96 protein-coding genes and 4 pseudogenes (2 of these 100 only partly in view) are annotated in these 111,692 nt (G+C 74.3%); 56 read left to right on the top strand and 44 right to left on the bottom strand.

The window, feature by feature from the left end; genetic code table 11:
- From ACZ4UX_RS06565 to ACZ4UX_RS06550, 4 genes are all read left to right on the top strand, one after another.
- Window positions 1–816: the 3' portion of a GNAT family N-acetyltransferase gene (locus ACZ4UX_RS06565; protein ID WP_465705976.1), read on the top strand. Its footprint begins 33 nt before the window's first position; the window shows 816 of its 849 coding nt (coding positions 34–849); the start codon falls outside the window, past its left edge; it ends in the stop codon at window positions 814–816.
- Window positions 813–1,637 carry a lysophospholipid acyltransferase family protein gene (locus ACZ4UX_RS06560; RefSeq protein ID WP_465705832.1) on the top strand — a complete coding sequence of 275 codons (825 nt, stop codon included), beginning with the start codon at window positions 813–815 and terminating at the stop codon, window positions 1,635–1,637. The genes ACZ4UX_RS06565 and ACZ4UX_RS06560 overlap by 4 nt, the downstream gene beginning before the upstream one ends.
- Before the next feature lie 315 nt (window positions 1,638–1,952).
- Window positions 1,953–2,921: a prolyl aminopeptidase gene (pip, locus tag ACZ4UX_RS06555; protein WP_465705831.1), complete on the top strand. Its 969-nt coding sequence runs from the start codon at window positions 1,953–1,955 to the stop codon at window positions 2,919–2,921.
- 206 nt (window positions 2,922–3,127) lie between these two features.
- On the top strand, window positions 3,128–4,129 hold the full coding sequence (locus ACZ4UX_RS06550) for a YdcF family protein (protein ID WP_352292041.1): 1,002 nt from the start codon (window positions 3,128–3,130) through the stop codon (window positions 4,127–4,129).
- A gap of 70 nt (window positions 4,130–4,199) precedes the next feature.
- On the opposite strand, the gene ACZ4UX_RS06545 is transcribed toward ACZ4UX_RS06550, so the two are convergent.
- The gene (locus ACZ4UX_RS06545) at window positions 4,200–4,742 is read right to left on the bottom strand and encodes a PaaI family thioesterase (protein ID WP_465705830.1); all 543 of its coding nucleotides are present in this window, start codon (window positions 4,740–4,742) and stop codon (window positions 4,200–4,202) included.
- 599 nt (window positions 4,743–5,341) lie between these two features.
- Between ACZ4UX_RS06545 and ACZ4UX_RS06540 the strand changes: the two genes are divergently transcribed.
- Window positions 5,342–6,634 (top strand): extracellular catalytic domain type 1 short-chain-length polyhydroxyalkanoate depolymerase, encoded by a 1,293-nt coding sequence (locus ACZ4UX_RS06540; RefSeq protein WP_465705975.1) that lies wholly within the window; start codon window positions 5,342–5,344, stop codon window positions 6,632–6,634.
- A 137-nt stretch (window positions 6,635–6,771) separates the two neighbouring features.
- Here the strand turns inward: ACZ4UX_RS06540 and mca are convergent, their stop codons facing one another.
- The gene (gene mca, locus ACZ4UX_RS06535) at window positions 6,772–7,653 is read right to left on the bottom strand and encodes a mycothiol conjugate amidase Mca (RefSeq protein ID WP_465705829.1); all 882 of its coding nucleotides are present in this window, start codon (window positions 7,651–7,653) and stop codon (window positions 6,772–6,774) included.
- A gap of 135 nt (window positions 7,654–7,788) precedes the next feature.
- Between mca and ACZ4UX_RS06530 the strand changes: the two genes are divergently transcribed.
- The 3 genes from ACZ4UX_RS06530 (at window position 7,789) to murQ (ending at window position 10,452) form a co-directional block, all read left to right on the top strand.
- Complete coding sequence (locus ACZ4UX_RS06530; RefSeq protein WP_465705828.1) at window positions 7,789–8,433, top strand: TetR/AcrR family transcriptional regulator; 645 nt, start codon at window positions 7,789–7,791, stop codon at window positions 8,431–8,433.
- Window positions 8,434–8,604: 171 nt separating this feature from the next.
- Window positions 8,605–9,285, top strand: coding sequence for a DUF6445 family protein (locus tag ACZ4UX_RS06525; RefSeq protein WP_465705827.1), 681 nt, complete (start codon window positions 8,605–8,607; stop codon window positions 9,283–9,285).
- A gap of 117 nt (window positions 9,286–9,402) precedes the next feature.
- Window positions 9,403–10,452 carry an N-acetylmuramic acid 6-phosphate etherase gene (gene murQ / locus ACZ4UX_RS06520; protein WP_465705826.1) on the top strand — a complete coding sequence of 350 codons (1,050 nt, stop codon included), beginning with the start codon at window positions 9,403–9,405 and terminating at the stop codon, window positions 10,450–10,452.
- 136 nt (window positions 10,453–10,588) lie between these two features.
- Here the strand turns inward: murQ and ACZ4UX_RS06515 are convergent.
- The 3 genes and pseudogenes from ACZ4UX_RS06515 to ACZ4UX_RS06505 all read right to left on the bottom strand — a co-directional run.
- Window positions 10,589–10,884: pseudogene (locus ACZ4UX_RS06515) on the bottom strand (helix-turn-helix domain-containing protein); the annotation flags it as partial.
- Window positions 10,885–10,938: 54 nt separating this feature from the next.
- On the bottom strand, window positions 10,939–11,355 hold the full coding sequence (locus ACZ4UX_RS06510; RefSeq protein WP_465705825.1) for a GNAT family N-acetyltransferase: 417 nt from the start codon (window positions 11,353–11,355) through the stop codon (window positions 10,939–10,941).
- Between the two features lie 1,014 nt (window positions 11,356–12,369).
- Window positions 12,370–13,323 (bottom strand): SDR family NAD(P)-dependent oxidoreductase, encoded by a 954-nt coding sequence (locus tag ACZ4UX_RS06505; protein ID WP_465705824.1) that lies wholly within the window; start codon window positions 13,321–13,323, stop codon window positions 12,370–12,372.
- Between the two features lie 52 nt (window positions 13,324–13,375).
- Between ACZ4UX_RS06505 and ACZ4UX_RS06500 the strand changes: the two genes are divergently transcribed.
- A complete protein-coding gene (locus ACZ4UX_RS06500; protein ID WP_465705823.1) occupies window positions 13,376–13,795 on the top strand; it encodes a MerR family transcriptional regulator in 420 nt (139 codons plus the stop codon).
- Between the two features lie 537 nt (window positions 13,796–14,332).
- A pseudogene (locus ACZ4UX_RS06495) lies at window positions 14,333–14,662 on the top strand (transposase family protein); the annotation flags it as partial.
- 70 nt (window positions 14,663–14,732) lie between these two features.
- On the opposite strand, the gene ACZ4UX_RS06490 reads toward ACZ4UX_RS06495, so the two are convergent.
- A complete protein-coding gene (locus ACZ4UX_RS06490) occupies window positions 14,733–15,164 on the bottom strand; it encodes a VOC family protein (protein ID WP_329485931.1) in 432 nt (143 codons plus the stop codon).
- A gap of 267 nt (window positions 15,165–15,431) precedes the next feature.
- Here ACZ4UX_RS06490 and ACZ4UX_RS06485 point away from each other — a divergent pair.
- Window positions 15,432–15,545: pseudogene (locus ACZ4UX_RS06485) on the top strand (SAM-dependent methyltransferase); the annotation flags it as partial.
- Between the two features lie 639 nt (window positions 15,546–16,184).
- Here the strand turns inward: ACZ4UX_RS06485 and ACZ4UX_RS06480 are convergent.
- Window positions 16,185–16,697 carry an isochorismatase family protein gene (locus ACZ4UX_RS06480; RefSeq protein ID WP_465705822.1) on the bottom strand — a complete coding sequence of 171 codons (513 nt, stop codon included), beginning with the start codon at window positions 16,695–16,697 and terminating at the stop codon, window positions 16,185–16,187.
- A 6-nt stretch (window positions 16,698–16,703) separates the two neighbouring features.
- Window positions 16,704–16,865, bottom strand: coding sequence for a hypothetical protein (locus ACZ4UX_RS06475; RefSeq protein ID WP_465705821.1), 162 nt, complete (start codon window positions 16,863–16,865; stop codon window positions 16,704–16,706).
- Window positions 16,866–17,368: 503 nt separating this feature from the next.
- Between ACZ4UX_RS06475 and ACZ4UX_RS06470 the strand changes: the two genes are divergently transcribed.
- Complete coding sequence (locus tag ACZ4UX_RS06470; RefSeq protein WP_465705820.1) at window positions 17,369–19,216, top strand: cellulase family glycosylhydrolase; 1,848 nt, start codon at window positions 17,369–17,371, stop codon at window positions 19,214–19,216.
- Between the two features lie 417 nt (window positions 19,217–19,633).
- Window positions 19,634–21,661 (top strand): glycoside hydrolase family 6 protein, encoded by a 2,028-nt coding sequence (locus tag ACZ4UX_RS06465; RefSeq protein ID WP_465705819.1) that lies wholly within the window; start codon window positions 19,634–19,636, stop codon window positions 21,659–21,661.
- Window positions 21,662–21,825: 164 nt separating this feature from the next.
- Here ACZ4UX_RS06465 and ACZ4UX_RS06460 read toward each other — a convergent pair whose 3' ends face one another.
- Entirely contained in the window at window positions 21,826–22,887 is a 1,062-nt protein-coding gene (locus ACZ4UX_RS06460) for a LacI family DNA-binding transcriptional regulator (protein ID WP_359804485.1), read from the bottom strand.
- A 586-nt stretch (window positions 22,888–23,473) separates the two neighbouring features.
- On the opposite strand from ACZ4UX_RS06460, the gene ACZ4UX_RS06455 reads away from it, so the two are divergent.
- The 4 genes from ACZ4UX_RS06455 (at window position 23,474) to ACZ4UX_RS06440 (ending at window position 28,425) form a co-directional block, all read left to right on the top strand.
- Window positions 23,474–24,802, top strand: a complete 1,329-nt coding sequence (locus tag ACZ4UX_RS06455; protein ID WP_465705818.1) for an ABC transporter substrate-binding protein — start codon at window positions 23,474–23,476, stop codon at window positions 24,800–24,802.
- A gap of 83 nt (window positions 24,803–24,885) precedes the next feature.
- A complete protein-coding gene (locus ACZ4UX_RS06450) occupies window positions 24,886–25,890 on the top strand; it encodes a carbohydrate ABC transporter permease (protein WP_465705817.1) in 1,005 nt (334 codons plus the stop codon).
- Window position 25,891: 1 nt separating this feature from the next.
- The gene (locus ACZ4UX_RS06445) at window positions 25,892–26,833 is read left to right on the top strand and encodes a carbohydrate ABC transporter permease (RefSeq protein WP_359835155.1); all 942 of its coding nucleotides are present in this window, start codon (window positions 25,892–25,894) and stop codon (window positions 26,831–26,833) included.
- An 86-nt stretch (window positions 26,834–26,919) separates the two neighbouring features.
- Entirely contained in the window at window positions 26,920–28,425 is a 1,506-nt protein-coding gene (locus ACZ4UX_RS06440) for a GH1 family beta-glucosidase (protein ID WP_465705816.1), read from the top strand.
- A 24-nt stretch (window positions 28,426–28,449) separates the two neighbouring features.
- Here ACZ4UX_RS06440 and ACZ4UX_RS06435 read toward each other — a convergent pair whose 3' ends face one another.
- The 6 genes from ACZ4UX_RS06435 to ACZ4UX_RS06410 all read right to left on the bottom strand — a co-directional run bounded on the left by ACZ4UX_RS06435 (window position 28,450) and on the right by ACZ4UX_RS06410 (window position 34,705).
- Window positions 28,450–29,847, bottom strand: coding sequence for a pyridoxal-phosphate dependent enzyme (locus ACZ4UX_RS06435; RefSeq protein WP_465705815.1), 1,398 nt, complete (start codon window positions 29,845–29,847; stop codon window positions 28,450–28,452).
- A 183-nt stretch (window positions 29,848–30,030) separates the two neighbouring features.
- Entirely contained in the window at window positions 30,031–30,267 is a 237-nt protein-coding gene (locus ACZ4UX_RS06430; RefSeq protein WP_465705814.1) for a hypothetical protein, read from the bottom strand.
- A 199-nt stretch (window positions 30,268–30,466) separates the two neighbouring features.
- Window positions 30,467–31,729 carry a sugar ABC transporter permease gene (locus tag ACZ4UX_RS06425; RefSeq protein WP_465705813.1) on the bottom strand — a complete coding sequence of 421 codons (1,263 nt, stop codon included), beginning with the start codon at window positions 31,727–31,729 and terminating at the stop codon, window positions 30,467–30,469.
- Window positions 31,726–32,514, bottom strand: coding sequence for an ATP-binding cassette domain-containing protein (locus ACZ4UX_RS06420; RefSeq protein WP_329485943.1), 789 nt, complete (start codon window positions 32,512–32,514; stop codon window positions 31,726–31,728). Before ACZ4UX_RS06420 ends, ACZ4UX_RS06425 begins: the two co-directional genes overlap by 4 nt.
- Before the next feature lie 107 nt (window positions 32,515–32,621).
- Complete coding sequence (locus ACZ4UX_RS06415; protein ID WP_352292000.1) at window positions 32,622–33,716, bottom strand: sugar ABC transporter substrate-binding protein; 1,095 nt, start codon at window positions 33,714–33,716, stop codon at window positions 32,622–32,624.
- 581 nt (window positions 33,717–34,297) lie between these two features.
- Window positions 34,298–34,705 (bottom strand): hypothetical protein, encoded by a 408-nt coding sequence (locus tag ACZ4UX_RS06410; RefSeq protein ID WP_465705812.1) that lies wholly within the window; start codon window positions 34,703–34,705, stop codon window positions 34,298–34,300.
- A gap of 375 nt (window positions 34,706–35,080) precedes the next feature.
- Between ACZ4UX_RS06410 and qcrB the strand changes: the two genes are divergently transcribed.
- Window positions 35,081–36,733: a cytochrome bc1 complex cytochrome b subunit gene (qcrB, locus tag ACZ4UX_RS06405; RefSeq protein WP_465705811.1), complete on the top strand. Its 1,653-nt coding sequence runs from the start codon at window positions 35,081–35,083 to the stop codon at window positions 36,731–36,733.
- A gap of 103 nt (window positions 36,734–36,836) precedes the next feature.
- Here the strand turns inward: qcrB and ACZ4UX_RS06400 are convergent, their stop codons facing one another.
- Entirely contained in the window at window positions 36,837–37,241 is a 405-nt protein-coding gene (locus ACZ4UX_RS06400) for a cytochrome C oxidase subunit I (protein WP_329485947.1), read from the bottom strand.
- Window positions 37,242–37,664: 423 nt separating this feature from the next.
- Here ACZ4UX_RS06400 and ACZ4UX_RS06395 point away from each other — a divergent pair, with 423 nt between their 5' ends.
- From ACZ4UX_RS06395 to ACZ4UX_RS06355, 9 genes are all read left to right on the top strand, one after another.
- The gene (locus ACZ4UX_RS06395) at window positions 37,665–38,084 is read left to right on the top strand and encodes a hypothetical protein (RefSeq protein WP_380383756.1); all 420 of its coding nucleotides are present in this window, start codon (window positions 37,665–37,667) and stop codon (window positions 38,082–38,084) included.
- On the top strand, window positions 38,081–39,166 hold the full coding sequence (locus tag ACZ4UX_RS06390; RefSeq protein ID WP_465705810.1) for a polyprenyl synthetase family protein: 1,086 nt from the start codon (window positions 38,081–38,083) through the stop codon (window positions 39,164–39,166). The genes ACZ4UX_RS06395 and ACZ4UX_RS06390 overlap by 4 nt, the downstream gene beginning before the upstream one ends.
- 180 nt (window positions 39,167–39,346) lie before the next feature.
- Window positions 39,347–40,015, top strand: a complete 669-nt coding sequence (locus ACZ4UX_RS06385) for a cupin domain-containing protein (RefSeq protein WP_465705809.1) — start codon at window positions 39,347–39,349, stop codon at window positions 40,013–40,015.
- Complete coding sequence (locus tag ACZ4UX_RS06380) at window positions 40,012–41,127, top strand: hypothetical protein (protein WP_465705808.1); 1,116 nt, start codon at window positions 40,012–40,014, stop codon at window positions 41,125–41,127. The genes ACZ4UX_RS06385 and ACZ4UX_RS06380 overlap by 4 nt, the downstream gene beginning before the upstream one ends.
- Complete coding sequence (locus tag ACZ4UX_RS06375) at window positions 41,124–42,017, top strand: hypothetical protein (RefSeq protein ID WP_465705807.1); 894 nt, start codon at window positions 41,124–41,126, stop codon at window positions 42,015–42,017. Before ACZ4UX_RS06380 ends, ACZ4UX_RS06375 begins: the two co-directional genes overlap by 4 nt.
- Before the next feature lie 54 nt (window positions 42,018–42,071).
- Complete coding sequence (locus tag ACZ4UX_RS06370; protein WP_465705806.1) at window positions 42,072–42,656, top strand: hypothetical protein; 585 nt, start codon at window positions 42,072–42,074, stop codon at window positions 42,654–42,656.
- A 95-nt stretch (window positions 42,657–42,751) separates the two neighbouring features.
- On the top strand, window positions 42,752–44,512 hold the full coding sequence (locus ACZ4UX_RS06365; RefSeq protein ID WP_465705805.1) for an asparagine synthetase B family protein: 1,761 nt from the start codon (window positions 42,752–42,754) through the stop codon (window positions 44,510–44,512).
- A 25-nt stretch (window positions 44,513–44,537) separates the two neighbouring features.
- Window positions 44,538–45,857, top strand: a complete 1,320-nt coding sequence (locus ACZ4UX_RS06360) for an aldehyde dehydrogenase family protein (protein WP_465705804.1) — start codon at window positions 44,538–44,540, stop codon at window positions 45,855–45,857.
- 129 nt (window positions 45,858–45,986) lie between these two features.
- Window positions 45,987–46,319: a hypothetical protein gene (locus ACZ4UX_RS06355; protein WP_465705803.1), complete on the top strand. Its 333-nt coding sequence runs from the start codon at window positions 45,987–45,989 to the stop codon at window positions 46,317–46,319.
- Window positions 46,320–46,322: 3 nt separating this feature from the next.
- Here the strand turns inward: ACZ4UX_RS06355 and ACZ4UX_RS06350 are convergent, their stop codons facing one another.
- Window positions 46,323–47,915 carry an outer membrane protein assembly factor BamB family protein gene (locus ACZ4UX_RS06350; protein ID WP_465705802.1) on the bottom strand — a complete coding sequence of 531 codons (1,593 nt, stop codon included), beginning with the start codon at window positions 47,913–47,915 and terminating at the stop codon, window positions 46,323–46,325.
- A gap of 175 nt (window positions 47,916–48,090) precedes the next feature.
- Between ACZ4UX_RS06350 and ACZ4UX_RS06345 the strand changes: the two genes are divergently transcribed.
- Window positions 48,091–48,747 (top strand): NADPH-dependent F420 reductase, encoded by a 657-nt coding sequence (locus tag ACZ4UX_RS06345; protein WP_359804473.1) that lies wholly within the window; start codon window positions 48,091–48,093, stop codon window positions 48,745–48,747.
- 55 nt (window positions 48,748–48,802) lie between these two features.
- Here the strand turns inward: ACZ4UX_RS06345 and ACZ4UX_RS06340 are convergent, their stop codons facing one another.
- Together ACZ4UX_RS06340 and ACZ4UX_RS06335 are read right to left on the bottom strand one after the other, a co-directional pair.
- On the bottom strand, window positions 48,803–54,373 hold the full coding sequence (locus tag ACZ4UX_RS06340) for a non-ribosomal peptide synthetase/MFS transporter (RefSeq protein WP_465705801.1): 5,571 nt from the start codon (window positions 54,371–54,373) through the stop codon (window positions 48,803–48,805).
- Window positions 54,370–59,319 carry an amino acid adenylation domain-containing protein gene (locus ACZ4UX_RS06335; protein WP_465705800.1) on the bottom strand — a complete coding sequence of 1,650 codons (4,950 nt, stop codon included), beginning with the start codon at window positions 59,317–59,319 and terminating at the stop codon, window positions 54,370–54,372. The genes ACZ4UX_RS06340 and ACZ4UX_RS06335 overlap by 4 nt, the downstream gene beginning before the upstream one ends.
- A 596-nt stretch (window positions 59,320–59,915) precedes the next feature.
- Here ACZ4UX_RS06335 and ACZ4UX_RS06330 point away from each other — a divergent pair.
- Window positions 59,916–60,353 carry a YchJ family protein gene (locus ACZ4UX_RS06330; RefSeq protein WP_359835142.1) on the top strand — a complete coding sequence of 146 codons (438 nt, stop codon included), beginning with the start codon at window positions 59,916–59,918 and terminating at the stop codon, window positions 60,351–60,353.
- A gap of 57 nt (window positions 60,354–60,410) precedes the next feature.
- On the opposite strand, the gene ACZ4UX_RS06325 is transcribed toward ACZ4UX_RS06330, so the two are convergent.
- Window positions 60,411–61,388 carry a polysaccharide deacetylase family protein gene (locus ACZ4UX_RS06325; RefSeq protein WP_465705799.1) on the bottom strand — a complete coding sequence of 326 codons (978 nt, stop codon included), beginning with the start codon at window positions 61,386–61,388 and terminating at the stop codon, window positions 60,411–60,413.
- A gap of 177 nt (window positions 61,389–61,565) precedes the next feature.
- Between ACZ4UX_RS06325 and ACZ4UX_RS06320 the strand changes: the two genes are divergently transcribed.
- The 4 genes from ACZ4UX_RS06320 to ACZ4UX_RS06305 all read left to right on the top strand — a co-directional run bounded on the left by ACZ4UX_RS06320 (window position 61,566) and on the right by ACZ4UX_RS06305 (window position 66,027).
- A complete protein-coding gene (locus ACZ4UX_RS06320; protein ID WP_465705798.1) occupies window positions 61,566–62,090 on the top strand; it encodes a GNAT family N-acetyltransferase in 525 nt (174 codons plus the stop codon).
- A gap of 492 nt (window positions 62,091–62,582) precedes the next feature.
- The gene (locus ACZ4UX_RS06315) at window positions 62,583–64,103 is read left to right on the top strand and encodes a M1 family metallopeptidase (protein WP_465705974.1); all 1,521 of its coding nucleotides are present in this window, start codon (window positions 62,583–62,585) and stop codon (window positions 64,101–64,103) included.
- A gap of 465 nt (window positions 64,104–64,568) precedes the next feature.
- On the top strand, window positions 64,569–65,090 hold the full coding sequence (locus tag ACZ4UX_RS06310; protein WP_329485957.1) for a SigE family RNA polymerase sigma factor: 522 nt from the start codon (window positions 64,569–64,571) through the stop codon (window positions 65,088–65,090).
- A complete protein-coding gene (locus tag ACZ4UX_RS06305; protein ID WP_465705797.1) occupies window positions 65,077–66,027 on the top strand; it encodes a hypothetical protein in 951 nt (316 codons plus the stop codon). The genes ACZ4UX_RS06310 and ACZ4UX_RS06305 overlap by 14 nt, the downstream gene beginning before the upstream one ends.
- 481 nt (window positions 66,028–66,508) lie before the next feature.
- Here the strand turns inward: ACZ4UX_RS06305 and ACZ4UX_RS06300 are convergent, their stop codons facing one another.
- Window positions 66,509–67,609, bottom strand: coding sequence for a baeRF3 domain-containing protein (locus ACZ4UX_RS06300; RefSeq protein ID WP_465705796.1), 1,101 nt, complete (start codon window positions 67,607–67,609; stop codon window positions 66,509–66,511).
- A gap of 254 nt (window positions 67,610–67,863) precedes the next feature.
- On the opposite strand from ACZ4UX_RS06300, the gene ACZ4UX_RS06295 reads away from it, so the two are divergent.
- Together ACZ4UX_RS06295 and ACZ4UX_RS06290 are read left to right on the top strand one after the other, a co-directional pair.
- A complete protein-coding gene (locus ACZ4UX_RS06295) occupies window positions 67,864–68,229 on the top strand; it encodes a tetratricopeptide repeat protein (RefSeq protein ID WP_465705795.1) in 366 nt (121 codons plus the stop codon).
- Window positions 68,230–68,279: 50 nt separating this feature from the next.
- Window positions 68,280–68,531: a hypothetical protein gene (locus tag ACZ4UX_RS06290; protein WP_352291970.1), complete on the top strand. Its 252-nt coding sequence runs from the start codon at window positions 68,280–68,282 to the stop codon at window positions 68,529–68,531.
- A 49-nt stretch (window positions 68,532–68,580) separates the two neighbouring features.
- On the opposite strand, the gene ACZ4UX_RS06285 is transcribed toward ACZ4UX_RS06290, so the two are convergent.
- The 3 genes from ACZ4UX_RS06285 to ACZ4UX_RS06275 form a co-directional block, all read right to left on the bottom strand.
- Window positions 68,581–70,182 (bottom strand): sigma-70 family RNA polymerase sigma factor, encoded by a 1,602-nt coding sequence (locus tag ACZ4UX_RS06285; protein WP_465705794.1) that lies wholly within the window; start codon window positions 70,180–70,182, stop codon window positions 68,581–68,583.
- A gap of 123 nt (window positions 70,183–70,305) precedes the next feature.
- Window positions 70,306–71,298 carry a CAP domain-containing protein gene (locus ACZ4UX_RS06280; RefSeq protein WP_465606480.1) on the bottom strand — a complete coding sequence of 331 codons (993 nt, stop codon included), beginning with the start codon at window positions 71,296–71,298 and terminating at the stop codon, window positions 70,306–70,308.
- Window positions 71,299–71,448: 150 nt separating this feature from the next.
- Complete coding sequence (locus ACZ4UX_RS06275) at window positions 71,449–71,670, bottom strand: hypothetical protein (RefSeq protein ID WP_465705793.1); 222 nt, start codon at window positions 71,668–71,670, stop codon at window positions 71,449–71,451.
- A 271-nt stretch (window positions 71,671–71,941) separates the two neighbouring features.
- Between ACZ4UX_RS06275 and ACZ4UX_RS06270 the strand changes: the two genes are divergently transcribed.
- The 5 genes from ACZ4UX_RS06270 to ACZ4UX_RS06250 all read left to right on the top strand — a co-directional run bounded on the left by ACZ4UX_RS06270 (window position 71,942) and on the right by ACZ4UX_RS06250 (window position 76,345).
- Window positions 71,942–73,510 (top strand): ATP-dependent DNA ligase, encoded by a 1,569-nt coding sequence (locus ACZ4UX_RS06270; RefSeq protein WP_465705792.1) that lies wholly within the window; start codon window positions 71,942–71,944, stop codon window positions 73,508–73,510.
- Between the two features lie 181 nt (window positions 73,511–73,691).
- Entirely contained in the window at window positions 73,692–73,931 is a 240-nt protein-coding gene (locus ACZ4UX_RS06265; RefSeq protein ID WP_352291960.1) for a ferredoxin, read from the top strand.
- 282 nt (window positions 73,932–74,213) lie between these two features.
- A complete protein-coding gene (locus tag ACZ4UX_RS06260) occupies window positions 74,214–75,434 on the top strand; it encodes a cytochrome P450 (RefSeq protein ID WP_396486363.1) in 1,221 nt (406 codons plus the stop codon).
- Between the two features lie 284 nt (window positions 75,435–75,718).
- Window positions 75,719–75,880 (top strand): hypothetical protein, encoded by a 162-nt coding sequence (locus tag ACZ4UX_RS06255; protein WP_352291956.1) that lies wholly within the window; start codon window positions 75,719–75,721, stop codon window positions 75,878–75,880.
- 108 nt (window positions 75,881–75,988) lie between these two features.
- Window positions 75,989–76,345 (top strand): hypothetical protein, encoded by a 357-nt coding sequence (locus tag ACZ4UX_RS06250; protein ID WP_352291954.1) that lies wholly within the window; start codon window positions 75,989–75,991, stop codon window positions 76,343–76,345.
- Window positions 76,346–76,424: 79 nt separating this feature from the next.
- Here ACZ4UX_RS06250 and ACZ4UX_RS06245 read toward each other — a convergent pair whose 3' ends face one another.
- The 4 genes from ACZ4UX_RS06245 to ACZ4UX_RS06230 form a co-directional block, all read right to left on the bottom strand.
- Window positions 76,425–77,318: a hypothetical protein gene (locus ACZ4UX_RS06245; protein ID WP_465705791.1), complete on the bottom strand. Its 894-nt coding sequence runs from the start codon at window positions 77,316–77,318 to the stop codon at window positions 76,425–76,427.
- Window positions 77,319–77,354: 36 nt separating this feature from the next.
- Entirely contained in the window at window positions 77,355–77,639 is a 285-nt protein-coding gene (locus ACZ4UX_RS06240) for a DUF427 domain-containing protein (RefSeq protein WP_465705790.1), read from the bottom strand.
- 103 nt (window positions 77,640–77,742) lie between these two features.
- Window positions 77,743–77,979 (bottom strand): DUF6296 family protein, encoded by a 237-nt coding sequence (locus tag ACZ4UX_RS06235; protein ID WP_329485972.1) that lies wholly within the window; start codon window positions 77,977–77,979, stop codon window positions 77,743–77,745.
- Window positions 77,980–78,077: 98 nt separating this feature from the next.
- Window positions 78,078–78,314 (bottom strand): DUF2277 domain-containing protein, encoded by a 237-nt coding sequence (locus ACZ4UX_RS06230; RefSeq protein ID WP_329485973.1) that lies wholly within the window; start codon window positions 78,312–78,314, stop codon window positions 78,078–78,080.
- Window positions 78,315–78,569: 255 nt separating this feature from the next.
- On the opposite strand from ACZ4UX_RS06230, the gene ACZ4UX_RS06225 reads away from it, so the two are divergent.
- Window positions 78,570–79,790 carry an MFS transporter gene (locus ACZ4UX_RS06225; RefSeq protein ID WP_465705789.1) on the top strand — a complete coding sequence of 407 codons (1,221 nt, stop codon included), beginning with the start codon at window positions 78,570–78,572 and terminating at the stop codon, window positions 79,788–79,790.
- A 50-nt stretch (window positions 79,791–79,840) separates the two neighbouring features.
- On the opposite strand, the gene ACZ4UX_RS06220 is transcribed toward ACZ4UX_RS06225, so the two are convergent.
- From ACZ4UX_RS06220 to ACZ4UX_RS06210, 3 genes are all read right to left on the bottom strand, one after another.
- Window positions 79,841–80,383, bottom strand: coding sequence for a gamma carbonic anhydrase family protein (locus ACZ4UX_RS06220; protein ID WP_465705788.1), 543 nt, complete (start codon window positions 80,381–80,383; stop codon window positions 79,841–79,843).
- Between the two features lie 98 nt (window positions 80,384–80,481).
- The gene (locus tag ACZ4UX_RS06215; protein WP_465705787.1) at window positions 80,482–81,714 is read right to left on the bottom strand and encodes a serine hydrolase domain-containing protein; all 1,233 of its coding nucleotides are present in this window, start codon (window positions 81,712–81,714) and stop codon (window positions 80,482–80,484) included.
- A gap of 340 nt (window positions 81,715–82,054) precedes the next feature.
- Window positions 82,055–82,621: a DJ-1/PfpI family protein gene (locus tag ACZ4UX_RS06210; RefSeq protein WP_465705786.1), complete on the bottom strand. Its 567-nt coding sequence runs from the start codon at window positions 82,619–82,621 to the stop codon at window positions 82,055–82,057.
- A 257-nt stretch (window positions 82,622–82,878) separates the two neighbouring features.
- Here ACZ4UX_RS06210 and ACZ4UX_RS06205 point away from each other — a divergent pair, with 257 nt between their 5' ends.
- The 3 genes from ACZ4UX_RS06205 to ACZ4UX_RS06195 all read left to right on the top strand — a co-directional run bounded on the left by ACZ4UX_RS06205 (window position 82,879) and on the right by ACZ4UX_RS06195 (window position 85,287).
- Window positions 82,879–83,427, top strand: coding sequence for an RBBP9/YdeN family alpha/beta hydrolase (locus ACZ4UX_RS06205; protein ID WP_465705785.1), 549 nt, complete (start codon window positions 82,879–82,881; stop codon window positions 83,425–83,427).
- A gap of 126 nt (window positions 83,428–83,553) precedes the next feature.
- Complete coding sequence (locus ACZ4UX_RS06200; protein ID WP_465705784.1) at window positions 83,554–83,829, top strand: hypothetical protein; 276 nt, start codon at window positions 83,554–83,556, stop codon at window positions 83,827–83,829.
- A 186-nt stretch (window positions 83,830–84,015) separates the two neighbouring features.
- Window positions 84,016–85,287 (top strand): glycerophosphodiester phosphodiesterase, encoded by a 1,272-nt coding sequence (locus ACZ4UX_RS06195; RefSeq protein ID WP_465705783.1) that lies wholly within the window; start codon window positions 84,016–84,018, stop codon window positions 85,285–85,287.
- 72 nt (window positions 85,288–85,359) lie between these two features.
- Here the strand turns inward: ACZ4UX_RS06195 and ACZ4UX_RS06190 are convergent, their stop codons facing one another.
- Complete coding sequence (locus tag ACZ4UX_RS06190) at window positions 85,360–87,615, bottom strand: transglycosylase domain-containing protein (RefSeq protein WP_465705973.1); 2,256 nt, start codon at window positions 87,613–87,615, stop codon at window positions 85,360–85,362.
- Window positions 87,616–87,917: 302 nt separating this feature from the next.
- Window positions 87,918–89,015, bottom strand: a complete 1,098-nt coding sequence (locus ACZ4UX_RS06185) for a hypothetical protein (protein WP_465705972.1) — start codon at window positions 89,013–89,015, stop codon at window positions 87,918–87,920.
- Window positions 89,016–89,133: 118 nt separating this feature from the next.
- Here ACZ4UX_RS06185 and ACZ4UX_RS06180 point away from each other — a divergent pair, with 118 nt between their 5' ends.
- Together ACZ4UX_RS06180 and ACZ4UX_RS06175 are read left to right on the top strand one after the other, a co-directional pair.
- Window positions 89,134–90,141 (top strand): SPFH domain-containing protein, encoded by a 1,008-nt coding sequence (locus ACZ4UX_RS06180; protein ID WP_329485983.1) that lies wholly within the window; start codon window positions 89,134–89,136, stop codon window positions 90,139–90,141.
- A complete protein-coding gene (locus tag ACZ4UX_RS06175; protein WP_465705782.1) occupies window positions 90,138–91,112 on the top strand; it encodes an NAD(+)/NADH kinase in 975 nt (324 codons plus the stop codon). The genes ACZ4UX_RS06180 and ACZ4UX_RS06175 overlap by 4 nt, the downstream gene beginning before the upstream one ends.
- Window positions 91,113–91,144: 32 nt before the next feature.
- Here the strand turns inward: ACZ4UX_RS06175 and map are convergent, their stop codons facing one another.
- Window positions 91,145–91,912, bottom strand: coding sequence for a type I methionyl aminopeptidase (map, locus tag ACZ4UX_RS06170; protein WP_465606691.1), 768 nt, complete (start codon window positions 91,910–91,912; stop codon window positions 91,145–91,147).
- 78 nt (window positions 91,913–91,990) lie between these two features.
- On the opposite strand from map, the gene ACZ4UX_RS06165 reads away from it, so the two are divergent.
- Complete coding sequence (locus ACZ4UX_RS06165) at window positions 91,991–92,260, top strand: helix-turn-helix domain-containing protein (protein ID WP_352295350.1); 270 nt, start codon at window positions 91,991–91,993, stop codon at window positions 92,258–92,260.
- A gap of 92 nt (window positions 92,261–92,352) precedes the next feature.
- On the opposite strand, the gene ACZ4UX_RS06160 is transcribed toward ACZ4UX_RS06165, so the two are convergent.
- Window positions 92,353–93,114 (bottom strand): SDR family NAD(P)-dependent oxidoreductase, encoded by a 762-nt coding sequence (locus tag ACZ4UX_RS06160; protein WP_352295348.1) that lies wholly within the window; start codon window positions 93,112–93,114, stop codon window positions 92,353–92,355.
- Window positions 93,111–94,415: an MFS transporter gene (locus tag ACZ4UX_RS06155; RefSeq protein WP_465705781.1), complete on the bottom strand. Its 1,305-nt coding sequence runs from the start codon at window positions 94,413–94,415 to the stop codon at window positions 93,111–93,113. Before ACZ4UX_RS06155 ends, ACZ4UX_RS06160 begins: the two co-directional genes overlap by 4 nt.
- On the opposite strand from ACZ4UX_RS06155, the gene ACZ4UX_RS06150 reads away from it, so the two are divergent.
- Window positions 94,414–94,605: a hypothetical protein gene (locus ACZ4UX_RS06150; protein WP_465705780.1), complete on the top strand. Its 192-nt coding sequence runs from the start codon at window positions 94,414–94,416 to the stop codon at window positions 94,603–94,605. The genes ACZ4UX_RS06155 and ACZ4UX_RS06150 overlap by 2 nt on opposite strands.
- Before the next feature lie 104 nt (window positions 94,606–94,709).
- Here ACZ4UX_RS06150 and ACZ4UX_RS06145 read toward each other — a convergent pair whose 3' ends face one another.
- Entirely contained in the window at window positions 94,710–95,300 is a 591-nt protein-coding gene (locus ACZ4UX_RS06145) for a TetR/AcrR family transcriptional regulator (RefSeq protein ID WP_352295342.1), read from the bottom strand.
- Between the two features lie 242 nt (window positions 95,301–95,542).
- Here ACZ4UX_RS06145 and ACZ4UX_RS06140 point away from each other — a divergent pair, with 242 nt between their 5' ends.
- The gene (locus ACZ4UX_RS06140; RefSeq protein WP_465705779.1) at window positions 95,543–96,019 is read left to right on the top strand and encodes a DoxX family protein; all 477 of its coding nucleotides are present in this window, start codon (window positions 95,543–95,545) and stop codon (window positions 96,017–96,019) included.
- 66 nt (window positions 96,020–96,085) lie between these two features.
- Here the strand turns inward: ACZ4UX_RS06140 and ACZ4UX_RS06135 are convergent, their stop codons facing one another.
- Window positions 96,086–96,403, bottom strand: coding sequence for an MTH1187 family thiamine-binding protein (locus ACZ4UX_RS06135; protein ID WP_465705778.1), 318 nt, complete (start codon window positions 96,401–96,403; stop codon window positions 96,086–96,088).
- Between the two features lie 184 nt (window positions 96,404–96,587).
- Window positions 96,588–98,210, bottom strand: coding sequence for a SulP family inorganic anion transporter (locus ACZ4UX_RS06130; RefSeq protein ID WP_465705777.1), 1,623 nt, complete (start codon window positions 98,208–98,210; stop codon window positions 96,588–96,590).
- 1,053 nt (window positions 98,211–99,263) lie between these two features.
- Between ACZ4UX_RS06130 and gcl the strand changes: the two genes are divergently transcribed.
- The 3 genes from gcl (at window position 99,264) to ACZ4UX_RS06115 (ending at window position 102,390) form a co-directional block, all read left to right on the top strand.
- On the top strand, window positions 99,264–101,042 hold the full coding sequence (gene gcl, locus ACZ4UX_RS06125; protein ID WP_329492016.1) for a glyoxylate carboligase: 1,779 nt from the start codon (window positions 99,264–99,266) through the stop codon (window positions 101,040–101,042).
- 235 nt (window positions 101,043–101,277) lie between these two features.
- Entirely contained in the window at window positions 101,278–101,832 is a 555-nt protein-coding gene (locus ACZ4UX_RS06120; protein WP_465705971.1) for a pyridoxamine 5'-phosphate oxidase family protein, read from the top strand.
- Between the two features lie 69 nt (window positions 101,833–101,901).
- A complete protein-coding gene (locus tag ACZ4UX_RS06115) occupies window positions 101,902–102,390 on the top strand; it encodes a glutathione peroxidase (RefSeq protein ID WP_329485994.1) in 489 nt (162 codons plus the stop codon).
- Between the two features lie 66 nt (window positions 102,391–102,456).
- On the opposite strand, the gene sigJ is transcribed toward ACZ4UX_RS06115, so the two are convergent.
- Window positions 102,457–103,395, bottom strand: coding sequence for an RNA polymerase sigma factor SigJ (gene sigJ / locus ACZ4UX_RS06110; protein ID WP_465705776.1), 939 nt, complete (start codon window positions 103,393–103,395; stop codon window positions 102,457–102,459).
- Window positions 103,396–103,588: 193 nt separating this feature from the next.
- Between sigJ and ACZ4UX_RS06105 the strand changes: the two are divergent.
- Window positions 103,589–103,957 (top strand): annotated as a pseudogene (locus ACZ4UX_RS06105) (hypothetical protein); the annotation flags it as partial.
- Here the strand turns inward: ACZ4UX_RS06105 and ACZ4UX_RS06100 are convergent.
- Window positions 103,945–104,718, bottom strand: coding sequence for a DUF4386 domain-containing protein (locus tag ACZ4UX_RS06100; protein WP_465705775.1), 774 nt, complete (start codon window positions 104,716–104,718; stop codon window positions 103,945–103,947). The pseudogene ACZ4UX_RS06105 and the gene ACZ4UX_RS06100 overlap by 13 nt on opposite strands.
- A gap of 81 nt (window positions 104,719–104,799) precedes the next feature.
- Between ACZ4UX_RS06100 and ACZ4UX_RS06095 the strand changes: the two genes are divergently transcribed.
- Entirely contained in the window at window positions 104,800–105,477 is a 678-nt protein-coding gene (locus ACZ4UX_RS06095; protein ID WP_465705774.1) for a TetR/AcrR family transcriptional regulator C-terminal domain-containing protein, read from the top strand.
- A gap of 21 nt (window positions 105,478–105,498) precedes the next feature.
- On the opposite strand, the gene ACZ4UX_RS06090 is transcribed toward ACZ4UX_RS06095, so the two are convergent.
- The 3 genes from ACZ4UX_RS06090 to ACZ4UX_RS06080 form a co-directional block, all read right to left on the bottom strand.
- A complete protein-coding gene (locus tag ACZ4UX_RS06090) occupies window positions 105,499–106,515 on the bottom strand; it encodes a hypothetical protein (protein ID WP_465705773.1) in 1,017 nt (338 codons plus the stop codon).
- Between the two features lie 95 nt (window positions 106,516–106,610).
- Complete coding sequence (locus ACZ4UX_RS06085) at window positions 106,611–108,413, bottom strand: serine/threonine-protein kinase (RefSeq protein WP_465705772.1); 1,803 nt, start codon at window positions 108,411–108,413, stop codon at window positions 106,611–106,613.
- Window positions 108,414–108,743: 330 nt separating this feature from the next.
- A complete protein-coding gene (locus tag ACZ4UX_RS06080) occupies window positions 108,744–109,676 on the bottom strand; it encodes a LysR family transcriptional regulator (RefSeq protein WP_352295322.1) in 933 nt (310 codons plus the stop codon).
- Between the two features lie 107 nt (window positions 109,677–109,783).
- Here ACZ4UX_RS06080 and ACZ4UX_RS06075 point away from each other — a divergent pair, with 107 nt between their 5' ends.
- Together ACZ4UX_RS06075 and ACZ4UX_RS06070 are read left to right on the top strand one after the other, a co-directional pair.
- Window positions 109,784–110,488, top strand: a complete 705-nt coding sequence (locus tag ACZ4UX_RS06075) for a succinate dehydrogenase cytochrome b subunit (protein WP_359839208.1) — start codon at window positions 109,784–109,786, stop codon at window positions 110,486–110,488.
- A protein-coding gene (locus tag ACZ4UX_RS06070) for a fumarate reductase/succinate dehydrogenase flavoprotein subunit (RefSeq protein WP_465705970.1) crosses the window boundary here: on the top strand, window positions 110,488–111,692 show its 5' portion. It continues 739 nt past the right edge of the window; 1,205 of the gene's 1,944 nt are visible here — the first part of the coding sequence; the start codon lies at window positions 110,488–110,490; its stop codon lies off the right edge, out of view. Before ACZ4UX_RS06075 ends, ACZ4UX_RS06070 begins: the two co-directional genes overlap by 1 nt.

The raw sequence follows: 111,692 nt of genomic DNA, 5'->3' as shown, positions 1-111,692 counted from the left end.
CCGGCGCTCCTCGGCAAGGTGCCGGCGCCCGCCTACACCGTCGCGCTCGCCCGTGACGAGGCCGACGTGCGCGCCGCCCAGCTGTTGCGCCACCAGGTCTTCGCCGCCGAACTCGGTGCCCGGCTGCACAGCCCGGTGGCGGGGCTGGACGTCGACCCGTTCGACGCGTTCTGCGACCACCTGCTGGTGCGCGAGGGCGAGGACGGCCCCGTGGTGGGGACCTACCGGCTGCTGCGCCCGGCGGCCGCCCGACGGGCCGGACGGCTCTACTCCGACGGCGAGTTCGACCTGCGCAGCCTGTCCCCGCTCCGCGACGGCCTGGTGGAGCTGGGCCGCTCCTGCATCCACCCGGACCACCGGGGCAACGGCGCGGTCATCAACCTGATGTGGGGCGGCATCGCCCGCTACCTCGCCGACACCGGCAACACCTGGGTCGGCGGCTGCTGCTCGATCCCGCTGGACGACGGCGGCGCGACGGCGGCGCGGGTCTGGGACACCGTCAGCGCCAAGTACCTCGCCCCCGAGGAGTACCGGGTCACCCCGCACCGGCCGTGGGACCCCACCGGCCTGCCCCGCGCCGAGCGGGCCGCGCTGCCGGCGCTGCTCCGCGGGTACCTGCGGCTGGGCGCCTGGGTCTGCGGCGCGCCCGCCCACGACCCGGACTTCGCCACCGCCGACCTCTACGTGCTGCTGTCCCTGGAGCGCACCGATCCGCGCTACCTGCGGCACTTCCTCTCCGGGCTCGCTCCGGCGGCCCCGGCCACCGGACCGGCCGCGCCCGGCGGTACGGAACCCTCGCCCGGGCCGCTCTCGTGAGCGTCTGGCTGCCGACCGCCCCCTGCACGCCGGAGACCTGTCTGACCGAGGCCGCCCCCGTGGTGGCGCTCCCCCGGCGGATCCTGCGCCTCGCCGCGTTCCTGGTCGTGCTGGTGGCGGGCCTCGCGCTCACCCCGTCGGTCCGGGCCCTGCCCGGGGGCCCGCGCGACGCGCTGGTCCGGTTCTGGGCACGCACCCTGCTCGGCGCGCTCGGGGTCACCGTCCGGATCGCGCCGCCCCCGGCCCGCGGCGGCGGGGTGCTGGTGGTGGCCAACCACGTCTCGTGGCTGGACATCCCGCTGATCGCCGCCGGCCGGCCCGGCCGCTCGCTGGCCAAGACCGAAGTCCGGCACTGGCCGGTGCTCGGCCCGCTGGTGGCCTGGGGCGGCACCGTCTTCCTCGACCGCGACCGGCTGCGCACCCTCCCCGGCACGGTCGCCGCGGTCACCGAACTGCTGCGCGCGGGACGGCCCGTGGTCGTCTTCCCCGAGGGGTCGACCTGGTGCGGGCGGGAGAGCGGCCGGTTCCGCCCGGCGCTCTTCGAGGCCGCTGTCCAGGCCGGTGCTCCCGTGCAGCCGGTGACGGTCCGCTACCGGCTCGCGGACGGGCGGGCGACCAGCGCGCCGGCCTTCGTCGGCGAGGACGGCCTGCTCGCCTCGATCGCCCGGGTGGTGTCGGTCCGTGGGCTGGTGGCCGAGGTGACCTTCCTGCCCGCGATCCCGGCACCCGCGGTCCGGACCGGTCAGCCGGCGGACCGGTGGCAGCCGCGCCGGGAGCTGGCCCGTGCCGCCCAGGCGGCCGTGGAGGCGACCGGCCGGTGAGTGCCCGGTGGTGACTGCCCGTTGTGAGCACCCGCAGTGAGTGCCCGCTGTGAGTGCCCGCTGGTGAGTCAGACCGGTGGGGTCGGTGCGGCCCGGTGCCCGCGGCGGATGCCCATCGTGCCCGGCGCCGCCCGGTGATCGACGGGCGGTGGGCCGGGCGGGTAGCCTCACGGCATCCGCCCGTCCACCACGGCTCGCCGCCGTCGACCGCCGTGCCTCACCGTCCGACTCCCCTGCGACCGGCAGCCGTTCCACGGGACCGGCCCCCGCCCGCCGCCGAGGTCGGCCGCCGCCACGCCCAGGAGGACTCCCGCCGTGCCCGAGCTGTACCCGATCGGCAAGCCCTACGCGCAAGGTCTCCTGGAGGTCGGCGACGGCCAGCGAATCTACTGGGAGGCCTCGGGCAACCCCGCCGGCAAGCCGGCCGTCGTGGTGCACGGCGGGCCGGGCTCCGGCCACAGCCCGAAGAACCGGCGCTCCTTCGACCCCGAGCGCTACCACCTGGTGCTGTTCGACCAGCGCGGGTGCGGACGGAGCCTGCCGCACGCCGCCGACCCGACGACCGGCCTGGAACACAACACCACCGCCCATCTGATCGCCGACATGGAACGGCTTCGCGAACACCTGGGCATCGAGAAGTGGCTGCTGTACGGCGGCTCCTGGGGCTCGACCCTGATCCTCGCCTACGCGCAGACCCACCCCGAGCGGGTCTCGGAGATCGTGATCTGCGGGGTCACCATGACCCGCCCCGAGGAGACCGACTGGCTGTACCGCGGCGTGGGCCGGCTGCTGCCGGGCCCCTGGGAGGCGTTCCGCGACGGGCTGCCGCCCGCCGAACGGGACGGCGACCTGGTGGCCGCGTACAGCCGGCTGCTGAACAGCCCCGACGAGGCCGTCCGCCGCAAGGCCGCACGGGACTGGGCGACCTGGGAGGACGCGGTGATCGCGCACGAGTCGCTGGGAAAACCGAACGCCTACTCCGACCGCCCGGACGACGCCCTGATGGCGTTCACCCGGATCACCGCGCACTACTTCGCGCACGACGCCTTCCTGGAGGACGGCCGACTCCTGCGCGACGCCGGACGGCTGGCGGGGATCCCGGGCGTCCTGATCCACGGCCGGCTGGACCTCGGATCGCCGCTGAAGACCGCCTGGGAGCTGGCGAAGGCCTGGCCGGACGCCGAGTTGACGGTCATCCAGGACTCCGGCCACACCGGGAGCCCCGCCATGGGCGAGGCGGTGTTCGCGGCCATCGAACGGTTCGCCGGACCCGCCCGGAACTGACCACGACGGCTCGCTCCGGCCGTCTCGTGCCGGCGGCGAGACGGTCCGCCAGCCCCGCCGGGAGTCGGGCCTGCGGCGGGACCGAGACGGCCGGGAGTTGCCCGGCCGTTGCCCGGCCGGGGGCCGCCCGGGGGCCGCCCGGGCCCGGTCGGCCGTCTGCCCAAGGGCCGCTCCCGGCCGCCCGATCGGGCCCCTACGATACGAGCATGATCGCCTATGCCCCCGCGGCCCTGTTCTTCGTCCTGTGCGGGATCGGGGTGCTCCGTGACCGACGCCGATTCAGCAACGCCGTCCTGCTCGGCATAGCCGTCTCCTTTCTCGCCCTGGCGCTGCTCGCCGAGTTGCGCAAGGCCCCGACACTGGTCGCCGAGGTGGCAGCCGTCGCCATCATCCTGCTGCCGGCGGTCGGAACGCTGGCGCTGGTCGGCTTCCTGATCGCCAACGGCCTGACCATGGTCCGCAAGGAGGGCAGACGGCCGGCCAATCTGCTGTCCCTGCTCGCGGGCCTCGGCATCCTCTCCGTGATCAGCCTGCTCGTCGCCGCCGTGGTGACCCGCTCGTACCGGCTAGGGGTCCTCGCCGGCACGGCCGTGCTGGTGGTCGGTTACATCTCCTTCCTGTTCGTCTGCTTCGTGGGCTACGCCTTCCTGTACGGCCGCCACCGCCCCCGCCGGGACGTCGACTTCGTCGTGGTGCTCGGCTCGGGCCTGATCGGCGGCGACCGGGTGCCGCCGCTGCTGGCGAGCCGGCTGAACCGGGGCCGCGAGGTGTACGAGAAGCAGGCCGCTCGCGGCAACCCACCGGTGCTGATCACCTCGGGCGGCCAGGGACCGGACGAGAAGCTGCCCGAGTCCCACGCGATGGCCGACTACCTCGTGCAGCGCGGCTTCCCCGAGGCACACCTCGTGCGTGAGGAGCGCTCGCGCACGACGGAGGAGAACCTGCTCTTCTCCAGGGCGATCATGGAGCAGGCCAAGCCCGGGTACCGCTGCGTGATCGTCACCAACAACTTCCACGCGTTCCGTGCCGCGCTGACGGCCCGTAAGGCAGGTGTGACCGGGCAGGTCTTCGGCTCCCCCACCGCGGCGTACTACTGGCCGAGCGCGACGATCCGGGAGTTCGCCGCCGTCTTCCTCTCCCACAAGCTGATCAACTTCGGCATCTGCGGCTTCCTCGCGCTGTGCGGAGTGCTCGCCGCCGCGCTCTGACGCACCGGACACCCCGTCCTTCCGGGCCCTGGCCGCCAGAACCCGGCGAAACGGCCCGGGGCCCGCCGTGTCATGCCGCCGGACGCGGCGCCAGGACCGCGCAGGTGGTCGTCCCGTGCGCGTACAGCTTGCCGTCCTCCACGCCGACCACCCGCGCCTCCGCCGTCGCGAGGGTACGGCCGACGTGCAGCGCCACGGCCTCGCACCGCAGCTTCCCCGAGTCGGCGAACACCGGGCGCACCATGTGCACGTTCAACTGGGTCGTGGTGTAGGCCGTGCCGGCGGGCAGTCGGCTCATCACGGCGCAGCCGAGCGCCGAGTCGAGCAGGGTGGCGAGGTAGCCGCCGTGAACGGTGTTCATCGGGTTGAAGAGATGCTCGCCGACCTCGCCCTCGAAGACCGCCGTGCCCGGCCCGGCCTCGACCAGTCCGAAACCCAGGGTGCTGGCGATCGGCGGAGCCTGGATCCGTCCCGCGATCATCTCCTGCAGGATCTCCTCCCCGGTGAGGTGCGGGAACGCGGAGACCGGCGGTCCGGCCTGCCAGTGGTGGGTACGGCTGTGCGACGCCTCGTCCGGCACGGTCTGCTCTCCCTGGAATCCATACGTGGTCATGGGACCAACCTGCCCGCTCCGCCCGTCCGGCTCAACTGCGATTCGCACTACGGAGCGGGCTCCGCCCATGGCGGCACCGGCCATGACGGGCGCGCCGACAACGGGTGACCGTCACATGTCACCCGACGGCCGGACGCGCCACGCTGCACGGCAGTCCACCAAACTCCGCCCCCACCCAGGAGTCCTCCATGGTTCTGCTGCCCGTGCGCGTGTCGACCGCTCCCGCCGTGACCGCCCCGTCCACCGCGCTCGTCCCACCGACCGGATCCGACGTGCCCGGATCCGACGTGCCCGGATCCAGCGCACCCGGATCCAGCGCACCCGGTACCACTGAGACCGGGACCGCCCGCGCCGTACCCGTCGCCGGACCGGCCCACCCGGGCCGGCGGCTCGCGCGCCGCGCCGCGGCTGCGCTGCTCGCGGCGCTGGCACTCGCCTCCACGGCACCGGCCTCCGCCGTCGCGGCCGCCACCCCGGGCCCCGGCCGTACCGCGGCCTCCGCGACTTCCGCCGCGCATGTGGCCGCCCCTGCCGCTTCCACGGCGGGCGGGACCTTCCAACAGGTCACCGGGTTCGGTGGCAACCCCGGGAACCTGGCGATGTTCTCCTACACCCCGGCAGGCCTGCCGACCGGCGCACCGCTGGTGGTCGCGCTGCACGGCTGCACCCAGACAGCCACCGACTACTACCGCAACTCCGGCTGGACCACCCTGGCCGACCGGTACGGCTTCGCGGTGGTGTTCCCGCAGACCGGCAGCGCCAACAACGCCCTCTCCTGCTTCAGCTGGTTCGACGCCGCCAAGGACGGTCGGGGCGCGGGCGAGGCCGAATCGGTGTCCGAGATGGTCACCGAAGCCCGGGCCCTGTACGGCTCCGACGGGCGCCGGGTGTTCGTCACGGGCCTCTCGGCCGGCGGCGGTATGGCGGCCGACCTGCTGGCCGACTACCCGGACGTGTTCGCGGGCGGGGCGATCGACTCCGGCCTGCCCGCGCACTGCGCCACCACTCAGGCCGCCGCCTCCGGGTGCCAGACCAATGACCAGCGGCTCACCCCGGCCCAGTGGGGCGACCGAGTCCGCCGGGCGTACCCGGGCCACAGCGGGCCGTGGCCCCGGGTGGCGATCTGGCAGGGCACCGCGGACACCACCGTCAGGCCCGTGAACGGCACCGAGCTGCGGGACCAGTGGACGGATGTGTGGGGCATCGGCCAGAGCGCCTCCGCCACCCGGAACCTGCCGGGCGGCACCACCGAGTCCGTCTACAACGACGCGAGCGGCCGGCCCGCCGTGGCGCTCTACTCCGTCGCGGGGATGGGTCACGGACTCGCCGTCGACCCGGGCCCGGGGGCGGACCAGTGCGGGGCCGGCGGCGCCTACTTCCTCGACACGATCTGCTCCAGCTACTACACCGCGCGGTTCTGGGGCTTGGACGGCGGCGGCCCGGCCACGCCCTCGCTGCCCGCACCGGCGGGCCTGACCGCGACCGCCACCGGCCAGGACTCGATCGCGCTCGGCTGGCAGGCCGTCACCGGCGCCGCGTCGTACGTGCTGTACCGGAACGGAACGCAAGTGGCCGCCCCGGCCGGCACCTCGTACACCGACGGCGGCCTGAACCCCGGGGCCTCGTACACCTACACCGTGGCCGCCGTCGACGCGGCGGGCGCCGTGGGAGCCCGGTCGGCGGCGGTGACGGCGAGCACTCCCGGCGGCGCGCAGCAGTGCTTCACGGACAGCAACTACGACCAGGTGAAGGCGAGCCGTGCGACCCAGGCCGGCGGCCTCACCTTCGCCCTCGGCTCGGGGCAGGCCATGGGCCTCTGGAACACCTTCACGATCCACACGCTGAAGGAGACCGGGGCGGGCTACTTCGTCCTCGCCGACGGGCAGTGCTGACCCGCAACCGGCCGCGAGTCGGCCCCGGTACGGGCCCCGATGCGGCCCCCGACTCCGGGCCGGGCCCGCGTGTCCGCGGTGTCCGGCCACCGTGCCACCGCCGGTGTGCCGGCCTCCGCCCAACCTTCTGAGCTTCCTCATCCGTGCTCCTCTCCGGGGCGCAGACCGGCGAACAGGTCGGATTCGGGGAGGACGGTCTCCACCAGGCTCCGGGCCAGGTGGTAGTCCTCCGTCGGCCAGACCTCGCGCTCGATCTCACGCGGGTGTGCCATGAACCCGGTGCCGGGCTGTATCTGGGTGGCGTGCGCGAGCAGGGCGGCGTCCCGTACGGCGAACTGCTCGGCGCAGCGGATCCGGGTGGTGGTGGCGAGGGCGGGCGGGGCGTCGGGCCAGCCGGCCAGCACCTCGCCCATCACCGAGTCGACGCCGCGCGCCGTCATCGCGTCGTGCATGGTCTGGAACCAGGCCCGGGACAGCGCCAGGTGGTAGTAGAGCTTGGCCACCTGCCAGGGCTCGCCCGCCTCCGGAGAGCAGTCGGGGTCGGCCGCGCCCTCGACCGCCTCGACGGTGACCCGATGGGTCATCACATGGTCGGGGTGCGGGTAACCGCCCGTCTCGTCGTAGGTGACGACGACGTGGGGGCGGAACTCGCGGATCAGCGTGATCAGCGGCTCGGCGGCGACGGCGGGCGGCAGGCGCGCGAAGCAGCCGTCGGGCAGTGGCTCGCCGGGGCCCGGTAGACCGGAGTCGGTGAAGCCCAGGAAGCGCTGGCCGACACCGAGGATCTCGCGTGCGGCGGCCATCTCCTCGCGCCGGATCCGGGTCAGCTCGGCCCTGGTCCCGGGCCGGTCGAGTGCCGGGTTGAGCACCGAGCCGCGCTCGCCGCCGGTGCACGTCGCGACCATGACGTCCACCCCCTGGGCGGCGTATCGGGCGAGGGTGGCCGCCCCCTTGCTGGACTCGTCGTCGGGGTGGGCGTGCACGGTCAGCAGCCGGAGTGCGGAGGGGTGAGTGAACATGCGCGGTTCCTTCGGTCCGAGTGGCGTCGAGCAGCGGTCCGGTGGCCCGCCGGGAGACAACTTAGGTCGGACCCATTGACTGGGTCAAGCCTAATTTCTGTACCCGACCCAGTGAATCTGCGCTACGCTCACGCCATGACCGAGGGCACCCCCAACCTGCGCGAGCTCAACAAGCGCCGCACCCGCGAGGCGATCTCGAACGCCGCCACGCGGCTCTTCATCGAGCACGGCTTCGACCGGACGACGATCGCCGAGGTCGCGGTGGCCGCCGGGGTCGCCAAGATGACCGTCACCAACCACTTCCCGCGCAAGGAGGACCTCGTCCTCGACCTGCACCGCGAGATGGTCGCCGCCCAGGCCGAGGCGGTCGCCGGGCGCGCGCCCGGCGAGTCCGCGCTGGCGGCGCTGCGCCGCACCTGCCTCGCCTCGATCGACCGGCACGACCCGGCCCTCGGGTTCGCCGATCCGCCGTTCGTCCGCACCGTCACGGAGAGCCCTGCCCTACTCGCCCGGCTGCGCGAGGTCCACGAGCAGAGCGAGAACGCGCTCACCGCGGCCCTCGCCGAGGCCACCGACTCCCCACCGGGCGACCTCACCGCCAGACTCGCGGCCGGCCTGCTGGCGGCGATCCGCCGCGCGCTCTTCACCGAGGTCTTCCACCGCGTCCTGGCCGGCGAGGAGCACGAGGCGATATCGGCAGCCATCCGACCGTCCGCCGTCGGGGCCTTCGACCACCTGCGGAGCGCGCTCGACGGGTACGCCGTCCGGTCGGCCGGCTGACGCGCCGCCACACACCGGGCGCGCCAACGACGGGCATCCCCCGACCGGGCCGCTCGTCGTACAGGCACACCGGCACACCGGCACAGCGAAAAAGCGCAGGTCCCGACACTTGACGAAAGGTTGACTTGTTCACGGCAGAACGTTGGCGGGCCCCGACCCTATGGTCGGCGCATGCCCCCACAGCCCATCGGGCGAACAGCCCTGCCCGTCCTGCCCTACCGCAAGCCCACCCCCGGCCGGGACTACTGGGTGCTGGACGACGTGCTACCCGATCCGGACGCGGTCCGCGAACGGTGCCTCGCCCGGGGCGACTGGACGGAGGGGTACCCCTACCGGCCCGAGACATGGCCCGGACTGCGCACCATGCCCGGCCTGGAGCCGGCCGAGCTCGCCCGGGTGGAGGCACTGGTCCGCAAGGCGACCGGTGCCGCAAAGCTCTGGGTCCAGAGCACGCCCGGCGGCGGAACGCTCAACCACAACTGCGTCCAACTGGTCGGCGCCGGCGAGTCGGAATCCCGCCCCCACACCGACTCCCGCGCGCTCTGCCGCTACGCGGCCGTCCTCTACCTCAGCCCCGGCGCCCCCAAGGAGGCCGGCACCAGCTTCTACCGCCAGCAGTTCCCCGGCGGGCGCCTCGGCGGCAACCTCGTCGACGCACCGCACAACAACCTCGTCGAGGCGCTCGGCACGCGCCGCGTCCCGGCTGACGCCTTCACCGAGGACGTCCGCGTCCCCAACCGCTACAACCGGCTCCTGCTGTACCGCGCCAACCTGATCCACAGTGCCACCGGCTACTACGGCATCCCGCTGGAGGAGCGGCGAATGACGGCCGTCTTCTTCTGGATGGCCTGACCCCGGAGCGCCCGGCCCCGTGTCCCTGGCGCGAACCGTCCGTGCAGCTGATCCCCGGAGCACCGGCCCCGCCGCCCACCCTGGTTCACGGCACGCCCACCCGGGGAAACAGCGCTCATGGACAGCGACCTCCCGCCGCACCCGCAGCCCGGCACGGCGACCGGTGCGACCGACGACCCCGGCAGCGACACCCGCAGCGACACCCTCAGCGACAGCGGCGACGACACCGACAGCACCAGCGGGACCGACAGCGGCGACGGCGCCATCGGCGGTTCGGCGACCGAGGCCGTACGCCCCGATTGGTCCGGCATCGACCGGATGACGACCCTCGACCTCCTCCGCCTGATGAACGACGAGGACCGCACCGTGGCCGAGGCCGTGGCCACGCAGCTGGAACCGATCGCCGCCGCGGCCGACGCGATCGCCGCCCGGATGGCCCGGGGCGGCCGACTGGTGTACGTGGGGGCGGGAACGGCCGGGCGGCTCGGAGTGCTGGACGCGAGCGAGTGCCCGCCGACTTTCAACACCGCCCCCGGCCAGGTCGTTGGCCTGATCGCGGGCGGCTCCGCAGCGCTGGTCCGCGCCGTCGAGGGCGCGGAGGACCGGCCGGACCTCGCCGTCGCCGACCTCCAAGCACTCGCTCCGACGGCCGCCGACTGCGTGGTGGGCGTCTCCGCCTCGGGCCGTACGCCGTACACGGTGGCCGCGATCCGACAGGCCCGCGCCGCCGGGGCGCTGACCGTGGGCGTGGCCTGCAACCGGGGGTCCGCCCTGGTGTCGGCGGCCGCGCTGGGCATCGAGGTGGTGACGGGGCCGGAGGTGCTGGCCGGATCCACTCGGCTCAAGGCGGGCACCGCACAGAAGTTTGTCCTCAACCTGCTCTCGACGGCCGTCATGGTCCGCCTCGGCAAGACCTACGGAAATCTGATGGTCGACGTGCGGGCGGGCAATGCCAAGCTTCGCGACCGGGCCCACCGGATCGTGGCCACGGCCACCGGCGCGGACGAGGAGACCGTCCGGAGCGCGCTGGCCGCGACGGGCGGCGAGGCCAAGGACGCCGTCCTGGTCGTGCTCGCCGGAGTGGACGCGCCGACCGCCCGCCGACTGCTCGCCGCCTCGGGCGGCCGACTGCGCGAAGCCCTGGAATCGGCCCGGACGGTGGACTGACGGGCGGTGGACTGACGGACGGCCTCGGCGGCACGCACTCGTGGCGGCCGCAGAGACGCCACCGGAGCACAGTGAACCGGCTCGCCCTTCGTCGACGGCGTGCTTGTTCCGCCAGACGATGTAGCGGCGGAACATGCTTGAACTTGGCGATCTTCTTGATCTCCCGGCGCTCGGGCAGGGTGAACGCCCGTGGCCGCCCGCCCTGGTGCTTCGGGGAGGGTGAGTCGAAGCCGTCGGCGTTGAAGTGGTGGATCACGTCGCGAACCCGGTCCGTACCGGTGAACGTGACCTCGGCGAGCTTCGCCACAGGCATACGCGGGGCAGACAGCAGCACCATCTGTGCCCGCCGCCAGGGCACCACTACCCGGCGCCCCGGTGGACGATCCGCAGCAGCCGGCTGCCCTCATCATCATCGATCTCGCGGACCTGCACGCGGACGCCGGGTCGCCAACCATGCGGTGCGGGAGGGGGATCCGTGGCGTCGGTCTACAGCTGATCAAAGGTCCAGGTGAGGACCACCTGTCCCGTTTCCGGGACGCCGCCGGCGCGGCGGTACGTGGCCAGTGCTGCCGCGTTCTCGTCGTCCGTGATGGTCCACACGCCATAGCAGCCCCGTTCACGGGACAGGTCCGCGAGCGCCGACACCAGAGCCCGGCCGACGCCACGCCCGCGGAACGACTCGTCCACGCCCAACTCGTACAGGAACATCTCGGTTCCCTTGTCCGGATGGGTCATCTCGACACCGGTGACGATCCCCGCCGGGAGGTCGTCCACATAGGCGATGAGGAGGTGATGGCGCTCGTCCGTCAGGAACCGTTCAGTGGCCTCCCGCCCTGGGGCAGTGTCGAAGAGATGTCCAGCGGCGTAGACCGCCTCGACCTGAGTGACACGACGGATCTCCATTCGAGGATCCTGACACGTTCCGGTATCGGGGGGCGGCCATTTTGCCGCAGAGCGATCCCGACGCCGAACCCATCGCTACGGCCTTCGGAGCGCCGCCGCTCCGACCTCTGTCGGTACCTCAGCAGGGCGAACGTTGCCTGATGCGGCGCTAAGTGGTCTGCGGCGGAGGCACTTCGGGGGTTGATCATGCTGCCGTGGTGGCGGAGGGTTCTTCTGGGTGATCGGCGGTGTGTCGGTCGAGTCTGGCCAGCGGATCGTCCAGGTCGGAGGTGGTGAACTTCCACTGGACGGCTGTGCCGTGGCGTTGTAGCGGTCTTCGAAGGATCGGATCCGGTCGGTGACCTCGTTGAAGTCGGTGAAGTCGTTGGGGTCACGACCTTGCGCTGCACGACGGAGAAGTAGATCTCCACCTGGTTCAACCAGGGGGCGTGCACCGGTGTCCAGGTGCAGGCCCGTCTCCCGGGCGATGCGCGCGTTGGAGCGTCCTGGGGCCGCGTGCAGCACGATCTGAGCGCGGAGGCGCAGTTGATGGGGTGTCTTGTGGCCCCAGGAGGCCTTCTTCAGCCGCCGGCGCTCGGTGGCGGTCGGGGCTTTCGGGCACGCAGCGGCAACAGGCATGAAGGACGGGCCGATCGGTGGAAACGGTCAAGGCGGGCCGCGGCCTGCCTTGACCCGCCCCGGCATGGAGCGGATGACGCCGCCCGAAAGGCAAGGGCGTTCGGGCAGGATGGCCGCCATGGCGAAACCGCCCGACTCCACCCAGACCTCCCTCGCCCAACGGCGCTCCGCCCGCGCCCGCACCGCCTGGCCCCGGCTCACAGCCGTGCACGTCCGTTGCCGCCGCACGTTCGTCTACGTGGACGGCGAGCTGCTCGGCGGCGAGAGGTTCTCTCGCTCTCGGACCGGCCCCTGCCTGCCTTTGCTGACGGGCGGACCAGTGCCCGCTGCCGAGTCTGTGCGGAGCTCCTCTTGAGGCTTCAGCGCCGAGACCTCATCGGAGGCGGTTCGCTTTCGTCAGAATGCGTTCAGCCCGGTGAGTCTGCTGGAGAGTTCCCAGAGCCGGGATGCCGCGCCGGGGTCGGTGGCCCAGGGTTTGACTCCGCCGATGAGCATGTCGTCGGTGGCAGCCGGTTCCGCGATATCGCAGTCCTGGCAGTAGGCCCCTCCGTGGCCGTCGAGCAGAGGTGACGTTGCCGCCCATACGGCTGTCGCCGCGCCTTGCTCCGGGGTTTTGAAACCGTCGGCCGGCTCGCCGTCCGGGGTCACCCACCCCTGCGTGAGCCACTCCTCGCGAGGGATGTGACGCTGCAATGGCGTGAGGATGCTTCCGGGGTGCACCGCGAAGGCGTGCACGCCCCCATCCGTACCGAGGCGGTCGAGGTGCAGGGCGAACAGCGCGTTGGCGGTCTTGGACTGGGCGTAGGCCAGCCAGCGGTCGTAGCCGGTGCGGAAGTGCAGGTCGTCCCAGCGGATGTCGGACAGGAAGTGCCCGGACGAGGCGACGGACACCACCCGGGCCCCTCCGGCGGCCAGGGCCGGGCGAAGACGCTGGGCCAGCGCGAAGTGGCCGAGGTGGTTGACCGCGAAGTGTGCCTCCCACCCCGGGCCGACCCGTGTCTCCGGGCAGGCCATCACGCCCGCGCCGTTGATGAGGATGCCGAGCGGACGGCCGGTCTCCAGGAAGCCGTCGCAGAAGACCCGGACGCTCTCCAGGTCGGCCAGATCGAGTGCGTGCACCTCCGTCCCGGGGATGTCGCGCAGCGCGCGTTCTGCGGTGGTGGGGCGGCGGGCGGGGACGACGACGTGTGCTCCGGCCCGGACGAGCGCCCGCGTGGCCTCCAGACCGAGGCCCGAGTAACCACCCGTGACCAGCGCGGTCGTGCCGGTCAGGTCGATCCCGGCGAGAACATCGCCGGCCGTGCTGTGGGCACCGAATCCGGTACCGGTCCCGAGCTGCTTTGTGATCATGCTCAAGACGCTAAGACCTAGACCGCGCGCTAGGTCAAGGTACGGTGCTGCGATGAGCGAAGACGCGGGTGGCCTGCCCATCGGAAGAGTCGCCGAGCTGACCGGAATGAGCGTGCACGCGCTGCGGTTCTTCGAGCGCGAGGGCCTGTTCCTGCGCGAGATCCCGCGCACCGGCGGCGGGCAGCGGATCTACGAACAGGCGGACGTGGACTGGCTCGTACTGTGCCGTCGGCTCCGCGACTCGGACATGCCCATCGCCACGATCAAGAGGTTCGCGGAACTGGTCCGGTCGGGCCCCGGCAACGAGCCGGACCGCCTCGCCCTGCTGCGCGAACACGAGTGCGCCGTACGCGCCAGGATCGACGCCCTGATCGCGAGCCTCGACGTCATCCACGGCAAGGTCGTGACCTACGAGCAGCATCTTCGCGACGGGACAGCCGTCGGGCTCTGGTCGCCGACACTGCCTCGGTAGACTTTCCCGCTGTTCAGGGAGTGAGGCGCACCTCTCTCGCAAAGGCGCCTTTCCCGGAATCCCGGATCACGCCGGGGTGACGTGCATGCCGCCCTCCGCCAGGACGTCGAGGGCCTCGGCGAACGGGTTGTACGGCTAGGCCATCCGTCGTCAGGGCGCGGGACAGCGGATTGATACTCGCGCGCGGTCGCGGCGTCTCGCCTGAGCAGGGTTGCGGGGGCTGCGTAGCCGAAGGTGCCACGCAGGCAGTCGTCAAGGTGTCCAGGCAGCCACCGAAGTAGCCGCCCGGCCCGTTCACCGCCCCAGCGCCAAGTAGGACCGCCACCTCACTGGCCCGGACCTGTGACCCAGCCCCCCTGCACATGACCTGACTTCGCGTCAACCCCCGAAGGACTTCCGCCGCAGACCACTGAGAGTCGTCCCGTAAGTGGTCTTGCCCGTGGCTGGTGTTATCACGGCGTCTGAGCCGTCCTGGATTGCCCCGTCGCCGGACTGAGCTCGCATGCCTTCGGCAAGTTGGTGAGGCAGCCGCGCCGCGTCGGTCGGCCCCTGCCCGGCAACCGCAACGACTGCAGGGCATGGGAGGAATCTGGGGTCAAGGCCGCCGTCGGCCGGACACCCACGATCGCCGACGGCGGCTACCCCGGAACCGGCCTCGTCATCCCGCACCACCGGCCCCGAGGCGGCGAACTGACCGACTGGCGGGCCGAACACAACCACGACCACAAACGGGTCCGCGCCCGCGTCGAGCACGCCTTCGCCCGGAAGACCTGGACGATCCTGCGCGACCGCCGCCTGAGAGGCGACGGTGTGCGCCACGCGATGCACGACGTTGCCCGTCTGCACAACCTCGGTCTCACGGGATGACTCCCGCCGCATGCGCGACCTGAAAGGTTCCCGGGAGGGGGCTCCCCGCCTCGCAGTCTCGGAGGAGGAATCAGGCGAGGCAGAACTCGTTGCCCTCGATGTCCTGCATCGTGATGCACGACTCGTTGACGCCATCGGCGCGCTGCGTCAGCACGTGCTTCGCCCCGAGCGCCATCAGCCGTGCACATTCGGCCTCGAGCGTGGCCAGGCGCTCGTCACCCACGAGCCCGGTGCCGGCCCGCACATCGAGATGCACCCGGTTCTTGACGACCTTGCCTTCGGGGACTCGCTGGAAGAGCAGGCGCGGAGCCACACCCGCGGGATCAGTGCACGCGAAGTAGATCGCGTCCTCGGGCGGCAGCGAGCGGAAGCACTCCTCCCACGTGGCGAAGCCCTCCGGGACCGCCGGCATGACGTACCCCAGCACCTCGCACCAGAAGGCCGCGAGGCGCACAGGCTCCGCGCAGTCGAAGGCCACTTGGAACTGCTTGATCGTTGACATGGGCGCACAATAACAGGGGCGCTGCCCATCTCCGCAGGTCAGGTGGTCCACAGGTGGTCAGGCGGCGGGGTGGACGGCAGCGCCGGGGGTGCGGACTACGGCACGGTAGACGGCGGGTACGCCACCTACCGGCGGCCGGATGCCGAGGATCGAGCAGGCGATCTCCGCAGCCCTGGGTGGGCGCGCACCGTGGTCAATGTCGGGGCCGACGCGGGGTCGTACGAGTCGGCGACGCTGGAGGTGGCGGCGGTCGGGCCGTCGGCGTCGATGTGTGCCCAGCGCCCCGCGCACCTGTCGGCCGCCGTCGATGCCGTCGATGCCGTGGCCGAGAAGCTGCCGTTCGGCGACGACGCGTTCGACGCGGCGATGACCGCCTTCAGCGTGCACCAGTGGAGAGACCTCACGACGGGCCTGCGCGAGGTGCGGCGGGTGGCGCGTGGCCCCCTCGTCGTGTTGACCTGCGACCCCGCTCTCGTCCGGGACTTCTGGCTGTACGAGTACGCGCCGGAGGTGCTGGACACCGAGGCGCGCCGCTACCCGGCGATCACGGCTCTGACCGAGGCTCTCGGCGGACCCGCGTCGGTGGCCCGGGTGCCGATACCCGTCGACTGCACCGACGGCTTCAACGAGGCGTCCTACGCGCGCCTCGAGATGCTGCTCGACCCCGGTGCTCGACAGGCGTGCTCGACAGGCGTGCTCGGCGTGGAGCTTCGTCGACGAGCAGTCGCGCGAACGGTTCGCCGCGGATCTGCGGGCCGACCTGGACACCGGAGCACGGGACACCCGGTTCGGCGCTCGGCGGCAACAGCCTTTCTAAGAAGGCTCGCTGGTCGTGATCCGGTCCGGTCCGACCTCATACCGGCGGCGCAGCACTGCGACGCGCCGCGGCCACTCCCCGGCACGGATCCGGAAAACAGCACAACGCTCGGCACGGGCAGTGACGGGCCCCTCCAGCGGTACGCCGAACGGTGGGAGGACGCCCGCCACGCAACCGGACCCCGCCCGGGGCTCACCCGGCGGTCACGAGAGACGGACGGCCTCCCGCGCCACCACCTCGCCGAAGCGGGGCAGGTCGAGGTCGACCGCCGACCGGTGCTCCGCCTCCGTCAGGGCCGCCATCGCATCCTCGACGAACACCAGCTCGTAGCCGTGGTCGGCGGCTGCCCGAGCGGTCGACTCCACGCCAAGGTTGGTCGCGATGCCGGCGAACACCAGCGTGTCCACGCCGCGCCCCTGGAGCAGGTCGTGCAGCCCGGTGTCCTGGAACCCGCCGATGGTGCGCTTCACCAATACGGCATCGGCCGTCGCCGCCACCTCCGCGACCAGCCCACTGCCGGGCGGCTGCTCGGCGACGTTCGGGCGCTCGACGCGCAGGGCGACGATCGGGGCACCCGCTGCCCGGAAGGCCGCCGCCAGTTCCAGCGACGCCCTGAGCACCTCGGTCCCCGCGTGCGGGGCCAGCGGCAGGGCGACGATCCGGTCCATCAGGTCGACCAGGACGAGCGCCGTCCGGCCGGAGTCAAGGGTTCGCATGGCGGATCACGGTAGCGGATCACCGTGGCCGGATGCCTGCTCCTGGGCGGTCGCGCTCCGTAATCCCTCGATCAGCACCCACCGCCCGTACTCGACGTCCACGTCGTGGTCGGTCATCCGCAGGATGTCGGCGGCCTCGCTCAACAGCGGCAGGCCGCGCGACGCCACGACACGAGCCCTGACGAGCGACGGCCGAACAAGGTGCCTTCCGACCGGGCAACCGGGCAACCGGGCAACCGGGCAACCGGGCAACCGGGCAACCGATCGAACCGCCGCAACGCCGTCCGACCGCACCCGTCGGACGGCATCGGCCAGGCCGCCGACAAGAGTTGAACGCCAACGCCGTCCTTGACGCCCTCGGCGGGTTGTCGATTTCATGGTGTGAACGTCGCCCGGTCCCGAGCATCGACGGCGATGTGGGTGCCTCATGCCCCAGGGGGGTGATGTCCCCACCTCCGTCCGCGACGCACCACCCAGCGACGACACCGCACCGGCCGCCCCACCCCGAGAACACCGGAGCTTCCCCGCACCTGAAGGTGGGAGCGCTCCCGCACTCCTCATCCCGCACTCCTCAGAACCACCCACAAGAACCATCCGCTCCGCCCCGGCCGGTGCCCACCGGCGGAGGCCCGCCCGGACCGCCGCCGCACTCCTCGGAGAGGAAGACCGACGTGTCCCACCCCCTACGCCGCCTGCGCAGGATCGTGACGGCGCTCGCTCTCACGGCGGCCGTGCTCCTGTCGGCCCCGCCCGCGCACGCCGCCCCCACCACCCCGACCAGCGCCCCCGCCCCCGGAGCGCCCGGAGCGCCCGCAGCGACGGGAGCAACCGGCGCCACCACCCCGGGGTCCGGCTACTGGCACACCAGCGGGCGCCAACTGCTCGACGAGGCCGGCCGACCCGTCCGGATCGCCGGAGTCAACTGGTTCGGCTTCGAAACAGCCGACCACGTTCCGCACGGCCTCTGGGCCCGCGACTACGGCAGCATGATCGACCAGATGCGCGCCCTCGGCTTCAACACCATCCGCCTGCCCTACAGCGACGACCTCTTCCGGGGCTCCGTACCGACCGGCGTCAACCACTCCGGCGGCATGAACGCCGACCTCCAGGGCCTGACCTCGCTCCAGGTGATGGACCGGATCGTCGACCGGGCCGGAGCCGCCGGGCTCAAAGTGATCCTCGACCGCCACCGCCCGGACGCCGCTGGGCAGTCGGCGCTCTGGTACACGAGCGCCGTCCCGGAGAGCACCTGGCTCGCCGACCTCCGGGCGATCGCCGCGCGCTACGCCGGCAACCCCACCGTCATCGGCATCGACCTGCACAACGAGCCGCACGATCCGGCCTGTTGGGGCTGCGGCGACCCGGCACTCGACTGGCGCCTGGCGGCCGAGCGCGGCGGCGAGGCCGTCCTGGGGGCCAACCCCTCGCTGCTCGTCCTCGTCGAGGGCGTGCAGAGCTTCCAGGGCAGTTCGACCTGGTGGGGCGGGAACCTCCGCGGTGCGGCGGCGTACCCGGTCCGGCTGGGCGTGCCGAACCGCCTCGTCTACTCCGCGCACGAGTACGCCACGAGCGTGGCGCGCCAACCGTGGTTCGACGACCCGGCGTTCCCCGCCAACCTGCCCGCGGTGTGGGACTCCAACTGGGGCTACCTGTTCCGACAGAACATCGCGCCGGTGTGGATCGGCGAGTTCGGCTCGACCCTGCAAGCGGCCGCCGACCGGACCTGGCTGACCGCGCTCACCCAGTACCTGCGGCCCACCGCGCAGGCGGGCGCGGACGCCTTCTCCTGGACGTTCTGGTCCTGGAACCCGAACTCGGGCGACACCGGCGGGATCCTCAAGGACGACTGGACCACCGTGGACACGGTGAAGGACGGCTACCTCACCGCCGTCAAGGCCCCGGGGTTCGCCGCCGGCGGCGGTGCCGGCGACACCCGGTCGCCGACGGCCCCCACCGGTCTCACGGCGACCGCTGTCACCGCCACCTCCGCCACCCTCGGCTGGGCCGCCTCCCAGGACGACACGGGCGTCACCGGCTACGACGTCCACCGGGACGCCACACTGGTGGGCACGGTCACGGGCACCATCTACACGGACACCGGCCTCACCCCGGCGACCGCCTACACCTACACCGTCACCGCCCGGGACGCCGCCGGGAACGTCTCGGCCGCCTCCGGGGCGACCACCGTGACCACCGCGGGGCCTCCCGGCACCACCGGCTGCACGGCCAGTTGGCACACGGACAGCCAGTGGGACACCGGGTTCACCGCGACCGTGACGGTCACCAACACCGGGAGCCGGGCCGGTAGCACCTGGACGGCCGCCTGGGACCGGCCCGCCGGGTGGCAGCCGACCGGTACCTGGAACGCCGCCGTCACCCAGTCGGCGAGCACGGTCACCGCGACCGGCCTGGCGTACAACAGCGCCTTGGCGCCCGGCGCTTCGACGACCTTCGGCCTTCAGGGCAGCGGCCGGCTCGGCGCCTCCCCGCCGGTGCCGAGGTGCACCGTCACGCCCTGACGGCAGCAGGGCCTCCGCCCACCCGGCGCCACCAGCCACCGGGCACCGGGCACCGGGCACCGGGCACCGGGCACCGGGCACCGGGCACCGGGCCGTACCGCAGACAGCCCACCCAGACCCACCCGACGCTCGCCGAGGACCATCACGGACCCCTCTGCGGGAGCGCTCCCACGCATTTGCGTCGAACGCCTTGACGCCCCCGAGCGTTCATGGGTTGATAGCGGGGAGCCGGAGTCTGACTCCATCTCACGCGCACAGCAGCCGAATTGATGGTCTTCCCGCAGTTCGGCAACCATCCCGGCCGACCCGCCGGAAACCTGCACCGGGATCGCTCTCACATCTGATGGGAGCGATCCCACTCCAGCGCCCCGGACCGGCGCCCTTACCCCTGGGCCCCCCACCCGAAAGGACTCCCCCATGCCTTCCGGCCACCACAACGGCGGACGCACCCGCCGCAGGCCCGTACTCCACCGGCTGCGCGCCCTCGCCGCCGTCGCGGCGCTCGGCGCCACCAGCCTCCTGCCCGTCGCCACCGCCTCCGCCTCCGCCGCTCCGGCGGAGGCCTCAACGCCGGCCGCCCGGGTCGACAATCCCTATGCCGGCGCAGGCGTCTACGTGAACCCCGAGTGGGCCGCGAACGCCGCCGCCGAACCCGGCGGCAGCGCCGTCGCGGGCCAGCCGACCGCCGTCTGGCTCGACCGCATCGCCGCCATCAACGGCACCGCCGGCCACCTGGGCCTGCGCGGACACCTCGACAACGCCGTCCGGCAGGCGGCGGGCAAGCCCTTCGTCGTCCAGCTCGTCGTCTACGACCTCCCCGGCCGCGACTGCGCCGCCCTCGCCTCCAACGGCGAACTCGGCCCGACCGAGATCGGCCGCTACCGGACCGAGTTCATCGACCCGATCGCCGCCGTGCTGGCCGATCCCGCCTACGCCGGGCTGCGGATCGTCACCACCGTCGAGATCGACTCGCTGCCGAACCTGGTCACCAACGCGGGCGGCACCGCCACCGCCACCCCGCAGTGCGACACCATGAAGGCCAACGGCAACTACGTGAACGGCGTCGGGTACGCACTGGCCAAGCTGGGCGCCGTCCCGAACGTCTACAACTACGTCGATGCCGGCCACCACGGCTGGCTCGGCTGGGACTCCAACCTCGGCCCCGCCGTCGACGTCCTCCACCAGGCCGCGACGGCCGCCGGCTCCACCACCGCCAACGTGCACGGCTTCATCGTCAACACCGCCAACTACTCGGCCCTGAAGGAGCCCTACTACACCATCGACGACTCGGTGAACGGCACCTCGGTGCGCCAGAGCGCCTGGGTGGACTGGAACCGCTACGTCGACGAACTCTCCTACGCCCAGGCCTTCCGGCAGAAGGCCGTCAGCGCCGGGTTCGATCCGGCCATCGGCATGCTGATCGACACCTCGCGCAACGGCTGGGGCGGCGCGGCCCGCCCGACCGGGCCGGGCGCCCGAACCAGCGTGGACAGCTACGTGGACGGCGGCCGGACCGACCGGCGGTTCCAGACCGGCAACTGGTGCAACCAGTCCGGGGCCGGCCTCGGCGAGCGTCCGCGGACCGCACCCGAGCCGGGCATCGACGCCTACGTGTGGGTGAAGCCCCCGGGCGAGTCGGACGGCGCCAGCCAGTACATCCCCAACGACGAGGGGAAGGGCTTCGACCGGATGTGCGACCCGACGTACACGGGCAACGCGCGCAACAACTTCCACCTCTCCGGCGCCCTGCCGGGCGCGCCGCTGGCCGGGGCCTGGTTCTCCGCCCAGTTCCAGGAGTTGCTGAAGAACGCCTACCCGCCGGTGACCGGCGGCGGCACCGGCGACACCACGCCGCCGAGCACCCCGGCCGGGCTCCGCTCCACCGCCACCACGGCCGCCACCGTCTCGCTGGCGTGGACGGCCTCGACCGACAACGTCGGGGTCACGGGGTACGACGTCTACCGCAACGGCACGGCGGTCGGGTCCACCACGGGCGCCGGCGGCACCACCTACACCGACGGCGGGCTGACCGCCTCGACCGCCTACCGCTACACCGTGGTCGCACGTGACGCGGCGGGCAATGCCTCGACGGCCTCGGCGGCCCTCACCGTCACCACCGCCGCGGGCAGCGGCGGCGGGAGCTCCGGCTGCACCGCGACCTACCGGGTCGGCAGCGACTGGGGCAGCGGCTTCAACGCCGACGTCACCGTCACCAACACCGGTACGGCCGCCGCCACGCACTGGAAGGTGACCTGGACCTGGGGCGGCACCCAGCAGGTGAGCAACCTCTGGAACGGCGTCCTCGCGCAGTCCGGCCCGAGCGTGACCGTCACCAACGCCCCGTACAACGGCGCGCTGGCGGCGGGCGCGAGCACCGCCTTCGGGTTCGGCGCCGGTTACTCCGGCAGCAACACCGCGCCCACGCTGAGCTGCACGACGAGCTGACGCCCGACCGGCCCGGTGTCGGCTCCGCCACGACGGCGGGGCCGGCACCGGCGCTGTGCCCGGCGTTCCGGCCGGTCAGCGGTTCCCGCCATACAGGGGGTTCCCGCCGCACAGGGGGCTCCCGCCAAGCCGGCACGCGCGCCGGGGCCGCGGCCAGGCCCCCGTCAGGCCGAGTCGCGGACCACCAGCTCGGTCGCCAGCACCACCTGCCGGCTGCCCCGGTGCCGCCCGGCGATCTCCTCCAGGAGCAGCCGGGCCATGGTCCGCCCCATCTCCTCGATCGGCTGGCGGACGCTGGTCATCGCCGGTTCGGTGTGCCGGGCCACGATCGAGTCGTCGAACCCGATCACCGCGACCTGGTCCGGAATCCGCCGGCCGGCCGCCCGGAGCACCTGCATGGCCCCGGCGGCCATCACGTCCGAGGCGCAGAACACCGCGTCGAGGTCGGGCCGCCGCTCCAGCAGCGCCCGCATCGCCTGCCGCCCGCCCTCCTCGGTGAAGTCGGCCAGACCGACGAGGTCCTCCTCGTACGTCTGCCCGGCCTCCTCCAGGGCCCGGCGGTAGCCGTCCAGGCGGGCCAGCGCCACCTCCATGTCCAGCGGGCCGGTGATGGTGGCCACCCGGCCGCAGCCGCGCCGCAGCAGGTGCCGGACGGCCATCCGCGCACCGCCGGCGTTGTCGGCGTGGACATAGCTGAGGACCTCGTGGTCGTTGCGCCGGCCGGCCAGCACCGACGGGATCTCCAGGCTCTCCAGCAGGCCGGGCAGCGGGTCGTCCCGGTGCACCGCGACGAGCAGCACGCCGTCCACCCGCTGGGCCGACAGGTACGCGGCCAGCCGGTCGCGCTCGCGCTGGTTGCGGACCAGGATCAGCAGCAACTGCATGTCGGTCTCGCTGAGTTCGGCCGCGACGCCGCTGATGATGTCGGAGAAGTAGGGCTCGGAGAAGAGCCTGGTCTCCGCCTCCGGGACGACCAGGGCGACGGCGTCCGTCCGGGAGGTGACCAGGGCCCGCGCCGCCCGGTTCGGCACGTAGCCGAGTTCGGCGATCGCGGCCTGGACCGCCTCCCGGGCCTTGTCGCTCACCCGGGGCGAGCCGTTGACCACCCGGGAGACCGTGCCGCGGCCCACGCCGGCGAGGGCGGCCACCTCCTCCAGGGTCGGCCGTGCCGAGCCCCGTGACCCACTGCCCGACGCGCCGGCCGTCCCACTCGCCGCCTGTGCCATCGTCCACCTCTCCAAGACCTCGCCACGGGGGCCGCCACGCCGGGCGGGCGCCCCGGAGACCATCCTCCTCCACCGGGCCGCGGCGCGGGCGCGAGGGGGCGGGTGCCGGCCCGGTGGGCCGCCCGCCGCAGGACACGTTCCCGCAACGGATGGCGCGATCCGCCTTGACACCCGACCCGATCACCCAGCAACCTTCCCCTAGTGCTTGGGAGCGCTCCCACGACAGTGCGCCCACCCTAGCGGCCCGCCGCCACCGGGGCCAGCCTCCGACGCCCGACCGGAGCCGGAGGGGCTGTCCGACGCTCGATCAACAAGCCTGCCAGTGAGCCTGATTGACTGCCGGATCACTGACTGATCAACCCCGGCCGGGCACCACGCACGCGTCCGCCGAGTACTGCCGGACCAGAGCCCGAGCCGGAACCACAGGGCCCGAGCCGGAACCAGAGAGCCCGAGCCGAAGCCCGAGCAAACCCGCACCCGGCCCCCGGGAGCACCGGCCACCCGGCCACCCGGCCCCCGGGAGCACCGGCCACCAACCACCAGACTCCCGCCACACCCACCACGCACAGGCACCGAGGAGAACCCCATGCGTCCCACCACCCGCGCACGCCGCCGGGCCGTCCCCGTCACCACCGCACTGACCCTCGCGGCCCTCCTGCTCACCGGCTGCGCCGGCGGCTCCGACGCCGATCCCGCCACCGGCGCAGCCGCCGACGGCGGTGGCAAAGTCACGCTCTCCGTCGGCGACTTCGGCACCTTCGGCTACCGCGAAGCCGGCCTGTACGACGAGTACATGGCCGCCCACCCCTCGATCACCATCCGGTACGAGACCGTCCAGGACGGTCAGAAGTACTGGGACGCCCTGGCGACCCACCTGGCCTCCGGCAGCGGCCTCAACGACATCCAGGCCGTCGAGGTCGGCTACATCGCGCAGGCCACCGGCACGCTCGGCGACAAGTTCACCGACCTCTCCAAGGCGGAGGGCGTCCGGGCCGACGCGTGGCTGCCGTGGAAGGCCAAGCAGGCCACCACCGCCAAGGGCGCCCTGATCGGCCTGGGCACCGACATCGGCCCGATGGCCGTCTGCTACCGCAAGGACCTCTTCGAGCAGGCCGGACTGCCGACCGACCGCGAGGCCGTCGGCAAGCTGTGGAGCGGGGACTGGGCGAAGTTCGTCGAGGCCGGTAAGCAGTACCAGGCCAAGGCCCCGGCCGGCACCTTCTTCACCGACTCGGCGAGCGGCCTCTTCAACGCGGCCCTCTCCGCGGAGTCCCAGCAGTACTCGGACGCCTCCGGCAAGCTCGTCTACCGGGACAGCCCCGGGGTGAAGAAGGCCTGGACGACCGCCGTGGACGCGTCCCGCGCCGGTATCAGCGCCGGTCTGCGGCAGTTCCAGGACGACTGGAACACCGCCTTCAGCAACGCCCGGTTCGCCACCGTGGTCTGCCCGTCCTGGATGACCGGCATCATCAGCAAGTACTCCGGCGACCCGGGCAAGGGCAAGTGGGACATCGCGCAGGCGCCGGTGGCCTCCAACTGGGGCGGCGCCTTCCTCACGGTGCCCAAGGCCGGCAAGCACCAGAAGGAAGCCGCCGCGCTGGCCGCCTGGCTGACCGCGCCCGAGCAGCAGGCCAAGGTCTTCGCCAAGGTCGGCAATCTGCCGTCGACCACCGCGGCACTGGCTCAACCCGCCGTCCAGAACGCCACCTTGGACTACTTCGGCACCACCCCGACCGGGAAGATCTTCGCCGCCACCGCACAGAACATCGCGCCGGCACCGATCGGTGAGCAGGACGGCACGGTCAAGACCGTCATCACGGACAACGGGATCCTCGACATCGAGCAGCACGGCACCGACCCGGCCAAGGCCTGGAGCAACGTCACCAAGCTGATCGACGACAAGGTCAACGGCTGAGCGCCACCCCTCCGGCCGTTCCGGTGCCGGGCCCGTCCGCGGACCGGACCGGACCGGCCCGCCACCCCTGGAAGGACTCCCCCGTGGCCACCACCCACCGGCCCGCGACGGACAGCGGCCCGCCCCGGCCCGCGCCCGCAGGGCGCCGCTCCGGCCCCGCCGCGCCGCCCCCCAGCTGGCGCTCGCGCCTGCACCGACTCGACCTCAAGGCCTCGCCCTACGCGTACATCGCGCCCTTCTTCCTCTGCTTCGCGGCCTTCGGCCTGTTCCCCCTGCTGTGGACCGGCTGGCTCTCGCTGCACCGGGTCGACCTGCTCGACCCGGGGGCGATGGAGTGGCGCGGGCTGGGCAACTACACCCGGCTCTGGGGCACGGAGCAGTTCCGCACCGCGCTGCTCAACACCTTCACCATCGGGGTGCTGTCCACCGTGCCGCAGCTGCTGATGGCGCTCGGGCTGGCGCACCTGCTCAACTACCGGCTGCGCGGCCGGGGCTTCCTGCGGGTGGCGGTCCTGGCGCCCTACGCCACCTCGATCGCGGCGGCGACCCTGGTCTTCGTCCAACTGTTCAACCCCGACTACGGGTTGGTCAACTGGCTGCTCTCGCTGGTGGGGGTCGGCCGGACGGACTGGTACGCCGACACCTGGCCCGCCCAGATCGCCGTCGCCACCATCGTCACCTGGCGCTGGACGGGCTACAACGCGCTGATCTACCTGGCCGCGATGCAGGCCGTCCCGAAGGACCTCTACGAGGCCGCGAGCCTGGACGGCGCCTCCCGCTGGCAGCAGTTCACCCGGATCACCGTGCCGTCCATCCGGCCCACCATCCTGTTCACGGTGATCGTCTCGACCATCGGGGCCACCCAGCTGTTCGGCGAGCCGCTGCTCTTCGGCGGCGGTGTCGGGGTCAGCGGCGGATCGGCCCACCAGTTCCAGACCTTGAGCCTCTACATGTACGAACTCGGATGGCCGAGCCGGCAGTTGGGCCGCGCGTCGGCCGTCGCCTGGACGATGCTGCTGATCCTGTTGCTGATCGGCGCCGTCCAACTGCTGCTCGCCCGCCGGGGCCGTGCCGGACAGGGGCGCTGAGATGACCACCACCCTCGAACCCACCCCGACGGCGCGGCCGTCCACCGCCGACCGTGCTCCCGGCCGTCTCGCGGGCGCGCTGCGCGCCGTCCGGCGCCGGCTGCGGCCCGGTGCCGGAGAGCAGGACAAGGCCGGGCCGCTGACCTACGCCGTCCTGGTGGCCGCCGCCGTGCTCTCGCTGTTCCCCCTGTACTGGACCTTCGTCGCCGCCTCCTCCACCGGGGAGCGGGTGGCCCAGGCACCGCCGCCGCTGCTGCCCGGCGGATCGCTGTGGACCAACATCACCACCGCCTGGGAGCAGGCCGACCTCGGCCGGGCGCTGCTCAACTCCACGGTCGTGGCGGGCTGCGTCGCACTGAGTACGGTCGCGTTCTCCACCCTGGCCGGGTTCGCCTTCGCCAAGCTGGCGTTCCGCGGCCGGGGCGCCCTGCTGACCGTCGTCGTCGCCACCATGACCATCCCCCCGCAGCTCAGCGTGATCCCGCTCTACCGGATCATCACCGACCTGGGCTGGGGCAACCAGCTGAAGGCCGTCGTGCTCCCCTCCCTGGTGGCCGCCTTCGGGGTGTTCTTCATGCGGCAGTACCTCGCCGAGGCGCTGCCGGTGGAGCTGATCGAGGCGGCCCGGGTGGACGGCGCGCACAGTCTGCGGATCGTCTGGCACGTCGTGCTGCCGGTGGCCCGGCCGGCGATGGCCGTGCTGGGAATGCTGGTCTTCGTGCAGTCCTGGAACGACTTCTTCTGGCCCTTCGTCGTCCTGACCCAGCAGAACCCGACCGTCCAGGTCGCGTTGTCCGCCATCGGCGGCGGCAGCGCCTACGAAGTCAACCAGGCGGTCATCATGACCGGCGCCCTGGTCGGCACGCTGCCGCTGCTGCTGCTCTTCGCCGTCCTGGGCCGGCACATCGTCGGGGGCATCACCGCCGGCGCCGTCAAGAGCTGAACCCGCCCCACGCCGCCGTCAAGAGCTGAACCGCCGTCGAGCGCTGACCCCCGCCCCGCCCACCACCTCCCGGGAGCATCCCCGCCATGACCGCCACCGTGCCGCCCGCCCGCACCGATGCCGTCCCCGCGGCCCGCACCTCCGCCCGCACCCCCGCCTCCACCCCCGCCGCCCGCACCGCGGCCGAACCCCCCGCCCGGGCCTTCCCGCCCGGCTTCCGCTGGGGCGCCGCCACCGCCGCCTACCAGATCGAGGGCGCCGCCGCCGAGGGCGGCCGGACGCCGTCGATCTGGGACACCTTCAGCCACACCCCCGGCCGGACCGCCGGCGGGCAGACCGGCGACGTGGCGGTCGACCACTACCACCGGTTCCGCGAGGACGTCCGGCTGATGGCCCGGCTCGGCCTCACCTCCTACCGGTTCTCGCTCTCCTGGCCACGGATCCAGCCCACCGGCCGCGGCCCCGCCCTGGAGAGGGGCCTGGACTTCTACCGGGCCCTGGCCGACGAGCTCGCGGAGCACGGCATCCGGCCGGTCGCCACCCTCTACCACTGGGACCTCCCGCAGCACCTGGAGGACGCCGGCGGCTGGCCGGTGCGCGCGAGCGCCGAGCGCTTCGCCGAGTACGCGGCCCTCGCGGCACAGGCCCTGGGCGACCGGATCGACACCTGGGTGACCCTCAACGAACCCTGGTGCAGCGCCTTCCTCGGCTACGGCTCCGGCGTCCACGCCCCCGGCCGCACCAGCCCGGCCGACGCGCTCCGCGCCGCCCACCACCTCAACCTCGGGCACGGCCTCGCCGTCGGCGCCCTGCGCGCCGCCCTGCCCTCGACCGCCGAGATCGCCGTCTCACTCAACCTGCACGCCGTCCGCCCGCTCACCGGCCACCCCGACGACCTCGCCGCGGCCCGGCGCATCGACGCGGTGGGCAACCGGATCTTCACCGGTCCGATGTTCGCCGGCGCCTACCCGGACGACCTGCTGGCCGACACCGCCCACCTGGTCGACTGGGCGGACCTGGTGCGCGACGGCGACCTCGCCGAGATCTCCCGGCCCATCGACCTGCTCGGGCTGAACTACTACACGCCGACGGTGGTCTCCGCAGCCCGCGACGGCGAGGCCGCGACGGCCCGCCACGACGGCCACGGCGCGAGCCCGCACTCCCCCTGGCCGGGCGCCGACGACGTCACCTTCCACCGCGCGCCCGGCGAACTCACCGCCATGGGGTGGCCGATCGACCCGACCGGCCTGACCGAGCTGCTGACCTCGCTGCACCGGGAGCACGGGCTGCCGCTCCTCGTGACCGAGAACGGCGCGGCCTTCGAGGACGTGGTCGGCCCCGACGGCAGCGTCGACGACCCCCGGCGGATCGCCTACATCCGCGCCCACCTCGCCGCCGTCCACCACGCCCTCGAAGCCGGCGCCGACGTGCGCGGCTACTACCTCTGGTCGCTGCTCGACAACTTCGAGTGGGCCTACGGCTACGCCAAGCGCTTCGGCGCAGTCCACGTCGACTACGACACGCTCGCCCGCACCCCGAAGGCCAGCGCCCACTGGTACGGGGAGGTGATCCGCCGGGGCGGGATCGACTGAGCGTCGGGCCGGGTGCCCCGGGCCTCAGCCGGCCAGCTCGTCGCGCCGCACCAGTGCGACGGCCCGGCCGTCGACCAGGACGAGCGCGGCGTCCTGGCCGGGCCCGAGCGACTCCCGGGCCTCGGCGAGCGACTGGCCGACGCCGACCGTCGGCAGGGCGGGGCCCAGCAGGGCGGTGACCGGGCCGTCCGGCGCGGCGCGGCCCTCGGTGACCGCTCGCTCGACGGCCGCCGAGGAGAGGGAGCCCAGCACCTCGGTGGCGCTGACCCCGTACGGGCGCTCCGGCCGGGCCAGCACCACCGGCGCGACGCCGCCGGGCACTCCGCGCAGCACGGCCAGGGCGTCGGCCACCGAGGCGTCCGAGGCGACCGTGACCGGCCCGCCGGGCCGACCGTCCAGCACGGACCGGACGGTCGGCCCGGTCTCGTCGGCGCCCCGCGGCTCCTCCAGGAACCCCCACCGGCGCAGCCAGTCGTCGCTGTACAGCTTGGAGAGGTAGGACCGGCCGGAGTCGGGCAGCAGCACCACGACGAGGTCGTCGGGGCCGAGTCCGCGCGCGACCCGGAGCGCGGCGGCCACCGCCGTGCCCGAGGAGGGGCCGGCCAGCAGTCCCTCCTCACGGGCCAGCCGCCGTGCGGTCAGCAGGGACTCGCGGTCCGGGATCCGCTCGACGTGGTCGACGACCTCGCGGTGGTAGGACTCCGGCCAGCGGTCCTCCGCCGTGCCGGGGTGCAGGAAGTGGCCGATGCTGTCGACGAAGTAGGGGCTGCCGTCGCCACCGCCGTAGCGGGAGGACTCCGGGTCCGCGCCGACCACCGTGACGCCGCCGCCGGAGGCCTTCTTGAGGAAGGCGCCGGTGCCGCTGATCGTGCCGCCGGTGCCGACCCCCGCGACGAAGTGGGTCACCCGGCCCCCGGTCTGCTCCCAGAGCTCCGGACCGGTGGTCCGCACGTGCGCGTCGGGGTTGGCGGGATTGTCGTACTGGTTGGCCAGCCAGGCGCCGGGGATCTCCTCGGCGAGCCGGCGCACCACGTTGAACAGGTGGTCCGGGTGCTCGGCCGGCAGCGTGGTCGGGGCGAGCACCACCTCGGCGCCGTACGCCCGCAGGATGTCCGACTTCTCGACGGCGGACCGGTCGGCCACGCAGGCGATCACCCGGTAGCCGCGCCGGCGGCCGACGATGGTGAGGCCGATCCCGGTGTTGCCGGAGGTCGCCTCGATGATCGTCCCACCGGGCCGGAGCAGGCCGTCCCGCTCGGCCGCCAGGACCATCGACAGCGCGGCGCGGTCCTTCACGCTCCCGCCGATGCTGAGGAACTCGGCCTTGGCGTAGACGGGGGTCGCGAGGCCGGCGCCGAGCCGGGCCAGCCGGAACAGCGGCGTCCCGCCGATCGCGTCGACCACCGATTCGTGAACCGTCATGCGACTCCCTGCCCCGGTACCCCGCCGCGCGCGGCCACTGCCGCGTACGCCACGGCCCGGGCGAACGCCTGCGACCGCTGGGACGAAAGGCTTTCACCGCACGATCGCCCGACGCAAGAGGACCCGGCGCGACAGGACCCGGCGAGAGGACCGGCGCGCGAGGATCCGGCCCGGCCGGGCGGGTCACGCCTCCTGGGTGTCGAGCCAGTTCAGCAGGACGGCGCGGTCGGCGACGGTGCCGGTGGGGTTCGCCGGGTCCAGCAGCCAGTGCCGGATCCGCCCGACGGTCTCCGGATCGAGGTCCAGGTACAGGCGCCAGTGCGCCCGGGGGTGGCAGTTCGGGTCGCGCGGCTCGTCACAGTCGTGGCAGTGGGTGAAGAAGGCGTCCACCATGCGGTGCACGATCAGCTCGTCGGACATGAAGGCCGCGTTTCCCTCTCTCGGTGCGTGCTGCCGGCCTCCACGGGCCGGCGCTCCACTTCCAGGGTGCGGGGCGGCCGGCCCGGACGGGAGGGACGAACGTCCCGCGCCCCGGCCCGTCCGGCGCCCGCCCGGGCCCGGGAACGCCGGAGGCCCGGTACCCGTGGGGGTGGGTACCGGGCCGTTCAAGGGGCGGTGGTCAGCCGCGGCCCGAGGACTTCTGCGTGCGACGGGAGACCGAGTCCAGGACGACGGCGGCCAGCAGCACGGCGCCGGTGATCATGTACTGGATCGCCTGGGCTGCGTGCACCATGTCCAGGCCCGTGGTGATGGACTGGATGACCAGGATGCCGAGCAGCGCCGACCAGGTCTTGCCGCGCCCGCCGAAGAGGCTGGTGCCACCGATGACGGCGGCCGCGATGGCGCTCATCAGCACGTTGCCGCTGCCCAGCGTCTTGTCCGCCGAGCCCTGCTGGGAGGCGATGAACAGGCCGCCGAGACCGGCCAGGCCGGCCGAGATCATGAAGACCGAGATGCGGACCCAGGCGACGTTGATGCCCGCGCGGCGGGCGGCCTCGATGCCACCGCCGACGGCGAAGATCTGCCGGCCGTAGGAGGTGCGGCGCAGCACGAAGTCGGTCAGCACGACGACGCCGAGCAGGATGACCAGCGGCAGCGGCAGGCCGCTGTCCTGGTTGAGGGTGTAGGCGCCGGCCAGGGCGAGCACCGCGAGGGCGCCGGTGCGCAGCGCTATCTCGCCGGTGGTGCGGGCGGGCAGTCCGGCGGTGGTGCGGCGGCGGGCGTCCAGGAGCTGGCCGCCGAGGAACAGCACGATCGCGAGGACGGCCGCCAGCCAGGCGAAGGCGATGTCGCCGTCGCCCAGGAAGTAGGTGTCCAGGTTGGCGACGACGCCGTCGTTGATGTTGTTGACGGTGCCGAGCTTGCCGAGGACGTAGTCCTGCAGACCGCTCCAGGCGAGCATGCCGGCCAGGGTGACGACGAAGGCGGGGACGCCGATCCTGGCGAAGAAGAAGCCGTGCAGGGCGCCCATGGCCACCGCCGCGACGAGGGCGAGCAGGATCGCCAGGCCCTCGTTGAGGCCCTGACGAACCGCCAGGACGGAGGTGATGGCCGAGGTGACGCCCGCGATGGAGCCCAGCGAGAGGTCGATCTCGCCGAGCAGCAGGACGAAGACGACACCGACGGCGATCAGGCCGGGACCGGCGATCCACTTGGTGATGTTGGTCAGGTTGTCGGCCTGGAGGAAGTGGCCGGTGACGCTCTGGAAGATGACCGCGATCAGGACCAGGCCGATGACGACGGGCAGCGAGCCGAGGTCCCCGCTCTTGATCTTGCGGCGGAACTCCTCCAGGTAGCCCGCGACGCCGCCCTGGCGGACCAGCAGACGCGGGTCGGCCACCGGTGCCGGGGCGTTGGTGGGGGTGGTCTGGCTGGTGCTCACTTCGCTTCCTCCGCGATACGTGCCTGACGCCGGGTGACGGCGTTGTCGGTGGCGCCGGTGATGGCGGAGATGATCTCCTCGGGCGAGGTGCCGGCGACCGGGAAGACCCCGTTGTTGCGGCCCAGGCGCAGGACGGCGACGGTGTCGGCGACCGCCCGTACGTCCGCCATGTTGTGGCTGATCAGGATCACGCCGAGGCCGCGCTGGCGCAGCCGCTCGACCAGGTCGAGGACCTGCGCGGTCTGCTCGACGCCGAGGGCCGCGGTCGGCTCGTCGAGGATCACGATCCTCGGGTCGCCGACGAGGGCGCGGGCGATCGCCACGACCTGGCGCTGGCCGCCGGAGAGCGCGGCGATCGGGATCCGCACGCTGGGGATCCGGATCGAGAGGGTGTCCAGCAGTTCCTTGGCGCGCCGCTCCATGGCGACCTCGTCCAGCGTGCCGAAGCGGCGCAGCTCGCGGCCCAGGAAGAGGTTGGCGACGACGTCGAGGTTGTCGCAGAGCGCGAGGTCCTGGTACACGGTGGCGATGCCGAGTGCCTGGGCCTCCTGGGGGCGGGTGACCCGGACCGGGCGCCCGTCCCAGGTGATCTCACCCTCGTCGATCGGGTGAACTCCTGCGATCGTCTTGACCAGGGTGGACTTGCCGGCGCCGTTGTCGCCGACCAGCGCGACGACTTCGCCGGCGTGGACGTCGAGGTCGACATCGGTGAGTGCCTGGACAGCGCCGAAGCGCTTGGAGACCGCGCGCAGCGCCAGTACGGGTGCGCCTGTCACGTGAACCATCTCCTGCGGGGTAGTGCGTGGGGTGGGGTGGGGTTCCTTCGGGCAGGAGGGCCGGCGCTCCCCGGGCGGTACGGGGAGCGCCGTGGCCTTCGAGCCCGGCGGGCGCGCTACTTGACGCCGGCGGTGGTGCAGGCGGCGGCGAAGTCCGCGGTGCAGATGTCGGCGGCCTTGTAGAGGCCGTCGGCGATGACGGTGTCGTTGATGTTGGCCTTGGTGACGACCTTGGGCTCCAGCAGCTTGGCCGGGATGCCCTTGTCCGTGTCGCTGTCCACCGTGGACGGCGCCGCGGCCTTGAGGTCCTTGCCCTGCAGGAGGTTCACGGCCAGCTCGGCGGCGCTGTCGGCGAGCGGCTTGTAGGCCTTGTAGATGGTGTAGGCCTGGTCCCCGGCGACGATCCGCTGGACGGCGTCGAGGCCGGCGTCCTGACCGCCGACCGGGACGCTGACGCCCGCGGCCTTCAGCTGGGTGATGATGGCGCCCGCCATGCCGTCGTTGGCGGAGTAGACGGCCTGGAAGCCGTCCTTGCCCAGCTGGGTGATGGCGGCACCGGTCTTCTGGCCGGCGACGGTGGGCTTCCACTCGCCGGACTGCTCGTAGACCACCTTCTTGACCTTGCCGTCGAGCACCTTGTGCGCGCCCGACTTGAACTGCGCGGCGTTGGGGTCGGCCTCGTCACCGTTGATCATGATGATGTTGGCGTCGGCCGCCTTGGCGCCGAGCGCGTCGACCAGCGCCTGGCCCTGCAGCTCGCCGACCTTCTCGTTGTCGAAGGAGACGTAGGCCGAGACCGGGCCGGTGGCGAGCCGGTCGTAGGCGATGACCTTGACGCCCTTGCCGGCCGCCTCCTTCACCCAGGACTGGGTGGACTTGGCGTCGAAGGCGTCCAGGATGATCACCTTCACACCCTGGGCGATCAGGGTGTCGAACTGCTGCTTCTGCTTGGCGGCGCTGCCCTCGGCGTTGCTGTACTGCACCTTGCAGTCCGAGCAGAGCGCCTTGACCTTGGCCTCGATGAACGGCCGGTCGAAGGACTCGTAGCGGGTGGAGGAGGCGTTCTCGGGGAGCAGCAGGCCGATGGACTTGCTGTCCCCGGAGCTCGCGGAGTCCTTCTTGTCACTGCCGGCCTTGCCGCAGGCGGCCATCGAAAGGGCCATCGAGACCGCGGCGGTGCCAATGACGACGCGACGCATCGTTGCGTTCATGTGAGGAGTGCCTCCGTGACGGTGCCGCAGCGCTGCGGCGGGGTGGGAGGAGTTAATCCGTCTTCGGCATATGACGTCAATAAGTAAATCCAAGCCCTCACGATTCAGATCTTTTCGTTATCTTCGTGAACGCCTACTCGTCATTGAAGCTTGGAGGAACCTCCGAGTATCAATCTGGCAGGACATGACAGAACGGACATATGGTTTCGCTTCGACGTTCACCACCTGGTGCGAACGTGAGAATCGATCCGCGAATCCAAAGGGCCGGTCGCCGATCCCCTGACTGTCGCACTCTTGACAAGAACAGAGCAAAATGCTTCGTGCGTTCAAGACTTAGATCAACAGGACGGAAGGCTTGAGGATCTGACGTTCCGTCGGCGGCGGCCGGGATCACCGTGCGGGCCCGCCGGTGCCCGAACGTGGTACAGGAGGGGCGGCCGCGGCGCACCCCGGAACGCCGTGGACCCGCCGGACGTGATCGTCCGACGGGTCCACGGTGTTCGGGAACGTGCTCGTAGGGGGTGCCTACCGGCGGACGGCAACCACCACCCGGGGCCCGGGTCCGCCGGGGCCCCGCCCGCTCAGCCCCACCACTGCTCCGGCACGGCGGCCGCCTCCGGCGCACCGCCCGACCGCACCGCCTCCGCCCGCGTCCGGGGGCCGGCCGTCACCAGCAGCTCGCCCGGCCCGGCCTCGGCCACCCGGTAGCCGGACTCCCGGAGCACCGCGGCGACCGCCCCGGTCATCGCCGTACGGATGCCCTCGACGGGCGGCGGCGCGGCGTCGCCCGGCCCGCCGGCGCCGTCCCCGCCGGACTCGGCGCCCTGCCCGGCGTCCTGGTCCGCGCCCGGCGACCAGCCGACCAGCACGCCCTGGGGCAGTTCCGCGATCCGCAGGCCCGAGGGCCCCGAGGGGTCCCGCTCGGTGTCGAACCCGGCACGGGCCAGGGCCGCTGTCACGTCCTCGTAGAGTTCCCGGTGATCCACCATTGGCGCAGCGTAGGCCGGGGACCGCACCCTCCCCGCGCACGGCGCGCGCCGAAACGGTTCGGCTCCCCGGCAACAGCACCCGAGCGCACCATTCGCGGCCCGAAAGCGGCCGGTCAGCGGCACGCACACCCCCGGACGGGCCGACACGAGCGGCCGTCCGGGCCGATGGACGTGCACAGTCGGCCCCCTGCCGACAGCATGACAGAGTAAGCGCTCCATCACTTTGAGCAACGGGGCCAGCGGGTCGGCGGATCCGCGCGCCGGCGACCCCGGCGGCCCCGTATCGAGAGGTCCCATGATCACATCACTCCGCCGGCCGGCAGCTCCGCAGGCGGGCTCCCCGGACGGTACGCAGCGGACGCCGGGGAGCCCGTCGTGAGAGCCCACCAGCAGTCGCGCCCGGGACCGGTCACCAGCACGCGCTCGGCGCCCGCGAACAAGGGCGAGGCCCTCGCCGACTGGGCCGACGGCCGGCTCGGCATCTACGCCCTGTCCAAGGCCAACCTGCGCAAGATCTTCCCGGACCACTGGTCCTTCATGCTCGGCGAGATCTGCCTGTACACCTTCATCATCATCATCCTGACCGGCGTCTGGCTGACCCTGTTCTTCCAGCCGTCGATGGCCGAGGTGACGTACGAGGGCTCGTACATCCCGCTCCGGGGCATCCGGATGTCCGAGGCGTACGCCTCGACGGTCGACATCAGCTTCGACATCCGCGGCGGTCTGCTGATCCGGCAGATCCACCACTGGGCGGCGATCGTGTTCGTCGCCGCGATGCTGGTGCACATGATGCGCGTCTTCTTCACCGGCGCGTTCCGCAAGCCGCGCGAGATCAACTGGATCTTCGGCGCGCTGCTGCTGTTCCTCGGCATGTTCGACGGCTTCATGGGCTACTCGCTGCCCGACGACCTGCTCTCCGGCACCGGCATCCGGTTCATGGAGGGCGCGGTGCTGGCCGTCCCGCTGGTCGGCACGTACCTGCAGTTCTTCATCTACGGCGGCGAGTTCCCGGGCTTCGTGATCGTGCCCCGGCTGTTCACCGTGCACATCCTGCTGATCCCGGGGATCATGCTGGGCCTGCTGGTGGCCCACCTGATCCTGGTCTTCTACCACAAGCACACCCAGTTCTCCGGGCCCGGCCGCAAGGAGGAGAACGTCGTCGGCATGCCGCTGATGCCGGTCTACATGGCCAAGGCGGGCGGCTTCTTCTTCCTGGTGTTCGGCATCATCAGCGCGATGGCGGCGATCGCCACCGTCAACCCGATCTGGGCCTACGGCCCGTACCGGCCGGACCAGGTGTCCACGGACGCCCAGCCCGACTGGTACATGGGCTTCTCCGAGGGCCTGATCCGGATCATGCCGGGCTGGGAGATCGGCCTCTGGGGGCACACCCTCAACATGGGGGTCTTCGTGCCGCTGATGATCTTCCCGCTGGTGCTCTTCGCCATCTGGACGTACCCGTTCCTGGAGGCCTGGGTCACCGGCGACCGGCGCGAGCACCACATGGCGGACCGCCCGCGCAACGCGCCCGTGCGGACCGGCTTCGGCGCCGCCTGGGTCAGCCTCTACGTGATCCTGCTGATCGGTGGCGGCAACGACCTCATCGCCACCCACTTCCACCTGTCGATCAACGCCATCACCAACGCGGTCCGGATCGGCTTCTTCGTCCTCCCGGTGGTGGTCTTCGTGATCACCAAGCGCTGGTGCCTGGGCCTCCAGCGGCGCGACAAGGAGAAGGTGCTGCACGGCCGCGAGACCGGCGTCATCAACCGGCTGCAGCACGGCGAGTTCGTCGAGGTGCACGCCCCGCTCCCGCAGGGACGGCTGTACACGCTCACCTCGCACGAGCAGCCGCAGCCGATGGAGCTGCCGGCCGAGGTGGACGAGAACGGCGTGGTCCGCCGGGCCGGCCTGCTCACCCGCACCCGGGCCCAACTCTCGCGCGGCTTCTTCGGCCGGGGCAGCCAGATCGCCAAGCCGACCGCGCAGGAGCACGAGGAGATCACCAGCGGCCACGGCCACCACTGACCTCCCGCGCCCCGCACGACCGGGCCCGCCACGCCGTCCAGCGCGTGGCGGGCCCGTCGCGCGCGATCACCCCGCGGGCTCCGGCGCGCGGCCGCCGCCCCGGTCAGGCCCGCAGCGCGACCGGCACCACCGCGAGCAGGGCCGCGGCGAGCGCCACCGAGAGGCAGACGGCCGCCCAGCGCGCGCAGATCCGCCGGCACTCGCTGCGGTAGCGCGCGGCCAGCTGGCGGCACCGCTCCACGGCCCGGTCGACGACGTCCTCGGCGTAGCGCAACCGGTCGGCCGCGTAGGCCCGTTCGAGGTCCTCCCGTTCGGCGGGCGACAGCCAGGGGAACCGGCCCGCGAACGCCTGGGCGTCCCGCTCGGCCGCCGCCACCTCGGCCTCCCAGGCCAGATAGCCCTCCAGCCGGGCGATCTCCACCCGTGCGTCCACCCGGGGCCGGGCCGGCCCGCCGCCCTTGCCCGGCCGAGGGGTCCGCGCTCTCGGCGGGCGCTCTCTGCCACCCATGACCGCTCCTTGTCCAGCACCCGGGCACCGCGGCGAGCAGCACTGCGGCAGCGGCGCGCACCAGTCGATTGGGCCGGCCGAACGCTCCACCGGCCAGGACAGCAGCCGGCGGTCGATCGCACCGCAACCACGCAACTACTATCAGTGACCGACGGCGGCCCGCCTGACGACTCGCCGGGTCCGGCCGCACCACGGGGCGCCCGCCCGGCCGCCCGCGCTGGGCCGATCGGTGCGACGGCGGCCCCACGGAACGCCCGCCCGACCGGCGCGGCGGCCCGCCCGGGCACCCCCGCCCGCACCCCGAAAACCGAGTGGACACGCTCCGTACCCAGGCATGTACGATCAGCGATCACGGCGGCGCTCTGCCCGACCGCCGGTCCGGCCTGCCCCGGTCCGCCCGGGGTCCGCACCAGGAGGTCAGCCATGCCCGATGCCGGTCGGTTCAGCGAGTTGGGCGAGCAGGGCTCGCAGGCCGTCATGGAGGCGGCCGCGGTGCTGGAGCGCGAGCTGTCCGCCGGGCTGACCGACGCCAAGGCCGCCGGCGACCGGCTGACCGGCGAACACCACGTCGACCAGGAGGAGTTCGACCGCCTGGTGCGCCGGGTCTCGGAGAACACCCACCAGCTGATCGACGCCGTCAGCAGCCGTCTGCTCGGCAGCACCACCGGCGACGCCGCCGACCAGACCCAGCGCCTCGCCGCCAACGCGCACGACGTCCTCGATCTGCTGCTCAACCTCAGCTCGCTGGCGCCGGCGCTCGCCAACCGGACCATGGAGAGCACCTTCGGGCCCCGGCAGAGCCCTGCCGAGCGCCCCGGCGGGGCCGACGGCCGGCACGGGTGACGACCACCGCCCGGCCGCTCGCCGGCGCCACCACCCTGGTCGAGCGGGTGCTCGCCCGGCACCGCGAGCGCACCCTGGCGGAGCTGCTGCGCCACATCCCCGAGGAGAGCCCGCCGTACCTGTACGAGCTGGCGGCCGACTACCCGGCCCGGCCGTGCAAGGGACTGCGGGCCGGGCTCTGCCTGGCCACCTGCGCCGCGTTCGGCGGCGACCCCGAGCGGGCGCTGAACCCCGCCGTCACGGTCGAGCTGTTCCACAACGGCTTCCTGATCCACGACGACATCCAGGACGGCAGCGAGCTGCGCCGGGGCGCGCCGACGATCTCCGCCGAGCACGGCGTCGAGGTCGCGCTGAACGTCGGGAACGCGACCAACCTGCTCGGCCTCCGGCGCCTCATGGCCAACCGGCGCGAGCTGGGCGGCGAACTGGCCTGGCGGCTGTTCGAGGAGACCGAGCTGATGTGCCGGCAGTCGCTGGAGGGGCAGGCCCTGGAGATCGCCTGGATCCGCGACAACGCCTGTGACCTGGTGCCCGCCGACTACTACCGGATGTGCCTCAAGAAGACGTCCTGGTACACCTTCCTCTACCCCTGCCGCAGCGGTCTGCTGGTGGCCGAGGGCGCCGGCGCCGACGCCGCCCGGCTGGACCGGTTCGGCTGGTACCTGGGGGCCGCGTTCCAGATCCAGGACGACGTGCTCAACCTGGTCGGCACCGAGGCGGACTACGGCAAGGAGATCGCCGGGGACCTCTGGGAGGGCAAGCGCACCCTGCTGCTGATCCACCTGCTGGAGCGCTGCACCCCGGCCGAGCGCGCCCGCGTCGTGCGGCACCTCAGCCGCACCCGGGCGCAGCGCGGGCCCGGCGCGGCGGAGGAGGTGTGCTGGCTGCTGGACCGGATGACGGCGTACGACTGCGTGGAGAGCGCCCGGCACGCGGCGGACGGGCTGGTGGCCGCCGCCGAGCGGGAGATCACCGAGGTGCTGGCGGCGGCGCCGGACGTCGCCGACCCGGCCGGGGAGGCCGCCGAGGCGCGGGAGTTCCTGGCCGCCCTGCCCGACTTCGTGGTCACCCGCGGGCGCTGAGCCGGTCGGACCGGCCGGAGCCCGCCGGGCCGCGCCGTCCGGGGCCGTTGCCCCGGAGTTCACTTCGCCTGCGTAAGATCCACGCCACCGGTCCCGGCCGGGGAACCGGCGCCCGGCGATCGGCGTCACCCGGGGTGACGCCGCGCTCGGGCCGGCGCGAACGTGGGGGTGGGGTGGCGGATGTCCGTACGATCCGGGCTGCTCGGGCTGGAGCGGCTCGCGCGGTCGCTGCCGGCCGGCGTGGACCTGTACCAGCTGCGGCCGGACGGCCGTGTCCTGCTCGCCGACCGGGACGGCGCCCGCGAACTGGGCCCGGACCGCGCGCACGGGGCGGCCGGCGAGGAGCTGTTGCGCTTCATCGACGAGGGGCAGTTCGCCCACTACCTGGTCGGTGACGCCAAGACCTCGCCCGAGCGGCCGTCCAACGCCACCTACAAGCTCGGCATCGTCGCCCCGCACAGCGCCTTCACCCCGCACGCCCACGGCGGCGAGCACCTGGTGCTGAGCCTGGGCCACGCCGCCTGCGGGCTGTACGACGCCGAACGGCGCCGGGTGGTGGACGTCCCGCTGACACCCGGCCTGCTGATCCGGATCCCCGAGCTGATGCCGCACTCGTTCGCCAACCGGGGCTCCGAGCCGCTCAACATCCTCGCCGCCAACACCGGCTTCGGCATCGACCACGAGGACTACGCGATCACCGCGGCCGAGGCCGAACGCCGCGAGGACGGCCAACTGGCCGCCGCCCTGCGGGAGGTGGAGCGGAACCAGCGGGTGGGTACGGTCAGTCCCAGAGAGCGGCTGGCCGCCCGGCTGCGCCGATTCGCCGCGACGCTGGAGACACCGAGATGATCTGCCCGCACTGCGACAAGCACCTGCTGCAGCGGAGCCGTTCGGGGCACAAGTGCGGGTACTGCGGCAAGCCCTTCGCCCTGGATCCGAAGGTCGAGGGGGCCGGGCTGCACGACGTCCGGATCCGCAAGCTCGCCACCAAGCTCACCGGTGCGGGCGAACTGGTCTGCACGGTCGACCAGTTGCGCTACGCGACCGAGCGCCGAGGGCGGCCCGCCGCGGAGTTCCGGGGCAGTAGGGGCGGTGCGGGCTGCCTGGCCGTGCTCGGGGTCGGCGCGCTGGTCGGCGCGCTGGCCCTGAAGGGCCTCCCGATCGCCCTGCTGGTGCTGCTCGGGGCCGTGCTGCTCGGCTTCGCGGTACGCCAGGTGGTGCTCTCCGACAAGCCGTCGCCGCCCCGGGAGCACACCACGCGCTGGACGGCCGGCGCCTTCCACGACATCGTGGTGCCGCGCTGGAAGAAGGTCTACTCCGCCCTGCCCGCCGGGCTGGTCGAGGACGCCCTGGTCCAGGCCGGACCGCCGGTGGCCGACCCGGCGTTCGTCCTGCTCTGCCCGGACCGCACCGTCACCGCCTTCCTGCGGGCCAACCGGTACCCGCAGCGCCACCGCGCGCTGCTCGCCGCCGACCTGCGCGCCGTCCCGGCCGGCCTGCCCGTGGTCGTGCTGCACGACGCCTCGCCGCAGGGCTGCCTGCTGGTCGCCGACGCCCGCGCCGAGCTGCCCGGCCGCCGGGTCCTGGACGCCGGGCTGCCCGCCCGCGCCGTCCTCGCCGCCGAGGACAGGTCCGTCGTGCTGCGCGACCCGTTCCGCGCCCCCGAGCTGCAGATCCGGCTGGCGCGCGACGCCGGTTGGCTGACCTCCGCCGAGCTGGCCTGGTACGCCGAGGGCTGGTGGAGCCCGCTGGCCGCGGTGGCGCCGAAGCGGCTGATGGCACTCGCTGTCCGAGCCGCCGAGCGCGTCCTGGAACCGCCCGCGCGCATCCCGTTGCAGAAGGCGGCGCCGACGCCGGCCCGGCCGGAGGCGCCCGCCGAGACCCGCCGCCGGGCACTCGCCGTCGGCTTCCTGACCTGGCCCGAGCCCGGCTCCGGGCCGCACCGAGAGGGCACCGCATGACCGTCCCGCCGCCCCCCGGGCCCCCGCGCCGCCGGCCGCTGCGCCTGCTGCTGGACGGCGTCCTCACCGTCGCCGCCGACCGGGCCGGGGCGCCCGGCGGCCTGCGGTACACCGAGCGCCAGCTGTACTACGAGCTGTGCCGCGTCCTCCAGCCGCTGCACGCCGGGCCGCGCCGGATCCCGTACACGCTGGCGCCGCCGGTGCGGTACGCCCGGTTCGCCGAGGTGCTGGCGGTGCGCCGCGCCGAGCTGCCGGGCCTGCTGCCGCCCCCGCGGCCGCCGGCGGCGGTGGGGCGGGAGCCGCGGGCCGGCGCCGAGAGCGACCTGTACGACTACGGGCTGCCCCGGCTGCTGGTCTGCCAGAGCCGGGAGATCACCGGGATGCTGATCGCCAACGGTCTGCACCTGGAGGCGGCCTGCCCGATCGTCACCGCGGCCGACCTGCCGCTCGATCCGCGACTGGTCGCGGCCCTGGAGCGGGCCGGCGGCGCGGTGGTGCACGTGCTGCACGACGCCAGCCCGGCCGGGCTCGCCTGCTTCGAGCGGGTCCGCGACGAGCTGCGCCCGGCGGGTGGCGCGGGCGGGCCCGGCGCCGCCGTGCGGGTGCGGTCGATGGGGCTGGTCCCTCGGCACGCCACCGCCCTGCACCTGACCGCCGGCCGCGGCCCGCGGCCGTTCCGGGGCCCGCTGCCCGCCGCGCTGCGGCCCGAGGAGCGCGCCTGGCTCGGCAGCGGCCGGACCATCGAGCTGGCCGCCGTCGGCCCCGCCCGGCTGCTGCACACCGTGATCCGCCAGGTCCGGGGCGGCTCCGCCGGCCCCCGGCGGGCCCCGCTGCACCGCCGGGTCCGCACCGCCCGCACCACCGGCTTCCTGAGCTGGCCCACCGCCTGACTCTCCGCCCGGCCCTCCGCAGGAGGGCTCCCGGACACCTGAGGACTCCCGACCATGACGCAGCCACGCCAGCTCGGCTACAGCGACGAACTGCTGGCCGACGGCACCGTGCACCGCCGCTACGAGGACGGCCGCAGCGAGTGGCGCCGGCGCGGGGCGGACCGCCTCGTGCACTGGCACGACAGCGACGGCCTGGCCGGCACCGACGAACCGCTCGGCCGGGACCTGGTCAAGCGCCGCCACACCGACGGCACCGTCCGCTACGGCCGCGACATCGGCTACGGCCGGACCGTCTGGGCCCGCGGCGAGCTGGTCACCGTCAACCGCACCGCCTTCAGCGGCCGGCTCGGCGTGGTGCTCGGCGCGCTCGGGGTGGCCGGGGCCGCCGCCGTCGCGGTCTCCCAGTTCCCGCCGCTGGAGCTGAGCGAGGACGAGGAGCAGCACCTGCGCGAGCAGGCCCGTACCCAGAACGCCGGCTCCTCCGGTGGTGACGGCGGCGGCTCGGGGGGCGACTCCTCCGGCGACTCCGGCCACGGCGAAGGTGACGGCCCGGACGGTCACGACGATCACGACGGCGACTACGGCGGCGACTGGGACGGCTCCGGCGACGACGGCTGGGACGGCGACGACTTCGGCTGAGCCCTGAGCCCGCCGATACGCCCGTTCCCGCGTCACAGGGGTCACCCCGACACCCCCGACAGCCCCGGCACCCCCAGCGAAAGGCACCCTCCCCGATGGCTCGCTGCTGCGCCTGCGCGGGCCCCGACACCGATCGGGCCCGCACCCACCTCGCCGCCCTCACCGGCGGCGCCCCCGGACCGGCCCAGGCCGCCCTGATCAGCGGTGAGCCCGGCTTCGCCACCGGCCCGTTCACCGTTGGCGGCCGTACCGCCGTCGGCGAGGTGACCCTGCACAACCGCCCCGAGCTGCTCGCCGCCCTCGCCGCGGCCGGCGCCCCCGCGCCCGGTGACTGCCCCGACGGCGAACTGCTGCTCCGGCTCTGGCACCACCTCGGCGCGGACGGCGTCCGGCGGGCCGACGGCCTGTTCGTCCTGGTCGTGGTGGACGGCGCCGACCTCGTCCTGATCCGCGACCACGTCGGCGCCCGCACGGTCTTCTACGCCCGCGCCGACGGCTGCTGGGCCGCCGCCACCTCGCTGCGCGCACTGCGGCACTGGCCGGCCCTCGGCACCGGCGTCAACCCGGCGGCCGTCCGCTCCTTCCTCACCTTCGCCTACCTGCCCGGCGAGGAGACCCTGCTGCGCGGCGTCCACGAGGCCCTGCCCGGCCGGATCCTCCGGCTGTCCGCGGACGGCACGGTGCGCCAGGAGTCGTACTGGGAGCCGGCCGAGCTGCTCCCCGCGGAGGCCGACACGCCACCGCCCGCCGAGTACGCCCGGCAGCTGCGCCTGCTCCTGGAGCAGGCCACCGCCCGGCGGCTGCCGACCGGGGAGGCCGTCGCGGTGCTGCTCTCCGGCGGCGTCGACAGCTCACTGGTCACCGCCCTGGCCGCCCGGCTGCACGACCACCCGGTGCACACCTACTCGATCAGCTTCGGCGACGAACTCCCCAACGAGCTCGGCTACTCCGGTCTGGTCGCCGGGCACTGCGGCACCCGCCACCGGGTGCTCACCGTCTCCGGCGCCGAGGTGGCCGCCCGGCTGGCCGACACCGTCGCCCTGCTGGACAGCCCGGTCGGCGACCCGCTGACCGTCCCCAACCTGATGCTCGCCGAGGCCGTCGCGGGCGACGGCCTCACCGTCTCGCTCAACGGCGAGGGCGGCGACCCGGTCTTCGGCGGCCCGAAGAACCTGCCGATGCTCGTCCACGAGATGCACCGGGACGACCCGGCGGACGCGACGGTGGACCCGACGGAGGACGGGGCGCGGGCGGAGGCGTACCTGCGCTCCTACCGCAAGTGCTACGAGGACCTGCCCCGGCTGCTCACCCCCGCCGCCCTGCGGGCCCTGGAGAGCGAGCCGCCGCCGCACCGGTTCGTCGCCCCCTACCTGCGGCCCGGCCCGATGCGCTCACTGCTCAACCAGCTGCTCCACTGCAACCTGCGGACCAAGGGCGCCCACCACATCCTCACCAAGGTCGAACGGCTCACCGCCTCCCAGGGCGTCCAGGGCCGGTCCCCGCTCTTCGACCGGCAGGTGATCGACCACGCCTTCGCCACCCCGCCGACGCTCAAGCTGAACGGCACGGTGGAGAAGTGGGTGCTCAAGGAGGCCGTCCGGGACGTCCTGCCGGCCACCGTCACCGACCGCCCCAAGAGCGGCATGCGGGTACCGGTCCAGCAGTGGCTGCGCGGCCCCCTGCGCGACCTCTCCGGCGAGCTGCTGCTCGGCCGCACCGCCCGGGAGCGCGGCCTCGTCCGGCCCGAGACCGTCCGCACCTGGATGCGCCGCGAGGGGACGCTGCTGCCGCGCCAGGGCGGCAAGCTCTGGCTCGTCCTCACCCTCGAACTCTGGCTGCGCGCCTACGACCTGTGACCCGTTCTGTGAGAGGCCCCCGCGCATGGACCTGATCGACCCCCGCACCGGCGACGCCCGCGGCGCCCTGGAACCGGCCCGCGCCGGACGCGTCACCGAGACCGTCGCCGCCGCCCGGCTCGCCGCCGCACCCTGGCGCGCGCTCACCCCGCGCGAGCGCGAGCGCCGGCTGGACGCCCTCGCCGACCTCGTCGAGCAGCACCTCGACGAGTACACCGCGCTGGAGCAGGCCGGCACCGGCAAGCCCGCGGCCGAGGCGGCCGGCGAACTGCGCAACGTCGCCGACCTGTTCCGGTTCTACGCCGGTGCGGCCCGCACCGGGACGGCGCCCGCCGCCGGACGCTACCTGCCCGGCCACGAGAGCTGGGTCCGCTGGGAGCCGATCGGCGTGGTCGGGGCGATCGTCCCGTGGAACTACCCGCTGCTGATGGCCGCCTGGCGGTGCGCCCCGGCGCTGGCCGCCGGCAACACCGTCGTCGTCAAGCCCGCCGGGACCACGCCCGACTCGGTCGCCCTGCTCGCCGAGCACGCGGCGCAAGCCCTCGGACCGGGCGTGCTCGCCGCCCTGCCCGGCGACCGGGAGACCGGTCGGCTGCTGGTCACCGGCGACGTCGACATGATCGCCTTCACCGGCAGCGCGGCGGCCGGCGCCGACATCGCGGCGCGGGCCGGCCACCGCCGGGTCAGCCTGGAGCTCGGCGGCAACAGCCCCGTCCTCGTCCTGCCCGACGCTCCCCCGCACACCTGGGCCGACCTCGCCGAGGCCTGCACCTACAACGCGGGCCAGAGCTGCGCCGCCCCCGCCCGGGTGATCACCCTGGAGGAGAACCACGAGCAGGTCGTCGCCGCGCTCGCGGCCGCCCTGGCCGAACGCCGCTCCGGCCGGGACTTCGGCCCGCTCAACAACCCTGACCAGGCCGACCGCTACGACCGGATCCTGGCCGCCTCCGCCGCCGGGCGCGCGATCACCGCCCCTGGCCGCGCCGACGGCCTGTGGCGGCCGGCCACCCTGCTCGCCGACCTGCCCGACGACGATCCCGCCGTCCTGGAGGAGGCCTTCGGCCCGCTGCTGACGGTCCAGCGCGCCGCCGGCCCGGACGAGGCGCTCGCCCTCGCCAACGGCGTCCCGCAGGCCCTCGCCGCCAGTGTCTGGACCGCCGACCTCACCGCGGCCCTCGACCTCACCGCCCGCCTGCACGCCGGGGAGACCTGGCTCAACTGCCACCTCGCCCAGAGCGCGGAACTCCCGCACAGCGGCCGCGGCGCCTCCGGCCACGGCACCGACCTCTCCGTCCTCGCCCTCCAGGAGTACCAGCGCCCCAAGACCGTCACCGTCAGACTCTGACGGCACCGGGTGGCCGGGCCTGACCGGGCCCGACCGGGCCCGACCGGGCCCGCCTGAGTACTTCCGCCCACCCGGATCCGAGTACCCGACCCCTGCTCCCGGGCGGGGCCCGGCGGCCAGGATCGGAGGATGACCGATACCGCCTCCGGGCCCCGCGCGAACTGGCGTCGCGCCCCGCTGGTCTCCACCCGGGTGACGGGCTTCGGCCTGCTGTTCGTCCTCCCGCTGCGGCTGCTGGCGCAGCTGGCCGCGGAGCCGTGCCCGGGGCCGGGCGGCTGCCCGGCCACCGAGGCCCAACTGCTGCTCTCCGACCGGCTGCTGCTGGCGACGGCGGCACTGCTCGTGGTGCAGTGGCCGGTGGCGTACCTGCTGCGGCCTGCCCGGGTCTGGGCGGCGCTGGCACCGATGGCGGCGCTGCTGTCGGTGGTCGCCGCGATCTTCACCATCAACCCGGGCACCTGAGCGTCAGGCGAAGGCCGAGGGCCGGCCGAGGGCGACCAGGCGGTGGTCCTTGGTCCCGACGTAGATCCGGCCCTTGTCGGTGGCCGGCACCGAGAACTTGCTGACCGTGCCGATCGGGAAGGAGCGGCGCAGCTTCAGCGTGCCGTCGACCGGGACGGGGTCGTAGGCGCGCAGTTCGCCGCCCTCGCCGTACTGGCCGGTGCCGGACCAGATCACCCAGACCAGGGCGGAGCCGGACCGGGTGCCGTCGGAGGTGACGACGGGTGAGCCGGACATCTTGAGGAAGTCCTCGGCGCTGGTGCCGGCGCTGGTCAGCCGCGGGTCGCCGGCCGCGGTGACGGAGTACTCGAGGGCGCGCAGCCTGCCGTAGTTCTCGACGGTGTAGACGTAGCCGCCGTCGCCGCCCCAGACCGCCGGGTGGCCCCAGACGCCGCCGTGCGGGCCGGTGATGCCGACGGCGCGGTCGGTGCCGCCGGGGCCTTGGCCCATGCCGCCGAGGTCGTCCCGGTCGAGCAGGAAGATCCGGCCGTCCTTGCCGACCTGGACCAGCAGGCGGGGGTGGGCGGGGGTGCCGAAGTGGGCGGCGGGCAGGGCGACCGGGCCGCCGGAGCCGAGGTCGGTGTCCCGCTTGTCGAGGGTCGCGTTGTTGCTGGGGCTGAAGAAGTCCTGCGGGGTGAAGCCGCCGTCGTCATCGACCGCGAAGCGGATCACCGACTCACCGAGGCCGCCGGGCGGGCTGGAGCCGGGGCCCCGCGCGGGTGAGGCGCCGGCGCCCTGGCCGTTGGCGGTGGTGAGGATGATCCGGCCGGGTCCGTCCGAGACCGGCCCGCTGCCGGCCATCCAGATGGAGGCCCGCTGGGTGTCGGAGCCGGCCACCGTCGACCAGAGGGTGAGCTTGCGGGTCCGGGTGTCGAGGCCGGCCAGGGTGCCGATGTAGTCGCCGATGCCGCAGAGCGAGCCGAAGCCGAGGTAGAGCCGCCCGTCGAGGAGCAGCAGCCCGGGCCGCTGGAGCGAGCGGTAGGCGTTGAACGGCTTGCCGGGCGCGTTCACCGGGTCCCCCTGGACGGTCACCGGCCAGCCGCTGCGCTCGGCACCGGTCTGCGCGTCCATGGCGTGCACGTAGTAGTGCGGGTGCCGGTCGTCCGGGCCGTCGTCGACCTTGCCGGTCAGGTAGACGGTGCCGGTGGCCGGGTCGTACACGGGGGTGGAGGTGGTGCCGACGTTGGGACCGGGGTCGGAGCAGCCGATCGCGGCGGAGCGCCAGGGGGCGCCCGTCGTCCGGTGCCAGCGGACCTTCCCGGTGGCCGCGTCGACCCCGTAGACGTGGTTGGTCTCGGTGGCGACGACCACGGTCGGGCCGATGACCAGCGGCTGGGCGAACACCTGGCCGTCGAGCGGGGTGCTGAAGCGGATGCCGAAGTCGGAGGCGTCGACCTCGCCGGGGGCGAGCCCCGGTTCGGCCTGGTCCCAGGCGGTGCGTTCGGTGGTGACGGAGACGGTCGTGACGTCCGCGCGGGCGACCGCTGCCGGGGTGAGCAGGGCGATGCCGGTGAGCAGGGCGGCCGCCCGGGCGTACGGTCTGTTGGTTCGGTTCATGGCGCCCATGCTTCGGCGGTGGCGGCACGGCCACCAGCGGGCGTGGTCCAGTCGGCGCACCCGGAGCGGCTCGGCCGCCGCCGAAGGCGGTCATTCGCCCGACGGCGGGGGCCCGGTGATCTATCGTCGTCGCTGCACGCGTCACGGGGCGCGCGACGACGGAGGGCGAGGCACGGTGCGGTTCGCAGTCATCGGTACGGGGACGGTCGGGCGGACGCTCGCGGACAAACTGGTGGCGCTCGGCCACGAGGTGACGCTGGGCTCCCGGAACAAGGACAACGAGACGGCCGTCGCCTGGGCGGAGCAGGCGGGGCCGAACGGGCGGCACGGGACCTTCGCCGACGCGGCGGGCTTCGGCGAGGTGGTGCTGAACGCCACCGGCGGGACGGTCGCGCTGGAGGCGCTCCGGGCGGCGGGCGCCGAGCGGCTGGCCGGGAAGCTGCTGGTGGACATCTCCAACCCGCTGGTCTTCTCCGCCGAGGGCGAGGTGACGCTGGATCCGGTGAACACCGACAGCGTGGGCGAGCGGATCCAGCGGGAGTTCCCGGAGGCCCGGGTGGTGAAGGCGCTCAACACCCTGACCGCGCCGCTGATGGTGGACCCGGGGCGGCTCCCGGGTGAGCACAACGTCTTCGTCGCCGGGAACGACGCGGGGGCGAAGGCCGAGACGGTCGCGCTGCTGGGCGAGTTCGGCTGGCCGGCGGAGTCGGTCGTCGACCTCGGGGACATCGCGGGCGCCCGGGCGATGGAGATGATGATGCCGTTCTGGCTCCGCCTGATGCGGGCCTACGGCACGGCCGAGTTCAACTACTCCATCAGGCGCGCCGGGTAGCGCGCCGGGAGGCTTGTGCCCCGTCCCCCCGGTCGCGGGGGGACGGGGCACGCCGCTACCGGGAGCCCGGTCCGGCTCCGGCGGGTACGCGCTTCTCGGGCTCGTCCTCGACCGGCTCCGGGGTGCCCCGGGCCGGCCGGGGAATCCGCACCCCGGCCGGGGCGACGGCGCCCGGGCCGGCCGGGGCAGCGGTACCGGCCACGCGGGCCGCCTCGGTGAGCGCCAGCAGGCGGTCCGCCTCGGCCTGGATGGCGTCCTTGTCACCGATCTCGGCGTCCGGCAGGGCGTCCGGCAGCAGGTCCTCGATCAGCCGCAGCGGCCGGTAGGCGAGGCCGAGCAGGCCCCAGACCGCCAGGACGGCGCCGACCACGACGAGCAGCAGGCCCGCGCCGCGCCCCGGGCCGGTGCCGAGCACCAGGCCGACGGAGTCGGCGAGCGCGCCGCCCGGCCGCATCAGCGGCTCGAAGACGTGGTCGGAGAGCGGCCCCGCGGTGAGGAAGCCGAGCGGCATCATCGACATCGCGAGCATCTGGTTGGTGGCCAGCACCCGGCCCTGGAGCTCCATCCCTACCTTGGTCTGGATCAGCGCCATCCAGTGCGAGTTGAGGATCATCAACGCCGCCCAGAGGCCGAAGAGCCCGCAGGCGGTGATGGCCGCCTGCGGCCGGCAGCCGGTGACGACGGCGGCCACGCCGACCAGCGAGGTGAAGCCGATCATGCCGACCGCGCGCCGCCTGGTGCCGCCCCACAGGGCCATCACCAGCGCGCCCGTCAGCGCGCCGACGCCGCCGACGGCGGTGATCACGCCCAGCTGCACGGCCGAGCCGCCGGCCAGCACCATCGGGGTGACCAGCACCGTCGCGACGGCGAACAGGTAGTTGAAGACCACGAAGAAGACCACCATCGCCACCAGGCTGTGCCGGCGCACGATGTAGCGCCAGCCGGTGACCACCTCGCGCAGCAGCGGCTCCTCCTGCCGGTCGAACAGCGCGTCCGGGAAGCGGACCAGCAGCAGGCAGGTGACCCCGGTCAGGAAGGTCGCCATGTCGAAGAGCACCACACCGTGCAGGCCGATCAGCGAGACCAGCACGCCACCGGCCAGGACGGCCATCATGTCGCCCGCACCGGTGCCGAGTTGGGCGAGGCCGTTGGCCTGTCCGAGGTAGCGCTTGGGCACCAGCTGGGTGATCGCGGCCAGATAGGCCGGGCGTTGGAAGGCCGAGCAGACCGCCCCGACGCAGGCCACCAGGTAGATGTGCCAGACCTCCAGGAGGTCGGCCCAGAGCAGGAGACCGAGCGAGAGCATCGCGGCCGCGGCCACCGTGTCCGTGACGATCATGATCTTGCGGCGGTCGATCCGGTCGGCCAGCGCGCCCGCGATCGGCAGCAGCAGCACGGCGGGCAGCACCGCCACCACCGAGATCATCGCGAAGTCGAAGGCCGAGCCGGTCTGCTGGTAGACCCAGACGCCGAGGGCGAAGGTGGAGAGGCTGGTGCCGATCATCGAGACGAACTGGCCGATCGCCACCTTGGCGAAGGTGCCGAGCTCGGCCCGGGCCGCCGGCCGCTTGGCCGCGACCTGCTCGGCCACCGCCCCGGTGGCGGTGAACTCGGCCAGCACCCGGGCGAGTTCACCGGCCTGGTGCTTGAGGAAGTAGTGCCCGGCCCGTGGGATGACGGCCAGGTCGACGGCCTCGCCGAAGTGCTCCCACTCGGCGTACCGCTCCTCGTACAGCTGGGTGGCGCGGTCCTTCTCGCCCACCACGCAGAGGATCGGCGCCGCGATCCGGGCCGGGCGGGCGTCCCCGTACGCCTGGGTGTAGAAGTCCTCCGCCTGCCGGACATCGTGGCGCAACGCCCGTACCAGGAAGTCCTGTTCCTCCTGGTCGTAGACGTCGGTGAAGCCGCCCATGGCGCGCAGGTAGTCGAGGTAGGAGCGGTTGGAGAGCATCCGGTCGCCGGGCAGCCGCTTGGCCATCCACTCGGCGAACCGGCCGGGCAGCCGGGCCGCCGGGAAGGTCCCGCCGAGGGCGACGCCGCGCAGGTCGACGCCGGCCGCCTCCAGTCGGGAGCCGAGCGCGGTGGCGAGCGCACCGCCGAGGCAGTGGCCGTAGAGCAGCACCGGGCCCTCGATCCGCTCGGTGATCTGCTCGACCAGGTGGTCCGCCAGGGCGCCGAGTTCGACGAGCTCGTCGTCGGGCCTGCTCGGATCGTGCCCGGGCAGCTCGACGGCGTACAGCCGGTGGCCGGCCGGCAGCGCGTCCGCGAGCGGCTGGAAGGTGATCGGACTGCCGCCGCCGTACGGCACGCAGACCACGCTCACCTCGGCGGGCGCCGTGCCGCGGGTCAGCCGGTGCAGCAGGGTGCGCGGTCCCTCGTCCCCGGTGCCGGCGGCCCGGGCGTCGAGCAGCGCGGCGAGTTCGCGGACGGTGGGGTGCTGGAACAGGTCGATCACCGAGAGGCCCCGGCCGATCAGGCGGACGGCGTGCACCGCGGAGAAGGAGTCGCCGCCGAGCGCGAAGAAGTCGTCCGCCGGGCCGGGTTCGTCGACGGCCAGGACCGTGCGGTAGGCGGCGGCCACCTCGTGCTCGGTGGCGGAGGACAACGCGCCCCCGCCCTCGGCCGGGCGGGCGGCGGCCGGCTCGGGCAGCGCGGCCCGGTCGACCTTGCCGTTGGCGTTCAGCGGCAGGGCGTCCAGCACGACCAGGGCGGCGGGCACCATGTAGTCCGGCAGCCGGGTGCGCAGCGCGGCGCGCAGGGCGGCCGGGTCTGGGGCGGCCGCCGGGTCGGCGGGCACCAGATAGCCGACGAGGGTGCGGGCGGCGCCCTCGCCGCGCGCCACGACCACGGCCTCGCGCACCTCGGGGCGGCCGGTGAGTTCGGCCTCCACCTCGCCGATCTCGACCCGGAAGCCGCGGATCTTCACCTGGTGGTCGATCCGGCCGAGGAACTCGACGGCGCCGTCCTCCCGGCGGCGGACCAGGTCTCCGGTGCGGTAGCTCCGGCGGCCGTCGACCCGGACGAACCGCTCGGCGGTGAGGTCGTCCCGGCCGAGGTAGCCGCGGGCCACGCCGGCGCCGGAGACGTACAGCTCGCCGGGGACGCCGATCGGCACCGGGCGCCGCCGGGCGTCCAGGACGTGGGCGCCGACGTTGCCGAACGGCAGGCCGAGCGGTGCGGTGGCGGCGTCCCCGAGGTCGGCCGGGACGGCGGCGCCGAGCATCGACACCGTGGTCTCGGTCGGGCCGTAGTGGTTGTGCAGCAGCAGGTCCGGGCGGGCGGCCCGGATCCGGGCCACCAGATCGGGCCGCAGGGCCTCGCCGGCGCAGATCAGCAGCCGGCCGGGGAGGATCCCGGCGAGCCCGGCGCCGTGGGCCGCGAGGCCCTCCAGGTGGCTGGGGACGAGCTTCATCGCGTCGATCCGGTGGACGGCCGTGTAGGCCGCGAAGGCGTCCGGGTCGGTGGCCTGGTCACGGGTGAGCAGGTGCAGGCAGCCGCCGCCGGTGAGCGCGCCGAACACGTTGGTGGTGCCGAGGTCGGCGGCGAAGGTGGAGACCAGGGCCCAGTCCCAGCCCCGCTGGTCGCCGCCGATCCGCTCGCGCAGCCCGTGCAGGTAGTTGCGGACGTTGCGGTGCTCGACGGCGACGCCCTTGGGCGCCCCGGTGGAGCCGGAGGTGAAGATCAGGTAGCAGAGGTTCTCCGGGCCGGCCCCGGCCTCGGGGGCCGGGCACGGCGCCACCGGGGCGTCCAGCGGCTCCGGGACGACGACCGGGGTGCCGGCCACCCGGCCGGCCAGGTCGTCGGTGGTGACCACGGCGGCGGCCCCGGCGGCCGCCAGCAGCGCCCGGATCCGCTCGTCCGGGTAGACCGGGTCGAGCGGCAGGTAGGCGCCGCCGGCCTTGAGGATGCCGAGCATGCCGACGACCAGCGCGGCCGAGCGCTCGACCAGCAGCCCGACCGGACGGTCCGGACCGACCCCGAGCGCGCGCAGCCGGTGGGCCAACGCGTTGGCCCGGTTGTCCAGTTCGGCGTAGTCGAGGACGCCGTCGGCGCCCCGGACGGCGGGCGCGCCGGGGGTGCGGCGGGCCTGCTCCTCGGCCAGGCCGTGCAGGGTGGCTCCGAGGTCCCAGTCGCGCGGGGCGCCGTCCCACTCGGCCAGCCGGCGCTGCTCGGAGGGGGTGAGCAGCGGCAGCTCGGCGAGCGGGCGGTCAGGGGCCTCGGCCATCGCGTCGAGCACGGTGCTGAGATGGCCGAAGACCCGTCGTACGGTCGGCTCGTCGTACAGCTCGGCGCGCCAGACCAGGTCGGCGCAGAGCTCTCCGCCGTGGTCGACGACGGCGACCGAGAGGTCGAACTTCGCGGTGTCGGTGCCGATCGGCCGCCAGTCGGCCCGCAGCCCGGGCAGGTCGAGGTCGGCCCGGTCCTGGTTGTGGACGTTGAGCATGACCTGGAAGAGCGGGGTGTGGGCGAGTTCGCGTTCCAGGCCGAGGGAGTCGACCAGCCGCTCGAACGGCAGGTCCTGGTGGCCGAAGGCGCCCAGGGTGCCTTCGCGGACCCGCTCCAGCAACTGCCGGACGCTCGGGTCGCCGGAGACGTCGGTGCGCATCGCCAGGGTGTTGACGAAGCAGCCGACCAACGGCTCCGTCTCGCTGCGGGTGCGCCCGGCGACCGGCGTGCCGACCACGACGTCCTGCGCGCCGGTGTAGCGGGACAGCACGGTCTGCAGGGCGGCGAGCAGCACCATGTAGACGGTGCCGCCGGTCTGCTCGGCGAGCGCCCGGATGCGGCGGGTGCGCTCGGCGCCGAACTCGACGGTGATCCGCCGGCCGTCGGTGCCGGCCACCGCGGGGCGCGGGCGGTCGGTGGGCACGGTGACGGTGGCGGTGGCGCCGCGCAGGCGCTCCTGCCACCAGGCCTGCTGGCGGGCCAGCTCGTCGGCCAGCTCGGTCTGCTGCCAGTACGCCACGTCGGCGTACTGGAGGGGCAGCGGCTCGAAGGCCGGTGCCCGGCCCTCCCGGCGGGCGGCGTAGGCGGTGGCGAGGTCGGCGAAGAACACGCCGATCGACCAGCCGTCGGCGGCGATGTGGTGCAGCACCAGACTCAGCACCGCGCCCTCGGCGGTGCGCAGCAGGGTGGCCCGGACCGGCAGGTCCGCCGCGAGGTCGAACGGGCGGCGGGCGTCCTCCTCCAGCCGGGCGTCCACCTCGTCGGCGGGGACGTCGGCGGTGGCGAGGATCGGCGGGGCGACGGTCAGCGGCCGCGGCCGGACCTCGCCGTCGACGGTCGGGTAGACGGTGCGCAGCACCTCGTGCCGGTCGAGGACGTCGGTGAGCGCGGCGGCCAGTGCGGCGGTGTCCGGCTCGCCGGTGAGGTGGAGGGCGAGCGGGATGTGGTAGGCCGCGCTGTCCGGCTCGTACTGGGCGAGGAACCACATCCGGCGCTGGGCCGAGGAGAGCGGGGCCGGGGTGCCCTCGGGGCGGGGCGCGATGCCCCGGCGGGCGGGCTCGGCGGTGCCGGCGTCCCGGGCGGCCTTCGCGGCCTTGGCCGCGGCGAGCCGACGGCGGAGCAGCTCCTGGCGTCTCGCCTCCCGGTCCGGCCGGTCGCCGGTGGTGTGCTGGTCGCTCATACCGTCTCCCCCGTCAGTGCGCCGATGCCGTCCTCGGCGTCCATGCCGTCCAGGCCGTCCATGCCGTCGATCTCGTCGAGCAGTCGCTCCTCTATTCGGCGGGCCATCGCGGCCAGGGTGCGGGACTCGAAGACGCTGCGCAGCGGCAGGTCGATCTCGAAGGTGTCGCGGACCCGGGCGGCCATGCGGGTGGCGAGCAGCGAGTGGCCGCCGAGCGAGAAGAAGTCGTCGTGCCGGGAGACCCGCTCGATGCCGAGGACCTCCTGCCAGAGGTCGGCCAGCAGTTCCTCGCAGTCGCCCTCCGGCGGGGCACCGGCACCGCCGGAGGGCGGCACCGGCAGCGCGGCCCGGTCGACCTTGCCGCTGGGGGTCAGCGGCAGCCGGTCGAGCAGGACGAGCGCGGCGGGCACCATGTAGTCGGGCAGCCGGGCGCCGAGCGCGGTGCGCAGCGCGTCCTCCCCGACGGTGCCGTCGGTGACGGCGTACCCGGCGAGGACGGGACCGGCCGGGCCGTCGGCCAGCCGGGCGGCGCCGGCGGTGACACCGGGGACGGCGGTCAGCGCGGCCTCGATCTCGCCGAGTTCGATCCGGAAGCCGCGCAGCTTGACCTGGGCGTCGGTGCGGCCGTGGTACTCCAGCCGGCCGTCGGCGCGGCGGCAGGCGAGGTCGCCGGTCCGGTACATCGGCGCGCCCCCGGGGCGGCCGGGCTCGGGGACGAACCGCTCGGCGGTGAGGTCCGGACGGCCGTGGTAGCCGAGCGCGACACCGTCGCCGGCGATGCAGAGCTCGCCGATGCCGTTGACCGGGACGGGCCGCCCGGCCGTGTCGAGCAGGTGCAGCCGGGTGTTGGCGACGGGCGCGCCGAGCGCCACCACCCCTCCGTGGGCGACGAGTTCGGGCGTGACCCGCTGGATGGTGGACCACACGGTGGTCTCGGTGGGGCCGTAGAGGTTCCAGAGCGCGCCGGTGCGCTTCAGCAGGGCCTCGGCGAGGTCGGCGGTGAGCGCCTCGCCGCCGCAGAGCGCGGTCAGGCCGGGTCTGCCCGGCCAGTCGGCCTCCAGGAGCAGCCGCCAGGTGGCCGGGGTCGCCTGGAGGTGGGTGACCTCGCGCCGCTCCAGCCAGTCGGCCAGCGCACGGCCGTCGGTGGCGGTGGCGCGGTCGGCGATCTCCACCCGGGCGCCGGTGACCAGGGGCAGCCACAGCTCCAGCCCGGCGATGTCGAAGGTCACGGTGGTGACGGCGGCCATCACGTCGCTCGCGGTGAGGCCGGGTTCGCGGCCCATCGAGGTGAGGAAGTTGACGATCGCGCGGTGCGGGACGGCCACGCCCTTGGGCGTGCCGGTGGAGCCGGAGGTGTAGAGCAGGTAGGCGCGGTCCTCCGGCCCGACCGGGACGGCCGGCAGCTCCGGGGCGGCGGCCGCCTGCGGGCCGTCGACCAGGACGACGGCCCGCCCGTCGAGCAGCGCGTCCCCGGCGGTGGACCGTTCGGCGACCAGCAGGGTGACACCGGCGTCGTCGAGCACCGCCCGGTTGCGGGCGAGCGGCTGGTCGATGTCGAGCGGCAGGTAGGCGGCGCCGCTGCGCAGCACGCCGAGCAGGGCGGCGGGCAGCAGCCGGCCGCGCCGGACGGCGACCGCCACCAGGGTGCCGGGGCCGGCCCCGTGTCCGGCCAGCAGATGGGCCAGCCGGCCCGCGGTGGCATCGAGTCCGGCGTAGTCGAGGACGCCGTCGGCGGCGGAGACGGCCACCGCCTCCGGGGTGCGGGCGGCCTGGGCGGCGACCAGCTCGTGCAGACGGAGGTCGGGCAGCGCCGCCGCGGGGCCCTCGGCGGGCGCCACGGCGTCCGGCCCGGTGGCCGGGAGCATCGCCAGCTCGCCGAGCGGGCGGTCCGGTTCGGCGACGGCGGCGGCCAGCAGGGCCACCAGGTGGTCCAGCGCGGCCCGGACGGACCGCTCGTCGTAGCGCGAGGTGCGGTACTCGGCGGAGAGCAGCGGGCCCTCGGCCGGGAACTCCAGGAACAGCGACAGGTCGGTCTTGGCCGTGCCGTTGCACACCTCGGCGACGAACTGCAGGCTGAGGCCGGGGAGTTCGAGGCCGGCCACCGGGTGGTTCTGGACCGCGAGCAGGACCTGGGCGATCGGTGAGGCGGTCAGCCCGGCGGAGCCGCCGACCCGGCGGACGTGCTCCAGGAACGGGTAGCCGCTGTGCTCGGCGGCCTCCAGCACCACCGGACGCACGCGCGCGACCAGTTCGCGGAAGGTGTCGGTGCCGGCCGCGTCGAAGCGGAGCGCGACGGTGTTGATCAGCGAGCCGAGCACCTGCTCCAGCTCGGGCACCGGCCGGACCGCGAACGGGCTGAGCACCGCGAGGTCCGTGCGGCCGCTGTAGCGGTGCAGCACGCCGCCGAGCGCGGCCAGCACGGCCATGTAGAGGCTGGCGCCCTCCTGCGCGGCCCAGCGCTCGGTGGCCCGGATCAGCTCGGTGTCGAGCCGGCGGGCGATCCGGCGGCCGGCCGTGTCGTACGGGTTGGGGTGCGGGCGGTCGCCGGGCAGGTGCTGATCGGCGTCGAGGCCGAACAGCCCGTCGCCCCAGCGCAGCGCGCCGTCGCGGGCGGCCGCGTGGGCGCGCTCCTCCCAGCGGGCGATGTCGGAGAACTGCAACTGAGGCTCGGCGAGTTCCCCGCCCTGGTAGGCGCGGCCGAGTTCGGCCAGCAGCAGCCCGGCGGCCCAGCCGTCCATCGCGGCGTGGTGGACGGTGATCAGCAGCTCGTGCCGGTCGGTCCCGGTGCGCACGGCGAGGGCGCGCAGCAGCTGCCCCCCGGCGAGGTCCAGCGCCCGGGCGGCCTCGGCGCGCAGCGCGGCGTCCAGCTCCTCCTCATCGGCGCCGGCGAGGTCGAGCAGCGGCACGTCGACGGGGTACGGCGGGCGGATCTCCGCGGTCACCTCGCCGTCGCGGTCGGCGAACGCGGTGCGCAGCACCTCGTGCCGGCGGACCACCTCGCTCAGCGCCCGACCGAGGGCGGACCGGTCCAGGGTGCCGACGGCGCGGAAGCGCAGCGGCACGTTGTAGAGCGGACTGCCGGGCTCCAGCGACTCGTGCAGCCAGAGCTCGCGCTGGAAGCCGGTAGGGCGGGCGGGCAGCGCGGCCTCCCGCACGGGCGGGGCGACGGACGGACGGCCGCCGCCCCCCTTGGCGACCCGGACGGCGAGCGCGGCGACGGTCGGCGCGGCGAAGAACTCGGCCAGCGGGACGCGGGTGTCGTAGACGCGCTCGATCCGGGCGAGCAGTCCGGCGGCGAGCAGCGAGTGCCCGCCGAGGTCGAGGAAGACGTCGTGCACGCCGACCTGCGGGACGCCGAGCAGTTGCTGCCAGAGCTCGGCGATCCCGGTCTCGACCGGGGTGCGGGGCGCGACGAACAGCTCCTGGTCGCCCCGGCTCCGGGCGACCGGCGGCAGCGCCCTGCGGTCGGTCTTGCCGTTGGGGGTCAGCGGCAGCCGCGCCAGCACGCCGACGGCCAGCGGCACCATGTAGCCGGGCAGCGCCGCGGCGCAGTGCGCGCGCAGCTCGGCCGCGGTGGGGTCGGCGACGCCGGGCCCGGGCTGGACGAAGGCGGCGAGGTAGTCGCCGGCCTCGTCCCGCTGGACCACGGCGGCGGCGGCCTCGACGGCGGGGTGGGTCGCGAGCACCGCCTCGATCTCGCCCAGCTCGACGCGGAAGCCGCGTACCTTCACCTGGTGGTCGACCCGGCCGTGGTACTCCAGCTCCCCGCCCGGCAGGCGGCGCACCAGGTCCCCGGTGCGGTAGCAGCGCTCGCCGTCGACGGTGACGAAGCGCTCCTCGGTGAGGTCCGGGCGGCCGTGGTAGCCGCGGGCGAGGCCCTCGCCGGAGAGGTACAGCTCACCGATGCCGCCGTCCGGTACGGCGCTCCGCCGCTCGTCGAGCACGTGGCCGGTGGTGCCGGGCAGCGGGCGGCCGATCAGCGGCTCCTCGCTGCCGCCCCGGTCGACCAGCGACCAGGTGGAGTAGACGGTGTCCTCGGTGGGCCCGTAGAGGTTGTAGACCCGCTCGACCCGCGGTTCGCCGTAGACCTGGTCGGCCAGCCGGCGCGGCAGCGCCTCGCCCGCCAGGTTGACCACGCGGACGCCGCCCGGCAGGCCCCTGCCGCCGGGAAGGGCGCCACCGCGCAGCAGCGCCGCCATGGCGCTCGGCACGGTGTTGACCAGGGTCACCTCGTCGCGGGCCGGCAGCTCGGGCAGGGCGAGGACGTTCTCCGCCACCACGACCGTGCCGCCGACGGCGAGCGGGAAGAACAGCTCGTAGACCGAGATGTCGAAGCAGACCGAGGTGCCGAACAGCACGCCCGCGACGTCGGCCGGCCCGTAGGTCCGGGCGGCCCAGCGGAGCATCGCGTTGACGCCGCGCTGGGTGACCGCGACGCCCTTGGGCCGGCCGGTGGAGCCGGAGGTGTAGAGGACGTAGGCGAGGGAGTCGGCGCCGCCGCCCGGGACGAGCGGTGCGCGGGGGCTCTCGGCGTCGGTGTACAGCAGGGTCGCGCCGGCGCCGGCCAGCAGGTGCTCGTGGGCGCGGTCGGTGAGGACCACGGGCGCCTGCGCGTCGCCGATCACCAGCTCCAGCCGGTCCCGCGGGTAGGCCGGGTCGAGCGGCACGTAGGCGCCGCCGGCCCGCAGGACCGCCAGCAGGGCGATCACGAGGTCCGCCGTGCGCGGCAGGCAGACCGCCACCAGGGTTTCGGCGCGTACTCCCGCGGCGGCCAGGCGGCCGGCCATCGCGTCGACGGCGGCGGCCAGCTCGCGGTAGGTCAGCCGCCGGTCGCCGTCGATCACCGCCGTCGCCCCGGGTGTCCGGCCGACCTGTGCGTCGACCAGATCGGCCAGCGAGGCCGTCGGGTCCGGTGGAGCCAGTGGAGGAAGTCCCGTCGAACTCATCAACTCTCCTGAGGGATGGCCCTGCGCCGACTTGTGGTCGGCTGGAAATGGGCGGTGTGCCCTCGGAGATGGTGGGGTAACGGTCTCCGGATGACCAGCACATCTCCATCACTCGTTCGATATGCCGGAAAGATCACCTGCCCATCACCACGGAGCGGTACGAGTACGTGACGGTTCGTCGACGATTCCTACCGGTTGCCGAAGCCCGTGACATCGGCGCGCGGTGCCGATACGGTCTTCCCAGCAGCCGACGGAGCATCAGCTCCGGGGCGGCAAAGGGCCTTCGACCTCGGATGTCTTGACCTGAACCCGTCATTTCGGTGCCTGAAGCAGCGTCAGCCGGCCACCCCCGAAGGCCCACGACCCCTCGACGGCGCCCGCCGTACGCGGCCGGCCGCACCACCGCCGCGCGACCGCGCGATCCGGCCCGCCTTCACGCGGCGCGCACATGTCCGTAGCGGGTCCGCCCCTTCGCCCGGATTCCGGCGGATCGGGGCGGCCCGGCACCCGGCTCGGCACCCGCCCCTTCACCCGCCCCTTCACCCGGGCGCAGGGGCGGGGCGGCGGCGGCCCCGCGAGGGGTGAGAATGGACGCCATGTCCCGACGCCGCTCCGCGCCCCGCGCCGCCACCCCCGCACCCCGCCTGCTGCCCTCCTCGCCCTGCCCCTGCGGCCTGTCCGCCGCGTACGGCGACTGCTGCGGCCGCTACCACCGGGGCCTGGCCGCCGCGCCGACCGCCGAGGCGCTGATGCGCTCGCGCTTCAGCGCCTTCGCCGCCCACGACGAGGCGTACCTGCTCCGCTCCTGGCACCCCGACACCCGGCCGGACGCGATCGACGTCGATCCCACGCTGCGCTGGACCGGGCTGGAGGTGCTCTCCACCACCGACGGCGGCCGCTTCCACGCCGAGGGCACCGTCGCCTTCCGCGCCCACTACACCGAGGGCCGCGACCAGGGGATCCTGACCGAGCACAGCCGCTTCGTCCGGTACGAGGGCGCCTGGGTGTACCTGGACGCCCTCTCGGTGGACTGACCGGCCCCCGGACCGGGCCGCGCCGGGCCGGGGCCGCCGTCGGCTCCCCGGCGGCGGCTACAGGTAGTCGTCCAGCCGGGCGAGGGCGAAGCCCTGCGCGGTGACGTCGTTCACGACCTTGCGGAGCAGGTCGGGCATGGTGCCCGGCCACAGGTCGGTGCCCCGGAAGTGGGTGAGGATGATGTCCCCCGCGTGCAGCCGCTGGTCGTCGTAGCGGTACTCCATGTGGTCGGGGAAGGCCTCCTCGTTCCAGAGCGGCACCGCCTCGATGCCGCAGGAGGCGGCGGCCCGCAGGGTGTCGTCGTTGTACTCGCCGTACGGGGGCCGGAACAACCGGGGCCGGGTGCCGATCTGCCCCTCCAGCTGGTCCTGCTGGCGGCAGATCTCGTCCCGCTGCACGTCGTAGCCGAGCACCTTGAGGTTGCGGTGGTTGATGGTGTGGTTGTTCACCGCGTCGCCCTGGGCGGCGAGGTCGCGGAAGTAGCCGTAGTCGGCGCGCGCGAGGTAGTCGGCGACGAAGGTGCTGAGCGGGATTCCGAGCTCCGCCGCCATCCGGGAGAACTCCGGGTCCTTCTCCGCGCCGTCGTCGACGGTCAGGAAGACGATCTTCTCGTCGGTCGGGACGCGGTACACCACCGGCGGCCGCCCGTCCTGGAGCCGCACCCCCTGCACCGGCTTCAGCTCCGGCTTGGACACCGGTGGCCGGGGCGCCCGCAGCGGCAGCCGGTCCACCCCCCAGCGCCGCGCGGTCTCCAGCGCCTCGCGGACGGCCGTCTCCCGGCGCGCCACCGCCTCGCTGCTGGTCTCCTCCTCAGCCCGGGCCAGGCCGGGCAGCGCCAGCGGCACGGCCGGCGGCCGGGGTCCGCCCCGCTCGGCGGTGGAGGTGGCGGCCGGGTCGGCCGGGGCGGGGGCGGCGCTCAGACCGGCCCGCGAGGACGGCGCCTGGTGTCCGGTCGGCGCGGCGCAGCCGGCGATCACCGCCGCCAGGCAGACCGCCGCCACGAGGCCGGTTCCGGCCCGGCGACTCCCCCTCAACCCTCCATTAATACGATGATCTGATGGTGTGTCCATGGAGCACTGCTCCCCCGCCACGCCCACCGGCCAATCCCACCGTCACCCACCCGGCGCAACACCGGTCCGCGCAGGTCACCGGGCCGTCCAGCCCGGATAACCGTTCGCGCCGGGCACCGTCCGACGCCGATAATCCGGCGCATGACCACCACCACCCCGCGCACGAACGACCGCTGGGCCATCGAACGGGCCGATGTGCAGTCCGAGGAGGCGCAGGCACTGCTGCGCGCGTACTACATCGACGTCGCCAACCGGTACTACCGGCTGCACCTGGGCCGGGACGGCACGCCCGAGGAGATCGAGACCGGTCTGGCCGACTCCCCCAGCGACGACCTCGCGGAGCCGACCGGCCTCTTCCTGCTCGGCCGCCTCGGCGGGGCCGCGCAGGCCTGCGCCGGCCTGCGGGTGCTCGACGACCGCACGGTGGAGCTGACCAGGGTCTTCGTCCGGCACGCGGCCCGCGGCACCGGCGGCGGCGGGCACCTGCTCGCCGCCGTGGACGAGGGCGCCCGAGCGCTCGGCGCCGAGCGCGTCGTGCTCGACACCCGGCTCGACCTCGTCGAGGCCCGGGCGCTCTACACCCGGCACGGGTACCGCGAGATCCCGGCGTACACCAGCGGGGCGTACGCCGAGGTCTGGTACGGCAAGGACCTCACCGAGCAGTAGGGGCAAGGTGGTTGACGCCGGTCGCGGCCCACCGACCGGCGGGGCGCGGGCTGGAGGGAGCAGCACGGGCGGCGGCCCCGAAGTCCAGCCCGGGCGGCGCATCCACACCGGAGATTCGTCGCGCCCCGCGGCTCGCGCGGGGCGACGGCTCGCGGCGAGGGGGCTCGGCGGGGCGGTTCCCGTCCCCAGCTCCCGCCCCCGCCCAGGAGTCGCGTGGCGGGCGGGGGTGAGAGCATGAAGAACGGCCGCCGGACCTGGCCAGGTACTCCGACGGCCGTGGCCCCGTCCGTCAGGGGGCGGAGCACTTCGAACGCTATGACAGTCCGCAGCCACTCGGCTACCGCGGTGGGCCGTCCGGGGGATGCCGCGTGTCGCGCGGCCTCCCGCGACCGTCCGACCGATCCGCTACGATCCGTGCTCGAAAGGTCGCCCTGCGGCACCGGCGGACCTCGCCGCCGCACTCCGGGACACGACACGAAAGCGGTGATCACCCTGGCCAGGCCGCGCTCCACCCTCGTCATCGCCCTGGCACTCGCGACGGCGGTGCTCGGCGCCGCGGTGCCGCCCGGCGCGGCCGCGGCGGACGCTCCGGCCGCCGGCGTCGGTGACCCGGTCTTCCCCCAGCTCGGGAACGCCGGCTACGACGTGCAGGGCTACGACCTCGACCTCCGCTACCGCCCCGACAGCCGCATGGTCGACGGCACCGCCGTGCTGACGGCGCGGGCGCTCACCGCCCTGCCCAGTCTGGAGCTGGACGCGCTCGGCCTGGACGTGCACGCCGTCCGGGTCGACGGCCGGCCGGCCGCGTTCCGCGCGCACGACGAGAAGCTGACCGTCGTCCCGGCCCGTCCGGTGCGCCGCGACGCCACGCTCCGGGTGACGGTCGACTACTCGGCCGACCCCGCCGCGAAGCTGCCGCACACCGGCTGGGTCCCCACCCCCGACGGCTTCGCGGTGGCCGGTCAGCCGGACGGCGCGCACACCGTGTTCCCGTGCAACGACCACCCGAGCGACAAGGCCCGCTTCACCATCACCGTCACCGCGCCGGACGCCCTGTACGGGGTGGCCAACGGCCGGCTCACCACGACCGAGCGGCGCGACGGCGGGCAGACCACCCGCCGGTACGTCTCGCGCGAGCCGATGGCCACCGAGCTGGTGCAGGTGTCGGTCGGCGCCTACACGGTGCGCGAGCGCACCGGCCCGGGCGGGCTGCCGCTGCGGGATGTCGTCCCGACCGCGCGCGCCGCCGATCTGGAGCCCGCCCTCGCGCTCACCCCGGGCCAGCTGGCCTGGGCCGAGCAGCACCTCGGGGCCTTCCCGTTCGAGACGTACGGGCTGCTGCCCGCCAACACCGACGACCCGGCGGCCTTCGGCTTCACCGGGCTGGAGACGCAGACCCTCACCCTCTACAAGCCGAACTTCCTGCGCCAGCCCGAGCCCCTGATCGGCTCGCACATGATGCACGAGCTGGTGCACTCGTGGTTCGGCGACAGCGTCTCGCCGCGCACCTGGGCGGACCTCTGGCTGAACGAGGGCCACGCCGACTTCTACGGCCTGATGTACCGCTACGAGCGCGGCTGGCCGGACTCGGGCGGCTTCGCCACCCTCGCCGACCGGATGCGCGACGTGTACGCCAAGGGCGACCAGTGGCGCCACGACTCCGGGCCGGTCGCCTCGCCGACCGCCGCCGACCTCTTCGACAGCCAGCGGTACACCGGCGGGGCCCTGGTGCTGTTCGCCCTGCGCGAGCGGGTCGGGGCGGCCGCCTTCGACCGGATCGAGCGGACGTTCCTCCGCCGGTACCGGGACGGCACGGCCACCACCGCGGACTACATCCGGACCGCCTCGGAGGTGTCCGGCCAGGACCTCACCGCCTTCCTCACCGAGTGGCTCTACGGCGACCGGACCCCGGCCATGCCGGGCCACCCGGACTGGACCGTCACACCGGTCACGCCGACCGACCGCGCCGCCGACCGGTCCGCCCCGGCGCCGCGCGGCAGCGGGACGCTCTGAGCCGGTTCCCCTCCGGGGTGCCGGCCCCACCCGGTGCGGCGGGCCCCTCCCCGCCTCCCGGGCCGGCCACCGTCGCCACGGCCCCGCCGTACGCCGGAGCGCGCCGGTCCGGTGCGCTCGGGCGCCCGTCGCGCGCCCTGTACGACGGGGGTCCGCGGGCGCATCGTGGTCACACGGCCCGCCCGCCGCCCGGCCGAGTTCCGGCCGGCTCGCGGGCCGTCCAAGGTCCGCGCGCCGGCCGGCCCCGCCGGCCCGCTCCTGACGATGCCGAGGACCCGCCCGTGACGCCCGGCGGGGGCCGCGGCGCCGGTCCGCGACGCACTGCTGGAAAATGTGCCCTTCCGGCAGGCAACCCGTTCGACCTCCCATCGCGTTCAGCAGCCGTGAGTAGGACGACGACGGCACGGCCACCACGGCCGGCGATGACGGCGGGAACGACGGGAGCACCATGGCGGGGGCGGCACGATGAGGGATGCGACACCGGACTTCGAGGAGTTCGTCGCCGCCCGCAGCCCGCGCCTGCTGCGGATGGCCTGGCTGCTGACCGGCGATCCGCACCTCGCCGAGGACCTGCTGCAGACGGCGCTCGCCAAGGTCTGGCCCCGGTGGGAGAAGATCGCGATCGACCGGCCGGAGGCGTACGTCCGGCGGGTGCTGGTGAACTCGCACGTCTCCTGGTGGCGGCGCCGCTGGCACGGGGAACTGCCGCACGGCGAACTGCCGGAGCAGCCCGTGACCTCGGACCCGTTCGAGGAGCTGGTGGTCGGCGAGGTGGTGGCCGCCGCCGTCCGGGCACTCCCGCCGCGGCAGCGCGCGGTGGTCGTGCTGCGGTACTTCGAGGACCTGAGCGTCGAGGAGACCGCCGAGGCACTCGGCTGTACCACGGGCACGGTCAAGAGCCAGACGCACCGGGCGCTGCAGGCCCTGCGCGGCAAGATGCCCACCCGGGAGCTGCTGCTGGAGGGGGGACGCCGTGACCTGGTCTGACCCCGACCGCCGCCCCGACCGCCGGCCCGGACACCGCTGGCCCGGACACCCCGGCTTCGGCGACCCCGTGCTCGGCGACCCCGACGGCCTCTCGATGGCGGACGCCGAGGTGGAGGACGAGCTGCGCGTGCTGCTGCAGCGGGCCGCCCCGCACCTGCCCGCGCCCGCCGACCGGATGGACCGGATCCGCGAACTCGCCGCCCGCAACCGCCGCCGGCGCCGGGCGGCCGGGCTCGGGGCCGGGCTGACCGGGGGCCTGCTCGCCGCCGCGCTGGCCGCCGCCCCGGCCATCGCCCCCGCGCCGACGCACACCGCCCTGCGCCCCTCGGCGGGCGGACCGGCCGCCGAGGCACCCGGGAACGGGGCCCCGTCGCCGAGCCTGCCACCGGAGGGCGCGAGCCCGGCGCCGAGCGTCTCCCCGAGCTCCCTGCCCGTCGCCGAGGACGACTGGCGGGCCGTCCGGTACCCGGAACTCAACAGTGTGATCATCCGGGTGCCGCCGGGCTGGTCCACCCTGGTCGTGCGCTCCCCCGACCCGCTGCGCGCGACCGGGTACACGGCCAGCCAACCGCTGGCGGGCGGGCCCGAGTGCGCGATCGAGCCGGGCTACTGCGCGCCCCTCACCGCCCTGGCGACCGACGGCGCACTCGTCAGCATGACCCTGCTCAGGGACCCGGCCTACCTGGGGAAGATCGCGGGGACCACGATGGCCGTGCAGGACTCCACGATCGACAAGGAATGCAGCCTCCGCGGCGGCACCAGCCAGCTCACCGGGTACCGGACCGTCGCGCTGGGCGACGCGGTGGCGGTGGTCGAGCTGACCGCCTGCCTGAACCACGCGTCCACCCGGACCCTGGACCTGGTCCAGAAGATCGTCGACTCCGTCCGGATCACCGGCGGCGCCTCGGGGGTCGCCGACGGCAGCCTGGTCGGCTGACCGCGCCCGGCCCCGCTCCGCCCACCCCGCATCCCGAAGGCGGTCCCACCATGGCCCTGCCCCGTCGCACCCTCGTCGGCCTGATGCTGCTCCTGCTGGGCTGCGCGCCCGCCACCGCGGGCTCGGCGGCCGCGCCGTCCGCGCCGCCGCGGCCCGGACCCCCGGCGACCCGGCCCGCGGCCGAGCCCCCGCCCCGGTGCACCCGGCGCCGCCGGCACCCCGCGAACCGGCCCCGGCGGGCCTGCCGGGCCGCCGGGCCGGCCCCCGACCGGGGCGGCTCACCGCGGCGGCCCGGCAGGCCCTGGTGGTGACCGGAACGCCGCCGCCGGGCGAAGGATCCCGCTGACGGCCGCCCGCCCCTCGACGTCCTCGGCGGCGGGCCGGACATCCGTCCTCCGACGGCGGCGGGAGCGCGGGTCGCGGGCGGCCGACAGCCCCGGGCCCGACCGGGGTGACCGACCGGGCCCGGGGCGGACGGTGGTCAGTAGCGCAGCACGGCGGCGATCCGGTCGCGGCCGGCGAGCTCGCCGGAGGGGACGAACTGCACCTTGGCGCCGGTGTCCAGGGCGCGCTCGACGATCTCGTCGACCATGTCGTCGCGGACGTCCGGCTCGTCGGCGGTGGTGGGCACCAGGTGGCTGTCGGTGACCCGCACCGGCTCCCAGTAGTCCTCCTCGACCGCCAGCAGCGCGGCCCGGCCCTCGTTCACGTTCTGCCAGACCTCGTCGATGCCGGCGGCCAGCGCCTTGACGCTCTGGGCCGAGTCGAGCCGCGCGTGGAGTTCGGCGACGGCCTGCTGCTCCTGCTTCGCGACGATGGGGCGGACGGCCTCGGCGACGGCGGCGGCCGAGGCGTGCCCCAGGCCGCCGCGCGGCACCTGGGCGGCGGCCCGCTTCACGGCGGTGCCGACCTCGTCCAGCAGGGCGAGCGCGGCGGCCTCGCCGAGCACGTACAGCGGGCGCGCGTCGGCCTCCAGGACCGCGGCCAGCGCGGTGTCCGCGTGCCGCAGGAAGCGCCTGGTCTCCTCGTCGCGGAAGGTGCTCGGCACGTCGCCGATCCGCTCCTTGCGCTCGACGTCCCAGTCCGGGCCGACCTGGTCCAGGGGGAAGGCGCCCGCCGTGTGCTCGGCCAGCCGCGACGCCGTACCGCCGAACAGCGCGACCCGGTCGGCGGCGACCGTCAGCACCCAGTACGGCGCGCCGGCCGCGTAGGCGGAGACGAGGTTGCGGGTCAGGAAGGTCTCGGAGAACACCACCCGGGCGGCGACGCTCCGGGGCAGCGACCAGACCTGGTGCTCACCGGGCGCCGCGAAGATCGCCAGACCGTCCTCGGCGTGCACCAGGTCGATCTCCCGCAGCGCCCGGTCCAACTGCTCCACCACGTCCAGCCGGTCCGCCCGGGACACGGCCTCGTCCGCGTGCAGCCGGTTCTTGGCCTCCGCGATCAGATTGCGCAGGCGCACCGGGTCCTGGGCGTTGTCGGGCTCGCTTCGGTGGGTGGGCAGCAGGATGGAGACGGCCGGGTAGCGCCGGGGGCGGCGCAGTTCGGCGAGGACGGCAGGCGTGAGCTCGGCTGCGTGCATCGGATGCCCTTCTTGTCGCGGTTGCCTCGACATGCTCGGCAGAATCAGATTCTCTTATGGTTTGCCAGCTTTGCCGGATTTGCCTCTCCACCCCTCCCCATCCAAACCCGCTCCCATGCCCGGCGCCACCGAAAAGGTGTCCGTATCCACGGTGGGACCGGGCGCACCGGACCCAGCGGGAGGCCCGCCCCCGCCCACGGAAGATCCGCCGCTCAGCTGAGACGCGATCAGAACCCTCTGATCGTCGGACGGTTATGTCGTACGGCGGGCCCAGCCCCTACGCTGAGCGCTGCCGCGCGCACCGGCTGGCCACCGCGCCGGACGTGTCCGGCATGCTGCTCGCGGCGCGCGGCCGGCACGGCGACGCGCGGCGGGCCCCGGCCGAGGCGGCGGAGCTGCACCGGCGGGTGCACGGCCACGAGCACCCCGCGTGGGCGGAGAACCGGTGGCGGCTGGGCCGGGTGGTGGCGGCCGCCGGACAGGACGCGCGGGCCCGCGGGTTGTTCGTCGAGGCACGGGCGGTGCTGGCCGGCCGGCTCGGCCCGGCGCACCCCCGGCTGGTCCCGATCGACGCCGCGCTCGCCGGGCTCGACCCCCGCCCGCGTGACGAGGACGGGTGAAGCCGGCGGCCCGGCCGTAACCCGGGTGGCGCAGTGTCGTTGGGCGGGGCATGAAGAAGCGCAGCTTGCTCGCCGTCGCCTCGCTCGCCGTGGGTGTCGTGGCCTCCCTCACCGCTCCCAGCGCGCACGCGGGCGCGATCGGCGGCCAGGGGGACCTGTCCGGCCCGCTCCAGCAGGGCGGCACGCTGAACGCCGCGCCCGACGCCCTGCCGGGGCAGGTCGGCGACGCCGGCGGGGTGCTCGGCGAGGCCACCGGTCACGTGACCGGTCAGGCGGACGGCCTGATCGGCCTGCCGTCCTGACGCCGGTCCGGGCGGTAGCGGCCGTCCCGGCGGTACCGGCGCTCGGTGGTCAGCCGAGCGGGGCGCCGAGGTCCTGGGTCCAGTAGGGGCCGCCGGGCCCGGTGGTCACGCCGATGCCCACGTCCTTGAAGCCGCAGTCCAGCATGTTCGACTGGTGGATCCCGCCGTCCATCCAGCGGGAGACCACGGTGGCGGGGGCGGTCGGGCCCCGGTCGAGGTTCTCGCCCCACTGGGACCAGCGGTAGCCGGCCGCCGACAGCCGGGCGTCCGCGCGGGCGCCGTCGGGGTTGACGTGGTCGAAGTAGCTCCGGGCCACCATGTCGTCCGAGTGCTTCTGCGCCGCCGCGTGCAGCTTGGGGTCGATCCGCAGCGGGGCGCAGCCGACCTTGGCACGCTCGGCGTTGACGAGGTCGACCAGCTGGCGCTCCGGGCTGGGCGGCGTGGCCGGGCGCGCGGTCACCGGAGACGGCGGCGGAGTGACGGCCACCGGCGGCTCGGTGGGTGTCGAGGTCGGCACCGGCGGGGCCGCCGGGGTCTCGGTGACGGGCGGTTCCGGTACGGACTGCACGGGTATCGCGGGCACCGGCAGGCTGTCGGGCAGGGTGTCGGGCGCGGCGCTCGGGGTGGTCGGTTCGGGCGCGGCGTGCTCGGGTCGCGGATGCGGCCAGACCATGGCGAGGGTCGCGACGGCCAGCACCGCGGCCGTACCGCCCGCGACGGCCGTCCGGCGCCGGATCGGGCCGAACCGGCCCTGCGCTCCCCCCGGTCCGGACGCTCCCCCGGAGCCCGTGGCACCGCCCCCCGGCCCGCCGGCGGAGCCCGGCGGCGGGGTGGAGCCGGCCGCGGCGGCCGCGGCCTGGAGCTGCAGCCCGGTGGGCGAGTCCAGCGGGATCGGCACCAGCGCCAGGCCGGCCAGCAGGCCCTCGGCGGGGAAGAGGTCCCGGCCGAGCCCGTCGCAGCCGGCGCAGCCCCGGATGTGCCGGGCGATGCGCTTGCGCCACACCGAGTCCGGGGTGCCGTCCCAGCCCGCCGTCAGCTCGACCAGCTCCGCGCAGCGCGGGTAGGCGGTGAGCGCGCGGACCACCACCCGGCCCGCCTCCAGCTGCTTCTTCATCCGCTGGACCCGGACCGCGGTGTGCTGCGGCGTCAGGTCGAGCGCCTCGGCGAGTTCGGCCCGGCTGAGTTCGCCGCAGGCCTCCAGCCACCAGAGCGCGAGCAGCTCCCGGTCGTCCGGGTCCAGCCAGCGGGTGGCCTCGGCGACCTCGCGGCGCTGGCCGGACAGCCCCAGCCGCAGGATGGTGAGGTCGGTGAAGTCGGCCCGCGGGTCGGCGAGCTCCCAGGCCTCGTCGAGGCCGCCGACGGTGCTCTGCTGCTGGCCGGTGAAGCGCCGGCGGACCTGGTTCATGGTGATCGCGACCAGCCAGGAGCGGAAGGACTCGGGGTCGCGCAGCCCGTCCAGGCCGTCCAGCGCCCGGATCATGGTCTCCTGGGCCACGTCGTCGACGTCGGCGTGGCCGTTCAACGCACGGCCGGCGACGTTGTAGACCAGCGGCAACCAGGCGGCGACCAGCGCCTCCTGGGCCTGCCGGTCGCCGGACTGGGCCGCCAGCACCAGGGTCGTCCCGGTCCTGCTCTGCACGTCAACGTTCATGGGTACGCACTCCGTCTTGCCGTCATCCGTCCGCCGTTGCCTCCTGGGAGACCTCGGGGAAGTGCTCAGATAACAACAATTCGCGCGGATTCGGAAACGGGGGTTCGGGCGGGGGCGCGGAGATCAGGACGGGGAGGCGAAGACCTGGGTCCACCAGGGGCCGCCGGAGCCGGTCTTCACACCGACGCCGATCTGCTTGAAGGAGCAGTTCAGGATGTTGGCGCGGTGGCCGGGGCTGTTCATCCAGGCGTCCATCACGGCGGCCGGGTCCTTCTGACCGCGGGCGATGTTCTCGCCCCAACTGCTCCAGCGGTAGCCGGTCGCCTCGATCCGGTAGTCCGCGTGCCGACCCTCGGGGCTGGCGTGGTCGAAGTAGTTGCGGGCCGCCATGTCCTCGCTGTGGCCCTGGGCGGCGGTGGCCAGCCGGGAGTCGGCGGTGAGCGGTCCGCAACCGTTCTGGGCGCGCTGGGCGTTGACCAGGTCCACGACCTGCTGGGCGTACTGGGCTGCGGTGCCACCCGCGGGGGCGCCGCTCGCGGGGGCCGCGGTGGTCCGGGGCGGCGTCGCGGCCGCGCTCGTCGAGGCCTTCGGGGCGGTGCCGGCGCTCGCGGTGGAGGTCGGCTTGGCGGTCGCCGAGGCCGTGGCCGGGGCGGACGCGGTCGTCGCGGCGGCACCGGCCGAGGGGCTCTGGCCCGCGGCGGCCGAGTCGGACGGCGCCGGGGTCGCGGTGGCGGCGTGGGCCGGGTCGGCGGCGGACGGGCTGTCGGTGGGCGAGGGCTTCAGCGCCGGGTCGATGACACCGGACCCGGGGATCTGGATCCCGTTGTGGTCCCCGGCCTCCGCCGCGATCTGCGGGTCCAGGGCCACCGTCCACTGCCCGTCCCGGTCGGCGGACCCGTGGTAGTAGCCGTACCCGGCGCCGGCCAGCGCGGCGATCACCCCGGTACCCGCCACCGCGGCGACCACCGCCACCACCGGGCCGACGCTGCGACGGCGGCGGCCCCGACGGCCGCGCCCCCGGTGGCGGTCGGCCGCGCGCCGTGCCGCGCGGCCGCCGTCGGAGGCGTCCGGGCCCCCGACGGCGGGGAGGATCGTCGTCCTGTCTTCGCTGTTCACCTGGGCACACTTCCTGTTCGGGCCGGCCGGTACGGGTGCCGACACCTGGGAGACCCCCCGGCGGCGCGCCGATAACAGAAAGTACGAACGAATTTCCGATGCTCCGGCCGGTGGCCGGTCGGACCGGGGGACCGAGGCTTCCGGAGCCTGTCAGCCGGCGGCGTCCGGCGCCATGGCGTAGGTCACGAACATGGTCCGAGTGGGCACCTGGCCGTCCGTGCCGCGGGCCCGGTGGCCGTCGTCGGCGGTGCTCCACGGGACGGCGTGCCGGCCGCGCCCGGCGGCGACCGCCCTGAGCCGGGCGAGCGGCGCCTCCACCGCAGCGCCGGCCCGGACGTCCGCGGCATGACGGGCCGTCGGATCCCGTTTCACTGGACGGTACGGCCAAGAGCCCCGGCCGGTGCACCACGCGGTGGCGCAATCCCTCCGGCCGCGCCCGGGGCGTGTCCTGCGATCCGGAACGGGCCGCGTCGCGGATGCTGGAGCCTCCCCGCCCGATCCGTTCGCCGGTCCGATCCGTGCCTCCCGCGTCCCGGTCGGTCGGCCCCGATACCGCGTCCGGCCCGCGCTCGGGTCCGGCCGGCACTCGGGTCCGGCCGGTCCTCGGGTCCGACCGGCGCCGAGCCCCCATCGAGGAGCCCCCATGCTGCTCCGGCACCTGGCCCTGACCTCCCGCGCCGTGGCGGGCGAGCCCGGCCGCCGGGCCAAGACCACGCTGCTGGCGGACTGCCTGCGCGAACTCGGCCCGGCCGAGGCCCCGGCGGCGGTGGCCCTGCTCTCCGGAGAGGCCCACCGGTTGCGCACCGGCATCGGACCGGCGGCCCTGCGCGACCTGCCGCCCGCCGTCGCCGAGCCGTCCTGGGGCGTCCGGGAGACCGAGCAGGCCCTGGAGACCATCGCCGCGGTGCACGGCCCGGGCGCCAGGGCCGAGCGGCAGCGGCTGCTGGCCGAGCTGTTCGGGCGGGCCACCGAGGTCGAGCAGGCGTTCCTGCGGGCGGTGCTGGTGGGCGAGCTGCGCCAGGGCGCGCTGGACGCGGTGGTGGCCGACGCCGTCGCCCAGGCCGCCGGCGTCCCGGCGGCGGCGGTGCGGCGGGCGCTGATGTTCCGGGGTTCGGCCCGCGCGGTCGCCGAGGCCGCGCTGACCGGCGGCGTGCCCGCCCTGGAGGCGTTCCGGCTGGAGGTCGGCCGCCCGGTCCGGCCGATGCTGGCCGCCTCGGCACCGGACGTCGCCGCCGCGCTCGACCGGATCGGCCCGGCCACGCTGGAGTGGAAGCTGGACGGCATCCGGATCCAGGTGCACCGGGACGGCCGGGACGTCGCGGTGTTCACCCGGAGCCTGGACGACATCACCGCCCGGGTGCCCGAGGTGGTCGAGGCGGCCCTCGCCCTGCCGGTCCGCTCGGCGGTGCTGGACGGCGAGGCGATCGCGCTCGGCCCCGACGGCCGCCCCCGGCCGTTCCAGGAGACCGCCGCGCGGACCGCCTCCCGGCAGGACCCGGACCGGCTGCGCGCCGAAGTGCCGCTCAACGCCTACTTCTTCGACCTGCTGCACCGCGACGGCGTGGACTTCGTGGACCGGCCGGGGCTGGACCGCTGGGCGGCCCTCGACGAGTCGGTGCCGGCCGCCCTGCGGGTGGCGCGCACCGGGACGGCGGACCGCGAGGCCGCCCTGGCCTTCTTCCGGGACACGCTGGCGCTGGGCCACGAGGGCGTGCTGGCCAAGGACCCCGCGGCCGGCTACGCGGCCGGCCGGCGCGGAGCCGGGTGGATCAAGGTCAAGCCCCGGCACACCCTGGACCTCGTGGTGCTCGCCGCCGAGTGGGGCAGCGGCCGGCGGCGCGGCTTCCTCAGCAACCTGCACCTCGGTGCCCGGGCCGCCGGCGAGCCCGGCCTCGGGCCCTGGGTGATGCTCGGCAAGACCTTCAAGGGCCTGACCGACGAGACGCTCGCCCGCCAGACCACCGAACTCCTCGCCCGGGAGGTCGAACGGGACTCGTACACCGTGCGGGTACGGCCGGAACTCGTCGTGGAGATCGCCTTCGACGGCGTCCAGCGCAGCCCCCGCTATCCCGCCGGGCTGGCCCTGCGGTTCGCCCGGGTGCTGCGCTACCGGCCCGACAAGAGCGCGGACGAGGCCGACACCGTGGCCACCGTCCGGGAGATCGCCGCGGCGGAGGGGCTCAGCGAGGCCGGACCCGCCTCGGAAGAGTGATGACGGTCGGTCAAACCGCCTTTGCCAGAGCTTTGTTCGGGTTGAGCGTGGAATCGGCCATTCTGCACGAGTATGGCGACGCACCCTTCGTGTGCGACAGAGCGACGGCTACGTTGGCGTGGACGGCGGGGGGCGGCCGGCCCGGGCGATCCGGTGCCACACCACTGAGAGGTGTCCGTACATGCAGGTGAGCATCGACCAGGACCGCTGCTGCAGCTCCGGCCAGTGCGTCGTCACGGCGCCGGAGGTCTTCGAACAGGACGACCACGACGGCCTGGTGAGGCTCCGTCTGACCGTTCTGCCGCCGGCGCGGTTCGCCGACGTGCGGCTGGCCTCCGAGCTCTGCCCGGGCGGCGCGATCACCGTCGCCGAGGAGGCTCCGGAGAGAGACCGGGAGCAGACGGGCCCCGCGGCCGGTTAGGGCCCGCCGCCGGGCCGGTGCTCCCGCCCGCCCCGGGCCGCCCGCCGTCCTCCTTGAGCGTCCGTCCTCGCTTGAGCGTCCGTCGCCCTCCTTGACCACCCGCCGGGCCCGAGCGGTCCGGCGCCCCCACCGGCCGCCGCCCACGGCGGCCTTCCCCACGTCACCCGGCATCCGGTTCCCGGCCGCCGGACGGGGCCGCGCGTCCACCCCCCGGGGCCCGCCGCCCGTCCGCTGCCGCCCGCCCCTGCCGCCCATCGCTCCGCCACGCGAGGAGACCCCACCTTGACGAGCACGCCCACCGCCCCCGCCCCCGCCCCGCTGCTGCCCGCCCCGCACGACGGCGTCTGCCCGTTCAGCCCGCCCCCCGTCTACACCGAGGCCGCCCGCGCGGGCACCGTCACCCGCGCCGCGCTGCTGGACGGCTCCTCCTGCTGGCTGGTGACCGGCTACCACGAGGTCCGCTCGCTGCTCTCCGACCGCCGTTTCAGTGCGGACGTCCGCCGTCCGGAGTTCCCGTCCTTCACCCCCGGCCGGCGGGCGATCCTCGCCGCCAACCCCAACTTCCTCCGCCTCGACGACCCCGAGCACTCCCGGCTGCGCCGCATGGTCACCGGGGACTTCCTGGTCAAGCGGGTCGAGGCGATGCGCCCCGAGGTCCAGCAGATCGTCGACGAGGCCCTCGACAGCATGACCGCGTCCGGTGCCCCCGCCGACCTGGTCGGCGACTTCGCGCTGCCGGTGCCCTCCCTGGTGATCTGCCTGCTGCTGGGCGTCCCGTACGAGGACCGGCAGATGTTCCAGGAGCTCAGCCGCGTCCTGGTCAGCACCACGGTGGAGGAGGCCGAGGTGCGCCGGGCCCAGACCGAGCTGCTCGACTACCTCGGCGGCCTCGCCGCGCAGAAGCGGCGCCGCCCCGGCGACGACATCCTCAGCCGGCTCGCCGCCCGCGACGACCTCAGCCTCCGCGAGATCGCCGCCACCGGCATGCTGCTGCTGGTCGCCGGCCACGAGACCACCGCCAACATGATCGGGCTCTCCACCCTCCTGCTGCTGCGCCACCCCGGGCAGGCCGCGCGGCTGACCGACCCGGCGGCCGTCCCCGGCGCGGTCGAGGAGCTGCTGCGCCACCTCACCATCATCCACATGGGGCTGCCCCGACTGGCGCTGGAGGACGTCGAGCTGGGCGGCGTCCGGATCCGGGCCGGCGACGGGGTGGTCGCGATGCTCTCCACCGCCAACCGGGACGAGGAGCTCTTCGGCGCCCCCGGCCACCTCCCCGCCGACGAGCTGGACGTGGACCGGGACGCCCGGCGCCACCTCGCGTTCGGCTTCGGCGTGCACCAGTGCCTGGGCCAGCCGCTGGCCCGGGCGGAGCTCCAGATCGCCCTCGCCACGCTCTTCCACCGGCTGCCCGGGCTGCGGCTCGCCGTGCCGGAGAGCGAGCTCACCTTCCGTTCAGACGCGTTCATCTACGGCCTGAAGGCGCTGCCGATCGCCTGGTGAGACCCGCCACCGGAGCGGATCCACGCCCCGGAAGGGGCATGACGCGGGCGCGGCCGGGCAGAAGGGGTGACGCAGGCACCCGTCCGGTCCGGCCGATCCGGTCGGCCGCGACCGCGGAGCCCGGTCGGCCCCGGCGCACGGGCTCCCGGGCTCGGTTGGCCGCGGCGCGGGCACCGAGGCAGGCTGGAGGGGCGAACAGGAGCCCGGCCCGGCGGCCGGCCCGCACCACGGCAGGCTGTGGTGCTCTCGGGCGACCCCGGCCGGCCGAGGAGACGGAGCCCGCGATGACCGATATGAGCGCACGGTCCGAGGTGAGCGTCGATCGGGAGGAGGACATCCGCGCGGCCGACCCCGAGGAGGGCATCACCTCGATGCAGAACCAGCACGCGCAGGACACCTCGCAGGCGGAGGGCGCACCTCTGGAGGAGCCCGAGGCGTACAGCTGACCTTCCAGGACGAAGGATCTCCACGAGGCCGCCCGCCGGACGGGCGGCCTCCGCGACCGCGGGTGTCGCTGCCCGCTCGGCGGCGGCCCGGCGGGGAAGGATGGGCGCATGAGCGAGCAGCAGCAGAGCGCATCAGCGGCGCAGGGCGGACGGCCGACCGGGAGGCCCGGGGACCCGCGGGCGTCCTGGGCCACCTGGACCACTCAGTCGATCATCAGCGGACCGGGCGGAGTCACCACCGCCGAGGTCGGCCCGATCTCCGGCGACCTCACCGTGCACACCACGTGGGTGGACGGCGAGGCCCGGCTGACCGTGCAGTACACCGGGGCGCTGGACTGGTACACCGTGGCCGGCAGCCCCGTGCCGGCGACGGACGAGATCACGGCGCGGGCGATCCACCAGGCGATGGTCAACACCGTGAAGACCGGGCGCGGGGCCTCCGCCCCGCAGGCGCCCGGCGTCTGAGGCGCACACGGGGGTGACCCCGCTCCCGGGTGCCCGGGAGCGGGGTCACCCCCGTGTGGCGTTCCCCGACGGGAGTCGCTCAGGGCCGCGACTCGCCCCGCTCGCCCTTCAGCGGCGGGGCCGCGGCGGCCCAGTACGCGCGGTCCGCCGTGCTGCGCCGGTGCCTGAGGTCCTCCCGGACCTCCTTGGCGAGCTTGCGGGTGTCACGCCGGTTGACGGTGGCGCCGATGCCCGCCCCCACCAGCAGCGGGATCAGCGAGGGCAGGCGGCGCAGCGTACTGCGGGTGAGCCGCTTGCGGACCTGCTGACGGACCTCGGAGCCGAGCGCCATCGCGGCGAACCCGGCCGGCTTCACCAGCAGCGTCGCGTCGATGCCCCGGCGGTTGGCCCAGGCCGCCACGTAGGCGGAGGCCCGCTGGGTGGCCGTGCCCCGGGCCGCGAGGCCGTACACCTCGTGCAGTTCGGCGATCAGCTTGATCTCGACGGCCGCGACGGCGAGCGTCTCGGCGGCGATCTCCAGCGCCATCGCCGGCGGCACGGGCAGCATCGCCGCGGCCCCGACCCCCGCGCCGAGCGCGCCGGAGGCCCGGCTGGCGCCGCTGACCAGCAGGTCGGCCAGCCGCTCGGGGTCGGCCGCGTCCGGGTGCTGGGCGCGCAGGGTGCTCAGGCTCCGGACCGGGATGCGCGGCGCGGCCTGCATCAGCTGGTCGGCGAGGGCCCGGCCGCCGTAGGCGGCACCCTTCGCGGCGGCCAGGCCGCCGCTGCCGAGCCGCCGGGAGACGGACCCGAGCAGGGCCGTGGCCCGGCGCTTGTCGCGCTCCGCGCGATACTCGGCGAGCTGCCCGGCGGGCCCGCCCTCGACGCCGGGGGCGGGCCGTTCCAGTTGTTCGACGAGGTCCGCCAGTTCCTCGGCGACCTGTTCGGGGGCGGGCTCCGGCTGCCGGGAGCGTCCCGGTCTCCTGAAGATTGCCATGCTCTGCGGTTACCCGGTGGACCGCGGAGGTACGCGCTATTCGGTGATCTCCACCCCGCGCCAGAAGGCCACCCGGCCGCGGACGTGCTCGGCCTCCGGCAGCGGGTCGCGGTAGTACCAGGCCGCGTCGGGGTTGAGCTGCCCGCCGACGTCCAGCGTGTAGTACTCGGCGGTGCCCTTCCAGCCGCAGACGGTGGTGGTGTCGGACGGGCGCAGGTACTCCGCGCGCACGGATTCGGCCGGGAAGTAGTGGTTGCCCTCGACCACGGTGGTGTCGTCGCTCTCGGCGACGACCGTGCCCTGCCAACTCGCTGTAGTCATGAGCCGATTCTGCCCGAGGCCGCGAGGGAACAACCGGCCGGGCGTGACCCGGCCCGCCGCCGGCGCGGTCCGGTGGGCCGCGCCGGCGGCGGAGGTCTGCCCGCTACGGCAGAGGTTCGGCGTGCACCGGGAAGTGCGGGGACTGGTGCCCCCCGCTGGCGAGCATCCGGACCTCGCCCGAGTCGCTGATCTCGGCCCGGACGATGCCGGTGGCGTCCTCGTAGACGGGGTGGCCGCCGGGACCGGTGGTACTGGTGCGGGAGACCACGACGACGTCCTGCGGGGCCTGGGTGCCGGGCGTGCCCGGGAAGGTCAGTACGTAACGGTTCGCGGGGTTCATCGCCGACCTCCTCGGTCCACCTGGTCCCAGCTGTCCCTGGTGCCCATGCTGCCCCTACAGGTCTGCGCCGGGCCGGCCGGCGGCTTCCCGCCGTCGGATCAGGCGGCGGCCCCCGTGGTCCGGGCGGGAGCACCGCGGACCTCCAACTCGTCGAGCAATCGGGCGGTGGCCTCGGCGACGGCCTCCACGGCGCGGTCGAAGGCCTCCTGGTTGTGCGCCGCCGGGGCGCGGAACCCCGACACCTTCCGCACGTACTGGAGGGCGGCCGCGTGGAAGTCCTCATCGGAGGCGTCCGGCGTCACGGGGGGTCTCAACGTCTTGATACTGCGGCACATGACCCCAGTCTCGCGCGCGGGGGCGCCGCTGGCGACCCCCATGTGTCACCGGCCGGCCATGGGCGGCACCCGGAGGGGTCATCCGATCGGATTAGGATTTCGCCCAGACGAATTGCCCGTCATCCCCGCGCCGCCCCGCTCCCCCACCCCGCTCCCCCACCGGGTCGCCCCGCCCGGTCACCTGTCTGCACCGGCCCGACGACCGTGCCGGACCCCCTGCCCGGCTCCCGCCCGGGCGTCACCCCGGAGTCCCCCTTGCCACTCGCGCTGGTCGCCCTGGCCGTCACCGCGTTCGCCATCGGCACCACCGAATTCGCCGCCATGGGGTTGCTGCCCCAGGTCGCCGAGAACCTCCACGTCTCCATCCCCCAGGCGGGGTGGCTGATCTCCGCCTACGCCGTCGGCGTGGTGATCGGCGCACCGCTGCTCACCGCGCTGGCCGCCGGACGGCCTCGCAAGCCCGTGCTGGTCGCGCTGGCCGGCCTCTTCGCGACCGGCAACCTGCTCTGCGCGATCGCGCCCGACTTCTGGTCGCTGGCGGCGGCCCGGTTGATCACCGGGCTGCCGCACGGGGCGTTCTTCGGCGCCGGGGCGGTCGCGGCCGCCGAGCTGGTCGCCCCGCACCGGCGGGCCCGGGCGGTCGCCGTGATGTTCTCGGGCCTGACCGTCGCCAACATCGTCGGGGTCCCGGCCGCGACCCTGCTCGGGCAGCACCTCGGCTGGCGGGCCACCATGCTGGTGGTGGTCGCGATCGGCGCGCTCGGCACCGTCGCCATCGCGCGGCTGGTGCCCCAGCTGCCCACGCCCGCGCAGTCCGGCCTCCGGCACGAGCTCGGGGCGTTCCGCAGCGGACAGCTCTGGCTGGCCCTCGGCACGGTGGTGTTCGGCTGCGGGGGTTTCTTCGCCTGCTACAGCTACATCACCCCGCTGCTCACCGAGGTCTCCGGCTACGCCACCGGATCGGTGACGCTGGTGCTGGCGCTGTTCGGGGTGGGCATGACGATCGGCAACGTGCTGGGCGGCATCGCCGCCGACCGCGCGCTGCGGCCGACCGTCTGCGCCGCCTTCCTGCTGCTCGCCGCCACCCTGGCGCTCTTCGGGGTGACCGCCCGCACCGAGTGGTCGGCCGCCCTGACGGTGGTGCTGGTCGGGCTCTTCGGCTTCGCGATCGTCCCGGCCGTGCAGACCCTGGTGCTGCAGAAGGCCCGCAACGCCCCGACCCTCGCCTCGGCGACCGTGCAGGGCGCGTTCAACCTGGCCAACGCCCAGGGCGCGTACTTCGGCGGCCTGGCCCTGGACGCCGGGCTCGGCTGGACGTCTCCGACCCTGGTCGGCTCGGGCCTCGCCGCCTCGGGTGCGGTGATCGCGGTGATCGCCTGGGCCGCCGACCGCCGCCGCCCCGGGACGGCCGCCCCGGTACCGGCCCCGGCCCCCGGCCACCCCCTGTCCACCGCCGAGGCAGGCGCCCGCACCTGACCGGCCGGGCGGAGGCGCCCCCGCCCGAGGGCCTCGCCCCGTTCGACCGCCTAGGCCGTCCGACGCTCCACCGGCTCGATCTTCCGGTGGGCGTCGGCCAGGAGGCGGTAGCCCTCGCCGTTGAAGGTGACGCCCGCCCGCTCCTCCTCGGTCAGCTCGCGCCGGATCCTGGCCGGCACCCCGGCGACCAGGGAGCCCGCCGGCACCTGCATGCCCTGCGGGACCACGGCCCCGGCCGCGACCAGCGAACCGGCCCCGATCCGGGCGCCGTTCAGCACCGTGGAGTTCATCCCGACCAGCACGTCGTCCTCGATCACGCAGCCGTGCAGGACGGCGTTGTGGCCGACCGAGATCCGCTCGCCGATCACCAGCGGGAAGCCCAGGTCCGCGTGCAGCGTGCAGTTGTCCTGGATGTTGCTGCCCGCGCCGACCGTGATCGCCTCGGCGTCGCCGCGGATCACCGCGCCGTACCAGACGCTCGCCCCGGCGCCGACCGTGACCGACCCGACCACCACCGCGTTGGGTGCGACGAAAGCGGTCGGGTCGATGTCGGGCACCCGGCCCCCGACTGCGGCGATCAGCGGCTCTGCCATGTCTCGTCCTCCTGGCGACAATCGACCGTCATGTGCCGGTCATGATGGCACCCCGGTCGTGGACCGCCCCCAGCACCCCGGTGATCACGCCGGGGAGGTCACCGGACCACGCCGGTGGCCGCGAGGGTGCCGGCCGCCGTGGGCGGGGTGGCCGGGGTGGCCGGGTGGGTGTCGCAGAGGCCGGTGACGACCAGGGCTTCGACGGTGGCGTTGGCCGCCGGGAGGTCGGAGAGGTCGTACGGGTTGACGGAGGCCGTGAACTGTCGCCGGCCGTCCGAGGCCCCGTACATCAGGGTGGTGTACCCCGGGATTCCGCCGCTGTGGCCCCAGTACTCGCCGCAGGCCGTCGACGCCCGCTGGAGGCCGAGGCCGTACTCGGCGGGACCGCTCTGCGGGGTGGTCCGCTTCATCTCGGCGAGTTGGGCCGGGGCGAGCAGCCGCCCGCCGAGCAGGGCGGAGACGAACCGGGCGAGGTCGGTGGTGGTGGAGATCCCGGCCCCCGACGCACCGGCCATGCTCGGGTCGAGCAGGGTGACGTCCGCCGGTCCGGAGGCGAGCTTGTAGTAGCCGTGGGCGTGCGGGCCGGGGACGAAGGGCGAGTTGAGCGGCATCGAGGTACCGGTCAGGCCGAGCGGGCGGATGATCCGGCGCTGGACCTCGTCGGCCCAGCCGCGGCCGGTGAGGCGCTCGATCAGCATCCCGATCACCACGTAGTTGGTGTTGGAGTAGTGCCAGCCCTGCCCGGGGGCGAAGTACGGGGGGTGCTGGGCGGCGAGGCCGACGAGCTCCCCCGGCGCGTACGGGCGCCAGCGGCCGACGTCGAGCCACTGCTGCAGGGCGGCGGGGTCCTCGTCGAACGAGAAGGACGGGTCCTCGGTGTAGTTGAACAGGCCGCTGGTGTGGTTCAGCAGTTGGCGGACGGTGATCTGCCCGCCGTTCGGCACCACGCCGGGCAGGCGGCTCTCCACCGGGTCGTCCAGGCCGACCCGGTGCTCCGCCACGAGCTGCAGGACCACCGTCGCCACGAAGGTCTTGGTGACGCTGCCGATCCGGAACCGGCCGTCGGCGGTGGCCGGGGCACCGGTGGCGAAGTCGGCCGTCCCGGCCGCGCCCTTCCAGACCGTGCGCCCGCGCTCGGCGACCAGCCCCAGCGCGGCGGAGGCGCCGCCCTGGGCCACCGGCCCGCGCACGGCCGCGTCCAGCGCCGCCCGGTCGACCCGCTCGGCGCCGCCGTCGGCCACCGGCCGGCCGGATTCGGGCGCCGCGCCCTGGGCACCCGCGACGGGAGCGAGGGCACCCACCAGGCCGGCGCCGGCCAGCGCGACCGCCACCGCCCGTACGGCCAGCCCCCGCCGTCGCCGCCCCCGGTCCCGCCCGCCTTCCGGGCCCGTCCACTCCGCCCGGCCCGCCCGATCCCTCGTCGTTCCCGTCATGCCGCCGCCCTCCGGTGTCCGAACGGGCGGACTCTCCACAACATCCGCCCCGGTCCTGTCGACTGACACTCTGACAGCGGCGGGAGACGTACACGTCCGACCCAGGTCCCGAGCCTCTCCACCGCTGGTCCGATCTTCCGTCGGCGTGTCGCTCCACCCACAGGCGGAACAGGACCCTGACGGACTGAGGGGCACCCCTCCGCCCCAGGGCGGAGGGGTGCCCCCGGGTCCCTCAGGGTCAGGCCAGCGGGGCCTTGACCCGGAGGACCTCGATGAAGGCGCGGATCCAGGCGGGGTGGTCGGGCCAGGCGCGGGCCGAGACGAGCACGCCGTCGACGACCGCCTCGCCGTCGACGTACTCGGCGCCCGCGGCGGCCACGTCGGGCTCCAGGGCCGGGTAGGCGGCGCTGCGGCGGCCGGAGAGCACGCCGGCGGCCGCGGTGATCAGCGGGCCGTGGCAGATCTGCGCCACCGGCTTGTCGGCGTCGAAGAAGTGCCGGACGATCCGCTGCACGTCGGCGTTGTTCCGCAGGTACTCGGGGGCACGGCCGCCGGGGATGACCAGGGCGACGTACTCGGCCGGGTCCACGTCCGCGACGGCGAGGTCGGCGGGCCAGGTGTAGCCGGGCTTCTCGGTGTAGGTGTCGTAGCCGTCGACGAAGTCGTGGACCACGAACTGGAGCCGCTTCTTCGTCGGCGCCGCGATGTCGACCTCGTAGCCCTCTTCCAGCAGCCGCTGGTAGGGGTAGAACACCTCCAGCGACTCCGCGGCATCACCGGTGACGAGCAGGACCTTCGATGTCATCGCCGACATCCCTCCATGTGATTGGTCGTCAGACATGGTGCGGGCCCGCGCCGGTGGCGGCCGGGGCGGGCCGGGAACAACGTCCCGCACCCGGCCGCGCCGACGCAACGGGGCACACCGCTCCCACACCCGGCGCGTGATGCGTGGCACGCGCCTTGGGCGAGCCGTGTGCGCCGTCGCCAGGGCCTACGCGCCCCTTCCCGGGCGGCCCCTAGACTCCCTGGTGCCCAGGTCAGCCCCCGAAGGGAGTCCGCACGATGTCGGACCGCACCAGCTACCTCGTCCTGCCCGGCTACCAGAGTTCCGGGCCCGCCCACTGGCAGACCCGGTGGGAGGAGGCCGACCCGGCGGCCTTCCGGCGCGTCCAGCAGGAGGACTGGGACTTCCCGGAGCCGGACGCCTGGGTGGCCGCCCTCGATGCCGCGATCGCCACCGCGGCGGCCGACGGGCCGGTGGTCCTGGTGGCACACAGCCTCGGGTGCGTCGCGGTGGCCCGCTGGGCGGCCTCGGCCGCCGCCGGACGGACCGCCGCCGTCCGGGGTGCGTTGCTGGTCGCACCCGCCGACATCGACAACGCCGACGTCCCGGCGCTCGCGGGATTCCGCCCGGTGACCCTGGAGCGCCTGCCCTTCCCCTCGCTGGTGGTCTCCAGCACCGACGACCCCTGGGTCACGCCGGAGCGTGCCCGCGCCTTCGCCGAGGCGTGGGGCGCCCGGTACGTGGAGTCCGGCGCCCACGGACATCTCAACGCCGACTCCGGGCTCGGTGACTGGCCGGACGGCCGGAAGCTGCTCGCCGAGCTCTGAACAAGGACTGAGGGGCGAGAGGTGGGGGGAGCCGGGCGCTCCCCCCACCGTTCTGGGATAGGACCGTGATCACCCTCCGGAGCAGAATCGGGGGCACACCGACTCCTCTGGAAGGACACTCAGTTGATGAACCGCCTGTCCCGCCCGCTCGCAGTCGCCGCGCTCGCCGTCGCCGCCGTTCTGGCCGGCGGGGCCGGGGCCGCCCAGGCCGCCGGCGTCGACCTCTCGGCCCACGGTCCGCTGACGGTGGCCGACCAGCCCGACAGCCAGCTGTCCGCCGCCAACCGGTGTGACGTCGAGTACACCGTCGCGTACTACAGCTACCGCACCCAGGGCTACCAGGAACTGGAGTCGATGCTGCACGCGGAGAAGTCCTACGCCCTCTGCCAGGTCAACGGCTGACCCGGCCCCCGCTCCGTCCGAGGCGCACCCGGCCCGCACCGGGTGCGCCCCGGGTGCGTTCCTGACGGGAGCACGGCGGATCTTCGCCCGCAGTTCGCCCGAACGCCACCCGGCCGGGCGCCGCTGCTCCTAGTCTGCGGGCGACGACCATCAGCGCCCCGCCCCCAGCGCGAGCCAGGAGCCTCCATGACGAACCGTCCGCTCGACGGCAGCAGCTCGACAGATTCCTCCGCACCCGGCACGGCCTCCTCGCGCCGCCGGTTCCTGCGTGCGACCGGCGCCGCCGGCCTCGGTGCGGCCGCGTTCGCGGCGACCGCGGGCGAGGCGTTCGCGGCCCCGGCCGACGAGCAGCCGGACGCCGCCGAGGGGCGCGCGGACGCCGAGGCGGCGGCCGGCACCCGCTCCCCGGTCCGCACCGGTACCGGCCTGGACCGGCTGCCGCACCCGCTGGTCATCGGCCACCGCGGCGCGCCCGGCTACCGCCCCGAGGAGACCCTCGGCTCCTACGAGCTCGCCCTGGAGCTCGGTGCGGACGTCATCGAGCCGGACCTCGTCCCCACCAAGGACGGCCACCTGGTGATCCGGCACGAGAACAACATCGTGGAGACGACGGACGTCGCCGACCACCCCGAGTTCGCGGGCCGCAAGACCACCAAGACCATCGACGGCCTGCCGCAGACCGGCTGGTTCACCGAGGACTTCACGCTCGCCGAGCTGCGCACCCTGCGCGCCAAGGAGCGCCTCCCGCAGCAGCGCCAGCGCAACACCCTGTACGACGGGCGGTGGCCGGTGCTCACCTTCCGCGAGCTGGCCGACTTCGCCAGGAAGCGCGGCCGCGAGCTCGGCCGCGAGGTCTGGCTCTACCCGGAGACCAAGCACCCGAGCTACTTCCGCTCGATCGGTCTGCCCCTGGAGGAGCGGCTCGCCGACGAGCTGCGCCGCGCGGGCCTGGCCGGCCGGCGCGGGCGGGCGATCCTGCAGTCCTTCGAGCCGAGCAGCCTGCAGCGGCTGGCCAAGCTGGTCGACAACCCGCGGATCCAGCTGCTGGGCGGCGCGACCACCCAGCCGTACGACTTCGTGCTGTCCGGGGACCGGCGCACGGTGGCCGACCTGGTGACCCCGGCGGGGCTGCGCTGGATGGCCGGCTTCGCCCACGGCATCGGCCCGACCACCCAGCTGATCGCACCGGTGGACGAGAGCGGCAAGCTCCTGCCGCCGACCACGCTGGTCCGCGACGCGCACGCGGCCAACCTGCTGCTGCACCCGTACACCGTCCGCAACGAGAACGCCTTCCTCCCACTGGACTACCGCCGCGGCACCGACCCGAACGCCTACGGCGACGCCATCGGGTGGGCGCGCCACCTCTACGAGCTGGGCGTGGACGGCTTCTTCACCGACCAGACCGACACCAGCGTGCTGGCCCGGCAGGACTTCTGGGCCGCGAACGGCGTCCACTGACCGCCCGCCCCCCGAACCCGGCGGTGCCCCGGACCGTAGGGCGGTCCGGGGCACCGCCGTCGGCCGGTCCGGTCAGCCGTCGTTCTGCGAGCCGTCCGGCCGGTCGCCGTCGCCCCGGCCGGTCTGCTCGGTCTGCTGGTCGGCGGGCTGGGTCGGCTGGGTCGAGCGCGGCCGCCCCGGATCCGCCGTCCGGCCGCCGGGCGCGCCCGCACCGGTCGGGGCGGTGCCCGGCGAGGCCGTGCCGGAGCCGCTCGGGCTCCCGCTCGGGTTCGGATCACGCTTGGGCGGGTCCGGGATGTACACGGTGTCGAAGGTGTCCCGCGGCATGCCCTTCAGCGCCTGGTTCATCGCCAGCTGCCAGATCGGGCCCGGGCCGGTGGCACCGAAGATCTCCTGGTAGTACTTGCCCCCGATCCGGATGTTCTTCATCGGCACGCCCTTGGCCGGGCCGCCGAGCCAGACCGAGGCCGCCAGGTTGGCGGTGTAGCCGCTGAACCAGGCCGACTTCTTCTCGTCGGTGGTCCCGGTCTTGCCCGCGATCTGCCGGTCGCCGTCCAGCCCGAGCTCGCGCGCGGTGCCCTTCTCCGTCACCCCGAGCAGCACGGTGTTGATGACGTCGGCGGTGTCCTCGGACATCACCCGCTCGCACTTGGCGGGGACGACCGGGACGTCCTTGCCGTCCACCGTGGTGATCCGGTTGATCGCGAGCGGCGCGCAGTAGGTGCCCTCGGCGGCGAAGGTCGCGTAGACGTTGGCCATCACCAGCGGGCTCACCTCCTGGGTGCCGAGCCCCAGCGCGGGCAGTTCCTGGAGCGGATCGCCGCTGGCCTTGGTCGCCACGCCCAGCTTGTTGGCCATCTGCTTGACCGCGCAGAGGCCGATCTCCTGCTCCATCTGGACGAAGTAGGTGTTGACCGAGAGCGCCATCGCCTGCTTCAGGTCGTACGGGCCGGACTCCTTCTCGGACTCGTTGGGGATCGAGCCGCCCTTCTTGCCCTTCTCCAGGTTCTTCCAGGTGCCGTCGCAGGTCTTCATCGTCGGCCAGTCCATCCGGTTCGGCGCCGGGTAGATCTGGGTGGCCGGCAGGCCGGCCTCCAGCGCCGCGGCGGCGACGATCGGCTTGAAGTTGGAGCCCGGCTGGAAGCCGTTGCCGCCGCCCATCCCCGCGTCCGCGTTGTAGTTGACGACGGTCTGGTTCTTGTCCGGGTCCAGGCCGTAGGGGCGGGTCTGGGCCATCGCCAGGATCTTGCCGCTGCCCGGTTCGACCATGGTGATCGCCGCCGAGACCGGGTCCGTCACGTAGACCTTCTTGGTGACGGCGTTCTGGGCGGCGGCCTGCTTGTCGGGGTCGAGGGTGGTGTAGATGTTCAGGCCGCCCTGGTCCCACAGCTTCTTGCGCTCGGCGGCGCTCTTGCCGAACACCGGGTCCTGCTTGACCACGTGCCGGACGTAGTCGCAGAAGAAGCCCATCCCGGCGTTGGCGGTGATGCAACCGTTCTGCGGGTCCTTGTACTTCAGCCCCAGCGGGGTCGCCTTGGCGTCCCGGGCCTGCGCGGCGGTGAGGTGCTTGTTCTCCACCATCTTGTCGATGACGGTGTCGCGGCGCTTCTGGGCGGCGACGGGGTGCAGCTTGGGGTCGTACTGGGACGGGTTCTGCACCAGACCCGCGAGCATCGCGGCCTCGGGGACGGTGAGGTCCTTGGCGTCCTTGCTGAAGTACCGCTGCGAGGCCGCCTGGATGCCGTACGCCTGGTGGCCGTAGAAGGTGATGTTCAGGTAGTTGGTGAGGATCTGGTCCTTGGTCAGGTCCTCCTCCAGCTTGATGGCGTACTTGAGTTCCTGGATCTTGCGGCCGAGGGTCTTGCGCTGGGCTTCCAGGACGGCGGCCTGGTCGTCGCCGGCCTTCTCGACGTTGACGTTCTTCACGTACTGCTGGGTCAGCGTCGAGGCGCCCTGGACGGTGGTGCCGCTCTCGGCGTTCTTGGTGGCGGCCCGGAGCACACCCTTGAGGTCGACCGCGCCGTGCTCGTAGAAGCGCGCGTCCTCGATGTCCACCTGGGCCTGCCGTATCAGCGGTGACATCTGGTCGGCGGGTATGACGGTGCGGTCGCGCTCGTACACCTTGGCGATCAGGCCGCCCTTCGCGTCGAAGATCTGCGAAGCCTGGCTGAGCGGCGGGGTCTTGAAGTCGTCCGGGATGCTGTCGAAGTTGTCCGCGGTGTTCTTGGCGGTCAGCCCGAGCGCGCCGGCCGCCGGCAGGGCCACGCCCGCCAGCAGGACGCCGGCCAGCGTGCTGTAGCCGAGGAACTTCACCGCGTGACCCGCCATGGCGAGCGGACTCTCGCGACGCCGGGTGCGCGGGACCCAGGTGTCGCCCGGGTCGGGGGAGGAGATACGGCGACTCTTCCGTGACATAGGCGGAACACTACGTCCACGAAAACCCTGCATGGGACGGGTGTTGGCCAAGCTTTGTCACAAATCGGCGACAGATTCACCCCGTCGGAGCCGGTCGGCCACCCGGCCCCGCCGGCGCCCCGAAGCCCGAAGGACCGTTCGTCCACGGTGATTCCGCCTCGCCGGCCGCACCCGGGGCCCGGACCCGGACCGAACACACCCGTCGACTCCGCCCGTCAGTCGCCGCGGCGCTTCTTCCGCAGGCCGAACACGGCCCCCACCACGGCGAGGAGGAACAGGACGCCGAGCGTCCGGTCCGACGGCCCCTCGGACGAGGACGACGAGGACGACGACGACCCGGCGGCCCCGCCCGCGGCCGCCGACCCGGCCGGCGGCGCGGCCGCACCGGAGGAGGGCGCGGCCGAGGGCAGCGGCTGGACGGTGTCCGGGAGTTGGTCGTCGTCGAGCGGCGAGCGCCAGACCGGGCTGTCCTTGCCCTCGGTGCCGTAGAGCAGCGCCCGGCCGTCCACCGTGAAGGTGACCGACTCGCCCTGGCGCTGGAAGGGCGTGGAGAGCGGGCCGAGCTTGACGGGCGCGCCGTCCTTCCAGCGGTAGAGGGTGGCGTCGAAGTAGCCGCGCAGGACGAGCCGGGTGCCGTCCGGGGAGAACGCCCCGTCGGTGATCCAGGGGACGTCGACCATCCGCCGGAAGGTGTTCACCCCGGCGGTGGAGAGCTTCTCCGGCCCCTGGTAGAGGCCGCCGCCGCCCTGCTTCTTGCTGGCGATGTAGGCCCGGCCGGTGACCGGATGGACCATCAGCGCCTCGGCGTCGCGCGGGCCGTCCTCGTAGCGCACCCGGTAGCGGACCGTCTCCACGGTCTGGTCGCGCAGTTCGGCGGGCTCGGCGAAGGCGTAGATCCAGACCTCGGGCCACTTGCCGCCGAGGTTGTCGCCGATGTCCCCGACGTAGATCCGGCCGTCCGGGCCGATCGAGATCGCCTCCACGTCACGCGGCTCGATGCCGCGCAGCGTGACGGTGGCGACGGTGCGCCCCTGCGAGTCCACCGCGTAGACGTAGGGGCCGTCGTCGCTGTCGTTGTGCGTCCAGTAGACGCCGGGGTGGGCGTGGCTGGCGGCGAGGCCGCTGGACTCGGTGATGCGCGGGTCGGAGATGGTGAACGCCTGCCCGGGCCGGTCGGCCGCGCGGGCGGGCGGTGCGGCGACCACGGCGGTCCCGAGGGCGGAGGCGGTCGTCAGGGCGGTCGCGAGCAGCGCCGCCGCGGCGCGGGCCGCCCCCCGGCCCGGACCCCGCCGCGTTCTCGTTCGCGTCCTCAGCACCCGGCGATCCTCCCACGACAGTCGGGCCAGGCGCCTTCCCTGCTTTTCGTCATCTTGACGAGATCAACCGCCGCCGAATATCGTCGGAGTGACGAAAAGGGGAAAGGAACCTCCCATGGCCGACATCACCAAGCGCTTCGGACTGCGCCACCTGCGCGCCGTCCCCACCGCCCACATCCGGCACCTGAACCGCGGCAAGGTCGTCCACGACGGCCCGGGCCTGGCGTTCTGGTTCCGGCCGCTCACCGCCGCCCTCTCCGAGGTGCCGGTGGACGACCGCGAGCTGGCCATGCTGTTCCACGCCCGGACCTCCGACTTCCAGGACGTCACCGTCCAGGCCACCCTCACCTACCGGATCACCGAACCCGCCGTCGCCGCCGCCCGCGTCGACTTCGGCCTCGACCCCGACAGCGGCGCCTGGCGCGCCGCCCCGCTCGACCAGCTCGCCACCCTGCTCACCGAGACCGCCCAGCAGCACGCGCTCGGCCTGCTCGCCCGCACCCCGCTCGCGGCCGCGCTGGCCGACGGCGTCAGCGCCGTCCGCGACCGGATGGCCGAGGGGCTCGCCGCCGAACCGCGGATCACCGAGACCGGGCTCGCCGTGATCGCCGTCCGGGTGGTCGCGCTGCGCCCCGAGCCCGAGGTGGAGCGCGCGCTGCGCACCCCCGCCCGCGAGCTCGTCCAGCAGGAGGCCGACCGGGCCACCTTCGAACGGCGCGCGGTCGCCGTCGAGCACGAGCGCGGCATCGCCGAGAACGAGCTGGCCAACCGGATCGAACTGGCCCGGCGAGAGAAGCAGTTGCTGACCCAGCAGGGCGCGAACCGGCGCCTCCAGGCCGAGGACGAGGCGGTCGCCGACCGGGTCCGCGCCGAGGCCGAGGCGGAGCGGCGGACCAGGCTCGCCACCGCCGAGGCGGACGCCGCCCGGGCGCTGGGCGAGGCCCGGGCCGCCGCCGAGGCCGCCTGGCTCACCGCCCACCAGCAGGCCGACCCGGCCGTGCTGCGGGCACTCGCCCTGATGCGGCTGGCCGAGCACCTGCCCCGGATCGAGAACATGACCGTCACGCCGGACCTGCTCACCGGGCTGCTCAGCCGGCTCTCCCAGAGCGCGGGCGACCAGTGACCCTCGCCCCCCGGGCCGTCCTGGTGCACCGCCGCACCGAGTACGAGGAGCTCCTGGCCCACCACGGCACGCCCGGCCAGGCCTCGTTCTTCCTGGCCGCCCGCGGCCGGTCGATGGCCGAGGCCGAGGAGCGCCACCGCCGGCAGGCCGACGCGCTCGCCCGGGCGGCGGCCGCGGTGCCGCTGGAGTGGCGGCGCAGCCGGGTCGAGCGGGCGGACCTGCCGCGCTTCCTGTTCGAGCCCGAGGACGTGGTGGTCGTGGTCGGCCAGGACGGGCTGGTCGCCAACGTCGCCAAGTACCTGGACGGCCAGCCGGTGATCGGCGTGGACGCCGACCCCGGCCGCAACCCCGGCGTCCTGGTCCGCCACCGCGCCGACGCGCTGCCCGCCCTGCTGCCGGCCGCCGTCGCCCGCTCGGGCGCCCGGCACCTGGAGGAGCGCACCATGGTCGAGGCGGTCGCGGACGACACCCAGCGGCTGCTGGCCCTCAACGAGGTGTACGTCGGGCAGCCCGGGCACCAGACGGCGCGGTACCGGCTGGCGGTCGAGGGCGAGCCGGACGGGGGCGGGCCGGGCGGGGGGTCGAGCCGGTCCGTCCCGTCGAGCACGGCCGACCGCCCGCGGTCCACCCCGCCCGAGCCGCAGGCCTCCTCGGGCGTGCTGGTCGGCACCGGTACGGGCGCCACCGGCTGGTGCCGCTCCGCCTGGCTGGAGCGCGGCGGCCCGCTGACCCTGCCGGAGGCCGCCGCGCCCGCGCTGGCCTGGTTCGTCCGGGAGGCCTGGCCCTCCCCCGCCACCGGCACCAGCCGGGTGCACGGGGTGCTCGACGGCGGCCGGCAGCTGGTGCTGACCGTCGAGTCGGACCGGCTGGTCGCCTTCGGCGACGGCATCGAGACGGACGCGCTGGAGCTGACCTGGGGGCAGAGCATCCGGCTCGGTGTGGCCGCGACCCGCCTGCGGCTGCTCGGCTGAGCGGGGCGTGGCGACGACGGCCCAGGAGGGCGCTACGGCAGGGTCAGGATGCGCGGTCCCTCCTCGGTGATCGCCACGGTGTGCTCGAAGTGCGCGGCCCGGCTGCCGTCGGTGGTCCGCAGGGTCCAGCCGTCCTCGTCGGTCAGGTAGTCGGACCGGCCGCCGCCGGTCAGCATCGGTTCGATGGCGAGCACCAGCCCCGGCTTGAGCGGGTAACCCCGGCCCGGGCGGCCCTCGTTGGGCACCGACGGCTCCTCGTGCATCCGGCGCCCGATGCCGTGCCCGCCGAACCCCTCCGGCACCCCCCGGCGGGCCCGCCGCGCGACGGCGGCGATCGCGTGCCCGATGTCACCGGTCCGGTTGCCGACCACGGCAGCGGCGATCCCGGCTTCGAGCGCCCGCCGGGTGGCGTCGATCAGCGCGGCGTCCTCCGCGCGGGGCGTCCCGACGACGAAGCTGACGGCGGCGTCGCCCGCCCAGCCGTCCAGCACCGCCCCGCAGTCGATGCTGACCAGGTCACCGTCGCGCAGCCGGTAGCCGTCCGGGATGCCGTGCACCACGGCGTCGTTGACGGAGGCGCAGATCACCGCCGGGAACGGCACCGGCGCGAAGGACGGCCGGTACCCGAGGAACGGCGACACCGCGCCCGCCCCGCTCAGCACCCCGCGGGCCACCTCGTCCAGCTCCAGCAGGCTCACCCCCACCGCGGCCGCCCGCTCGACGGCGGCCAGCGCCTCGCCGACCACCCGCCCGGCCTCCCGCATCGCCGCCAGCGCCGTGTCGTTCTTGAGTTCCACCATGGTCGTGCCCTCCCGCATCTCTACCCAATTCTTATACCGGTATATCTATCACGGTCCAGTCGGGTCTAGGATCGGCGCATGGTGAGGACTCCGCTGACCCCCTGGGAACGCGAACGCGGCGAGCGCTTCGGCGCCCTGCTGCGCGCGGCCCGCGGCACGCGCAGCATGGTCGAGATCGCGGCGGTGGCGGGGATCTCCTCGGAGACCCTCCGCAAGATCGAGACCGGCCGTGCCCCCACACCGGCCTTCTTCACGGTCGTGGCACTGGCCTACGCGCTCGACCTCTCCCTCGACGACCTGGCCGCCGCCTGCGCCCTCCCGCACGACGGCGAAGCCCTGTCCGCCTAGGACGGCGCACCGGGCGGGGCCGGACGGACGTGAACGGCCGACCGGTAACCGGTCGGCCGTTCACGGGGGGCGAGCGTCAGGCGGGGCGGGTGTCAGGCGGTGATGCCGCCGTCGAGGACGAGGTCGGCGCCGACGGTGTAGGCGGACTCGGGCGAGGCGAGGTGGAGGACGGCGGCGGCGATCTCCTCGACGGCGCCGGCCCGGCCGACCGGGACGTCCGACTTCATCCGGTCCGCCTTGTCGGCGGCGCTCTCGCCCGGGCGGCTGGACATCGGGGTCTCCACCGGCCCGGGGCTGACCGAGTTGATCCGCACGCCCTCGGCTATGTGGTCGCGGGCCGCGCTGCGGGTCAGGGCGCTGACGGCGGCCTTGGTGACCGCGTAGGCGCCGAGGCCCGGGAGCCGCATGTGGACGCCGAGGTTGGAGGCGATGTTGACGATGGCGCCGCCGCCCTGGGTCCGCATGTGGGCGATCTCGTGCTTCATGGCGAGCCAGGTGCCGGTCAGGTTGGTGTCGACGACCCGCTGCCAGTCCTCCTCGGCGAGGTCGGCGATCGGTGCCACCGCGCCCAGGATGCCGGCGTTGTTGACGGCGATGTCCAGGGCGCCGAGCCGGGCGACGGTCTCCCGGACGAGCCGGGCGGCGTCGGCGGCGTCCGCGACGTCCCCGACGAGGGCGACGGCCTTGCCGCCCTCCTCCTCGATCAGCCGGACGGTCTCGGCCAGCGGGCCCTCGGTGCGGCCGGCGACCGCGACGCGGGCCCCCTCCCGGGCGAAGGCGAGGGCGATGCCCCGGCCGATGCCGGTGCCGCCGCCGGTGACCAGGACGGACTTGTCGGCGAAGCGCGTGGTCATGCTGAGTACTCCTCGGTGTGGGTGAACGGGGGTCGTGCGGGTCGGGAGCGGGCCAGCAGGGTGACCGCCGCGGCGGTCAGCGCGAGGCCCGCGGCGGCCGCCGCGAAGGCGGCGGCGTAGCCGCCGACGGCGGTGGGGCGGGTGGCGGCGAGCGCCATCAGGGCGGCGACGCCGGCGGTGGGGCCCAGCTCCATCGCGGTGTTCAGGACGCCCGCGGCGAGACCGGCGCGCCCGGGCCGGACGCCCCCGGTGGCGAGGACAGCCGAGCCGGCGAAGGCCGGGCCGGCCCCGGCGGGCAGCAGGAGCAGACCGGGCAGCAGTCCGGTGGCGAAGGGAGTGGCGGGGCCGACGCCGGCCAGCAGCGCCAGGCCTCCGGCGGTGACGGCGGCCGGTCCGTGGCGGGCGATCAGCGGTCCGGCCAGCCGGCCGGCGGCCAGCAGGACCGCCGCGTACGGGAGGAAGGCCGCCGAGGTGGCCAGCACGCCCCAGCCGCGGACCTGTTGGAGGTAGAGCGGGAGGATCAGGAAGACCAGCGCGGTGCCCGCGGCGGTCGCCATGACGGCGACCAGGGCGGCGGCCCGGCGGCGGTCGGCGAGGAAGCCGGGCGGCAGCAGCGGGTCGGCGGTGCGCCGTTCGGCGGCGGCGAAGGCGAGCAGCAGGGCGGCGCCGAGCACCAGCGGAAGGAGCACCACGGGTTCGCCCCAGGCGTGCTCCCCGGACCCGACCAGGCCGTAACTGACCGCGGAGACACCGGCGGTGGCGAGCGCCGCACCCCGCAGGTCGAGCGCCGGGGGTGCGCCGGGGGCCGGCTCGGCAGCAGGGAGCAGGCGACCGGAGAGGGCGAGCCCGCCCAGCGCCACCAGGACCGGCACGGCGAACATCCAGCGCCAGGAGACCCAGGCGGTGACCACCCCGGAGAGCAGGCTGCCACCGGTGGCACCGAGCGCCGAGAGGCCGCCCCAGGTGGCCATCGCCCGGCCGTAGTCGGCGGACCGGGGGAAGAGCGACCGCACCACCGCGACCGCCGCCGGAGCGGCGAGCGCGGCGCCGACGCCCTGGGCGAAGCGCGTCACCAGTAGGACGGCGAAGGTGGGGGCGAGCGCGCCGGCCACCGAGGCGACGGCCAGCAGGACGAGGCCGACCCGCAGCATCCGGCGGCCGCCGTGCCGGTCGGCGAGCCTGCCGCCGAGCAGCAGCAGGGAGCTGAAGGAGAGTCCGTACGCGGCGCTGAGCAGCAGGATGCCGGACGGGCCGAGGCCGAACTCCCGGCCCACCAGGGGCAGCGGGACGGAGAGAATCATGATCGTGAAGATCAGCGTCGCCTGCACGGCACCGAGCAGGGCGAACCCCGACCGCGGTGACGCCGGCGACGGGGCCGACGGGGCCGGCCGCGAAGGCGCCCGCGCGGTGGTGCGGGCGGGCGCCGGCCGAGAAATCGGCGAATCCACCCGTGCGGGCGTCGAAACCCCCTGTGCCATCGGATCCCCCTAGTTGATAATGACCGTTCGGTCCAGAATTTGGACAGCACAGTGCGCCGGTCGCGAGGCCGTCGGAAGCCCCCGGGCCGGGCCGTGGCGCCGGCCCGGGCGGCGCGCTCAGTCCAGCAGGCCGAGCGCCTGCTCGGCGGCGGCCCGCAGACGGGCCTCGCCGTCACCGGCCTTGCCGATCACCCGCATGCCCTGCATCAGCACCAGCAGCATCCGCGCCAGCGCCACGGGGTCGCGCCCCTCTGGCAGTTCCCGCTGCGCCTCGGCGCGGACCAGCGCGGCCGTGAGCACCGTCTCCAGGTGGTCGAGGCTGGCGGACACCCGCCGGGCCGCGTCCGGGTCGTGCGGAGCGAGCTCGACGGCGGTGTTGGTGACGAAACAGCCGCGCCTGGGGCCGCCCGCGCCGTCCTCCCCGGCCTCCCGCGCGAAGCGCCGGACCAGGCCGCGGACCGCCGGCAGCACCGGGCCGGGCTGCGAGAGCTCGGCCAGCAGCACCGGATTGTGCTGCTCGCCGTAGCGCTCCAGCGCCCGCAGGTAGAGCTCGTGCTTGCTGCCGAAGGTGGCGTAGATGCTGGCACGGGCGATCCCGAGCTCCTCGACCAGCTCCGCCATCGAGGTGGCCTCGTAGCCGCGCCGCCAGAACAGCTCCAGGGCCGCCTGGAGCGCCGCATCGGGGTCGAATTCCTTGGTCCGTGCCATGCCTGAACCCTAGTCATATTCAGACCGATCGGTCAAGAAAGAGGAGAGCGACCGCCGCGGCGAGTACCGGATACCGGGCACGCCGGGCCAAAGGGCGGGCCGACAGCGGACGGTTGACATGCGAACAACGGACGGTGAACAAATTCGAACACGGTGGACTTGACAGAGTGTTGTCAGGCCATTCCAGATAAGGCTACCCTTACCGCCGCCCGTCCCCCACCCCCTCCCCCCAGGAGACGTCCATGCCCGCTACTCCCCAGCAAGCGGTCGACACCGTCCGCCCCCTCGTCCTGACGGTCTTTCGCGTCGTCGTCGGGCTGCTCTTCGCCTGCCACGGCGCCGCCTCGCTGTTCGGCGTCTTCGGCGGCGCCAAGGGCGGCGGCTCCGTCCCGGTCGGCCAGTGGCCCGGCTGGTGGGCCGCACTGATCCAGCTCGTCGGCGGTGTCCTGGTCCTGGCCGGACTCGGCACCCGGACCGCCGCCCTGCTCTGCTCCGGCTCGATGGCCTACGCGTACTTCACCGTCCACCAGGAGCACGCCCTGCTTCCGCTGCAGAACGGCGGCGAGGCCTCGGTGCTGTTCTGCTGGGCGTTCCTCGCGATAGCCGCGCTCGGCTCCGGACCGTTCGCGGTGGACCGGCTGCTCCCCCGGTGGACGGCCGACCGGGCCTACGGCTCCGCGCCGGCGGAGCCGAGCACCCAGCCCACCGCGGCACGCTGACCGAAGCCCGGCCCGCCGGCCCGCTCGGGTCGGCGGGCCGGGCCTCACCGCACGGCCGGCCGGGGCTCACCCCTCGCCGGTCAGGGCTCCCCCCTCGGCGAGGTGGCGTTCCACCGAGGCCACCTTGGCGGTGAGCCCGTCCGTGACTCCGGCCCGGTCGTCGATCTTGATGACGGTGCTGACCCGTCCGCTGTAGGCCTTAACCGCCTCGATCGCCGCCCGGATCACCGGCATCACCTCGTCCCACTCCCCCTCGATGCTGGTGAACATCGCGTCCGTGCGGTTCGGCAGCCCGCTCGCGCGGACCACCCGGACGGCGGCGGCGACCGCCTCCCCCACCTCCTCGCCGCCCCCCAGCGGGGTGACCGAAAACGCTGCGATCACGGCTCTGTTCCTCCTCCGGCTCGGCGCTGTCCCGGTGCCCGGTCCGTCGGGCGCCCCGGCGCCGCGACCAGGCTAGCCGCCCGGTCCGGCCGGACCGGCCGACGACCCGGCACCCTGCCGAGCCGCCCCCTTGCCGAGTTGATCCCCCCGGCAGGCCGGACGGCCCGTCAGACCGGACGACCCGTCAGGCCACCGTCGGCAGCGGCGGTTCGACCGCCAGCGGCGCGGAGCTGCGGGCCCGGTGCTGCTCGGCCCAGGTGCTGAGCGCCACCGTGCAGGCGTGGTCCAGGTGGCGCAGCCCCGACCAGTCCAGCTCGACCGGGCGGTCCGCCGGCAGCCGCTCCAGGGCGTCCAGCAGCCGGGGCAGCCGCAGAAAGGTCGCGTTGCCGCTCAGGCGGACCCGCAGCGGTGCCCGGGTGAGTGCCGGGCCGGCGGCCGCACCGGTGGCGGGAACGGGCTCCGGGGCCTCCGGAGGCGGCAGTTCCTCCACCGCGATCTGCAGGTGCGAGGTCTGCCAGGCCGACTTGACCACGGCCAGGCCGATCCCGATCAGCACGCCCTCGAACAGGTCGGTGGTGATGATCGAGACCGCCGTCACCGCGAGCACCACCGCCTCGCCGCGGTGTTCGCAGCAGAGCCCGACGATCCGCCGGACCGGGACGAGCTTGGCGCCCGCGTGCACCAGCACGGCGGCCAGCGCGGTGAGCGGGACCAGGCCGAGCACCCCCGGCAGCAGCGCGGTGAACAGCAGCAGCCAGAGCCCGTGCAGGACGCGGGAGGCCTTGGTGCGGGCGCCGGCCTGGACGTTCGTCGCGCTGCGGACGATCACCGCCGTCATCGGGAGCGCCCCGAGCAGGCCGCAGAGCGTGTTGCCGACGCCCTGCGCGGTCAGCTCACGGTCGTAGTCGGTCCGCGGGCCGTGGTGCATCCGGTCCACCGCGGCGGCGCTGAACAGCGTCTCGGCCGAGGCGATCAGGGTGAAGGCGAGGACGGTACCGACGCCCGCCGTGCTCGCCAGCCCGCCCAGCGCGTCGCGCTCCGGCAGCCGGACCACGTCCAGCAGGCCGGCGACCCGGATCCGGGCGACCGGCAGGTCGGCGGCGGCCGTGACGGCGGCCGCGAGGCCGACGGCGGCGAGCGGTGCGGGCACCGCCCGGGCCACCCGGGCGGGCAGGTACGTCCAGAAGGCCAGCACCAGCAGGGTGGCGACGCCGAGGGCGACCGCGGCCGGCGCCGCCGCACCGGTGACGGCGTCGCGCAGCAGCGCCGGCAGGCCGGCGATCTTCTCGGGCCCGGTCGAGGGCGCCCGGCGGTCGGCGAGCGCGTAGAGCTGGCCGAACAGCAGGGTCAGGCCGATGCCCGCCAGCATGCCGTGGACCACGGACGCGGACATCGCACGGAACCAGCGGCCCAGCCGCAGGGCGCCCATGGCCAGTTGGAGCAGGCCGGTGGCGAGCACCAGGAGGCCCAGCGCGCCGGCGCCGTACTCCTGGACGGCCTCGTAGACCAGGACAGTGAGCCCGGCGGCCGGGCCGCTGACCTGGAGGCTGCTGCCGGGCAGCGCGCCGACCACCAGGCCGCCGACGATCCCGGTGACCAGGCCGAGCTCGGCGGGCACCCCGGAGGCGACGGCCACGCCGACGCAGAGCGGCAGGGCGACCAGGAAGACCACCAGGGAGGCCGGCAGGTCGAAGCGCCAGGGCACGGCCCGCACGGCACGGACGGGACCGCGCCGTGCCCGGCCCGGCGGGGCGCCCTCGCCGGAACGGCCCGGCGGACTCTCGGACCGGCCGGACGGGGCGCTCATCGGGTCACCGCCGCAGCGGTGCCGGGCCGGACGAGGGGACAGCAGGCGGGTCGGAGCATGGGTACGTTCCTTCCGCGCACCCGCCGACGGGCGGACGCGCTGCTGGGTGCGTCCGGACGGGCGGACGCCGGGGCGGGCGGGCCGGGCGGGCGGTCGGACGCCGGAGCGGGCGGACCTGGCGGGCGGACGGCGAGGACGGACCTGGCGGACCTGGCGGACCTGGCGGACCTGGCGGGCGAACGGGTCGCGCGCCGGTGGACGCACACCGCGTCGGCGCACCGGGCGCGACCTCGGCGGGGCACCCGGCGGCCTCCGCGGCGCGTACGGCGCGGGCGGCGTCGGTACGGGCGGCCGTCCGGGCGGGCCGGGCGGCCGTGGCGGGCGGCGGCGATGGGTGTCGGGGCGGAGCGGGTGCGGTCAGGGGGCGGTGCCTCGGTCGGCCGCGCGCGGACCGGGCGGGCCCGGCCCGGGAACGGGACCGGACGGCCGGAGCTCCCCCGCCCCCCGGTCGATCCCAACTCCCCCTGCCGCAGCCCGAGTTGAACATGGCAACCATGACGGGTCCGGCGTGCCACCGACGGTACCCAGCGCCCCGCGCGGAGCCGACCTCGCCCACCGAATCTTCACGCGAGCCGCACACCGGCACCGCTTTCCGCGCCGACTCGGACCTCCAGACGGGTACGCATGTTCGACCCGTGGACTGGCACACGAACGAGACCGGTGCCGGAAGCGCGCGCTTTGCACGAAGGGACGACCGCCGGGCCCGCTCGGGCCCGGCGGACTGGAGGAACGGGCGATGGTCCGGCCACACCCGCCGTGACAGCCTGGCCGGACGGCCGGCCCACCCCCTCCCCCGCGCCCGCCACCTGCGGTTTCCCGCCATCCCTGCGGCGCGACCCGCTTCCACATTCTGTTGAAAGCCCCCTTGACGCCCCAACGGGCCCCGCCTTACTTTGTTTCCGCATACAGAAACCGTTCTTCCGTATGGTGGAATTCTGGAGATGAGCCCTCCGACCCACTGCGGGCCGATGCAGGAGATACCCGATGCCTCGTATGACAGCCGCCCGCGCGGCAGTGGAGATCCTCAAGCTCGAAGGCGTTGAGGTCGCGTTCGGCGTGCCGGGCGCAGCGATCAACCCGTTCTACCGGGCCCTCAAGGAGGGCGGCGGCATCCGGCACACGCTGGCCCGGCACGTCGAGGGCGCCTCCCACATGGCGGAGGGCTACACGCGCGCCAAGGCCGGCAACATCGGTGTCTGCATCGGCACCTCCGGCCCGGCCGGCACCGACATGATCACCGGCCTGTACTCGGCGATCGCCGACTCGATCCCGATCCTGTGCATCACCGGCCAGGCGCCGGTCTCCAAGCTGCACAAGGAGGACTTCCAGGCCGTCGACATCTCCTCGATCGCCAAGCCGGTCACCAAGAAGGCCACCACCGTGCTGGAGGCCGCCCAGGTCCCGGGCGTCTTCCAGGAGGCCTTCCACCTGATGCGCTCCGGCCGTCCGGGCCCGGTCCTCATCGACCTGCCGATCGACGTCCAGCTGACCGAGATCGAGTTCGACCCCGAGACCTACCAGCCGCTGCCGGTCTACCAGCCGCGGGCCAGCCGCGCCCAGGCCGAGAAGGCGATCCGCTTCCTGCTGGAGTCCGAGCGCCCGCTGATCGTCGCCGGCGGCGGCATCATCAACGCCGACGCCTGCGACCTGCTGGTCGAGTTCGCCGAGCTGACCGGCGTCCCGGTCATCTCCACCCTGATGGGCTGGGGCACCATCCCCGACGACCACCCGCTGAGCGCCGGCATGGTCGGCGTCCAGACCTCGCACCGCTACGGGAACGCGACCTTCCTGGAGTCGGACTTCGTCCTCGGCATCGGCAACCGCTGGGCCAACCGCCACACCGGGTACAACCTGGAGGCGTACACCAAGGGCCGCACGTTCGTCCACGTCGACATCGAGCCCACCCAGATCGGCAAGATCTTCGCCCCGGACTACGGCATCGCCTCCGACGCCAAGGCCGCGCTGGAGCTCTTCGTCGAGGTCGCCAAGGAGCTCAAGGCCGAGGGCCGGCTGCCCGACTTCACCGCGTGGGCCGGGTCCGCCCAGGAGCGCAAGGCCACCCTCCAGCGCCGCACCCACTTCGACAACATCCCGATGAAGCCGCAGCGCGTCTACGAGGAGATGAACAAGGCCTTCGGTCCGGAGACCCGCTACGTCACCACGATCGGCCTCTCGCAGATCGCCGGCGCGCAGATGCTGCACGTCTACCGGCCGCGGCACTGGATCAACTGCGGCCAGGCCGGCCCGCTCGGCTGGACCATCCCGGCCGCGATCGGCGCCGCCACCGCCGACCCGGGCACCCCGATCGTCGCGCTCTCGGGCGACTACGACTTCCAGTTCATGATCGAGGAGCTGGCGGTCGCCGCCCAGCACAAGGTCCCCTACATCCACGTCCTGGTGAACAACGCCTACCTGGGCCTGATCCGCCAGGCGCAGATCGGACTGGACATCAACTTCCAGGTCAACCTGGAGTTCGAGAACATCAACACCCCGGAGCTCGGCGTCTACGGCGTCGACCACGTCAAGGTCGCCGAGGGCCTCGGGGTCAAGGCCATCCGCGTCACCGACCCCGACCAGCTGGGCGCCGCCTTCGAGGAGGCCAAGAAGCTCGCCGCCGAGCACAGCGTCCCGGTCGTGGTCGAGGCCATCCTGGAGCGCATCACCAACATCTCGATGAGCCGGACCGTCGACATGAGCGACGTGACCGAGTTCGAGGAGCTCGCCACCCTGCCCGAGCACGCCCCCACGGCCATCAAGCCGCTGGCGCTCTGAGCCGCGCGGGCCCGGCGCCCCCACCGGCGCCGGGCCTGCGGCCCCTCGGGCGCGCGGGCCGGCACGCCCGGGCCGCGCCGGGCGCACGACGGCGCCCGCCCGGCGGCGCGACCACCCCGTCCGGCGCGACCGCGTTCGGCACGCCGGTCGTCCGGGTACGTACCGGTGTACCGCCCGCACGCGACCGCAGCGCGCGGGCTTCCGTAGCCCGGGAGGCCACTCCGTGCCCTTCACCATGAGCTTGTCCGAGCGTGAGGCCTTCCTGGCGGGCCCGCACGTCGGCGTCCTGGCCGTCGGCGACGACGGCGCCCAACCGGCCGGGCGCCTGCTGGCCGTCCCGATCTGGTACTCCTACCGGCCGGGCGGCGTCCTCACCATCCTGACCGGCCGGGACTCCGCCAAGGCCCGCCGGATCCGCGCCAGCGGGCGGTTCGCGCTCTGCGCCCAGCAGGAGGAGCCGCCCTGCCGCTACGTGAGCGTGGAGGGCCCGGTGGTCGCGATCGAGGACGGGGTCGACCCGGCCGAGCGCGCCGCGATGGCCCACCGCTACATGCCGCCCGCCACCGCCCGCGCCTACCTCGCCGCCACCACCGAGCAACTGACCGCCGACATCGCCATCCGGATGCGCCCCGAACGCTGGCTCAGCGCCGACTTCGCCGCCGTCGCCGCCCGCTTCGACGCGCGGACCGAGGCCCGGACCGAGGCCCGCTCCGACGCCCGGTCCGACACTCGGTCCGGTCGGACGGGAGCGGAACCGGGGGCGGAACACCCGGAGCCCGGTCGTGGTTGACCGGGGCGGGGCGGCTACCGTTCCGTGACGAGTGCTGCACCGATATCCGACCATCCGAAGGGGACTTCCGTGAGCCTGTACGACATCCCGCTGCGCACCCTGTCCGGCGAGACCGCCTCGCTGGCCGACTACAAGGGCAAGGCGCTGCTGATCGTCAACGTCGCCTCCAAGTGCGGCCTGACGCCCCAGTACGCCGGCCTGGAGCGGCTCCAGGCGCGCTACGCCGAGCGCGGCTTCACCGTGCTGGGCTTCCCGTCGAACCAGTTCGCCGGGCAGGAGCCGGGCAGCGCCGAGGAGATCCAGACCTTCTGCTCCACCACCTACGGCGTCTCCTTCCCGCTGTTCGAGAAGACGGACGTCAACGGCGCCGACCAGCACCCGCTGTACGCGGCGCTGACCCGGACCGCCGACGCCGAGGGCCAGGCCGGTGACGTGTCCTGGAACTTCGAGAAGTTCCTGGTCTCGCCGGACGGCACCGTGGCCGCCCGGATCCGGCCCCGCACCGAGCCGGAGTCGGCCGAGGTGATCACCGCGATCGAGGCCGTCCTGCCGGCCTGATCCGCACCACCGCCGGAGGAGCCCCGGGGCAGCCGCCCCGGGGCTCCTCCGCGTCCGCCCCCGGCATCACCCGCCCCAGCGCCCGAGCTTCTCCGGGTTGCGCACCGCCCAGATCTGCGCGATCCGCTCGCCGGCGAGGCCGAACGCGGCCACCGTCACGGTGACACCGCCCCGCCGGGCCGCCAGTCCGGGGCGGCCGTTGACCGAGCGCTCCAGCAGCTCCATGCCCGGCGCCAGATCGCCGATCCCGACGATGTAGCGGGCGATCCGCTCGGCGCCCGTGACCGGGCGCAGCGCGGCGCCGGCCAGCCCGCCCCCATCGGCGGTCATCGTGGCGTCGGGGTCGAGCAGGCCGACCAGCGCGGCGATGTCCTTGGCCTCCCAGGCCTGCTTGAACTCCCTGATGATGCGGACTCCTTCTTCTTCCCGCACGCGCGGTGCCACCGGCGGCCGGGCCGCGCGGATCCGGCGGCGGCCCGAGGAGGCCAGCTGCCGGCAGGCCGCGGGCGTCCGCCCGACGATCGCGGCCACGTCGGCGAAGGGGTACTGGAAGACGTCGTGCAGGACGAAGGCGACCCGTTCGGCCGGGGTCATCGATTCGAGCACGACGAGGAACGCCATGTCGACGGACTCGTCCAGGGTGACCAGGTCCGCGGGGTCGCCGCCGGCGCCCGGCCGGCCGTGCAGCCACTGCGCGCCGTCCGGCAGCGGCTCCGGGATCCACTCGCCCACGTAACGCTCGCGCCGTGCCCGCGCCGAGCCGAGCACGTCGAGGCAGATCCGACTGGCCACCGTCGTCAGCCACGCCCCGGGGGACTCGACGGCCTCCCGCTGCTGCCGGGACATCGCGTACCAGCGGGCGCAGGCCTCCTGGACGGCGTCCTCGGCCTCGGCCAGCGAGCCGAGCAGCCGGTAGGCGATGTCGATCAGCTGCCGGCGCTCGCCCACGAGCACGCTCAGGCTCGGGTCGGGCCGGTCCGGTCCGGGCTCGGTTCGACTGGTCATGGTCGTGACGACTCCCTCGTTCGGGCCTGACCGCACCATGATCCGCAGGTCGTCCCGATGGGCCCGGGCCGGGGTGGCGCCTGACGTTTCCGGTGGCTGTGTCGTCGGACCGATGAGCGGCCGGTTCGCCGGCCCTCGGACACGGTCGAGAAGAAGAAGCAGCAGAGTCGAGCAACAGAAGGAAGGGGCCCTCATGCCCACCCGGACGACGGCACCGCAGCACAGTCCCAGGCTCTCCGCGTTCCTGCGGGTCGCGATCGCCTTGCAGACCGCGGCCATCTTCTTCCAGGCGGTCACCGCCGGGCTGTTGCTGTCCACGTCCTACGGAGAACCGCTGCACAGCGGCGGGGCCCGCGGGATGTACGCCACGACGATGCTGTACGTCCTCGCCTCGGTCCTGAGGTGGCGGCCGGGCGGCGGTTCGCCCCGGCCCGTCCTCCACTCGACCGGATTCCTCGTCCTCGCGTCGGCGCAGGTGGTCCTGGGCGTCCAGCACGTGGCGAGCCTGCACGTCCCGCTGGGCGTCCTGATGTTCGGGCTGAGCCTGCTTCAGCTGGGCCGGGCGACGGCGGGCCACCTCCGGCCGGCGGCGCCGGTTTCGGATCCGGCTTCGGCGTCGAGCGCCACTGCGGCGGTTTCGCCGGCTCCGACGGACGCTCCGCGGAAGCCGCGGAGCACGAGCCAGCCGGCGAGGGAGAGCTCCCAGGCGAAGACCGGGACGGCCGCGGCCGTGCCGGGCCCGGAGAGCTGAGCGTAGCGGCCGAACAGCACGGCCACCGCGGAGGCGCAGATCAGCGGCCCGCCCACCAGGCCCAGCACGGTGATCACCCGCGGCACGGCCCCGGTCCGGTGCAGGAGCACGGCCAGCATCAGGGTGTTGACGCCGAGGATCAGATTGGGCCCGAGCAGGAAGGTCCAGTCGTGGACGGCGATGAGCGCCTTGGCCGCCACGGCGAAGGAGGAGGCACCGGCGTCGGAGGCCGCCGGTGCCTCCCGGCGCAGCGTCACCACCGCGAGCACGCTGACCAGCCCGAGGACGATGACGACCGCCTCCAGCAGCCGGACGCACACATAGCCGAGCGCGAGCCCCTCGTGCCGGCGCCGGAGGACCGGAAAGAGCGTCACCCCGGTGCCCACCACCGCCAGGGCCAGGACCACCTCGCACAGCGCCCCGAGCAGGACCCGGTTGTCGGCGCCCGCGCCCAGCACGTAGTCCGTGCCGTCCAGCAGCGGTCGGTACAGCGTCAGCCCGGCCACGGCGGCGACCTCGGTCACCAGGAACAGCACGCCCGCCGCCATGCCCTCGCGTCTGTCTGTGTCCATTGCGGAACTCCCCACCCAGTAGCAGAGGTGTACGGCGTACACCTGTCGATGACGATAGGCGTACGCCGTACACTCGTCAAGATGAAGCAGTCAGCGGACGGAACGCGGCGGGCGCCGCTCAGCCGGGAACGGGTCCTGCGAGCGGCGGTGGCGTTCGCCGACGGCGCCGGGACGGACGCGATCAGCATGCGCAAGCTCGCCCAGGAGCTGGGCGTGGTGCCGATGGCGCTCTACAAGCACGTGGCCAACAAGGACGAACTCCTCGACGGCATGGTGGACCTCGTCGTCGGCGAGATCGGCCCGCCCGGCGAGGGCGACTGGCAGCCCACGATGCGCGCACGCGTCCTCGCCGCACGCCGGGTCCTGCTGCGGCACCCCTGGGCCGCGGGCGTGGTCCAGTCCCGCACCAGCCCCACCCCGGCGGTCCTCGGCTACCTCGACTCGATGGCCGGCCTGTTCCGGACCGGCGGTTTCTCCGTCGGCCTCACGCACCACGCGATGCACGCCATGGGCAGCCGGCTGCTGGGCTTCAGCCAGGAACTGTTCGACGACACCGCCGCCACCCCCGACCCGGCGGTACTGCGGCAGCTGGCACTCGCCTACCCCCACATCGCGGAGATCGCCGGCGCCGCCGGACACGACGAGGCGTCGACGGTCGGCGGCTGCGACGACCAGGCCGAGTTCGAGTTCGCGCTGGACCTGCTGCTGGACGGTCTCGAACGGCTACGGGCGGCAGAGCAGTTGACTCGGGAGCCGTGACGGCTCAGGAGCGGTGACGGCTCAGGGGCAGTGGTAGGGGAACGAGACGGAGACGCTCCGGGGGCCCGGGGAGAGCAGCTCCAGGGTGGCGGTGGACGGGAGCGAGCCCTGGCCCTCGAAGCTCCAGCGCAGCACCAGCTCGGTGCGGTGCGTGCCGGAGCCGACCTCCTGCGCCAGCTCGCCCGAAGTGGTGCCGTCGCTGCGCAGCCAGCGGTAGCGGAGGGTGCCCGCGCCGCCGTTGGTCTCCACCGCGGCCGTGATCACCGCGGTGCCGCCGCAGCCGGGGCCCGCGGGGTCGGTGCTCGCACCGACGCCGGTGACCGTTAGGGCCGGCATGGTGAAGCGCCAGAACAGGAAGGCCAGGAGGGCCAGCAGCAGCACCACCGGGACCAGCACGCGCCACACCCGGCGCCGGCGGGGCGGTCGCTCCGCCTCCGGGAGGGCGGCACCGTGCCAGACGGCGGCGGCCTGCGGCGGGACACCGGGGCCGAACCGTCGCAACTCCCCCGGTGCGAGCGGCTGTTCCGCCGGCTCGCCGGACTCCGGGACACCGTGCGACGGGGTGCCGTGCGGCGGGGTGCCGGTCTCGCCGGGCTCCGGTGCGCCGGGGAGCGTGGCGGTCTCCCCCGGCGCCGGTGCGCCGATCAGCGTGGCGGTCTCCCCTGGCGCCGGTGCGCCACCCCAGACCCGGGGGTCCAGGAAGGTCGCGCTCGCGGCCCCGGTCTCGTCGAGCCGGACGGTGGCCTCGGGGTCGGGCCCGGCCGCGACCGTACGGGCGGCTGCGGTCCCGTCGAGCCGCACCGCCTGCTCCGCGTCGGGCCGCATCCGGACGGTGGCCTCGGCATCGGCCTTCGGCCCGAGGCGGACCGTCCGGTCCGCCCCGGTCTCGTCGAGCCGGACGGTGGCCTCGGGGTCGGGCCCAAGGCGGACCGTCCGGTCGGCGCTCCGCGCGCCCGCGGCGAGCGGAACGGTCCGGTCCGCGGCCGCGCCCGGTGCCGGGGCGGAGTCCGGGGTGGAGTCGGGGCGGGGCGTGGACATGGCTGCTCCAGGGGAACGCGACGGGAAGGGTGGTGCGGGGCCGGCGGCAGGGGTTCGGCCGCAGGGGCTCGGCGGTAGCGGTCAGCGGTGGCGGGTCAGCGCGGCGGGTCGCACAGGTAGGCGGCCACCTCGGCCGAGGTCTTGCCCGGCTTCACCGCCGCCGGGGTGGTGGAGACCCGGACGCCCCAGGTCGGGAAGGTGTCCGCCGAACCGAAGTCGTGCGGCCGGGTGACGGTGGCGCGGCCGTCGCGGAGCACTACGGTGTCCGTCGCGACGGTGATCGACCGGCCGCCCGAGCTGTGGTACCAGCTCAGCGTCAGGGTGCCGGTTCCCGCGCCCTGGGCGACCACCGTGACCGTGGCGGTCAGGCTCCACCGGCCGCTGCAGGTCAGCGAGTCCAGGTTCACCGTGGTCACCGCGAGGGTCGCCGGGGCGACGGTGGCCGTCGGGCTCGGGGTGGGCGGCGCCGACGGCGGGGCGGTGGTGGCGGGCGGGGCCGACGGCGGCGCGGCCGTGGGAGTCGCGCCGCCGGGCGGTATCGACGGCGCACCGGGGGTGGGCGCGCCCGTCGCGGGCGGGGTCGCCTTGCCGGTCGGCGGCTTGCCGGTCGGCGTGGCCGTCGGCGAGGTGCTCGGTGCACCCGAGGTCGCCGACGGCGAGGGCGACGCGGCCGGCGTGGCCGCCGGATCGGACGGACCGGCGTCCGGGGTGCCGGTGGCACCGCCCGCGTCGGGCGACGGACCGGCCGCCGGGCCGGGCGCGCCGAGCGTGGTGGTGGCCTCCGGAGAGGCGCCGCCGACCACCGTACGGGCACCGCCGTCGGCCGCCCCGGCGATCGCCATACCGGCCAGCGTGGCCAGGGTCAGCGCGCCGGCCGCGACCCCGACGAGCGCCTGGCCGCGGCTGCCGAGCCGGGCCCCGCGCCGGACCGGGGAGAGCCGGGCCGGGGTCTGCCGCACCAGGGTGGCCGAGCCGCTGCCGCCGGGCAGGGCGGTGTGGGCCAGCGAGGTGCCGCCCGCCGCGCCGCCGGTGCCGGGCAGCAGCAGCCCGAGCAGCGCCACCAGCGCCGTGAGGTCCAGCCGTCCCTTCTCCTCCCACTGCGGCCCGTACCCGGCCGCCGCGACGGCCTCCAGCTCCTCGACCAGCTCGGCCGCGCTCCCCGGGCGGGCCCGCGGGTCCTTGGCGAGGCCCGCCAGGATCAGCGGCCGGACCGGGTCGGGCGCCAGCTCGGCCGGGATCGGGGCCTCGGTGTGCTGGACGGCGAGTTCGGCGAACGTCACCCCGTCGTACGGGCGGCTGCCGGTGAGGCACTCGAAGAAGGTCACGGTGGCGGCGTAGACGTCACCGGCCGGGGAGGCGGGCCGCCCCGCCCACTGCTCGGGCGGCATGTAGGCGGGGGTGCCGGAGACGTCGCTGTCGTCACCGTTCGGCACGGCGATGCCGAAGTCGACCAGCTTGGAGGTGCCGGCGACGTCGACCAGGACGTTGCCCGGCTTGTAGTCGCGGTGCACCACACCGGCCGCGTGGGCGGCCGCCAGGCCCAGCAGCGAACCCTTCAGCACGACCAGGGCCGCCTGCGGGGTGGTGGCGCCCTCCGCGCGGAGCAGGTCGCGCAGCGCGATCCCGTCCACCAGCTCCATCACGATGGCGGCGCCCCGCTCGCCCTCCACGTACTCGTAGAGGCGGGTGACGTGCGGGGAGTCGACGGCCGCGAGGACCAGCGCCTCCTCCCGCAGGGCGGGGGTGCCGAGGGAGTCGTGCAGGTACTTGATCGCGACGGGGGTGCCGGTCACCCGGTGGTGGGCGAGCACGACCCGGCCGCTCGCGCCGGCGCCGAGCTCCCGGTCGTGCAGGTAGTCGGGGAGCTCCCAGGGGCGCGCGTCCTCGATCCCCGGCACCCTGTCCCGCGGACCCTCCGGGGCCCGGCCCTGGGAATCCGCCGGAGACCCGCCCCGCGGATCCCCCGGGGTCGGCTCCTGCGGACCCGCCGCCCCACCGGTGGGAGCGTCGCCGCTCCCGGTCGGTCTGCCGCCCTGCTGCTTCCCGCTGTCCATCGTGCGCTCTCTCCCCGTGACTGCCCGGCCGCTCCTGCGGCGTCGCACCCTACGACACCGCGGCTACCGCCTGGGACGCGGCCGGAGAACAGCGGGTTCCGGCGCCCCGGAGCCGCCGGGTCACGATTCGGGTGCTTCGCACACCGTGCCAACCACCGAGCCCGTGCGGCCCGGTCACGGCTCCAGCAGCAGCCGGGTGCCCGGCGGCAGCTCGCCCGCCCGGGCCGCGTCGCGCAGGTGCCGCAGCAGGGTCTCGCGCAGCGCGGCCGCCGCCCGGGTCAGCGGCACCTCGTGCCCGTGCGCGACGGCGATCGTCCGCCCCAGCCCCGGCCCGGCGAACGGGGTGACCGCCAGGCCCGAACGGGCCGCCACCATGCCCGGCACCACGGCCGGCCCGAGCCCGGCCCGGACGAAGCCGAGCACAGCGTCCATCTCCCCGCCCTCCACCGCGAACTCCGGCTCGAAGCCGGCCTCCCGGCAGGCCGCCAGGGTCGCCTCCCGCACGTCGTAGCCCTCCCGGAACATCACCAGCGGCCGATCGCGCAGCTCGGCCACCCGCACCCGCCGGCGCCGGGCGGCGGTGGCGGCCCGGGCCACCAGCACCAGCTCCTCGTGCAGCAGCTCGGTGACGGCGAGGGCCGGCGCCGCCTCCCCGCTCGGCGGGGTGATGATCAGCGCGACGTCCAGCTCCCCCGCCGCCAGCGTCCGGACCAGGTCGCGCGAGCCGCCCTCGCGGACCACCAGCGCCACTCCCGGGTAGCGGTCCCGGAAGACCCGTAGGACGTCCGGGACCAGGCTGGTGCACAGGCTCGGCGGCGCCCCCAGCCGGACCCGGCCGCGGCGCAGCTGGACCGTCTCCTGGACGGCCAGCCGGGCGCTCTCGGTGTCCGCGAGGATGCGCCGGGCCAGCGGCAGCAGGGCGTCCCCGGCGTCGGTGAGGGCGATGTTGCCCCGGGTGCGGTGGAACAGTTCGGCGCCCAACTCCCGCTCCAGGGCGCGGATCTGCTGGGAGAGGGACGGCTGTGCCACATGCGCCGCCTCGGCCGCCCGGGTGAAGTGGCGGGTCTCGGCGACGGCGAGGAAGTAGCGGAGTTGCTGCAGCTGCACCCGGCCAGGATAGGCCGCTCCCCAGCGCGGACCATAGCCTGTGACTATCACGGTGAGCCGCGGCATGTCTTGGACGTACCGTCGGGCCCGTCCCTACCGTGGTCGCCATGACAACCGCGACTCGGACGGCCCGGCATCCGTCCACCCTGGTGACCCTGTGGCGGTCGACCGTCGGCAAGAAGGCGGTCATGGCCGTCAGCGGACTGGTCATGCTGCTGTACCTGGTCGCGCACATGCTGGGCAACCTGAAGGTCTTCTTCGGCCCGGACGACCTGAACGGCTACGCGCACTGGCTGCGCACCCTCGGCCAACCCGTCCTGCACTACGAGTGGTTCCTGTGGATCGCCCGGTTCGGCCTGCTGGCGGCCGTCGGACTGCACGGCGTGGCCGCGTACCAGCTGAGCCGGCGCGACCTCAGGGCGCGCCCCAGCAAGTACGTGCACCAGCGGCGGCGGGCCAGTTACGCGACCCGGACGATGCGCTGGGGCGGGGTGATCCTGGCCCTGTTCATCGTCTGGCACATCCTGGACCTGACCACGCTCACCGTGAACCCGGCCGCCGAGCACGGGCACCCGTACCAGAACATCGTGGCCTCCTTCTCGAACTGGTACAGCTGCGTGATCTACATCGTCGCGATGCTGGCCGTCGGCCTGCACATCCGGCACGGCTTCTGGAGCGCCGCGCAGACCCTCGGCGCCAACAACGCCCGCCGTGACCGCGCGTTGAAGCTGACCGCCAACGGCCTGGCGCTGGTGCTGACCGTCGGCTTCCTGTCCGTCCCCGTGGCCGTGATGACCGGAGTGGTGAGTTGATCCCCTACAGCGAGTACAGCGTCGGCGATCCGGTCGCCGACACCCGGGCCCCCGGCGGGCCGATCGAACAGCGCTGGGACCAGCGGCGGTTCGACGCCAAGCTGGTCAACCCGGCGAACCGGCGCAAGCACACCGTGATCGTGGTCGGCACCGGCCTGGCCGGCGGCGCGGCCGGCGCCACACTGGCCGAACAGGGCTACCACGTCGTCCAGTTCTGCTTCCAGGACTCCCCGCGCCGGGCCCACTCGATCGCCGCCCAGGGCGGCATCAACGCCGCCAAGAACTACCGCAACGACGGCGACTCCGTGCGCCGGCTGTTCTACGACACCGTCAAGGGCGGCGACTTCCGCGCCCGCGAGTCCAACGTCCACCGGCTGGCCCAGGTCTCGGTGGAGATCATCGACCAGTGCGTGGCCCAGGGCGTCCCGTTCGCCCGCGAGTACGGCGGCCTGCTGGATACCCGCTCCTTCGGCGGCGTGCAGGTCTCCCGCACCTTCTACGCCCGCGGCCAGACCGGCCAGCAGCTGCTGCTCGGCGCGTACCAGGCGCTGTCGCGCCAGATCGCGGCCGGCAACGTGGAGATGCACGCCCGCACCGAGATGCTCGACCTGCTGGTGATCGACGGGCGGGCCCGCGGCATCGTCGCCCGCGACCTGGTGACCGGTGAGATCAGCACCCACACCGCCGACGCCGTGGTGCTCGCCACCGGCGGCTACGGCAACGTCTTCTACCTCTCCACCAACGCCAAGAACTCCAACGCGACGGCGATCTGGCGCGCCCACCGGCGCGGTGCCTGGTTCGCCAACCCGTGCTTCACCCAGATCCACCCGACCTGCATCCCGCGCTCCGGCGAGCACCAGTCCAAGCTCACCCTGATGAGCGAGTCGCTGCGCAACGACGGCCGGATCTGGGTGCCGAAGGCCAAGGGCGACACCCGGGCGCCGGGCGAGATCCCCGAGGACGAGCGGGACTACTACCTGGAGCGGATCTACCCCTCCTTCGGCAACCTGGTGCCGCGCGACATCGCCTCCCGGGCCGCCAAGAACGTCTGTGACGAGGGGCGCGGCGTCGGCCCCGGCGGCCAGGGCGTCTACCTGGACTTCGCGGACGCCATCCGACGGCTGGGCCGCGAGGCGGTGGCCGCCAAGTACGGCAACCTGTTCGAGATGTACGAGCGGATCACCGCCGAGGACCCGTACCGGGT

This window comes from Kitasatospora sp. NPDC028961 (assembly GCF_055564815.1).
The sequence above is the reverse complement of the archived record's forward strand: the minus strand, read 5'-3'. Positions and strand labels throughout refer to the sequence as shown.

What these genes read in the sequence shown, in the direction of transcription:
- ACZ4UX_RS06550 (WP_352292041.1), top strand. Translation starts at nt 3,128, where the DNA reads ATGATCGCCTATGCCCCCGCGGCCCTGTTCTTCGTCCTGTGCGGGATC.
- ACZ4UX_RS06545 (WP_465705830.1), bottom strand. Translation starts at nt 4,742, where the DNA reads ATGACCACGTATGGATTCCAGGGAGAGCAGACCGTGCCGGACGAGGCG.
- ACZ4UX_RS06540 (WP_465705975.1), top strand. Translation starts at nt 5,342, where the DNA reads ATGTTCTCCTACACCCCGGCAGGCCTGCCGACCGGCGCACCGCTGGTG.
- mca (WP_465705829.1), bottom strand. Translation starts at nt 7,653, where the DNA reads ATGTTCACTCACCCCTCCGCACTCCGGCTGCTGACCGTGCACGCCCAC.
- ACZ4UX_RS06530 (WP_465705828.1), top strand. Translation starts at nt 7,789, where the DNA reads ATGACCGAGGGCACCCCCAACCTGCGCGAGCTCAACAAGCGCCGCACC.
- ACZ4UX_RS06525 (WP_465705827.1), top strand. Translation starts at nt 8,605, where the DNA reads ATGCCCCCACAGCCCATCGGGCGAACAGCCCTGCCCGTCCTGCCCTAC.
- murQ (WP_465705826.1), top strand. Translation starts at nt 9,403, where the DNA reads ATGGACAGCGACCTCCCGCCGCACCCGCAGCCCGGCACGGCGACCGGT.
- ACZ4UX_RS06510 (WP_465705825.1), bottom strand. Translation starts at nt 11,355, where the DNA reads ATGGAGATCCGTCGTGTCACTCAGGTCGAGGCGGTCTACGCCGCTGGA.
- ACZ4UX_RS06505 (WP_465705824.1), bottom strand. Translation starts at nt 13,323, where the DNA reads ATGATCACAAAGCAGCTCGGGACCGGTACCGGATTCGGTGCCCACAGC.
- ACZ4UX_RS06500 (WP_465705823.1), top strand. Translation starts at nt 13,376, where the DNA reads ATGAGCGAAGACGCGGGTGGCCTGCCCATCGGAAGAGTCGCCGAGCTG.
- ACZ4UX_RS06490 (WP_329485931.1), bottom strand. Translation starts at nt 15,164, where the DNA reads ATGTCAACGATCAAGCAGTTCCAAGTGGCCTTCGACTGCGCGGAGCCT.
- ACZ4UX_RS06480 (WP_465705822.1), bottom strand. Translation starts at nt 16,697, where the DNA reads ATGCGAACCCTTGACTCCGGCCGGACGGCGCTCGTCCTGGTCGACCTG.
- ACZ4UX_RS06465 (WP_465705819.1), top strand. Translation starts at nt 19,634, where the DNA reads ATGCCTTCCGGCCACCACAACGGCGGACGCACCCGCCGCAGGCCCGTA.
- ACZ4UX_RS06460 (WP_359804485.1), bottom strand. Translation starts at nt 22,887, where the DNA reads ATGGCACAGGCGGCGAGTGGGACGGCCGGCGCGTCGGGCAGTGGGTCA.
- ACZ4UX_RS06455 (WP_465705818.1), top strand. Translation starts at nt 23,474, where the DNA reads ATGCGTCCCACCACCCGCGCACGCCGCCGGGCCGTCCCCGTCACCACC.
- ACZ4UX_RS06445 (WP_359835155.1), top strand. Translation starts at nt 25,892, where the DNA reads ATGACCACCACCCTCGAACCCACCCCGACGGCGCGGCCGTCCACCGCC.
- ACZ4UX_RS06440 (WP_465705816.1), top strand. Translation starts at nt 26,920, where the DNA reads ATGACCGCCACCGTGCCGCCCGCCCGCACCGATGCCGTCCCCGCGGCC.
- ACZ4UX_RS06435 (WP_465705815.1), bottom strand. Translation starts at nt 29,847, where the DNA reads ATGACGGTTCACGAATCGGTGGTCGACGCGATCGGCGGGACGCCGCTG.
- ACZ4UX_RS06430 (WP_465705814.1), bottom strand. Translation starts at nt 30,267, where the DNA reads ATGTCCGACGAGCTGATCGTGCACCGCATGGTGGACGCCTTCTTCACC.
- ACZ4UX_RS06420 (WP_329485943.1), bottom strand. Translation starts at nt 32,514, where the DNA reads ATGGTTCACGTGACAGGCGCACCCGTACTGGCGCTGCGCGCGGTCTCC.
- ACZ4UX_RS06415 (WP_352292000.1), bottom strand. Translation starts at nt 33,716, where the DNA reads ATGAACGCAACGATGCGTCGCGTCGTCATTGGCACCGCCGCGGTCTCG.
- ACZ4UX_RS06410 (WP_465705812.1), bottom strand. Translation starts at nt 34,705, where the DNA reads ATGGTGGATCACCGGGAACTCTACGAGGACGTGACAGCGGCCCTGGCC.
- ACZ4UX_RS06400 (WP_329485947.1), bottom strand. Translation starts at nt 37,241, where the DNA reads ATGGGTGGCAGAGAGCGCCCGCCGAGAGCGCGGACCCCTCGGCCGGGC.
- ACZ4UX_RS06395 (WP_380383756.1), top strand. Translation starts at nt 37,665, where the DNA reads ATGCCCGATGCCGGTCGGTTCAGCGAGTTGGGCGAGCAGGGCTCGCAG.
- ACZ4UX_RS06385 (WP_465705809.1), top strand. Translation starts at nt 39,347, where the DNA reads ATGTCCGTACGATCCGGGCTGCTCGGGCTGGAGCGGCTCGCGCGGTCG.
- ACZ4UX_RS06380 (WP_465705808.1), top strand. Translation starts at nt 40,012, where the DNA reads ATGATCTGCCCGCACTGCGACAAGCACCTGCTGCAGCGGAGCCGTTCG.
- ACZ4UX_RS06375 (WP_465705807.1), top strand. Translation starts at nt 41,124, where the DNA reads ATGACCGTCCCGCCGCCCCCCGGGCCCCCGCGCCGCCGGCCGCTGCGC.
- ACZ4UX_RS06370 (WP_465705806.1), top strand. Translation starts at nt 42,072, where the DNA reads ATGACGCAGCCACGCCAGCTCGGCTACAGCGACGAACTGCTGGCCGAC.
- ACZ4UX_RS06365 (WP_465705805.1), top strand. Translation starts at nt 42,752, where the DNA reads ATGGCTCGCTGCTGCGCCTGCGCGGGCCCCGACACCGATCGGGCCCGC.
- ACZ4UX_RS06360 (WP_465705804.1), top strand. Translation starts at nt 44,538, where the DNA reads ATGGACCTGATCGACCCCCGCACCGGCGACGCCCGCGGCGCCCTGGAA.
- ACZ4UX_RS06355 (WP_465705803.1), top strand. Translation starts at nt 45,987, where the DNA reads ATGACCGATACCGCCTCCGGGCCCCGCGCGAACTGGCGTCGCGCCCCG.
- ACZ4UX_RS06350 (WP_465705802.1), bottom strand. Translation starts at nt 47,915, where the DNA reads ATGAACCGAACCAACAGACCGTACGCCCGGGCGGCCGCCCTGCTCACC.
- ACZ4UX_RS06340 (WP_465705801.1), bottom strand. Translation starts at nt 54,373, where the DNA reads ATGAGCGACCAGCACACCACCGGCGACCGGCCGGACCGGGAGGCGAGA.
- ACZ4UX_RS06335 (WP_465705800.1), bottom strand. Translation starts at nt 59,319, where the DNA reads ATGAGTTCGACGGGACTTCCTCCACTGGCTCCACCGGACCCGACGGCC.
- ACZ4UX_RS06330 (WP_359835142.1), top strand. Translation starts at nt 59,916, where the DNA reads ATGTCCCGACGCCGCTCCGCGCCCCGCGCCGCCACCCCCGCACCCCGC.
- ACZ4UX_RS06320 (WP_465705798.1), top strand. Translation starts at nt 61,566, where the DNA reads ATGACCACCACCACCCCGCGCACGAACGACCGCTGGGCCATCGAACGG.
- ACZ4UX_RS06310 (WP_329485957.1), top strand. Translation starts at nt 64,569, where the DNA reads ATGAGGGATGCGACACCGGACTTCGAGGAGTTCGTCGCCGCCCGCAGC.
- ACZ4UX_RS06300 (WP_465705796.1), bottom strand. Translation starts at nt 67,609, where the DNA reads ATGCACGCAGCCGAGCTCACGCCTGCCGTCCTCGCCGAACTGCGCCGC.
- ACZ4UX_RS06295 (WP_465705795.1), top strand. Translation starts at nt 67,864, where the DNA reads ATGTCGTACGGCGGGCCCAGCCCCTACGCTGAGCGCTGCCGCGCGCAC.
- ACZ4UX_RS06290 (WP_352291970.1), top strand. Translation starts at nt 68,280, where the DNA reads ATGAAGAAGCGCAGCTTGCTCGCCGTCGCCTCGCTCGCCGTGGGTGTC.
- ACZ4UX_RS06285 (WP_465705794.1), bottom strand. Translation starts at nt 70,182, where the DNA reads ATGAACGTTGACGTGCAGAGCAGGACCGGGACGACCCTGGTGCTGGCG.
- ACZ4UX_RS06270 (WP_465705792.1), top strand. Translation starts at nt 71,942, where the DNA reads ATGCTGCTCCGGCACCTGGCCCTGACCTCCCGCGCCGTGGCGGGCGAG.
- ACZ4UX_RS06265 (WP_352291960.1), top strand. Translation starts at nt 73,692, where the DNA reads ATGCAGGTGAGCATCGACCAGGACCGCTGCTGCAGCTCCGGCCAGTGC.
- ACZ4UX_RS06255 (WP_352291956.1), top strand. Translation starts at nt 75,719, where the DNA reads ATGACCGATATGAGCGCACGGTCCGAGGTGAGCGTCGATCGGGAGGAG.
- ACZ4UX_RS06250 (WP_352291954.1), top strand. Translation starts at nt 75,989, where the DNA reads ATGAGCGAGCAGCAGCAGAGCGCATCAGCGGCGCAGGGCGGACGGCCG.
- ACZ4UX_RS06245 (WP_465705791.1), bottom strand. Translation starts at nt 77,318, where the DNA reads ATGGCAATCTTCAGGAGACCGGGACGCTCCCGGCAGCCGGAGCCCGCC.
- ACZ4UX_RS06240 (WP_465705790.1), bottom strand. Translation starts at nt 77,639, where the DNA reads ATGACTACAGCGAGTTGGCAGGGCACGGTCGTCGCCGAGAGCGACGAC.
- ACZ4UX_RS06235 (WP_329485972.1), bottom strand. Translation starts at nt 77,979, where the DNA reads ATGAACCCCGCGAACCGTTACGTACTGACCTTCCCGGGCACGCCCGGC.
- ACZ4UX_RS06230 (WP_329485973.1), bottom strand. Translation starts at nt 78,314, where the DNA reads ATGTGCCGCAGTATCAAGACGTTGAGACCCCCCGTGACGCCGGACGCC.
- ACZ4UX_RS06220 (WP_465705788.1), bottom strand. Translation starts at nt 80,383, where the DNA reads ATGGCAGAGCCGCTGATCGCCGCAGTCGGGGGCCGGGTGCCCGACATC.
- ACZ4UX_RS06210 (WP_465705786.1), bottom strand. Translation starts at nt 82,621, where the DNA reads ATGACATCGAAGGTCCTGCTCGTCACCGGTGATGCCGCGGAGTCGCTG.
- ACZ4UX_RS06205 (WP_465705785.1), top strand. Translation starts at nt 82,879, where the DNA reads ATGTCGGACCGCACCAGCTACCTCGTCCTGCCCGGCTACCAGAGTTCC.
- ACZ4UX_RS06200 (WP_465705784.1), top strand. Translation starts at nt 83,554, where the DNA reads ATGAACCGCCTGTCCCGCCCGCTCGCAGTCGCCGCGCTCGCCGTCGCC.
- ACZ4UX_RS06195 (WP_465705783.1), top strand. Translation starts at nt 84,016, where the DNA reads ATGACGAACCGTCCGCTCGACGGCAGCAGCTCGACAGATTCCTCCGCA.
- ACZ4UX_RS06190 (WP_465705973.1), bottom strand. Translation starts at nt 87,615, where the DNA reads ATGGCGGGTCACGCGGTGAAGTTCCTCGGCTACAGCACGCTGGCCGGC.
- ACZ4UX_RS06180 (WP_329485983.1), top strand. Translation starts at nt 89,134, where the DNA reads ATGGCCGACATCACCAAGCGCTTCGGACTGCGCCACCTGCGCGCCGTC.
- map (WP_465606691.1), bottom strand. Translation starts at nt 91,912, where the DNA reads ATGGTGGAACTCAAGAACGACACGGCGCTGGCGGCGATGCGGGAGGCC.
- ACZ4UX_RS06165 (WP_352295350.1), top strand. Translation starts at nt 91,991, where the DNA reads ATGGTGAGGACTCCGCTGACCCCCTGGGAACGCGAACGCGGCGAGCGC.
- ACZ4UX_RS06160 (WP_352295348.1), bottom strand. Translation starts at nt 93,114, where the DNA reads ATGACCACGCGCTTCGCCGACAAGTCCGTCCTGGTCACCGGCGGCGGC.
- ACZ4UX_RS06150 (WP_465705780.1), top strand. Translation starts at nt 94,414, where the DNA reads ATGATCGTGAAGATCAGCGTCGCCTGCACGGCACCGAGCAGGGCGAAC.
- ACZ4UX_RS06155 (WP_465705781.1), bottom strand. Translation starts at nt 94,415, where the DNA reads ATGATTCTCTCCGTCCCGCTGCCCCTGGTGGGCCGGGAGTTCGGCCTC.
- ACZ4UX_RS06145 (WP_352295342.1), bottom strand. Translation starts at nt 95,300, where the DNA reads ATGGCACGGACCAAGGAATTCGACCCCGATGCGGCGCTCCAGGCGGCC.
- ACZ4UX_RS06140 (WP_465705779.1), top strand. Translation starts at nt 95,543, where the DNA reads ATGCCCGCTACTCCCCAGCAAGCGGTCGACACCGTCCGCCCCCTCGTC.
- ACZ4UX_RS06130 (WP_465705777.1), bottom strand. Translation starts at nt 98,210, where the DNA reads ATGAGCGCCCCGTCCGGCCGGTCCGAGAGTCCGCCGGGCCGTTCCGGC.
- gcl (WP_329492016.1), top strand. Translation starts at nt 99,264, where the DNA reads ATGACAGCCGCCCGCGCGGCAGTGGAGATCCTCAAGCTCGAAGGCGTT.
- ACZ4UX_RS06120 (WP_465705971.1), top strand. Translation starts at nt 101,278, where the DNA reads ATGAGCTTGTCCGAGCGTGAGGCCTTCCTGGCGGGCCCGCACGTCGGC.
- sigJ (WP_465705776.1), bottom strand. Translation starts at nt 103,395, where the DNA reads ATGACCAGTCGAACCGAGCCCGGACCGGACCGGCCCGACCCGAGCCTG.
- ACZ4UX_RS06100 (WP_465705775.1), bottom strand. Translation starts at nt 104,718, where the DNA reads ATGGACACAGACAGACGCGAGGGCATGGCGGCGGGCGTGCTGTTCCTG.
- ACZ4UX_RS06095 (WP_465705774.1), top strand. Translation starts at nt 104,800, where the DNA reads ATGAAGCAGTCAGCGGACGGAACGCGGCGGGCGCCGCTCAGCCGGGAA.
- ACZ4UX_RS06090 (WP_465705773.1), bottom strand. Translation starts at nt 106,515, where the DNA reads ATGTCCACGCCCCGCCCCGACTCCACCCCGGACTCCGCCCCGGCACCG.
- ACZ4UX_RS06075 (WP_359839208.1), top strand. Translation starts at nt 109,784, where the DNA reads ATGACAACCGCGACTCGGACGGCCCGGCATCCGTCCACCCTGGTGACC.